This is a genomic window from Nostoc sp. (assembly GCF_036917315.1).
In the GTDB taxonomy this organism is placed as follows: Bacteria; Cyanobacteriota; Cyanobacteriia; order Cyanobacteriales; family Nostocaceae; genus Nostoc.
The window spans coordinates 1-112,217 of record NZ_JBALDR010000052.1; the positions used below are offsets into that span (position 1 = coordinate 1).

The 112,217-nt window shown below is 41.6% G+C and carries 87 protein-coding genes and 1 pseudogene; 47 read left to right on the forward strand and 41 right to left on the reverse strand.

Translation table 11 applies throughout. From position 1 onward, the window contains the following. Window positions 1–177: 177 nt before the first annotated feature. Both V7K84_RS25375 and V7K84_RS25380 read left to right on the forward strand, forming a co-directional pair. Window positions 178–1,437, forward strand: coding sequence for an inorganic phosphate transporter (locus tag V7K84_RS25375; protein ID WP_334842142.1), 1,260 nt, complete (start codon window positions 178–180; stop codon window positions 1,435–1,437). 770 nt (window positions 1,438–2,207) lie between these two features. After that, window positions 2,208–4,541, forward strand: a complete 2,334-nt coding sequence (locus tag V7K84_RS25380) for an EamA family transporter (protein WP_334842143.1) — start codon at window positions 2,208–2,210, stop codon at window positions 4,539–4,541. On the opposite strand, the gene V7K84_RS25385 is transcribed toward V7K84_RS25380, so the two are convergent. Beyond that, complete coding sequence (locus V7K84_RS25385; RefSeq protein ID WP_334842145.1) at window positions 4,538–4,660, reverse strand: hypothetical protein; 123 nt, start codon at window positions 4,658–4,660, stop codon at window positions 4,538–4,540. The two genes, V7K84_RS25380 and V7K84_RS25385, sit on opposite strands and share 4 nt — an antisense overlap. Before the next feature lie 1,833 nt (window positions 4,661–6,493). Here V7K84_RS25385 and hetR point away from each other — a divergent pair. After that, complete coding sequence (gene hetR, locus V7K84_RS25390; RefSeq protein ID WP_094349731.1) at window positions 6,494–7,393, forward strand: heterocyst differentiation master regulator HetR; 900 nt, start codon at window positions 6,494–6,496, stop codon at window positions 7,391–7,393. 307 nt (window positions 7,394–7,700) lie between these two features. Further along, window positions 7,701–7,997, forward strand: a complete 297-nt coding sequence (locus tag V7K84_RS25395) for a hypothetical protein (protein ID WP_334842147.1) — start codon at window positions 7,701–7,703, stop codon at window positions 7,995–7,997. Between the two features lie 198 nt (window positions 7,998–8,195). Here V7K84_RS25395 and V7K84_RS25400 read toward each other — a convergent pair whose 3' ends face one another. Further along, on the reverse strand, window positions 8,196–8,891 hold the full coding sequence (locus V7K84_RS25400; protein ID WP_334842149.1) for a hypothetical protein: 696 nt from the start codon (window positions 8,889–8,891) through the stop codon (window positions 8,196–8,198). Between the two features lie 462 nt (window positions 8,892–9,353). On the opposite strand from V7K84_RS25400, the gene rpsD reads away from it, so the two are divergent. Further along, on the forward strand, window positions 9,354–9,962 hold the full coding sequence (gene rpsD / locus V7K84_RS25405) for a 30S ribosomal protein S4 (protein WP_012408407.1): 609 nt from the start codon (window positions 9,354–9,356) through the stop codon (window positions 9,960–9,962). Between the two features lie 59 nt (window positions 9,963–10,021). Here the strand turns inward: rpsD and moaA are convergent, their stop codons facing one another. After that, window positions 10,022–11,008: a GTP 3',8-cyclase MoaA gene (gene moaA / locus V7K84_RS25410; RefSeq protein ID WP_334842152.1), complete on the reverse strand. Its 987-nt coding sequence runs from the start codon at window positions 11,006–11,008 to the stop codon at window positions 10,022–10,024. 162 nt (window positions 11,009–11,170) lie between these two features. Between moaA and V7K84_RS25415 the strand changes: the two genes are divergently transcribed. Beyond that, window positions 11,171–12,202 (forward strand): hypothetical protein, encoded by a 1,032-nt coding sequence (locus V7K84_RS25415; protein WP_334842154.1) that lies wholly within the window; start codon window positions 11,171–11,173, stop codon window positions 12,200–12,202. 55 nt (window positions 12,203–12,257) lie between these two features. On the opposite strand, the gene V7K84_RS25420 is transcribed toward V7K84_RS25415, so the two are convergent. Together V7K84_RS25420 and V7K84_RS25425 are read right to left on the reverse strand one after the other, a co-directional pair. After that, a complete protein-coding gene (locus tag V7K84_RS25420) occupies window positions 12,258–14,576 on the reverse strand; it encodes a two-partner secretion domain-containing protein (RefSeq protein ID WP_334842156.1) in 2,319 nt (772 codons plus the stop codon). Window positions 14,577–14,928: 352 nt separating this feature from the next. Then, a complete protein-coding gene (locus V7K84_RS25425; protein WP_334842158.1) occupies window positions 14,929–15,252 on the reverse strand; it encodes a hypothetical protein in 324 nt (107 codons plus the stop codon). 377 nt (window positions 15,253–15,629) lie between these two features. Between V7K84_RS25425 and V7K84_RS25430 the strand changes: the two genes are divergently transcribed. After that, window positions 15,630–15,821 (forward strand): hypothetical protein, encoded by a 192-nt coding sequence (locus V7K84_RS25430; protein ID WP_334842159.1) that lies wholly within the window; start codon window positions 15,630–15,632, stop codon window positions 15,819–15,821. 169 nt (window positions 15,822–15,990) lie between these two features. On the opposite strand, the gene V7K84_RS25435 is transcribed toward V7K84_RS25430, so the two are convergent. The 3 genes from V7K84_RS25435 to V7K84_RS25445 form a co-directional block, all read right to left on the reverse strand. Then, window positions 15,991–18,453 (reverse strand): two-partner secretion domain-containing protein, encoded by a 2,463-nt coding sequence (locus V7K84_RS25435; RefSeq protein ID WP_334842161.1) that lies wholly within the window; start codon window positions 18,451–18,453, stop codon window positions 15,991–15,993. Window positions 18,454–18,620: 167 nt separating this feature from the next. After that, on the reverse strand, window positions 18,621–18,947 hold the full coding sequence (locus tag V7K84_RS25440; protein ID WP_334842163.1) for a hypothetical protein: 327 nt from the start codon (window positions 18,945–18,947) through the stop codon (window positions 18,621–18,623). Between the two features lie 452 nt (window positions 18,948–19,399). Continuing rightward, a complete protein-coding gene (locus V7K84_RS25445; protein ID WP_334842165.1) occupies window positions 19,400–20,227 on the reverse strand; it encodes a carbohydrate ABC transporter permease in 828 nt (275 codons plus the stop codon). 180 nt (window positions 20,228–20,407) lie between these two features. On the opposite strand from V7K84_RS25445, the gene V7K84_RS25450 reads away from it, so the two are divergent. The 5 genes from V7K84_RS25450 (at window position 20,408) to folE (ending at window position 25,257) form a co-directional block, all read left to right on the forward strand. Then, window positions 20,408–21,106, forward strand: coding sequence for an aldehyde oxygenase (deformylating) (locus V7K84_RS25450; protein ID WP_334842167.1), 699 nt, complete (start codon window positions 20,408–20,410; stop codon window positions 21,104–21,106). Window positions 21,107–21,247: 141 nt separating this feature from the next. Further along, complete coding sequence (locus V7K84_RS25455; RefSeq protein ID WP_334818000.1) at window positions 21,248–22,267, forward strand: long-chain acyl-[acyl-carrier-protein] reductase; 1,020 nt, start codon at window positions 21,248–21,250, stop codon at window positions 22,265–22,267. A gap of 141 nt (window positions 22,268–22,408) precedes the next feature. After that, on the forward strand, window positions 22,409–23,389 hold the full coding sequence (locus V7K84_RS25460; RefSeq protein ID WP_094349744.1) for an acetyl-CoA carboxylase carboxyltransferase subunit alpha: 981 nt from the start codon (window positions 22,409–22,411) through the stop codon (window positions 23,387–23,389). Window positions 23,390–23,744: 355 nt separating this feature from the next. Continuing rightward, window positions 23,745–24,470 (forward strand): SDR family oxidoreductase, encoded by a 726-nt coding sequence (locus V7K84_RS25465; protein WP_334842290.1) that lies wholly within the window; start codon window positions 23,745–23,747, stop codon window positions 24,468–24,470. A gap of 79 nt (window positions 24,471–24,549) precedes the next feature. Next, window positions 24,550–25,257, forward strand: coding sequence for a GTP cyclohydrolase I FolE (gene folE / locus V7K84_RS25470; protein WP_334842171.1), 708 nt, complete (start codon window positions 24,550–24,552; stop codon window positions 25,255–25,257). A 63-nt stretch (window positions 25,258–25,320) separates the two neighbouring features. Here the strand turns inward: folE and V7K84_RS25475 are convergent, their stop codons facing one another. Continuing rightward, window positions 25,321–26,001 (reverse strand): phosphoribosylanthranilate isomerase, encoded by a 681-nt coding sequence (locus V7K84_RS25475; RefSeq protein ID WP_334842173.1) that lies wholly within the window; start codon window positions 25,999–26,001, stop codon window positions 25,321–25,323. Window positions 26,002–26,122: 121 nt separating this feature from the next. Between V7K84_RS25475 and psaK the strand changes: the two genes are divergently transcribed. The 9 genes from psaK to V7K84_RS25520 all read left to right on the forward strand — a co-directional run bounded on the left by psaK (window position 26,123) and on the right by V7K84_RS25520 (window position 37,201). Then, entirely contained in the window at window positions 26,123–26,377 is a 255-nt protein-coding gene (psaK, locus tag V7K84_RS25480) for a photosystem I reaction center subunit PsaK (protein ID WP_334842175.1), read from the forward strand. Window positions 26,378–26,715: 338 nt separating this feature from the next. Beyond that, window positions 26,716–27,912: a site-2 protease family protein gene (locus tag V7K84_RS25485; RefSeq protein ID WP_334842177.1), complete on the forward strand. Its 1,197-nt coding sequence runs from the start codon at window positions 26,716–26,718 to the stop codon at window positions 27,910–27,912. Window positions 27,913–28,171: 259 nt separating this feature from the next. Beyond that, on the forward strand, window positions 28,172–29,542 hold the full coding sequence (der, locus tag V7K84_RS25490; RefSeq protein WP_334842179.1) for a ribosome biogenesis GTPase Der: 1,371 nt from the start codon (window positions 28,172–28,174) through the stop codon (window positions 29,540–29,542). Window positions 29,543–29,608: 66 nt separating this feature from the next. Next, window positions 29,609–30,526 carry an energy-coupling factor transporter transmembrane component T family protein gene (locus V7K84_RS25495; RefSeq protein WP_334842181.1) on the forward strand — a complete coding sequence of 306 codons (918 nt, stop codon included), beginning with the start codon at window positions 29,609–29,611 and terminating at the stop codon, window positions 30,524–30,526. A gap of 826 nt (window positions 30,527–31,352) precedes the next feature. Beyond that, window positions 31,353–31,631, forward strand: coding sequence for a transcriptional coactivator PipX (gene pipX / locus V7K84_RS25500; RefSeq protein ID WP_069068710.1), 279 nt, complete (start codon window positions 31,353–31,355; stop codon window positions 31,629–31,631). After that, a complete protein-coding gene (locus V7K84_RS25505; RefSeq protein WP_334842182.1) occupies window positions 31,628–32,296 on the forward strand; it encodes a YggS family pyridoxal phosphate-dependent enzyme in 669 nt (222 codons plus the stop codon). Before pipX ends, V7K84_RS25505 begins: the two co-directional genes overlap by 4 nt. A 504-nt stretch (window positions 32,297–32,800) precedes the next feature. After that, on the forward strand, window positions 32,801–33,409 hold the full coding sequence (locus V7K84_RS25510) for a cell division protein SepF (protein ID WP_334842184.1): 609 nt from the start codon (window positions 32,801–32,803) through the stop codon (window positions 33,407–33,409). A gap of 176 nt (window positions 33,410–33,585) precedes the next feature. Continuing rightward, complete coding sequence (gene proC / locus V7K84_RS25515) at window positions 33,586–34,404, forward strand: pyrroline-5-carboxylate reductase (protein WP_334842186.1); 819 nt, start codon at window positions 33,586–33,588, stop codon at window positions 34,402–34,404. Window positions 34,405–34,525: 121 nt separating this feature from the next. Further along, window positions 34,526–37,201 carry a DEAD/DEAH box helicase gene (locus tag V7K84_RS25520; RefSeq protein WP_334842187.1) on the forward strand — a complete coding sequence of 892 codons (2,676 nt, stop codon included), beginning with the start codon at window positions 34,526–34,528 and terminating at the stop codon, window positions 37,199–37,201. Between the two features lie 243 nt (window positions 37,202–37,444). On the opposite strand, the gene V7K84_RS25525 is transcribed toward V7K84_RS25520, so the two are convergent. Continuing rightward, window positions 37,445–37,825 (reverse strand): hypothetical protein, encoded by a 381-nt coding sequence (locus V7K84_RS25525; RefSeq protein WP_334842189.1) that lies wholly within the window; start codon window positions 37,823–37,825, stop codon window positions 37,445–37,447. Between the two features lie 575 nt (window positions 37,826–38,400). Between V7K84_RS25525 and V7K84_RS25530 the strand changes: the two genes are divergently transcribed. From V7K84_RS25530 to V7K84_RS25540, 3 genes are all read left to right on the forward strand, one after another. Next, the gene (locus tag V7K84_RS25530) at window positions 38,401–40,401 is read left to right on the forward strand and encodes a heavy metal translocating P-type ATPase (RefSeq protein WP_334842191.1); all 2,001 of its coding nucleotides are present in this window, start codon (window positions 38,401–38,403) and stop codon (window positions 40,399–40,401) included. A gap of 94 nt (window positions 40,402–40,495) precedes the next feature. Beyond that, window positions 40,496–41,170, forward strand: coding sequence for a hypothetical protein (locus V7K84_RS25535; RefSeq protein ID WP_334842193.1), 675 nt, complete (start codon window positions 40,496–40,498; stop codon window positions 41,168–41,170). Window positions 41,171–41,215: 45 nt separating this feature from the next. Further along, complete coding sequence (locus tag V7K84_RS25540) at window positions 41,216–41,815, forward strand: SMI1/KNR4 family protein (protein ID WP_334842194.1); 600 nt, start codon at window positions 41,216–41,218, stop codon at window positions 41,813–41,815. 113 nt (window positions 41,816–41,928) lie between these two features. Here the strand turns inward: V7K84_RS25540 and V7K84_RS25545 are convergent, their stop codons facing one another. Then, window positions 41,929–43,374: a HEAT repeat domain-containing protein gene (locus tag V7K84_RS25545; RefSeq protein ID WP_334842196.1), complete on the reverse strand. Its 1,446-nt coding sequence runs from the start codon at window positions 43,372–43,374 to the stop codon at window positions 41,929–41,931. Window positions 43,375–43,508: 134 nt separating this feature from the next. Here V7K84_RS25545 and V7K84_RS25550 point away from each other — a divergent pair, with 134 nt between their 5' ends. Next, window positions 43,509–43,643, forward strand: coding sequence for a hypothetical protein (locus V7K84_RS25550; RefSeq protein WP_334842198.1), 135 nt, complete (start codon window positions 43,509–43,511; stop codon window positions 43,641–43,643). 400 nt (window positions 43,644–44,043) lie between these two features. Here V7K84_RS25550 and V7K84_RS25555 read toward each other — a convergent pair whose 3' ends face one another. Beyond that, window positions 44,044–45,132: an aromatic ring-hydroxylating dioxygenase subunit alpha gene (locus V7K84_RS25555; RefSeq protein ID WP_334842200.1), complete on the reverse strand. Its 1,089-nt coding sequence runs from the start codon at window positions 45,130–45,132 to the stop codon at window positions 44,044–44,046. 345 nt (window positions 45,133–45,477) lie between these two features. Here V7K84_RS25555 and V7K84_RS25560 point away from each other — a divergent pair, with 345 nt between their 5' ends. Continuing rightward, window positions 45,478–45,903, forward strand: a complete 426-nt coding sequence (locus tag V7K84_RS25560; protein WP_334842202.1) for a heavy metal-responsive transcriptional regulator — start codon at window positions 45,478–45,480, stop codon at window positions 45,901–45,903. 6 nt (window positions 45,904–45,909) lie between these two features. Here V7K84_RS25560 and V7K84_RS25565 read toward each other — a convergent pair whose 3' ends face one another. From V7K84_RS25565 to V7K84_RS25575, 3 genes are all read right to left on the reverse strand, one after another. Then, on the reverse strand, window positions 45,910–46,137 hold the full coding sequence (locus V7K84_RS25565; protein ID WP_334842204.1) for a hypothetical protein: 228 nt from the start codon (window positions 46,135–46,137) through the stop codon (window positions 45,910–45,912). Window positions 46,138–46,156: 19 nt separating this feature from the next. Beyond that, window positions 46,157–48,544: a heavy metal translocating P-type ATPase gene (locus V7K84_RS25570; protein WP_334842206.1), complete on the reverse strand. Its 2,388-nt coding sequence runs from the start codon at window positions 48,542–48,544 to the stop codon at window positions 46,157–46,159. A 223-nt stretch (window positions 48,545–48,767) separates the two neighbouring features. Beyond that, the gene (locus tag V7K84_RS25575; protein WP_094350009.1) at window positions 48,768–48,962 is read right to left on the reverse strand and encodes a heavy-metal-associated domain-containing protein; all 195 of its coding nucleotides are present in this window, start codon (window positions 48,960–48,962) and stop codon (window positions 48,768–48,770) included. A gap of 419 nt (window positions 48,963–49,381) precedes the next feature. Between V7K84_RS25575 and V7K84_RS25580 the strand changes: the two genes are divergently transcribed. The 3 genes from V7K84_RS25580 (at window position 49,382) to V7K84_RS25590 (ending at window position 53,303) form a co-directional block, all read left to right on the forward strand. Further along, entirely contained in the window at window positions 49,382–50,845 is a 1,464-nt protein-coding gene (locus tag V7K84_RS25580; protein WP_334842208.1) for an RtcB family protein, read from the forward strand. 288 nt (window positions 50,846–51,133) lie between these two features. Next, window positions 51,134–51,358, forward strand: coding sequence for a hypothetical protein (locus V7K84_RS25585; RefSeq protein WP_334842210.1), 225 nt, complete (start codon window positions 51,134–51,136; stop codon window positions 51,356–51,358). A gap of 697 nt (window positions 51,359–52,055) precedes the next feature. Continuing rightward, window positions 52,056–53,303 carry a PDDEXK nuclease domain-containing protein gene (locus tag V7K84_RS25590; protein ID WP_334842212.1) on the forward strand — a complete coding sequence of 416 codons (1,248 nt, stop codon included), beginning with the start codon at window positions 52,056–52,058 and terminating at the stop codon, window positions 53,301–53,303. Window positions 53,304–53,421: 118 nt separating this feature from the next. Here V7K84_RS25590 and V7K84_RS25595 read toward each other — a convergent pair whose 3' ends face one another. Beyond that, window positions 53,422–53,754 carry a hypothetical protein gene (locus V7K84_RS25595; protein ID WP_334842213.1) on the reverse strand — a complete coding sequence of 111 codons (333 nt, stop codon included), beginning with the start codon at window positions 53,752–53,754 and terminating at the stop codon, window positions 53,422–53,424. 326 nt (window positions 53,755–54,080) lie between these two features. Between V7K84_RS25595 and V7K84_RS25600 the strand changes: the two genes are divergently transcribed. The 6 genes from V7K84_RS25600 (at window position 54,081) to V7K84_RS25625 (ending at window position 60,803) form a co-directional block, all read left to right on the forward strand. After that, on the forward strand, window positions 54,081–54,302 hold the full coding sequence (locus V7K84_RS25600) for a twin-arginine translocation signal domain-containing protein (RefSeq protein ID WP_334842215.1): 222 nt from the start codon (window positions 54,081–54,083) through the stop codon (window positions 54,300–54,302). Beyond that, entirely contained in the window at window positions 54,289–54,648 is a 360-nt protein-coding gene (locus V7K84_RS25605; RefSeq protein WP_334842216.1) for a Rieske 2Fe-2S domain-containing protein, read from the forward strand. The genes V7K84_RS25600 and V7K84_RS25605 overlap by 14 nt, the downstream gene beginning before the upstream one ends. Window positions 54,649–54,786: 138 nt before the next feature. Further along, window positions 54,787–55,572: an HAD family hydrolase gene (locus V7K84_RS25610; protein WP_334842217.1), complete on the forward strand. Its 786-nt coding sequence runs from the start codon at window positions 54,787–54,789 to the stop codon at window positions 55,570–55,572. 170 nt (window positions 55,573–55,742) lie between these two features. Next, window positions 55,743–56,921 carry a DNA double-strand break repair nuclease NurA gene (locus tag V7K84_RS25615; RefSeq protein ID WP_334842218.1) on the forward strand — a complete coding sequence of 393 codons (1,179 nt, stop codon included), beginning with the start codon at window positions 55,743–55,745 and terminating at the stop codon, window positions 56,919–56,921. Window positions 56,922–57,338: 417 nt separating this feature from the next. After that, on the forward strand, window positions 57,339–60,032 hold the full coding sequence (locus V7K84_RS25620) for a PAS domain S-box protein (protein WP_334842220.1): 2,694 nt from the start codon (window positions 57,339–57,341) through the stop codon (window positions 60,030–60,032). A gap of 18 nt (window positions 60,033–60,050) precedes the next feature. Then, window positions 60,051–60,803, forward strand: a complete 753-nt coding sequence (locus V7K84_RS25625) for an FHA domain-containing protein (RefSeq protein ID WP_334842223.1) — start codon at window positions 60,051–60,053, stop codon at window positions 60,801–60,803. 162 nt (window positions 60,804–60,965) lie between these two features. On the opposite strand, the gene V7K84_RS25630 is transcribed toward V7K84_RS25625, so the two are convergent. Further along, window positions 60,966–63,140 carry a DEAD/DEAH box helicase gene (locus tag V7K84_RS25630; RefSeq protein WP_334842224.1) on the reverse strand — a complete coding sequence of 725 codons (2,175 nt, stop codon included), beginning with the start codon at window positions 63,138–63,140 and terminating at the stop codon, window positions 60,966–60,968. 189 nt (window positions 63,141–63,329) lie between these two features. Between V7K84_RS25630 and V7K84_RS25635 the strand changes: the two genes are divergently transcribed. Then, complete coding sequence (locus tag V7K84_RS25635; protein WP_334842225.1) at window positions 63,330–63,686, forward strand: Spx/MgsR family RNA polymerase-binding regulatory protein; 357 nt, start codon at window positions 63,330–63,332, stop codon at window positions 63,684–63,686. A 175-nt stretch (window positions 63,687–63,861) separates the two neighbouring features. On the opposite strand, the gene V7K84_RS25640 is transcribed toward V7K84_RS25635, so the two are convergent. After that, a complete protein-coding gene (locus tag V7K84_RS25640; protein ID WP_334842227.1) occupies window positions 63,862–64,692 on the reverse strand; it encodes a lectin OAA family protein in 831 nt (276 codons plus the stop codon). 660 nt (window positions 64,693–65,352) lie between these two features. Between V7K84_RS25640 and V7K84_RS25645 the strand changes: the two genes are divergently transcribed. Then, window positions 65,353–65,784 carry a DoxX family protein gene (locus V7K84_RS25645; protein WP_334842230.1) on the forward strand — a complete coding sequence of 144 codons (432 nt, stop codon included), beginning with the start codon at window positions 65,353–65,355 and terminating at the stop codon, window positions 65,782–65,784. Window positions 65,785–65,812: 28 nt separating this feature from the next. After that, window positions 65,813–66,379 (forward strand): DUF2808 domain-containing protein, encoded by a 567-nt coding sequence (locus V7K84_RS25650; RefSeq protein WP_334842233.1) that lies wholly within the window; start codon window positions 65,813–65,815, stop codon window positions 66,377–66,379. Window positions 66,380–66,551: 172 nt separating this feature from the next. Here V7K84_RS25650 and V7K84_RS25655 read toward each other — a convergent pair whose 3' ends face one another. Then, a complete protein-coding gene (locus tag V7K84_RS25655; protein ID WP_334842236.1) occupies window positions 66,552–67,952 on the reverse strand; it encodes a serine/threonine-protein kinase in 1,401 nt (466 codons plus the stop codon). A gap of 913 nt (window positions 67,953–68,865) precedes the next feature. Then, a complete protein-coding gene (locus V7K84_RS25660; RefSeq protein WP_334842239.1) occupies window positions 68,866–69,912 on the reverse strand; it encodes a serine/threonine protein kinase in 1,047 nt (348 codons plus the stop codon). A 323-nt stretch (window positions 69,913–70,235) separates the two neighbouring features. Between V7K84_RS25660 and V7K84_RS25665 the strand changes: the two genes are divergently transcribed. The 3 genes and pseudogenes from V7K84_RS25665 to V7K84_RS25675 all read left to right on the forward strand — a co-directional run. Next, window positions 70,236–71,555 carry an acetyl ornithine aminotransferase family protein gene (locus tag V7K84_RS25665; RefSeq protein WP_334842241.1) on the forward strand — a complete coding sequence of 440 codons (1,320 nt, stop codon included), beginning with the start codon at window positions 70,236–70,238 and terminating at the stop codon, window positions 71,553–71,555. A 59-nt stretch (window positions 71,556–71,614) separates the two neighbouring features. Further along, window positions 71,615–72,529 carry a DUF1338 domain-containing protein gene (locus V7K84_RS25670; RefSeq protein ID WP_334842242.1) on the forward strand — a complete coding sequence of 305 codons (915 nt, stop codon included), beginning with the start codon at window positions 71,615–71,617 and terminating at the stop codon, window positions 72,527–72,529. A gap of 161 nt (window positions 72,530–72,690) precedes the next feature. After that, window positions 72,691–72,867 (forward strand): annotated as a pseudogene (locus V7K84_RS25675) (IS1 family transposase); the annotation flags it as partial. Window positions 72,868–72,877: 10 nt separating this feature from the next. Here the strand turns inward: V7K84_RS25675 and V7K84_RS25680 are convergent. Continuing rightward, window positions 72,878–73,009: a hypothetical protein gene (locus V7K84_RS25680; RefSeq protein ID WP_334842243.1), complete on the reverse strand. Its 132-nt coding sequence runs from the start codon at window positions 73,007–73,009 to the stop codon at window positions 72,878–72,880. Between the two features lie 378 nt (window positions 73,010–73,387). Here V7K84_RS25680 and V7K84_RS25685 point away from each other — a divergent pair, with 378 nt between their 5' ends. The 3 genes from V7K84_RS25685 (at window position 73,388) to V7K84_RS25695 (ending at window position 76,710) form a co-directional block, all read left to right on the forward strand. Then, window positions 73,388–73,774 carry a VOC family protein gene (locus V7K84_RS25685; RefSeq protein WP_334842244.1) on the forward strand — a complete coding sequence of 129 codons (387 nt, stop codon included), beginning with the start codon at window positions 73,388–73,390 and terminating at the stop codon, window positions 73,772–73,774. A gap of 415 nt (window positions 73,775–74,189) precedes the next feature. Further along, window positions 74,190–76,229, forward strand: a complete 2,040-nt coding sequence (locus V7K84_RS25690) for a GAF domain-containing sensor histidine kinase (protein ID WP_334842246.1) — start codon at window positions 74,190–74,192, stop codon at window positions 76,227–76,229. Between the two features lie 97 nt (window positions 76,230–76,326). Next, complete coding sequence (locus V7K84_RS25695) at window positions 76,327–76,710, forward strand: response regulator (protein ID WP_334842248.1); 384 nt, start codon at window positions 76,327–76,329, stop codon at window positions 76,708–76,710. Between the two features lie 309 nt (window positions 76,711–77,019). Here the strand turns inward: V7K84_RS25695 and cheB are convergent, their stop codons facing one another. The 10 genes from cheB to V7K84_RS25745 all read right to left on the reverse strand — a co-directional run bounded on the left by cheB (window position 77,020) and on the right by V7K84_RS25745 (window position 95,508). Beyond that, complete coding sequence (cheB, locus tag V7K84_RS25700; RefSeq protein WP_334842250.1) at window positions 77,020–78,159, reverse strand: chemotaxis-specific protein-glutamate methyltransferase CheB; 1,140 nt, start codon at window positions 78,157–78,159, stop codon at window positions 77,020–77,022. Between the two features lie 58 nt (window positions 78,160–78,217). Further along, window positions 78,218–80,581, reverse strand: coding sequence for a hybrid sensor histidine kinase/response regulator (locus V7K84_RS25705; protein ID WP_334842251.1), 2,364 nt, complete (start codon window positions 80,579–80,581; stop codon window positions 78,218–78,220). Window positions 80,582–80,828: 247 nt separating this feature from the next. Beyond that, a complete protein-coding gene (locus V7K84_RS25710) occupies window positions 80,829–82,409 on the reverse strand; it encodes a methyl-accepting chemotaxis protein (RefSeq protein ID WP_334842253.1) in 1,581 nt (526 codons plus the stop codon). Window positions 82,410–82,430: 21 nt separating this feature from the next. After that, complete coding sequence (locus tag V7K84_RS25715) at window positions 82,431–83,837, reverse strand: HAMP domain-containing methyl-accepting chemotaxis protein (protein WP_334842256.1); 1,407 nt, start codon at window positions 83,835–83,837, stop codon at window positions 82,431–82,433. A gap of 538 nt (window positions 83,838–84,375) precedes the next feature. Next, complete coding sequence (locus tag V7K84_RS25720) at window positions 84,376–85,833, reverse strand: methyl-accepting chemotaxis protein (RefSeq protein ID WP_334842257.1); 1,458 nt, start codon at window positions 85,831–85,833, stop codon at window positions 84,376–84,378. A gap of 530 nt (window positions 85,834–86,363) precedes the next feature. Next, the gene (locus tag V7K84_RS25725; RefSeq protein WP_334842259.1) at window positions 86,364–87,449 is read right to left on the reverse strand and encodes a chemotaxis protein CheW; all 1,086 of its coding nucleotides are present in this window, start codon (window positions 87,447–87,449) and stop codon (window positions 86,364–86,366) included. Continuing rightward, on the reverse strand, window positions 87,439–88,998 hold the full coding sequence (locus V7K84_RS25730) for a CheR family methyltransferase (protein ID WP_334842261.1): 1,560 nt from the start codon (window positions 88,996–88,998) through the stop codon (window positions 87,439–87,441). Before V7K84_RS25730 ends, V7K84_RS25725 begins: the two co-directional genes overlap by 11 nt. Window positions 88,999–89,346: 348 nt before the next feature. Beyond that, a complete protein-coding gene (gene nifJ / locus V7K84_RS25735) occupies window positions 89,347–92,934 on the reverse strand; it encodes a pyruvate:ferredoxin (flavodoxin) oxidoreductase (protein WP_334842263.1) in 3,588 nt (1,195 codons plus the stop codon). Between the two features lie 319 nt (window positions 92,935–93,253). Beyond that, entirely contained in the window at window positions 93,254–94,111 is an 858-nt protein-coding gene (locus V7K84_RS25740; RefSeq protein WP_334842264.1) for a nucleotidyltransferase domain-containing protein, read from the reverse strand. A gap of 8 nt (window positions 94,112–94,119) precedes the next feature. Next, on the reverse strand, window positions 94,120–95,508 hold the full coding sequence (locus V7K84_RS25745) for an aromatic ring-hydroxylating dioxygenase subunit alpha (RefSeq protein ID WP_334842267.1): 1,389 nt from the start codon (window positions 95,506–95,508) through the stop codon (window positions 94,120–94,122). A 405-nt stretch (window positions 95,509–95,913) separates the two neighbouring features. On the opposite strand from V7K84_RS25745, the gene V7K84_RS25750 reads away from it, so the two are divergent. Continuing rightward, window positions 95,914–97,071, forward strand: a complete 1,158-nt coding sequence (locus V7K84_RS25750; protein ID WP_334842270.1) for an endo-1,4-beta-xylanase — start codon at window positions 95,914–95,916, stop codon at window positions 97,069–97,071. A 287-nt stretch (window positions 97,072–97,358) separates the two neighbouring features. Here V7K84_RS25750 and V7K84_RS25755 read toward each other — a convergent pair whose 3' ends face one another. The 10 genes from V7K84_RS25755 to V7K84_RS25800 all read right to left on the reverse strand — a co-directional run bounded on the left by V7K84_RS25755 (window position 97,359) and on the right by V7K84_RS25800 (window position 109,769). Beyond that, entirely contained in the window at window positions 97,359–98,183 is an 825-nt protein-coding gene (locus V7K84_RS25755) for a WecB/TagA/CpsF family glycosyltransferase (protein ID WP_334842272.1), read from the reverse strand. Between the two features lie 143 nt (window positions 98,184–98,326). After that, window positions 98,327–99,478 (reverse strand): glycosyltransferase family 4 protein, encoded by a 1,152-nt coding sequence (locus tag V7K84_RS25760; RefSeq protein ID WP_334842293.1) that lies wholly within the window; start codon window positions 99,476–99,478, stop codon window positions 98,327–98,329. A 107-nt stretch (window positions 99,479–99,585) separates the two neighbouring features. Beyond that, window positions 99,586–100,479, reverse strand: coding sequence for a glycosyltransferase family 2 protein (locus V7K84_RS25765; protein ID WP_334842275.1), 894 nt, complete (start codon window positions 100,477–100,479; stop codon window positions 99,586–99,588). A gap of 57 nt (window positions 100,480–100,536) precedes the next feature. Next, on the reverse strand, window positions 100,537–101,553 hold the full coding sequence (locus V7K84_RS25770; protein ID WP_334842276.1) for a hypothetical protein: 1,017 nt from the start codon (window positions 101,551–101,553) through the stop codon (window positions 100,537–100,539). 24 nt (window positions 101,554–101,577) lie between these two features. Next, entirely contained in the window at window positions 101,578–102,849 is a 1,272-nt protein-coding gene (locus V7K84_RS25775; RefSeq protein ID WP_334842278.1) for a glycosyltransferase family 4 protein, read from the reverse strand. A 48-nt stretch (window positions 102,850–102,897) separates the two neighbouring features. After that, on the reverse strand, window positions 102,898–104,127 hold the full coding sequence (locus V7K84_RS25780; protein ID WP_334842280.1) for an O-antigen ligase family protein: 1,230 nt from the start codon (window positions 104,125–104,127) through the stop codon (window positions 102,898–102,900). 21 nt (window positions 104,128–104,148) lie between these two features. Next, window positions 104,149–105,072 carry a glycosyltransferase family 2 protein gene (locus V7K84_RS25785; RefSeq protein WP_334842283.1) on the reverse strand — a complete coding sequence of 308 codons (924 nt, stop codon included), beginning with the start codon at window positions 105,070–105,072 and terminating at the stop codon, window positions 104,149–104,151. 25 nt (window positions 105,073–105,097) lie between these two features. Continuing rightward, window positions 105,098–106,420, reverse strand: a complete 1,323-nt coding sequence (locus V7K84_RS25790) for a flippase (protein ID WP_334842285.1) — start codon at window positions 106,418–106,420, stop codon at window positions 105,098–105,100. 120 nt (window positions 106,421–106,540) lie between these two features. Continuing rightward, window positions 106,541–107,494, reverse strand: coding sequence for a glycosyltransferase family 2 protein (locus tag V7K84_RS25795; RefSeq protein WP_334842286.1), 954 nt, complete (start codon window positions 107,492–107,494; stop codon window positions 106,541–106,543). A 70-nt stretch (window positions 107,495–107,564) separates the two neighbouring features. Continuing rightward, complete coding sequence (locus tag V7K84_RS25800; RefSeq protein ID WP_442940994.1) at window positions 107,565–109,769, reverse strand: GumC family protein; 2,205 nt, start codon at window positions 109,767–109,769, stop codon at window positions 107,565–107,567. A gap of 1,309 nt (window positions 109,770–111,078) precedes the next feature. Between V7K84_RS25800 and V7K84_RS25805 the strand changes: the two genes are divergently transcribed. Beyond that, window positions 111,079–111,462: a hypothetical protein gene (locus V7K84_RS25805; protein WP_334842288.1), complete on the forward strand. Its 384-nt coding sequence runs from the start codon at window positions 111,079–111,081 to the stop codon at window positions 111,460–111,462. 72 nt (window positions 111,463–111,534) lie between these two features. Continuing rightward, window positions 111,535–111,906 (forward strand): deaminase, encoded by a 372-nt coding sequence (locus V7K84_RS25810; protein ID WP_334842289.1) that lies wholly within the window; start codon window positions 111,535–111,537, stop codon window positions 111,904–111,906. The last annotated feature ends 311 nt before the right edge of the window (window positions 111,907–112,217 follow it).

Below are 112,217 nucleotides of genomic sequence, written 5' to 3' on the forward strand. Positions count from 1 at the left end.
AGGTTCGACGACGAAGCTAAAAGGTTCAACGATGAAGCTCAAAGGTTCAACGATGAAGCTCAAAGGTTCAACGATGGAGCTAAAAGGTTCGACGATGAAGTTCAAAGGTTCAAAGTTCAACCTTAAAAACTCAAGTTTCATCCTCATCTCTCTCACTTTCCCCTTGTCCCCAACAAAATGCTTATTACCCTATTTTTCGTAGCTCTACTAGCTTTCTACGTCGCCTGGAATCTCGGAGCAAACGATGTCGCTAACGCGATGGGAACCTCCGTAGGTTCCAAAGCTGTCACCCTCAAACAAGCACTGATAATTGCTGGGGTATTAGAGTTTACGGGTGCTGTGTTGTTTGGACATGAGGTAACGGAAACTCTAGCAACGAAAATTGCTAATCCCGCCTTATTCGCAGCTACACCTCAAATATTTGTTGTTGGAATGGTAACGGTACTAATATCCTGTGGTGTGTGGTTGCAAATTGCCACATCACGCGGTTTACCTGTATCCTCTTCTCATGCGGTTGTTGGTGCGATCGCAGGATTTAGTTGGGTAGCTTTAGGAGTAGGTGCAATTGATTGGTCATCAATTGGCTTCATTACCATTGGCTGGGTTTTAACGCCGTTAATTAGTGGTGCGATCGCTGCTTTATTTTACAGTCAAATCAAGCACTGGATTTTAGATCAACCCAATCAAGTAGTGCAGTTACAAGAATGGATTCCCTGGTTGAGTACTGCGCTGCTAGGTGTATTCGGCGTAATTGTATTACCATCGCTAACTGAACCGCTAACCAATTTTGTAATTGAGCAAGTTGGTTTTACGATCCCCTCTCATGACATCCCCCTATTAATCGGTGCAATCGCAGCAGTTGGACTCACAATCATGAGTTGGCGACAATTGGGAGATAAGAGAGACAAGGGAGAAATACTCCCTAATCCTGTAGAAAGATTATTCGGTCGATTTCAACTACTAAGTGCTTGCTTTGTCGCCTTTGCTCACGGTTCTAATGATGTGGGAAATGCGATCGCTCCTTTAGCTGCGATCGTTTACATCAATCGCACTGGTAGCGTACCTACTGATGGTATAACTATCCCGCTTTGGATTTTAATTCTTGGTGGTGCTGGTATTGTTGGTGGTTTAGCTGTCTGGGGAAAAAAAGTCATCGCCACTATTGGCGAAAACATTATTGCCTTGCAACCTAGTAGTGGATTTTGTGCCGAACTTGCTACTGCTACCACCATCCTCATCGCTTCTCGGCTAGGTTTACCAGTCTCCACTTCCCACGCTCTTGTCGGTGGTGTAGTTGGTATCGGACTAGTGCAAAATATTAAGTCGATTAAGTTCCAAACACTAAAAGGTATTGCTGCTGCATGGCTAATTACAATCCCCGTGAGTGCTGCCCTTAGCGCTGCCATTTTCAGGATCGCCCAGATTTTATTCTTCTAAGAATTATTAATATTTTCTAAACTTTTCCTCTATTGGAATTTACTCAAAGCAAAACCCAGACTGCAACAACGCCAAAAAAAAGCGTGCTTTTGCAGAATTGCTGCTCATTCATTAGAATGTTGTGCAGGGGATAACGTAACTTAGAATTTCCACAGAAGGATACTTTAATCCCCATTTAGAGATATAAACTGTCACACCAGTTACATTCCACACAAATTACAGTTAGTTTCGCAAGTCAGACAATTTGGTGGGGATATCTAGCAACAACTCGCCTACGCACAAGCATCTGTGAATCTTTGACAATTATTATTGGCAGCAGAACAATAAATATTATTTGGAGTGAGATTTCTTTCAAAGAAAAAATTTCATTGGCAAATAATTTATGAAAATTAAACTGACCAAAAATAAAAAAGTCTCTATTTAAGGGGCTTCCAGGCGTGGCGATCGATCCCAAATCCCTTCGGGTTGGGCAATCCCCCAGACGCTCTACCGTCGCTAACTATAGGAATCGCCAAGATGGGTGCTACCTCACCAAAATTCCAAATCTAATGCTTAAATACTTATCAATGCTGAAGAGAACACGGTGTAGTAAGCTGTGGGCAAACTTAGATGCTTTGCTAACTTGTGTCTAGTATGACAGAATTACGTTGAAATGCGGAAGTGCTGTTAAAATTTTTAATTTATCTGACAAAATACAGGAAATTAGGATGACCGCCAATAAAGTGTACGGGAAGCAGCTTTATCGTCAAAGTGTTAGAGGTTAGAAGCTAATGGGGCGATTCGAGAAGCAACCAGAAAACCCAAGAGTCAGAGGGGAGCTATCTAGAGCAGCAGAAAATGCTCTTTGGGCTGTAGTTGAAGACTTAGAAAATCTTCAGCAGAATGTCCTCAGAGGCTTGCAAGAAGACGTAAAGCGGCTTCAGTCAGAAAAAAATCGGTTATCTGATGAGATTCAAAGCTTGGTAGAGGAAAAAGAGCATTTACAACAAGTGCGCCAAATCACCGAGCAGCAAGTGTTAATTCGGCAACTGGCAGAAGTTCTGGCGAAGCATATATCTTCACAACTGCAATCCTCTCTGGCAACTTTAGCTAATCAAAACATAGAGGGCAAATCTTACGAACAAGCGGCGTTGAAGTCTGCTGAAGTGAGCAGCAATGTAGTAGGTGAAATTAATGAAAAAGTCGAACACATGTTTGACAGTCTGGATGACACCGTTACTGTTACCTTTAATTCCTTACAACAGGAGCTGAAAAACTATCAAAGTAATCTTTCCCAACAGCTGTCACGGATGTATAGCCAGCAGCAGCAAGGGGAAACGATTTTGACGGAGTTTGTTAACCGCCTGCATGGAGAACTAGATAAAACTATAGAAGAAACTTCACGCAAATCAGCAACAGCAGGTATACCTACTGTTTTGCAGTTTACGGAGCCACAAAAAAACAGTTCTGTTGAAACATCCCTGCCAGAGTTTGAGGAAATAGTAAGAAATTCCCTTGAGCCAATTTCCCCGATCTCCAATCAATTTTCACCAAGAGAAACGACATCAGAGCCGCCGATTGTTAAAGAAAACACCGCAAATCCAATTTCTTCTCCCAGCAAGGATTTGTCGGTAAGGGAAACGATATCAGAGCCGCCGATTGTTAAAGAAAACACCGCAAATCCAATTTCTTCTCCCAGCAAGGATTTGTCGGCAAGGGAAACGACATCAGAGCCGCCGATTGTTAAAGAAAACACCGCCAATCCAATTTCTTCTCCCAGCAAGGATTTGTCGTCAAGGGAAACACCATCAGAACCTACTGCGGCTGTAGTTCCCCCACCAAAAGACAATGCCACCGAACCAATTTCTGTCCTCAATCAAGAATCGCCAGAAAACGAAACGAAATCAGAGCCTGCGATCCCATCTGTACTACAGCCGAGAACAATCCGACCTTCTCTAAAGATTCCTACTGAACCACTTTCTGTCCGCCGTAAGAACGTATCGCAAACCAAAGCTGAATCTTCATCGACCACTGCGCCAGAACCGCAAACGGAAGCAAAACCCCTACAATCGCGATCGCCTAATTCTTCTGGCTTATCGACACTCCAAATCGGTTTATTCTTGATTGTCTTATCGGCAGTGGTATCGTCGCTTTACAACGTAGCCATCAAGGTGATTTTCCATGAAGGTTCCCAAATTTTTGGAGTATTAGAGGTAGAGCAATTGCTACCGCCGACTTTGGGCAATACTCTGTTAATTTTGACGCTACGGTTTATGGTAGTCGTACCGCTAATGGTACTTTTGTCTCCGATATTGCATCCAAGACTGTGGCAAGACTTGGAAACCTTGTCTGCTTCAGTCCGAGGAAATTCCACGCCTGCTAATGCAGCTACCAAGCAGATTTTGGTGTTGTCAATTGTGAGTGGATGCTTTTTGTTTTTATCTCAGGTACTAATTTACATTGCGATCGCTCAAGTCCCAACTGGGATGGCGATCGCACTGTTCTTTATCTATCCAATGGTTAGCGGTCTATTTTCGTGGTTTCTGTTTCGCGATCGCCCCACTCTATTCCGCATTGCGGCGATCGCCGCGATTTGCTGCGGTGAATTGTTGGTTTTAGGGGGTTCTCCCAGCATCGGTATCGGTAATACTTCAATGGGAAGCAGCACCGCCATTCTTTCGGGTGTGGCTTTTGCTGCCTATATAATTCTGACGCGAGTCTGTGCTAGCAAACTGCATCCTGTGACTTTTACTTTGATTAACTTCACTACCATGCTGTTGTTGAGCTTTATCTGTTTGATGCTACCTTTGCCAAGCAGCTGGAACTTGGTAGTAATTGACCCCTCTAAAATGCTGGAATTGGTTTTAAGCGCATTTATTTTGGGTGTGCTGACCCTTGCAGGTTATTTGCTCAATAATGTTGGTATTAGTAAACTAGGTGCCTCGCGATCGGCGCTCATCGGTGGTAGCATCCCAGTTCTAACCGTGATTTTCGCTGGGTTAATCATTCAAGAAAATTTGGATATTGTGCAAATTCTGGGAGTGTTATTTGTAACCTTTGGCGCGGCTGCTTTCAGCTTTGAAACAATGCGAAATCAGGTTAAACCCTCTAGTTCCACGAATTAAATGGCGAGTTCAATCAGCTTAAGGGTGATGGGAGCTACTTTACTCCCCATCACTCTCTGCATCAATCCTGACGCTAATGCACCCACTTGTAACTTCTCTAAATCATCTCTGACAAACAAGATCCCCGACTTCTTTGAGAAGTCGGGGATTTAAGTTTTTACGAATGATTTCAAAATACTGTATGGGTGCAGATAACACTTTATAGATCGGCAAGCAGTATTCAGAATAAATCGACTTGTAATATATTTTTAGGGATTTAGCCTGATACAGGCAGGGAAAACACGTATATGTAAGCAATATGAGTAGTACTGACTCCAGCAATTGAGCACGAGTACTTGCTCACAGAGAAGATTCGCAAGGAGTTAAGACCATTGCAGCACATTTTGGAACTAAGAGATGGAGAAGTCGCAGAAATGCTTAGAGTACCCTGTTTTTTCAAGCCAGACGCACTTTGTTGATATTAGGCGGTCGGCCTACCTGTTTTTTCGTAGGGAGGCAAGTAAGTGGGCAAGAATAAACAAACTTATGTTAAGCAATGTGAATTACATGAAATGCCTTGTAGTGAGGGCTAAAGTTCTTATCTTTATCCTAACGGAGAGGCTGCGCGAACGGTTTTATTTGTCGCTAATGGGGAAGTCTTTCAGACCGCACTAAGTCACTACAAATGTTTAATTATTCACACCCACTTACTAATTGGGTTTCGTAAGATGGTATCTTTATTTCTGCCGTTTTATACTAGTCAACTTAATCTGCGATCGCCAAGACACCCATAAAAAGAAGCTTTTATCGTAGCCTACTACGGATTGTACTGCTTTAATAGCAACAAACTATCTACGTAATTTAAGTCTCTCAAATATATAAAATAGCGAGGTAAAAACATACTTGAAAGTAGCCAATAAATTAGTTAAATCATGAAAATTTAAATTTTTTTCATGAAAGAAATATAAATTTATGCCAAAAAAAACTCTAAATAATTATCAGATTTAAGCCAAGATGTTTTATTATATATATGGCTATTAACTAGTCTTTCGGTTATTAGCACGAGCGACAAAGCCTTATAGATACGCGATTTAGTCGGAAGTAATCGCGGCTTTTAGTGTCTAATAGTCAATATAAAATAATAAATAAAACTTGGATTTAAAAGTAGATATAAAAATATCATCAAACCTTGATTTAAGCAAAATATAAAATATTTAAATAGCCATCATTTATAAACTTTAAAATGCATAATTTTATTTCAAAACCAAAAAATAGTGATATGATAAGGAACAATATTTGAAAAACAACAGGTATTTTGAAATTGGAATTATTTGCTCTACTTGATGTCTATTATTTTCCCTCAAACCGACGGCTGATAATGCCGAGACATCACTGGAGGTTGTGAACGGGATGATAGTTCACAAAGAGCTGTATAGCTCAACCTCTAAATGTGGCTACACCTGGTAAGCGATTTGTTTTGAGACTATTCCCAATTATTTCTAGTCACTTATGTACTACAAATAATTTGCCAAAGCTGAAAAAAAGCATCTTTTTCTAGTAACAAATATCCCAGATTAACCGCGCAAACTAGTTTTTACTCTGAGTCGGCATAGTGCCATAATTAGGTATAAGCAGCTTGACGTTGTTGCTCTTGAAAGATAAAAAAACCAGAAACCTGAAAGGCTTTGGAGATTAATTGCAGCATATTTGACTGTTGGGAGATAAACCGCCGTTAAACTTGATTTGGTGGCGTCTCTAATTTTCCGGTTAGATGCAAAGACAGTTATAGTCACAACTAGCGACTCTGCTTTTCTACCAGGAAATATGCGAAAATGGTAGTTTGCGCTACCACCAATTTCATCGTTATCGCATACTAATATAGTTTGAAGTAAAGACAGCCTTCAGCCAGGTGTATACTACCTATTTTCATTCGATTAAAAATTGTGTAAACGTGCTATTCAATTGTCTGTAATATGAGTAACGACATAGATCTGATCAAACGTCTTGACCCCAGTGCGATGGATCAGATCATGCTTTATCTGGCTTTTAGTGCCATGCGGACGAGTGGGCACAGGCATGGGGCATTTTTAGACGCAGCCGCAACAGCAGCAAAGTGTGCAATTTACATGACCTATCTAGAGCAGGGACAAAACCTGCGAATGACAGGGCATTTGCATCACTTAGAGCCGAAACGAGTAAAAATTATTGTAGAAGAAGTCAGACAGGCACTAACAGAAGGCAAACTGTTAAAAATGCTGGGTTCTCAGGAACCTCGCTATTTAATTCAATTGCCTTATGTCTGGCTAGAAAAATATCCTTGGCAACCGGGGCGATCGCGCGTTCCTGGTACTAATTTGACAAGTGAAGAAAAAAGACAAATTGAGCAGAAACTGCCTAGTAATTTACCTGATGCTCAGTTAGTTAGCTCCTTTGAATTTCTGGATTTGATCGAGTTTTTACACAAGCGATCGCAAGAAGACTTGCCACCCGAACACCAAATGCCTTTGAGTGAAGCTTTAGGCGAGCATATCAAGCGCCGTCTGCTTTACTCAGGAACGGTAACACGGATTGATTCTCCTTGGGGAATGCCCTTCTACGCGCTTACCCGTCTTTCTTATACCCCAACAGACGATGAAGAACGTACACACATCACCGTGGAAGATACTGCTCGGTATTTCCGCATGATGAAAAATTGGGCAGAACGGCGACGAAATGCCATGCGCTTGCTGGAAGAACTTGATATACTGCCAGAAAAAATGGATCAGGCTATGGAAGAATTAGATGAAGTTATCCGTGCCTGGGCAGATAAATATCACCAAGACGGTGGTATTGCAGTGGTTTTACAGACGGCTTTTGGTGAAAGAGAAGACTAGTACAACTAACTATGCAAACTGTGCAAAATTCTAAATTACCAAAGCTGAAAAACTGACGTGAGTTCAACTAACCTCTCTCCAACTCCTCTTTGCGTTGGAGAGGAGAATTATAATGTTTTTCATTTATTTGAATGCTTACCTAGTCAGTGAACACTTTGGGAACAGTGCTAGGTATCGTATGCCCACAAGTGGCAGAAGTGGTACTGAAGTTTGTCTGAGCTAATAGAACGTTTGACGGAAGTTACATTAGTGTACAATCCGCCTGAAGGTTCGTGTGATATCTTTGTAGTCTGGATAAGATCGGGTGTTGACATCATCGAGAAGGGCAAAAAGACGCCTCTTGTGGGCCGAGTTGCTGAAACTTCTTCAACCTTTCGATAATGATATAGATACCAAAGTAAGAAATATAGTAACTATTATTGCTTCAATTCCAGCTTGTTCCGACTTGGGACTAGTGCGACAAAGCGATCGCTTTCTCTACGATCAAATTACGGTTAATCTTTTCTTTGACACAGATGGGATTGGTAAAGCTGCACAAGTTCAAATCGCCCAGTTATCGAATCAGGACATGCTGACTAATGTAAATATTACTGTCATTGCCTAACGAAAGCTATTATAGTCAGCAAAGGTAAATTACCCAGTCAGGTTGAAGCATTGTAATATATAAGGTCGGGTTTCGCTGTTGCTCAACCCAACCGACTAATTAAAATCGAATGATTTATTTTTTGGTAGTCCCTGAATCAGGTTGGCAAATAGCCACTCTATATTCAACCTATATATCAATTACACAAAGCACTGTAATCTAATTAGTGCCCGGTTGGGTTGGAATAACTGGTTGAGTTGGAATAACTGGTTGAGTTGGAATAACTGGTTGAGTTGGAACAACCGGTTGGTTTGGAAATGGGGTAGTTTCTAAACTTGGACTTGAACCCGCAGGAATTATCGTTGGCGGTGTAGACGAAGATGAAGCACCGATAACACTATCATCAGCACTAATACAAGTATCTAGCGCTTGAGTAGCGGGAAAGTCGATTTGACTACGCAAGCCAACCACACACTGGCCAAAGCGCACGGGTAACAAACTGCGTCCACAATAATCTAAAACTGTCGGATTAGCTTCTTCCTTAGTACTTAAGCTGACACCAACTACACAGGTTGCTAACTCTTCAGGACGCCGGGCCTTCCCACAAGAAGAAAGCGCATCTGTCGCAGCAATTTGGGTTTCCTTATCAATTTTTACCACGCAAGCAGCCAAATCTTTTGGACGCAGTGCAGCAGCACAACCTTCTGATGCCGCTTCTGCGTTTACACCCACACTCAAAAGGCGACCCGCACAGACACTATAATCATTCCTGTAGGAGGCAGCAACAGCCACATTAGGCAAGATTGTTAAACATCCAGCTATAGCCAAAACTGGTAATGTTAAAATCCTGGAGGTGGAACTGCCTTGTTTGTTCTTAACTCTGCTAACCACTTTTTTGCTCATTGACATTGACATTGCCATTCTCCAAACACCCAAAGTTATGCTAACTCAAATATCTTAAAAATCCTCTGTAATCTAAGAATTTCAGAGGTAGTAAAGTATAGACATAATTAATTATGTCGAAAATTATGTTAATATAGCTGTTTGAAAGATAAGTAGGCAACGTAAAAAGTATTTCAGAGTAAGAATACTGCGTAAACCAATCTGATGATTGAGTAGCCTACGAAACTAAATAAACACAAAAAACTTATTGGCAGTAGTACGGCGGGGCACGTCGGAATTCAGGCTTGGAAGCTAGTGTGTCGGCTCAACCGACTTAAAGCAACTGGCGTAAAGGAGATGCCTCTACATTGGTAGGATACGTCATACCAAAGCAAGCACCTTCAAAAAACCAAGAATCCGCTGATTTATTATTCAGTGGAATGTCAAAATGGAATGTTTGGGTAAAGTTTAAACAGGATTAGATTAAGGAAACTCATGTCCCGATATAGAGGGCCCCGCCTCAGAATTGTCCGCCGCTTGGGCGACTTACCAGGATTAACTCGTAAAAGTGCCAGACGCGCTTACCCACCTGGGCAGCATGGCCAGAATCGCAAGAAGCGCTCTGAATATGCTATCCGTCTAGAGGAAAAGCAAAAGCTCCGCTTCAACTACGGTTTGACTGAAAAGCAATTGCTGCGTTATGTGCGGAAAGCCAGACGTGTTACTGGTTCTACCGGACAAGTGCTGCTGCAATTGCTAGAGATGCGCTTGGATAATACCGTTTTCCGCTTGGGTATAGCTCCGACTATCCCAGCCGCTCGTCAATTGGTAAATCACGGTCACGTAACTGTTAACGGTCGTGTAGTGAATATTGCCAGCTACCAATGCCGTCCTGGCGAAGTAATTGCCGTCAGGGATCGGGCACAATCCCGAAAGTTGGTGGAAGCTAACTTGCAATATCCCGGTTTGGCCAACCTGCCCAGTCATTTGGAATTTGACAAAAATAAGTTGGTTGGTAAAGTCAACAGCGTTATTGAGCGCGAATGGGTGGCACTACAAGTTAATGAACTACTTGTGGTGGAATACTACTCACGACAAGCTTAATAGTCATTTGTCCTTAGTCATTTGTCCTTAGTTATTTGCAAGGGACAAATGACCAATGACTAACCACCAATTTGCGACATGGTGCGGGTATATGCACCTAAAATGCCAGAATCGCGACCTTTAAAGTTAATTTCTGGTTTATTTGCGAGTAAACGTCTTACCTGTTCTTGTAATTGAGCGGTACTGACACCAGAACGCAGAGCCGTTTTTAAATCTATTTGACCAGTTTCATTTAATAAACAGGGACGCAGCCAGCCATCGGCACTTAGGCGCATCCGGTTACAACGATCGCAAAAACATTCCGACATTTGACTAATAAATCCTAGTGTCCCCTTCGCATTGGGAATTTGAAAGACATCAGCAGGTCCAGCACCACGAACTTGTGATTCTGTCAAGCCCCAACGAGTGCGAATACGTTCTCGTAAATCGGCTGAAGATACCCAACCGCGATCGCCAAACAAATGCACATTACCAATGGGCATAAATTCAATAAATCGAACGTGCCACTGTTTTTCAATTGTCAGGGCGGCTAAATCGAGAACTTCGTGGTCATTAACCCCAGGAATCACCACCACATTCAGCTTCAAAGGGTCGAATCCAACTTGATGGGCTGCTTGAATCCCCTGCCAAACTTGTTGCCAACGAGAACGCCCCTGATTACCGATAATTTGGTCAAAAATATCGGGATCGAGAGAGTCAAGACTAATATTAATTCGTCGCAGACCAGCATTGTAAAGGTTTTGCGCCATCGGAGCCAGCAAAAAACCGTTAGTGGTCATTGAGAGGTCTTGAGTTTGGGGTAAAGTTGCGATCGCACCGACTAAATCCACCACACGCGGACGCAATAAAGGTTCTCCCCCAGTCAAACGAAATCGGGTAAAGCCTACTGGAATAAATACTTCTTGAATTAAGGTGAGTAATTCCTCATTACTCAATAACTGTTGCTTGAGAATATAATCCAGTTCTACTCCCTCTGGCATACAGTACTGACAACGAAAATTGCAGCGATCGATTAAGCTAATGCGGAGGTAGTCTACCTGGTTCATCGTTTTATTTTTATTGTCTCTGATTAATTAAAGACTTTACAAAAGTGGTTTACCCCTTCCTACTATATTTGTTGTAACTCAAAATACCTTACTCCCCCTTAAGTATGAGTCCACAGATTGTGGCATAATAAGCCGATCGCATCCACTAGTTAGTCATCAATCGTGCAAGATACCGACTCCATCAACGACCTTGCTGCTGCTTTACTACAGCCAGCCGATATCAGCTTTGAACTGCCCGATCCAGAAGATGAACAGATTCTAGAGTCAGATTTTCAACAGCAGCTAGAAATAGCTTGGCAGGTATGCGATCGCTTTGATTTGCAAACTGAAATCTGGCGGGGACGAATTTTACGGGCGATCCGCGACAGAGAAAAAGTGGGTGGTGACGGCCGCGGTACTGGCTTTCTCCGATGGCTAAAAGAGCGGGAAATCAGCAAAAGTCAAGCATACTCTTGGATTCAACTGGCGAATAGTGCCGATACTCTGATTGAAGATGGTAAACTTGACCCCGGTTCGGTGAACAACTTCAGTAAACGGGCATTTGTCGAAACCTCCAAAGCAGTCCCAGAAGTGCAACAGATGGTGAGTGAAGCTGCCCAAAAAGGCGATCGCATCACTAGGCGAGAAGTGCGTCAACTCAGCGATGAATGGACAGCCATGTCCTCAGATTTATTACCCGAATCAGTCAAAGAAAAAGCCGCAGATAACACCCTTCCCCCCCGCTACATCGCCCCTCTGGTGAAGGAAATGGAAAAACTGCCAGAATCGCATCAAAAGTTTATCCAAAAGGAAATAGCTGCCAATCCTGATGTGGATACTCTGAAACAGGTAACTACTGAAGCGCGTAACTTGGCGAAATATCTCAAAGGGGCAGCTCAAGTTCAGGCGCTGACACAGGAAAATGTTGACATTGAAACAGCTTTAGAAGAAGCGCAAAGAGTTGGTTGTTTGAGCATTGCTGCTGATTTGGTAAATCAAGCATCGCAAATTGAACAAACGATCGCTAAATTGTACATGACTTGGAAACGGATCGGTAATTTAGCAGATCGATTATATGTAGATACTGGCGCAAGTACACCCAACTTGCGATCGCTCCTTACTTGTTTGGAACCTCTGGGTGGTGAAATCATGGAATTGCAACTTACTGGTGCGACTGAACACACTGTTCGTTTGCAAATTCAGGAGACGAGTTAGGAAGTAGGCATTGCGCTTGACTGCAAAGTTACGAAATACCGCCATATCTCAAATTTTAATGAGCAGCGCAAGATGTAGCGGTGAGCGAGGAGTTATGGGGCGTCGCTGTGGGTACTTGAGCAACTAGAACTATATTCCCATTGGCATCCACTACCCAGCCTTGGGCTTCTATAATTTGAGTAGGTTCATTGACAGAATTTACTTTCTGTGATTTGTGTTCTGTATGTCGCTGTGCCTGAACAACAGCTCTTTTCTGAATACCGCCGACACGATTCTGACTCTCTGGAGGAAGCGCAATCCAATCTGCCAACACCGCATCATCAGCTATCAATGGCTGTGTGGGATCGGCTACCAGTCCTCCACGTCCAGTGGTAATAAATGAACTTCTTGCTATTTTTCCACCAGTACTACAACTAGCAACAATTTGCCGCGAAGCATCAATCAAATTTACGGGTAGTTCTACTAATCCTTTACTGGGGTCAGCATCTGGTGAGTTGATTTGGACAGTGCCATCTAATGTAGGGTTTTGCTGAGAAAATGCTGTGATGTCACTTGTTAGCAGGTTATTCGGGTCGATTTCCTTTGGATCGAGTCTCTGTACGTCTGCACGGGTGGGGGGCACAAAACCAAAGATGTTCTTAGTGGTGATTGTGATTTTCCCACCAGAGCCAGAGACGGCGTTGGCGGTGATATCGTTGTTTCCGAAGGGAGTGGCGACGATAAAGCCATTAGGTGCATTAATGGTGATATTACCGCCATCTCCATCACTCTTTGCATTAGTGGTTATTTGACTGTTACCGCGCATCAGTAATAAGTCCCGTACCTGTAGTGAAATATTACTGCCGCGCCCTGATTTAGTGTTAGATATAATTTGTCCTTTCTTATCCAGCAAGATGGAGTGAGCAGTTACATTGATTTCGCCTGATGTTTTTCCTTGGTTGCGTCCATCCCCTAAAACGCTTACGTTTATTTCAGCTCCATCCCGGACAATCAATTTCTCTGTAGTAATTGTCGCGTTCCCAGACTCGCCAAGTCCGAAAGTTTTAGCAGACAAGCTGCTAGGATCATCTTCTGCTGTGGTTCCAATTAGCTCTACGGACTCCAACGCATTAACAGTTACGTTCCCTCCTGCTCCTTCAGATAGTGTAGCTTGTGAGTCCTCTATCAATGCACTAGAATCTGCTATAACTCTTGCTCCATCTTTAATACGCAATCTCCTAGTGTTGATTGTAATGTCACCAGCCTTTCCTTTACCAGCGGTTATACCAATTAATTCAGTAATAGCATTTGGCAAAGTGCTACCAATTAGCTCCACTGACTCGGAAGCATTCACGGTCAAATTCCCTGCTGCACCACTGCTTATAGTAGAAGTAGCTACTTTTGCACCGTCTTGAACAATTAATTTCTTAGCAGTAATTGTTAAGTCGTTGCCATTTCTGTCACCTTTAGTCTGACTTACCAAGCGCACACGCTGACCAGTTAGTTCAATAAAGTTGCCCTGCACCTGGATATTACCGCCACCTTCACCACTAGCATCTACCTGAGATGGAAACTCTTTACCGTCTGCAATTCGCTGGATTATTTGAATATTCTGGAAATTTTGGACACCTTCATATCCCAAACTCCAACCTTGGTCTATTGGTTTCAGAGTAACTAAACTATTATTAGCAACACTTCCTAGCTCAATTTGTCCGGATGCTGCTGTTAAATTTCCGCCCTCTAGAGTTATGTCACCACCTACAAGTGCCAAAGTTTTGCCTTGATTTAATTTTAGACCAACAGGTTGTTGGAAGATATTAGTTGTGATCCCATCTTGACTATTATCTGCTTGGGATTGATTGCGGATGGGAGCCGCAGTTGCTCCGAATTGTAAACCAATGGGAACACTTACTGTCAGCAGGGGTGTAGTTAGGGGTTCTGTGGCACTAAATTTTGTCCCATCGGCAAAGTTAAGACTACTCGCTGTAGTTGCAATAAATGAACCACCGATGTTTAAAGAAGCATGAGTACCAAAAATAATCCCGTTAGGATTAATTAAAAACAGGTTAGCTGTACCGTTAGCTTTAAGAATGCCATCAATATTAGAAATGGACTTACCCGTTACCCGACTAATAATGTTCTGAACACCCTCAGTATTTTTAAACTCAGCCGTAGTCCCATTAAGTACAGAAAACTCCTTAAAACTATGGAATAAGTTGCCTGCTAATCGGGTTCCACCTTCAATACTTGTGATATTCCCCTGTGTTGTAACTTGAGAATTATTAGGTAAAGTACCGTCCTGGGTGATTTGGGCAATAGCAGAAGTTCCAGAAAAAGCTACTGCTCCAGCTATTACAATTCCTAAACCTTTAAATCTGCCAAAAAAAATACTCATACTCAATAATAAACTCTTATAAAAAAGTAACATTTACTAAATGTATCGTTACGCTATACCTCTACTCTAGAAACTAACTATATCTATCTCAATCAACTACAATATTAAACTCGTTAATATGCGTTTTGGTATTTATTAAATACGATTATATTTATTGTTTAAAAAGATAAGAATGTAGAGGTATAAAAATATTTTACCTCTACAAAAATTTTATTTTACCTGTTTAAAAAGAATATTTTTCTCTTTAACTACTTATTAGATTGCTTGTCATTAGTACTATTGTCAACTTTATTACTGAAAGATTACTGGTTGTTTTAGATATGCTTACCTTAGTATTAAGTTAATAAAACTGTTAAGGAGGGCACGGACAGTTAACAAAGTCGTGTACATCATTTGACCAACAAGTGCAACCCGATAGCCTAATATGCTTACCTGGAATTACTAGTGAAAATTGCGCAACTTGTTTGTCTTCACCAGCATCACCAGATTGGAGTTTAGTTAGATCGAGTGTGTACTGAAATTGAAGAACTTCTTGTCTTGAAATACCGTACTTTTTGAGTATCTTACCGAAGTTAGTATTCTTCAGAATCTCATACATTTCCTGTTGAATTTCGTCTTGTAACTTCTGTAATTTTTGAGAATCGATGGCTGCTTGCTGTGAAGTTTGAGATTCCATAAATTTTGCTCTCCTTGCAGACTGGTAAATGTGTAAATTTATTTTGTAATGTACTAAATTAACGCGAGTTTGATTAGTACAGTTTGGCAACGAAGGAATCAATAATACAAAGTCTAGAGTGGTACAAAAGCATTAAGTTTCTAACGCTCTTGTGAACTCCGATAATTATGACTTCAGCTTGACTAGTTATAATTACGCATGGTGTTACAAAACTTCATATATTTCTGCCGGATTTGCTTTAAGCATTCATAAATCTGGCTACTGACCGTTGACCGCTCAAGAGAATTGAGTAATTGATATCTTCTCAAGTCTCACACTCTCTGACGGTTTGGATAAACTTAGAAGCTTTATTAAGGCGATCGCTCATATAAAGTTCATTGCAAAGCAGCGATATCTACGAAGGTCTACGCCAACGCACTGATTTAATGGAAAGGGCGATCGTATCAAGCTCATTGCAAACAAGCGATCGCACCACATCTGAGTTTAGTAGAAGAGGCGATCGCTTGTTTGAAGTGTCATTGCGAATCACTGATGTCTACGACGAGCTACGCCAACGCACCCACAGATGAGTTGATTACAAGGAGCGATCGCTTATATAAAGTCCATAGCGAATCAGCGATCGCACTCACACCTATTTGAGTAAAAAAAGCGATCGCTCATATAAAGTTCATTGCAAATCAGCGGTGTCTACGACGGTCTACGCCTACGCACCAACAAAAATTATGAGAATCTCAATTTTTAATTAGCAGTGCAAGATGTCGCGACAAGTGAGGAGTTATGGGGTGATGCAGTGGGTACTTGAGCAACCAGAACCACGTTCCCATTGGCATCGATTACCCATCCTTGGGCTTCTACAATTTGAGTAGGTTCATTAACAGAATTAACCTTCTGTGATTTTTCTTCTGTGTTTCCCTGCACCTGAACAACCGCTCTTTCCTGAATACCGCCAGCACGATTCTGACTCTCTGGAGGGAGCGCGATCCAATCTGCTAGCACGGCATCATCAGCTATCAATGGCTCCGTGGGATCGGCTTGTATTCCTCCACGCCCAGTAGTAACAAATGAACTTCTTCCTATTTTTCCACCAGAACTACAACCAGCAACAATTTGCTGCGAAGCATCAACCAGATTTACAGGTAGTTCCACTAATCCTTTACTGGGGTCAGCATCCGGTGAGTTGATTTGTACAGTGCCACTTAATGAAGGGTTTTGCTGAGAAAATGCAGTGATGTCACTTGTTGGGATGTTATTCGGGTTTATATATTTCGGATCGAGCTTCTCCACCTCTGCACGGGTGCGTGACACAAACCCAAAGGTATTCTTAGCAGCGATCGCGATTTTACCACCAGAACCAAAGTTGGCGTTAGCGGTAATATCGCTATTTCCGAAGGGAGTGGCGACGAGGAAGCCATTAGGTACATTGATAGTGATATTACCGCCAGTTTTGTCACCTCCAGCATTAGTAGAGATTTGACTGTTGCGACGCATCAGTAATAAGTCCCGCACCTGTACCGCAATGTCACCGCCTTTACCTGACTCACTATTAGATGTGAGTTTTCCTTTATCCAGCAGGATGGAACGAGCGCTTATATTGAGTTCGCCTGCTAGACCTAAATTGGGTACACCCCCTTGATAGTTAACATTTTTTCGAGCTTCACTGCTCACAGTTATTGCTGCCCCATCTTTGATAATCAATTGCCCTGTAGTTAGGGTCAAGTTGCCGCCATTTCCAGTCCCTTGAGTGCCAGCAAACAAGCTACTGAGCCTAGAACCGTTTGCTGAGGTTCCCATTAATTCTACGGACTCAGAGGCGTTCACTATCAAATCTCCTCCATTTCCTGTAGCTGGTATAAATTGGTTAGAAAAACGTCTAAGTATACCTTCAGAACTTGTTGAGATTGCTGCCCCTCCCTCGATACGTAACTTTCCAGTATTAATTGTTATGCTGCCAGCATTGGGAGTGCCATAAGTTGCACTAAATAATCCACTGGATGTTAAATCACTACCATCTGGCAAAGGAGAAATGGGGATGCCTGCAATTAGTTCTACGGAATCTGAGGCGTTGATAGTCAATTGCCCCGCCAATCCCGAACCAAGATTGAACATTAAGACTTGCGCTCCATCTTTGGCAATCAACTTTCTGGTAGTGATATTTATATCTCCAGAATTTCCAGTGCCGAGAGTTCCAGTAGACAAGAACGCATTTAGTCCAAGTTCTACAGACTCGGAAGCGTTCACTGTTAAATTTCCTCCTGGTTGCGCTCCCAGAGTAAGAGCCAAAATTTGTGAACTGTCAGTTACCAGTACTCGTTGTCCTTGCAAATGGATATTACCGCCACCTTTGCCACTGGTATCTACAGTAGATGGAATCTCACTTTGCTGGGTGAGTTCGATGTTCTGAAAATTTTGAACACCTTCATATCCTAATACCCAACCTTGATTCGTTGAACTCAGACCAACCAAACTATTGCCAGCAACGCTTCCTAACTCAATTCTTCCCCCACTTGCCGTTAAATTTCCGCCCTCTAGCGTTATATCACCGCCTATAAGTGCTAGGGTTTTGCCTTGCTGCACTTGTAGACCAACACCTTGTCCGAAGGTATTAATTGCATTATTGGGACTTGCTTGGGATTGATTGCGGATAGGTCGAGCAGTTGTTCCGAATTGTAAACCTATAGGAACACTTTCTGTGAGTAGAGGTGCAGTTTGAGGTGATGTAGCACTAAAGTTTGTACCATCAGCAAAGTTCAAACTACTCGCCGTACTAGCCACAAACGAACCGCCAATATTTAAAGAAGCCTTGGGCCCAAAAACAATGCCGTTAGGATTAATCAAAAATACGTTGGCTGTGCCGTTAGCTTTGAGAATGCCATCTATATTAGAAACAGAATTGCCTGTCACCCGACTGATGATGTTCTGAATACTGATTGCATTGTTAAAATGGGCTGTCGTTCCCGCAGAGATAGAAAATTTTTCAAAGCTGTGGAGCAAGTTTGTACCACGAACTGCTCCACCATCAATTTGGTCTATAGGCTGACCATTGATGAGCTTTGGTGTAATGATTGAACTTTCTGATCCAAGTGTGGCATCTTTTTGAATTTGAGCTAAGGCAAAACTCTCAGCAAAAGTGAGCACTCTAGCAATTACTAAAGTACTCACTATTCCTAACTTCCAGTGGCAACTGCTTCGATTTTGAGACATGAAAACTGGCGCTCAAAACATCAGAGTTTATTAAAATACTGCTTTTTGCTAAGTAGCGATCTTAATACGTTGATGTTATCTCTGTAACCTAAATACTACATAAAAGCAAAGTTTAGTATTTTTACATTCACTAGAATAAACTCTTTGCAGTCCGAAGATTAAATTATTTAGCAGTAACAGCCTAAAGGACTGCCAGTTGATGGGCAAGGTATACACAATGCTTTTTTGACTAACACAATTTCTGGTATTGAAGGTCTTGCAGTTTCCGCCAATAATGCATTGGGTTGCTGTTCGTCAACTGCATCATCAGATTTGAGTTGATTGGGATCGAGATTACACTGCCAATGAATTCTCAAGACTCTATATTCTAATAAGCCGTACTTTTCAAGCACTGAGTGTAAGTCAGCGTTTTCTAAGCTTTGATCCATTTTCTGCTGAATCTCTTCTTGTAACTGCTGTAATATTTGAGGATCTATGACTTGTTGAGAACTCATGAGTGTTTTCGTTCCTGACGGGATGTGTATAATTATTGCTTCAGTTTAGTTAGCAATGATTACGCTCAGTGTCATAAAAGTTCATAATTTTCCTGCGGGATTTTCTTTACAGCTATTTTTTAAGTAATACCAAGGGACTTCCAAATAAAAAAATATCCCAAAACTGACGCCAAAATCCTCTCTATTTCTCTTCTCTCTGTGTTCTCTGCGCGGCAGTCGCTCATGGGGGAAACCCCCATCGCCCTTGGCGTCTCCCCTTGGGAGAAGACCGCGCTGCCTTGTCTCTGTGGTAGCCTGCGGCAAGCCGCAACTCTTAGAGACGCTCCGCGAATGCGTCTACGTTTATTTGGATAATTTATTTATTGGAAGTCCCCAATTCAAATTATTTATTGTTGAGTGGGCGTCTCGTCTAGTAACTAAAATCGGGCTTCCACTTACCGCCTGTTTCCCTGCTAATTCTTAATCCCTGTGGCAGCAATGCCCTGAAGAAATTGACGCTGACCGATGAGGAATAATACCATCACTGGAACTGTGGCTATTGTCACTGCCGCCATCATCAAGGGCCAATTATTCGTAAATTGCTCCTGAAACTCAGCCAACGCTAGTTGCACCGTCCTTAATTCTGGTCTTGTCGTAAATACCAGAGGCTTAAACAAATCATTCCACTCACCGATAAAGGTGAACAAAAACAGCGTCACCAATGCTGGACGGGCTAAAGGTAACATCACCCGCCACAAAATTTGCAGTCGGTTCGCCCCATCTATAGCTGCGGCTTCCTCTAATTCCACGGGAATTGTCTGGAAATACTGACGTAATAAGAAAATCCCAAATCCGCTAACCGCAGTGGGTAAAATCAGTGCCCAGTATGTATTTATCAGGTGTCCCCACTTCAATACCAAAAAGATGGGAATCACCAATAACTGAAAGGGAATCACTAAAGTTGCTAAAACGACTAATAGCAGTGCTTGGCGTCCCCGAAACTTCAATCGTGCTAGGGCGTAACCAGCTAAAGCAGAAGTGACAATCTGAAACGCCGTCACAGCGATCGCTACCAAGGTAGAATTAGCAAACGCCAGCAAAAATTTTCCTTGTTGCCACGCAACGCGGTAATTTGCTAAAGACCAGTTATTTTTGAACAAATTTTCTGGGCTGGCGGATGTCGGTGCAAAGGAGGTGAGAAAGACCACAAACAGCGGTAGTAGAACGATAAATGCCCCTAGCAGTAAGATTACTAGGCTCAAAAAATCACCGGATTTCACATTCGGGTTTGGTTTAGACATAACTTGAGCCGCAAAGCATTTATTTCGCTAGTACTAGAGCATTGCCCCCAGCAACTATTAATCTATAAACATAGTCTACTTGTTAAGTTAAATTAAACCACAGACATTGTTACCCTCAGTTCATAGGGTAAATTGAATCCTGGTTTCAAATAATTCAAGTTTACAGGAGTAAACATAACCATGCAGCAGCTTGCAGACCAATTTAAAGAATTAGATTTCAAGAGCGAAACATACAAAGATGCTTATAGCCGGATTAATGCGATCGTGATTGAAGGGGAACAAGAAGCCCATGAAAATTACATCACATTAGCCGAACTTCTGCCAGAATCTCATGATGAATTGATTCGCCTCTCCAAGATGGAAAGCCGACACAAGAAAGGATTTGAAGCTTGTGGACGCAATTTGGATGTTACCCCAGATTTGCAATTTGCTAAGGAATTTTTCTCTGGATTACACCAGAATTTCCAAACAGCAGCAGCAGAAGGCAAGGTCGTCACTTGTCTGTTAATTCAGTCTTTGATTATCGAATGTTTTGCGATCGCAGCATATAACATTTACATCCCCGTTGCCGACGCTTTTGCCCGCAAAATCACGGAAGGAGTAGTAAAAGAAGAATATAGCCATCTCAACTTTGGAGAAGTATGGTTGAAAGAGCATTTCACAGAATCCAAAGCTGAACTTGAACTTGCAAATCGCCAGAACTTACCCATCGTCTGGAAAATGCTTAACCAAGTAGAGGGTGATGCCCACACAATGGCAATGGAAAAAGATGCTTTGGTAGAAGACTTTATGATTCAATACGGTGAAGCATTAAGTAACATAGGCTTCACGACTCGCGATATCATGCGCTTGTCAGCCTACGGACTAATAGCCGCTTAAATACAGTGCTGAGTAACGAGTGCTGAGTGCTGAATAGTTCAAATTTATCAGAACTTCAGAACTCAGGACTTAGGACTCAGGACTGCTGAACCACTTAACATATTCCACGCCTCAAGACAGCACAAGCCTAATAATCACTACATGTTTGGTCTAATTGGACATCTGACTAGTTTAGAACACGCTCAATCGGTAGCTAAAGAATTGGGATACCCAGAATATGCCGATCAAGGGCTAGACTTTTGGTGCAGCGCCCCACCGCAAATTGTCGATACCATTATTGTCACCAGTGTAACTGGGCAAAAAATTGAAGGGCGGTATGTAGAATCTTGCTTTTTGCCAGAGATGCTGGCCAGTAGGCGCATCAAAGCCGCGACGCGCAAAATCCTCAACGCGATGGCTCACGCACAAAAGCATGGCATTAACATTACAGCTTTAGGCGGATTTTCGTCGATTATTTTTGAAAACTTTAAGTTAGACCAGTTTAGCCAAGTCCGCAACATTAAACTAGAGTTTGAACGCTTCACCACAGGAAACACACATACTGCCTACATTATTTGTAAGCAGGTGGAAGAAGCCTCAAAACAATTGGGAATCGATCTGTCAAAAGCCACTGTTGCTATATGTGGGGCAACTGGGGATATTGGTAGTGCAGTTACCCGTTGGCTAGATGCGAAAACAGATGTCAAAGAACTTTTGTTGATCGCCCGCGACCAAGAACGCCTCAAAGAACTGCAAGGCGAACTGGGGCGAGGAAAAATCATGGGTTTGACAGAAGCACTGCCTGAAGCTGACGTTGTAGTTTGGGTTGCTAGTATGCCCAGAGGCGTAGAAATTGACCCGACCACTTTGAAACAACCCTGTTTATTGATTGATGGTGGCTATCCTAAAAACTTAGCAACAAAAGTTCAGCATCCTGGTGTATATGTGTTAAATGGTGGGATTGTCGAGCATTCCCTGGATATTGACTGGAAAATTATGAAAATCGTCAATATGGACGTGCCAGCCCGCCAGCTGTTTGCTTGTTTTGCCGAATCAATGCTGTTGGAATTTGAGAAGTTATACACGAACTTTTCGTGGGGACGGAATCAGATTACCGTAGACAAAATGGAGCAGATTGGTAAGGTATCAGTGAAACATGGATTTAGACCGCTGCTGGTTTAGTCATTGGTCATTGGTTATTAGTCATTAGTCATTGGTCATTAGTCATTTGTTATTTGCAAAGGACAAAGGACAACTGACAAAGGACAACTGACAAAGGACAAAAGGATAGATAACTTATAACTCGTACTTATAACCCCTACGATGGCAACTACCGAGCGTAAACCGCTACTGTTAGATTTTGAAAAGCCCCTAGCAGAACTCGCAACCCGAATCGATCAAATTCGGCAACTTGCAGAAGAAAATGGCGTCGATGTTTCTGGTCAAATTCGTCAACTAGAAGCACGCGCCATGCAACTACGTGAGGAAATTTTCACTAGTCTATCCCCGTCCCAGCGATTACAAGTCGCTCGTCATCCGCGTCGCCCCAGTACTCTCGATTACATTCAGGCAATTAGTGATGAATGGATGGAATTGCATGGCGATCGCTGTGGTGGTGACGATCCGGCTTTAGTTGGTGGTGTTGGTCGTCTGAGTGGGCAACCTGTGGTGATGTTGGGTCATCAAAAAGGACGCGATACTAAAGACAATATTGCCCGCAACTTTGGAATGCCTTACCCTGGGGGCTATCGCAAAGCTATGCGGTTGATGGAACACGCCAACAAGTTTAGTATGCCGATACTAACCTTTATCGACACGCCGGGAGCTTGGTCTGGGGTAGAAGCAGAACATCAAGGTCAAGGAGAAGCGATCGCTTACAACTTACGGGAAATGTTTTGCTTGGATGTGCCAATTATCTGCACAGTTATCGGTGAAGGTGGTTCTGGTGGCGCCCTTGGTATTGGTGTAGGCGATCGCCTACTCATGTTTGAACACTCCGTTTATACCGTCGCCACTCCCGAAGCCTGCGCCGCCATTTTGTGGAAAGATGCTGGTAAAGCTCCTCAAGCCGCTGTGGCGCTAAAAATTATTTCCCATGACCTGAAAAAGTTGGGAATTATCGACCAAATACTGCCTGAACCCACTGGTGGCGCTCATTCCGACCCCTTAAAAGCCGCTACTACTCTCAAGCAAGTGCTGATGGAAAATTTAGACGAACTCAATCGTTTAACCGCTCCAGAACGCCGTCAACTGCGCTATGAAAAATTCCGCAAAATTGGTGTTTTTACAGAAGTTGCCCACTAACGGCACTGCATAATCATTTATTAGTAAAGCAGCAATGCTATAATTGCCTATGTGCTTAAAGATTTTTAACAATCTAGCCATAGGCATTTGCATATTTGGCAAATCTACTCAATTTGATTGAGTGGGTTTTGTCTTATGTAAATAATCTAATTTGAATGTACGGCGTGGTTTTCCAGGCAACAATTTGTTGTCTTCACTGCTAAAACCCACAAAATAGGGAATGTTGTGCTGCGTCATAGCATTTGCCTAATGGAAATCATCATATTTTTAGATTCCTTTAATCTATCCAAACCGAGAAGTGTGAATAATTGGATGGTAATAGGTTTTGGGAACTGCCAAAAAATTGGGAGACACCATGAGTGTTGAGCAAAAACGACGCGCCCTAATTACTGGGGCAAGTAGTGGAATTGGGAAAGCAACGGCTTTAGCCTTTGCGAAAGCGGGAATAGATGTCGCCTTAGTCAGCCGTTCTTTGGATAAATTGGAGGCGGTAAGAGAAGCCGTAGAGCATACTGGGGTGGAAGCGAAAGCTTACGCTGTAGATTTAGCGCGGATCTCCGAAGTCAAAGACAAGATCCAAGCGATCGCCCTTGACTTTGGTGATATAAACATTCTGGTAAACAATGCTGGCATTGCCTATACAGGCGCTTTGAGCGAAATCCCCCTAGAGGGCTGGCAGCAGGTAATTGATTTGAATCTCACCAGTGTGTTTCAGTGCATTGTGGGGATTTTACCTTCAATGCGCGATCGGGGCATAGGCACAATTATCAACATCGCCTCAATTTCGGCCAAGCAGCCCTTTCCTGGTTGGGGAGCATACAGCGTCAGCAAAGCTGGTTTGATAGCCCTCTCTCAAACCCTGGCACAAGAAGAACGCATTCATGGCATTCGTGTCACAGCTATTTGTCCCGGCGCAGTCAATACCGAACTTTGGGATACAGAAACAGTCCATGTCAACTTAGACCGTTCTAAAATGTTAACCCCGGAAATTGTGGCTCAATCAATTCTCTACACAGTTCTGTTACCACAACAGGCAGTTATTGATGAATTGACCGTGATGCCCAGTGCTGGCGCACTCTAATTGCGAAGTTAGAAGTTAGAAGTTAGGAGTTAGAATTTTTAACTCATAACTAAATTAAAACCATAACCAAGACTGAATCATGACTATTGCTAGTTCCAACGGTTCCAATTGCTCTCAATCGCCTCTGATTCCCGACTTGGCAGAAGCCATAACTCCTAGACCGGATCGCAATACTCATAACGGGCGACAAGCGGATGTGTTCCCGCCAAAAGAGGAACAGATGGAGGAAATGAAGGATGCCGTGCGGACACTAATATTGGGAGTTGGTGAAGATCCCGAACGCGAAGGACTCCTGAAAACACCCAAACGAGTAGCCGAAGCAATGCGGTTTCTTACCAGTGGCTACAACCAATCTCTTGAAGAACTCGTTAACGATGCCATCTTTGATGAAGGGCATAGCGAGATGGTACTTGTTAGAGATATTAACTTCTTTAGTCTGTGCGAACACCACATGCTGCCATTTATGGGTAGAGCGCACGTTGCTTATATTCCCAACCAAAAAGTTGTCGGACTGAGTAAGCTGGCCCGGATTGTTGAGATGTATTCCCGGCGCTTACAAGTACAAGAGAGACTAACTCGCCAAATTGCCGAAGCAATCCAGACTATTCTGGAACCTCAAGGCGTTGCTGTAGTGATGGAAGCTAGCCACATGTGCATGGTAATGCGTGGCGTTCAGAAACCAGGTTCTTGGACTGTCACTAGCGCAATGGTTGGTGCGTTCCAAGAGGAACACAAAACCCGCGAAGAATTTTTTAACTTGATTCGCCACCAACCAGCATTCTTTTAAGGTGTGGAGTATGGGGCATAAGAGGCAGGGAAGCGGAAGGGCAGAGGGGCACAAGAGAAAGACTTACTGCAACTTCTCCTCTGCTCCTCTGCTCCCCTGCTCCTCTGCTCCCCACTCCCTACTCCCCAATTTCTCAAACAACTTGGCTACTTTATCTAAATCCTTATCTCCTGGTGTCCGTTCCACACCACTAGATAAATCAACGCCGCTAGGATTAACCTGATTTAGGGCTTGCACAATATTATCCACTGTTAATCCTCCTGCTAAAAGCCAAGGACAACTAGGGCTAAATTGCTCTAGCATTGTCCAATCTAAAGTTTTGCCTGTACCACCCAGGTGTTGCGGATGGTAGGCGTCAAGTAGCAAAGTATCTACAAATTTGGTGTAATCAGCCGTTGTGTCAAGATGCTCAAGACTACGAATTCTCAGTGCTTTAATAATTTCAATATTAGGTAAAACTTGACGCAATTGGTAGCAAAAATCTGGTGATTCATCTCCGTGTAACTGCACACCAGTCAATCCAGAATCAGCAACTATCTGGCTGATTTCAGGGATACTAGCGTTGGCAAAAACCCCAATTGTGTCAATATTTGCCGGGAGTTCTGCCACTGCTGCCCGAATTTGGGATGTAGTTACGTAACGAGGTGAGTTTGGCACACAAATAAATCCTAGTGCCGTTGCGCCTAGAGAGGCGATCGCTATAGACTGCTGTGGTTGAGTGATACCGCAAATCTTAACGCGCATGAATATTTAACAAATTAAAACTAATTATCAGAAAAGTCTAAACTATCTAAAAAATTTTTGGGCCTTGTAATTTTATAATCTTGTAGGTCTACATTAACTTTTCCATTTAGGAGACAAAAGCTTGATTTCCTCTATTTTATTAGCAGCAGCTGAAACTGTTCCCGCAACACCTGCGTGGAATCCTACAGTAGGAATTATCATCAGCATCAGTAGCTTAGTAGTTGTTTTGCTAAGTACTAAGATTGAAAAACCCCTAGTTGGCCCCAAGTTCCCTATCCTGCCAATTAGTATTCCCACATTCGTTGCTGCTATGGCTTTTGGCCATATTATTGGCGTTGGCATCGTTTTAGGATTGACTAACATCGGTCGTCTATAGTTTTGTGATGACAGAGGTGTTACTTGTAACCCCGCTATCAATGCAAAACTCCCAAAAATGATTTTGGGCAGGGGGAGTAGGAGTGAAGAAGGGAATAGGTTACAGGGTAAAGGGTATAGATTATTCCCTGTCACCTGTTACCTCTTACCTTTACCCTAACCTCATGCCCAATTCCCAATTCCAGAGTTTTGCTCACAGGCATTAATTGTCTATTCTAGAAATAAGGGCATTTCGTCACTCGTTACTACCGAATTGATGCTCAATATAAATGTGTATACGAATATGCATAGGATCTCAGTATAAAAAGTACTGATTATATCTAGTTTTAGGGCAGTGTAATGCAAACAAATTGGAGAATTGGGTCATTATTTGGAATTCCCTTGTTTTTAGACCCGTTATGGTTTGTGATTTTAGGGTTGGCAACCCTGAATTTTGGGGTAGCTTATCAGGAATGGGGGTCTGTTATAGCTTGGAGTGCTGGAATAGTTATGGCACTGCTGCTATTTGGTTCGGTGTTGTTACATGAGTTGGGTCATAGCTTGGTAGCCCGATCGCAAGGCATTAGAGTTAATTCAATTACCCTATTTATGTTTGGCGGGATTGCTGCCATTGAAGAAGAATCTAAAACTCCTTTCAAAGCCTTTCAAGTTGCGATCGCTGGCCCTTTGGTGAGTATCATCCTATTTGTCCTACTTCGTCTGGCAGCTTTTGTAATACCTGATACTAATCCCCTCAGTGTCATGGTTGGAGATTTGGCAAGAATTAACTTGGTGGTGGCTCTATTTAACCTGATTCCCGGCTTACCTCTAGATGGGGGACAAGTGTTAAAAGCAGCACTATGGCAAATCACAGGTAATCGTTTTCAAGCCGTACACTGGGCTGCAAGGGCTGGGCAAATATTGGGTTATAGTGCGATCGCTTTAGGATTTGTTGTAGATTTCGTCACCAGAGAGTTAGTAGTTGGTTTGTGGATTGCGCTGTTGGGTTGGTTTGCTGTCCGCAACGCTAACACCTATGACAACATGACTACATTGCAAGAAAGTCTACTCAAGGTGGTGGCGGCTGATGCGATGACTCGTGACTTTCGCGTAATTGATGCTGACCAGACATTGCGTTCCTTTGCTGATTTATACCTGTTAGAAACTAATCCCTCACAGGTTTATTTTGCTGCTTCTGATGGACGTTACCGGGGTCTAGTTTCCATTGACGATTTCCGTTTAACCCAAAGGAGTCAATGGGAAACCGAAACTTTACACAGCATAGTGCATCCGCTGACAGAAATACCTACCGTTGCAGAGTCAACAGCGATCGCTGAGGTCATTAACAAGCTAGAAAATGAGCAGTTACCTCGAATTACCGTCCTTTCTCCGGCTGGTGCTGTAGCTGGTGTAATTGACCGGGGAGATATTGTGCGATCGCTGGTACAAAAGTTAAATTTGCAAATAACCGATGCTGAAATTAAGCGCATCAAGGAAGAAGGTAGCTATCCGCCTGGGTTGCAACTGGGAGTAATCGCGAAATCAGCTACAAATTAAACGTCACACCCTCGTCATAGGTTTGCAATAGATACGTCAAAAGCGTGTGTGATATTTAATTTGGTATTTGGTTACAAAATGCTTTTTTTGGGTAAAAGGTAGGAGGATTTCCTACCTTTTTTATTTTTCAAAGTATGGCGTTACCAAACAGCCCATCGTAGACATCGCCTCAAATGATGGGAAATTATTAAATCTTCAAGTTTAAAGCGAGTAAAATGGAGGAACGTGATATACTACACCTCTCACTTACCCTGGTTTTATGGCACTGCCAATTGTTGCAATTATCGGACGCCCAAATGTGGGCAAATCCACCCTGGTTAATCGACTCGCCGGGGAACAAACGGCGATTGTCCATGATGAACCGGGAGTGACACGCGATCGCACTTATCTTCCAGCTTTCTGGAATGATCGTGAATTTTTAGTGGTAGACACTGGTGGTTTAGTTTTTAATGATGATACCGAATTTTTACCACTGATTCGCCAACAGGCAATGACAGCCCTTGCAGAAGCTTGTGGCGCTATTTTTGTCGTCGATGGTCAAACAGGCCCCACCTCGGCAGATTTAGAAATCGCCGAATGGATGCGCCAACAACCCTTACCTGTCCTACTAGCTGTAAATAAATGTGAATCGCCAGAACAAGGCTTAATGCAAGCTGCCGAATTTTGGGAATTGGGATTGGGCGAACCTTACCCCATCTCCGCGATTCATGGCAGTGGCACAGGAGAGTTACTCGACGAGTTAGTTAATCACATCCCTGCTATTGAAGACATCCCAGAAACGAATGAAATCAAAGTAGCAATTGTGGGACGTCCGAATGTTGGCAAATCGAGCTTACTCAATTCTTTTGTCGGGGAAGAAAGGGCAATTGTCAGCCCCATTTCTGGCACTACCCGCGATGCTATTGATACTGTCATTGAACGGGAAGGACAAACCTACCGTTTGATTGACACCGCCGGCATTCGCAAAAAGAAACACATCGAATACGGCACAGAATTCTTTAGTATTAACCGGGCTTTCAAAGCGATTCGCCGTGCTGACGTGGTTTTATTAGTAATAGATGCCGTAGATGGAGTCACCGAGCAAGACCAAAAATTAGCTGGGCGGATTATCGAAGAAGGTCGAGCTTGCATCATCGTCGTTAATAAGTGGGATGCTGTCGAAAAAGACTCTTACACAATTTACGACTACGAAAAAACTCTGCAATCACGGTTACATTTTACCGAATGGGCAGAAACAATCTTTGTGAGTGCCTTGTCAGGACAACGGGTAGAAAAGATTTTAGAATTGGTGAAAACGGCGGCTGAGTCACACAAACGCCGTGTCAGCACATCAGTAATTAACGAAGTCTTAACAGATGCCGTCAGTTGGCATTCACCGCCGGCATCCCGTGGTGGGCGTCAAGGGAAGATTTATTATGGTACACAAGTCAGCAGCCAACCACCAACGATCGCACTATTTGTCAACGACTCGAAACGCTTCAACGACAACTACCGCCGCTACATTGAACGCCAATTCCGGCAACAGCTAGGATTTAAAGGCACGCCAATTATTTTACTGTGGCGGAGCAAGAAAGTCCGTGATGCCGAAAGTGGTAATGTTAATAGAGCAACTCGCGTCAAAATAAGTTAGGAATAGAGACGCGATGAATCGCGTCTGTACAAGAGAGACTTCTCATTCCTCATTCCTAACTCTAAAATGGATTTATTGCGATCGCTGCCACTTGGACTTTATTTAGAACAACCCCAAACTTGGCTGCATAAAATCGATCCGCGAGTCAAGTTCGCGTGGTTGATGAGCTTTTTAACAAGCTATGTTTTGGCCAACAACTTTTGGCGGGTGCTGCTGGTGGTAATTTTGATTATTGCCACCTTGATTGCGAGAATTCCTCGACGCGTATGGCAGCAGCAAATGGGTTGGCTATTAATGCTATCGTTTTTTGTGCTAGCGATCGCAGCCATCAGTCCTGATGGACTGGGTGTAGATTATCAGTCACGTCTGCCAGCTAATGAACAAATCTTAACTCAGCCAGCATTCTCTAATAATATTCAAGAGCCACCAGCCGAGAAAAAAGCATACAGCTACGTGCTATTTCACAAAGGCCCGGTTAAAGTGACTCGCTACTCATTGAGTTTGGCAGTACGCCTGAGTACACTTATATTCACCGTTATTTACAGCACCAACTTGTATCTGCTGACAACCGCACCAGAAGAAATCACATCTGGCATAGAAAGCCTAATGCAACCCTTGCGACGCTTCAAGTTGCCTGTCACAGAAATTGCTTTAACTTTAACCTTGTCCTTGCGCTTTATTCCCTTGGTTTTAGAAGAAGTGCAAAACTTATTTCGCTCCGTAATGACAAGGGCAATTAATTGGAAAAAGCTGGGATTAAAAGGAGCATTCAAGGTTTGGATGACAGTCGCAGAGAGACTATTAGAAAATCTGCTCTTACGAGCCGATCAAATGGCGAATGCAATGATGGTACGGGGTTTTACCAGTCCCAACGAGCATCGAGTGCAGTGGCACGACTTACGATTAAAAGGGCGTGACTGGCTGGCGATCGCAACTTTAATCTTATTCTGGGGAATACGACTAGCTATAGGAACTCAGGCGTAATTTTGCACTGAGAAAATGGTAAGAGGTAATACAGCATAATTCAGAAGTCAGAATTCAGGAGTCAGAAGTAAAAAATTAAATCGCCGTCTCTACCAAAGACTGATTATTGTAGAGACGGCGATTCATCGTGTCTCTTGCCTTAACGTTAACCGAACAGTATTGAGCTATAGGTAACAATATGGTAGGGTAATTTGAGTAGCTACCCAGCCATAAAATTGATCCCCTACCATTTCCTGTAGATTTTAGATATTAACCAGCCTTACGCTAACCCTACAAATTAATCTCAAGATTTTTGACCGAGTACCCTGATGAATCTCTGCACAACGCTCAGGCACAAATTCCACCACTGAAAATACTGGATAATCAATAGACCTTTTGGCATAAATGATAGTTTTCTTTCCAGTCCCAAATTTTGTGCCATTCAGCGACAGTTGTGGCAGTATGGAAAGAAGTTGAAAAATTCGCCGTTGCCGTTGGGAACTTCAAAGGGTGTTTTTCCTTCCCACGTCGAACTTTCAACCAGAGGAGCGGCAATATTTTGTGCCTTGTCCCTACAGATTGCTAAATTGAAGTCACCAAAGCAGATGGTGATATTTGTCGAACAGCCTCTACTCTTTGAATCTACGCTTCGCGGCTTTTGTTGTACCATCACGCTTCACTACCACTAGCTTCATCTGCCCATTAGGAACTAGATCGAGGTCTTCGTAACCGCAGCTTCGCATTTTAACCAAATATTCTGGCGAATGTTGGTATTATCGTCTGAATGTTTGGAATTCACTGCGAAAAGATATATATACTTCCACCTTGACTACACCTTGACTCTTAAATGAATCCAGAAAACGCAGAAACTTACATAAACCATCCAACTTGGGGTTTACTCTACAAAATCTGTATGGTTGATGAGAACCAGGATTTGTTCACCACACTTTATGCCCAGCGCTTATTTTTTTTGGTGGCAAATGACGTTAAAGGTGTTAAATTCCAGTCTCTAGGACGTACTGAGGCGAGAATGATGTTGGAAAATCGCTTACGTACTCTGCGGCGCAGTGGGCATTCTCAGGAGTACGATCAGCTTCAGAGTGTTTTCCAGCGCACCTTCCAATGAACAGTTCGATTTCCGAACGTATTCTTTCCATTCGCTCCTCACTGCCAACTTCAGTCATATTGATTGCTGTTAGCAAGCAAGTTTCTGCCCAGGCCATTCGGTCTGCATACAACGCAGGAATTCGTGATTTCGGGGAAAGTCGTATCCAAGAAGCTGCCAGTAAACAAGCCGAGTTGCAAGACTTACCGGATATTACCTGGCACTTTATTGGACATTTGCAAAGCAATAAAGCCAAAAAAGCCATTGAGCATTTCCCTTGGATTCACTCCGTCGATAATTTGAAGCTGGCACAGCGCTTAGACCAATTGGCGCAACAGCTAGGAGTGAGTCCCCAGGTTTGCCTGCAAGTGAAAATTCTCCCCGATGCCAACAAGTCTGGTTGGAGTGTGCCAGAACTTTTGGCCGATTTACCTACACTCAATCAATACAAAAGTTTACAAATTCAAGGTTTGATGACAATTCCACCTTCAGGATTAAATGATTCTGAAATTCTCAGTGTGTTTAATCGCAATCGCGAGCTAGCCAAAGAAATCCAGGAGCAAAACTGGTCGCATATTAAAATGCAGCACCTATCTATGGGTATGTCAGGCGACTACGAACTGGCAGTGCAAGCAGGCGCAACGATGGTACGATTAGGAACAATCTTGTTTGGCGATCGCTCTTAGCCGATTAACGCTCTTTTATTACTCTCGTCAGATTAAATTTGAAACCCTATTTTGGCGTTAGTCCGCGCAGGCGGACTTTGTTTGTGTAGCCGCGATTTCTAATCGCTTGGATTATTCTCTCTCCATAGTCATAGAAGAGCGTTAATCATCAGCCTTACTCTTCAGTATTAATAGAAGCTAAGGATTTGATGACAAGAATTTTGTAACAGACTGGTGCAATCGGAAACAAAGGATATAGTATTGACAAGAGCAATCGCCAAGAGAAAATGGGGTATAAAGAAGTTTCCTTCGGATAAACCTTAGGATATAATCTTGACTCGTTATTATGTTTAGGCGATGCACAGACCTTTCCAATAAGTGTCAGTTCATCGCCAAAACCCGTAGTATGGGCTACAACTAGCAATACAGTTGCTGAAGTATCCACCGATGTAGCGAACGCTCCTATCTCAACTAATCCTCAGCCAAGTCATTACAGGCTATTCGCACCAGGAGAGTACACACACAATGAACAACATTTTTTCCAAACTCAGAGACTTTGTGGGTCTAAATGAGCAAGTAGAATACGAGTATTACGAAGAAGAACCAGAAACAGATAATAATAATAATTACCAAAATCTGTATCAGCAAGAAAATCCCCAGCCAGCACCACAAGAGAGTCCAGCCGCTCAAAATCGACGCTGGCGGGAACCAGTGCCTACAATGGGAGATGATATGACAGCAGGTTCAAAGCCAATGGGGAATGTGATTGGTATGCCAGGAGCAATTAACGGAATTTCGGAAGTTTTAGTACTCGAACCACGCACCTTTGAAGAAATGCCCCAGGCAATTCAAGCGTTGCGCGAACGCAAGTCAGTGGTATTAAATCTGACAATCATGGACCCAGATCAAGCTCAACGAGCAGTAGATTTTGTAGCAGGTGGTACTTACGCACTAGATGGACATCAAGAGCGCATCGGTGAAAGCATCTTTTTGTTTACACCAAGTTGTGTCCAAGTTAGTACCCAAGGTGGCGTTCTTCATGAAGTACCACAACCACCAGTACGTCCCTCTCGTCCGACAACAGGTACTCCAAATCAAACCTGGGGCAACGAAACTAACCGGATGGCACAATAAAGTTAAATTAGTATTTAGTCGTTTGTCCTTTGTCCTTTGTCATTTGTCCTGGGTTTTGCTCATGGTGACAAATGACAAACGACTAATGACTAATGACCAATGACCCTTACGGGTTCGCCAGTCACTCATGGGGGAAACCCCCAAGACCGCGCTGGCTCACTTATGACTAATGAGTAATGACTATAAAATTTGGACTAATTGGTGGTGGGGTAATGGGAGAAGCGCTCTTATCCCGCCTTATCGCGCGTGGAATTTATCAATCATCAGAAGTCATAGTTAGCGAACCCCTATCTTCACGCTTAGATTTTTTAAAGCAACAATACGGTGTTGCTGTGACGACAGATAATAGTCAGGTTTTCACGGAAGCAAAAGAAGTTCTCTTTTTGGCAGTGAAGCCCCAGGTATTTAGCGCGATCGCTCAAGAATTAGCACATATTGATATTCTTAATAGAGAACATACACCTCTGATCATTTCTATTTTGGCGGGTGTGCCCTTAAGTCAGCTAGAAGCAGCATTTGTGCAATTACCAGTGATTAGAGCAATGCCCAACACCCCGGCAACAGTGGGAGCAGGAGTTACCGCGATTTGTTTAGGTGCATATACCAATGCCAAGCATCACCAAATAGCACAGCAAGTTTTTTCTGCTGTGGGTGAAGTCGTGGAAGTTTCAGAAGCGCTGATGGATGCAGTTACAGGGTTATCTGGTAGCGGCCCCGCTTACGTGGCGCTCATGGTAGAAGCACTTGCAGATGGCGGAGTCGCCGCTGGTTTACCTAGAGCAATTGCCAATCAACTAGCCTTGCAAACCGTACTGGGAACAGCGAAACTGTTACATGAAACCAAAATGCACCCAGCAGAACTCAAAGATCGCGTTACCAGTCCTGGAGGTACAACCATTGCCGGGATTGCCAAGCTAGAACAGGCAGGATTTCGTTCCGCTTTAATTGAAGCAGTCAAAGCTGCCACAGAGCGATCGCAAGAGCTGGGAAAATAATTTAAGAGTCCTTTGTCATTTATCCTTTATCCTTTGTGAAAAACTAATGACTAATGACTAATAACGAAGTTGACAAAAGACTCGTTAGTATAGTAAACAATCTGGTTGCAAATGTGATTGAGTGAATTATCCTGCACCGTCTCCAGAACTTGACTTAGGGTCTATATTTCCCTTTGATCTGGATCAGTTTCAAAAAGAAGCGATCGCGTCCCTGAACGCTGGACGCTCAGTTGTTGTATGCGCCCCCACAGGTTCGGGCAAAACATTAGTAGGAGAATACGCCATTTATCGCGCCCTAGCGCGAGGAAAACGCGTGTTTTATACTACTCCCCTGAAAGCGCTGTCGAATCAAAAATTACGTGACTTTCGAGAAAAGTTCGGGTTCGATCGAGTCGGACTGTTAACTGGAGATGCTTCCATTCACAGGGATGCGCCGATTTTGGTGATGACCACAGAAATTTTCCGAAATATGCTCTATGGCACACCCATTGGGCAAATCGGCATCTCATTAGTAGACGTGGAAGCGGTGATACTTGATGAATGCCACTACATGAACGATCGCCAGCGCGGTACTGTTTGGGAAGAATCAATCATCTATTGTCCCCGTGAAGTGCAACTGGCAGCCCTCTCAGCAACGGTTGCCAATAGCGATCAACTCACCGATTGGCTAAATCGCGTTCACGGGCCAACAGACCTGATTTACTCCGATTTTCGCCCAGTCCCCTTAGAATTTCACTTTTGCAATCCTAAAGGGTTATTCCCCCTGCTAAATGATAGCAAAACCAAAATTAACCCCCGACTTCAGAAGAAAAAGGGGAAAGGGGGAGAAAGGGATAGGGGAAGAAATGGTAGACCGGAAGCTCCGGGTATAATTTATACCTTGAGCCAGTTAGAACAACGGGATATGCTACCAGCAATTTACTTTATCTTCAGCCGCCGGGGATGTGATAAAGCAGTGGCGGAAGTGGGAGATTTATGGCTGGTAAATAGTGAAGAGTCGCAAATTTTACGCGAACAGATTGATGACTTTTTAGCCCGTAATCCCGAAGCAGGGCGTTCTGGACAAATTGCACCCTTGTATCGAGGAATTGCTGCCCACCACGCGGGGATTTTACCTGCTTGGAAAGCACTGGTAGAAGAACTATTTCAGCAAGGGCTGATTAAAGTAGTATTCGCCACTGAGACACTAGCAGCGGGAATTAATATGCCCGCCCGAACAACGGTAATTTCTACCCTTTCCAAGCGGACTGATACCGGACACCGCCTGTTGAACGCTTCTGAATTCTTGCAAATGGCGGGACGAGCAGGCCGCCGGGGGATGGATAAACAAGGTCATGTGGTGACAGTCCAAACTCCCTTTGAAGGAGCTAAAGAAGCGGCGTATTTGGGAACATCCAAGCCAGACCCCCTAGTAAGCCAGTTTACGCCCAGTTATGGCATGGTACTCAACTTGCTGCAAACCCATACCCTAGAGCAAACCAGGGAACTGATAGAGCGCAGTTTTGGGCAGTACATGGCAACCTTGCATTTACGGCCAGAATACGATGAGATTGCCGAATTGCAAACCCAATTAGCTCAACTTCATGAGCAAATCGCCGCGGTTAATGAAAATGAACTGGCTGTTTATGAAAAATTGCGGCAACGCCTGAAGGTGGAACGCCAGATATTGAAAACCTTGCAAGAACAAGCACAGGAAAACCGCCAAGAGGAATTGGTGATGATGTTGGGCTTTGCAGTGTCAGGAACTCTGTTGAGTCTCAAGGGCAAAAATATCATGGTGTCTTCCCCGGTAACGGCAGTTTTAGTGGGAAAATCGCCTGGTTCTGGTCAAGCTCCCTACTTGGTATGCTTGGGGCACGATAACCGCTGGTATGTTGCAACCACAGGGGATGTAGTCGATTTGTATGCCGAACTGCCGCGAATAGAGGTGCCGCCTGATGTACTACCACCGCCAGAGATGCCCTTGAAGCCAGGACAGTCGCGCCGTGGTAACGAAGAAAGCTTTGCGATCGCTGTACGTATTCCCAATCCGATAGAATCTTTGCATCTAGCACCAGAAGTAGCAGAACAACTCAGTCACGTTACCGCTATTCAAGAGCAATTAGAAGCTCATCCCCTACATCAATCAGGCAATGCTGCAACCCTTTTCAAACGCCGGGCCCGCTATGTCGAACTAGAAGCCGAACTCGAACAGTTGCAAGGGCAAGTAGAGCAACAGTCACAACGTCATTGGGAAGAATTTCTCAATTTAATCGCCATTCTGCAACATTTTGACGCTTTGGATAACTTAGTCCCCACAAAATTAGGGCGAATCGCTGCCGCCATCCGAGGGGAAAATGAATTGTGGCTGGGTTTAGTATTCGCTAGTGGTGAATTAGACAACTTAGATCCGCATCATTTAGCAGCAGCAGCAGCGGCTTTAGTGATGGAAACGCCCCGCCCAGATAGCAAAGTTAATTTTGACCTTAGTAATGAAGTGGCAGAAGCCTTGAAAAAATTGCGGGGAATTCGCCACCAAATGTTCCAACGACAACGGCGGTATAACGTAGCGCTGCCGATATGGTTGGAATTTGAGTTGATTGCCATAGTAGAACAATGGGCGCTGGGAATGGAGTGGACTGAACTCTGCGAGAATACTACCTTGGATGAAGGCGATGTCGTGAGAATTTTACGCCGAACTTTGGATTTATTGTCGCAGATACCCCACATTCCCCATTTGCCAGACTCTTTCTTGCGTAATGCCTATCGGGCGATGCAGTTGATTGATAGATTCCCTGTGAATGAGGTGGTTGAATAAATAGGACGCTCTGATGCACACAGAGTATTTAATAATTTCTGTGCGTCTTTTTCTCTCAGTACTTATGCAAAAATAGCTGCTGTTGGGGCAATTCATGAATTGCCCCAACAATGAACTTAAATGTTACCAAATAATAGTAGTGGTACTTAGTTAAAAATGCTTTTTTGGTTTCGTATATTTTTTATGCGTGATCGATCGCGTGTATCTAACAAAAGTTATAGTCGCTATCAGCGCTATTCAATCTTAGTACACCAAGTTTCCAGTACCCTGCAACTGACGCAAAGAATTTATACATAATGGACAGTCGCAGCCAAATACCCTAATTGCAGCATCGCTTTCCTCTTCAGTAAAGTTCAACATGGCAATATTTCGATCTGATACTGATGTGACAATAGTTGAGGAACTTGTAGAGGTATAGGGACGTTTTCTCTCTGAATCTCGAATGCACACAAAATCTTTTCCACCATGTGGGTTAGTGATACAGGTACGACCGTCTTGTGTGTGCAGTAATCGCTGTGTAATGCTACCACTAGCATGGGCAGGATGAAATGCCACCAGCGTAGACATCATCGACACAAAAATTGAGGAACTGGAAAGCAAATTTAGAAGAATTCTTTTGTTCATAGATTTCCTTGAGAAAATTGTCTACTAGATTAGGGTATTCGATTAACTTTCAAACTTCAAGTGAATTTTCCCTGAGAATAGCTAGATAGACACTTGTTATCCAAAAAAGTTCCATCTCTTCACCAGTTTGGTCGTAAATTATTTACTACATCATAATTCAGCAATCAAACAGGCTTGATGTCTAGCTTTTAGACGCCACGTTATGTAATTCAGCAAATTTCAATCCGCTGTAGATTGCCAAGACGGTTATTATTTGCTTGATGTAAGTATAAGAGCTTAATTAAATTAGAGCTAGTAATTAGCGGCTCTAGCCGTTTAAATTCTTATACAGAGCAATAAATCGCTCACTACGAACAAAAGTTATATCTTACATAATTCTATACAATTGAAAGCCGCTATAGCTATCTTTACAAGATTATAAATCTTAATTTTAATCAAAAGATGGTGTATATATTTAGCAATAAATTTGAGATAGATTCTCGTTCTTAAAATATCAACTTGTAAAAACTTCTTTTTTTTATTACATTTAAAAAAAGCTCATATCTCAACTAATTTACTAGCCTACATAGAAAAAAATGAAGCAGAAAGTACATTCGGAATCTTCAGATTGTTGCAGCGGTGAACATGACCATCACGAGAATCATAACCATGTTCATAATCACGATCGCGATGAGAATCATAACCATGACCATGACCATAATCACGACCACGGTGGAGAATTTAATCTGAAAAATGAACTATTGCCTTTGGTTGCGATCTTAAGTTTATATGCGCCTGGTGTAATTTTTGAAAATCAATTACACAATACGTTTTATTCAATAGGTGAATATCTGCTTTTTATCCCTGCCTATTTATTAAGTGGATGGAGTGTTTTAAAAACTGCTGGGCGTAATATACTCAGAGGTAGAATATTTGATGAAACATTTTTGATGACAGTAGCGACACTAGGGGCGATCGCAATTCATAAATTACCCGAAGCTGTCGGAGTCATGTTATTTTATAAAATTGGAGAATTGTTCCAAGATATTGCCGTCAGTCGTTCTCGTAATTCCATCAAAGCATTATTGGAAGTCCGTCCAGATTATGCCAACATCCAAATAGAAGGAGAACTCAAAAAAGTATCACCAGAAACAGTGAATGTTGGGGATATTATCATTGTTAAACCCGGAGAAAAAATTCCTTTAGATGGCGAAATTATAGATGGTAGCTCGCAAGTTGATACATCTGCATTAACTGGAGAATCTGTACCGCGAACAGTGAGGACGGGAGAAACAGTTCTGGCTGGAACGATTAATAAAATAGGTGTTCTCAGCATTAGAGTAACAAAACTTTTTGATGAGTCTTCCATTGCCAAGATTTTAGACTTAGTGCAAAATGCTAAAAGTAAAAAAGCAGAAACAGAAAAATTTATTACTAAATTTGCCAGATATTATACGCCAATCGTAGTTTTCACATCTCTAGCAGTTGCAATACTACCTCCTTTATTCATTTCAGGTGCAACATCTTCCGAATGGATTTATCGTGCCCTAATTTTACTCGTTATCTCCTGCCCGTGTGGACTCGTTATCAGTATCCCCTTAGGTTACTTTGGAGGTGTGGGAGGTGCAGCTAAACGTGGGATTTTGGTTAAAGGCTCTACTTTTTTAGATACTTTAAATGCAGTCAATACAGTTGTTTTTGATAAAACTGGGACATTAACTAAAGGGGTATTCAAAGTAGCAAAAATAGTACCTGAAAATGGTTTTAACGAACAAGAATTATTGCAATTAGCTGCCAAAGTAGAATCGCACTCAAATCATCCCATCGCTCAATCCATCCGTAAGGCTTATGGTGGAAAAATAGATGAATTTGAGGTGAGAGATTATGAAGAGATCGCAGGTTATGGAATTAGAGCCAAGGTTGAAAATAAGCTAGTCATAGCAGGAAGCGATCGCCTACTCCACAGAGAGCAGATTGCTCATAATAATTGCCAGTTAGAGGGAACAGTTATTCATCTAGCAGTAGATAATATTTACGCTGGATATATTGTCATTGCTGATGAATTGAAAGAAGATGCAAGACAGGCTATTCAAGCACTCAAGCGAATGGGTGTAGAGAGAACAGTAATGTTGACAGGAGATAATCAAGCGATCGCTTCCCGGATTGCTCAACAGCTTGGCATAGATACCTATGAAGCAGAGTTATTACCTGAAGAAAAAGTTAATGCCATTGAGAAGTTACTCAGCACCGCAGGCAAGCATGGTAAAGTTGCCTTTGTTGGGGATGGCATTAATGATGCACCAGTGATTGCTAGAGCAGATGTTGGCATGGCAATGGGTGGATTAGGCTCAGATGCCGCGATCGAAACTGCCGATATTGTCATCATGACAGATGCACCATCAAAAGTGGCAGAAGCAATCCAAATCGCCAGAAAAACTCGTAAAATTGTTTGGCAAAATATTGGGTTTGCTTTAGCAATTAAAGGTTTATTTATTGGATTGGGTATTTTTGGTATAGCGACAATGTGGGAAGCTGTATTTGCTGATGTCGGAGTAGCAATGCTGGCAATTTTAAACGCAACTAGAGCGATGAAATAAAGTTATTGGCAAATCGGGAATCTTTAATTGGTAATTTGTAGTAGTTAAATTATGAGTACTTCTCACTCATATTCTACTAACCAAAATAGAACCCATGAATTCATCAATTAAAGGTATTGCTACAGCTTCTTTAGCTTTATTGCTAAACTATTCAGCAAACCCAGCCTTTGCACTACCCCAGAAAATCAATCATCCAGTTACTGTTGCTACGCAAGCGTCAAAAGATATCTTGATTGTTCCTGGGGAAAGAGTGGGGCCGATAACACGCAAAACCACCAAGCGAGATTTAGTCAAGCTGTTTGGTGCATCCCACCTCGTTGACAAAACTATCTCTGGTGCTGAAGGAATAGGTAGTTTTGCAGCTACTCAGGTAAATCTAAATCAGGGGCGATCGCTCTTGGTAGTTTGGAGCGATAATACTCGTACCAAACCTTTAGATGTGCGTAACTTGGGTTCAGCTTGGAAAACGCGCGAAGGTATTGGGGTGGGAACCCCATTGAGTGAGTTACGCAAGAAATTAGGTGATTTTAAACTTTATGGATTGGCGTGGGATTACGGCGGTACTATTTTGTTGGATAGTAGTAAATTATCCCGTTATCAAGGCAAACTTATTCTACGAGTAGATACTGCTTCTAATGCTGCTGAAAAGTTCCCCAATGACTATCAAGCAGTGTCTGGGGATAGTACTTTTTCTTCCACCAATCCTCACTGGAAACCTTTGGGAATTAGGCTAGCAGAAATTATCGTTGTATTGAATTCAAGTGAGTAGTGGTATGTTAAACATCAGTTTAGCTTTCTGAAAGTATTACAAATAATGAAAAAAAGTCACTGGGAAAACCGTATTAGAGAATGGAGCCAAAAGCGAATAGAAATATTTCTTGAAGATTATGATGAAGAACGTTTATCCCCAGAAGTTCGCAAATCTGGCTACTTAGGTTATCCTGGTGCAACTGAAGAGGAAATAGTTGCTACCGAAGCTCGTTTAAATGTAACTTTTCCACCTTCTTACCGGGAGTTTCTGAAAGCTTCTAATGGGTTGCGTCCTATATCAGAATATGGTCTAGAATTTTGTGGAACTGAAGATATTGTATGGTATGCTCTTGATCGTCAAGATTGGATAGATAAATTAATCGAAACTTGGACTGAATCACCATTAACAGACGAAGAGTATTTTGTTTATGGCGATGAGCAATATGATGACATATCCCGACCAGAGTATCTACAAACAGCATTGGAAATAAGCAGTGAAGATATGGGTGTGATATATTTACTAAATCCTCAGATCGTTGCAATAGATGGTGAATGGGAAGCTTGGTTTTGTAGCTTTTCAACTGCTTCATTTGGCGCACAGCGTTATCGTTCATTTGGTGAAATGATGGAGGAAATATTAAGGAAACCAGAACTTTTTATTTGATAAATTGGGATATTCAAGAAACTGAAATATCTGAATAGTAGTCAAATGGGAAATAATTAAAATTACAGAGATATAATATTCAAAACTTAAAACATTCTGGGATCGATTAGTTATTAGGATTGATTTTCTCTCATTTTTTCCAATAAACCAGTCAAAAAGCGCCGATTATTATCATCTTGACAGGTAGAAAGGATTTCTGTAAGAGCAACAATTGCAGCCGAATTACCCACTCCAATTTCTGCTAACGTCTTAACGGCATTCCAATCAACACTTTTAAGCGTTGGCAGTAGTTCAATCAATGTGGCAATAGCATTATTATTACCAATACCTATTTTTTGGAGAGTTTCGGTTGCAATGTACCAAAAATTATGGTCATCACAAATACGCATTAAAGAAGTTAAAGCATCAACAGCCTCTGAACTAGTAACTGTCATTTTTCCGAAGGCTTTAGCTATAGCGCGGCGTTCTTCTAAATCCTGAACATTATAAGCTAAATCAATTAAAGTACGCAGAACAATCTGGTTATTGGCACCAATCGTACTTAAACCTTTAATAACCGCAGGACGTATTAAAGTATGTGTTCTTGGAAGTACTTCGATTAAAACTGTAATTACATCTGGATTCCCAATAGCAATCTTTTCTAAGCTGTAAACAGTTGCTGATATAGCTATTTCATACTGAGGCAGATGTAATAGTTTAATTAATGCATTAATTGCGTCTAATTTTCCAAAATTAACATAACCTAAACTCTTCGCTAATATTAAAACAAATTCTTGGCTACGGTTGTTTTCTGCCAATTTAATTATAATTTTATAATCAATTTTTGCGATAGTACGAGCAATTAATCCTTGACTATGATGTTTTTGATAGCCTATAGTAGGCTCATAATTACCAGATAAGAACATTTCTGTTAATTTATTGATTGCATCAGTATTCCCCACTGCAATTTGTTCTAAAATTGATAATGCTGTACAGCGAGTCTGATATTCTTGTGCAGTCCTCGCAGTTTCAACTATGGCATTGATAGTATCTTGACTAGTATCCTCAATGCGTCTTAAACTCTTAGCAGAAGTTTGGCGAGCATAATCATAAGAACTATTGTGTATTAAATAAATCAAAGTTTGAATTGCATCCTGGCTACCTTTACCGATGTACCCCAAGGTATAAGCAATGGCTTCGCGAGTTACTTCATCAAAGGTACTACGTGCTAGGTTAGCCAGAGTCGTAATTGCCTGTTCGTTACAAACAGCAATTTTCGCTAGGTTCTGTGCTATTACCCTACGGGTAGGTGGCTGAACAGTACTGAGTTGCTTAATTAGTGTTTGAATAACATCATTGTTATCAGTACCAATTTTGCCTAAGCTTTGAATTCCTACCCAGCGCGTAGGTTCATCTTGCGTGGTGCATACTAGGTCAATTAAGGCATTAATTACATCTGCATTAGCAGCACCTAAAAACCCCAAACGTTCAGCAACCTGTTTGAGAACTGAGTTATCCTGACTTGTATGTAGTTGTTTAATTAAAAAATTAATATTGTCTTGCTCTTGCTGGTTGCTCATTGGTTTTCATAAAAATTACCTTGTAACCAATATCCTAAATCTGTGTAAATAATGGCATTTTTACAGTGCGATCGCAATAAAAGCTAGACGCACTTCAGGCAGAATTTGACATCTGTAGCGAGAAGTTAAAGCAGATGAAAAAAGCTGTAGCTATTAAGGCTGCTACGGCAGTAAAGTTTCAATTAGAACAGCAGTTTCTTGATGAACAGACAAAACTGGCACATCTTAACAATGAACTGGATAAAATTGAGTCTGCATTGCAATTATGAGACTATGTAAATATACAGTTATTTAGCTGATGAAAATCAGTATTTCCTAACACAGAAAACAAGGAAAACACAGATATTAAGTTAATTGGTGTTCTTTTATACTATTTCAAATTTTTGTAGTGGTTATACTCATGACTTAGGTTCTACCTGGGAATTAGGAAGTGGCTTTGCCACTTCTTTTTATTTATCTGGCAGCCCAGTAAAAAATAAATTAAAAGTTAAAAGTAATTTCGTTCAACTTTTAACCTTTATTAATTGTTATACCTACATTTTTAGGGGCGCACAGCTGTACGCCCCTACAGCCGATTCATTTTTTGCAAACATTGTTGACAATGGTATAATATCTATCCGTTTAAATGGCCAAGCAGTCTGACGGAATTCTGGTCATCTAGACATGATATTAATCATTACTCATTGTATCTTGCCATCTCTCACGCCTGGGCTTGCTCTCCACATCGCGCGATCGCATTTCTTGCCAAGTCCCCCACATTAAGGATTGCTGTTTTTCAACATGGTTAATAAACTGCATGATTGAGTGATCTGCTTTGATGGGAGTTTTTAAATCAAACTGAATTGTTTGAAGAATCTTGATATCACCCATGAGAAAGTACTTTGCCGCAATTTTAGTCAGCCATAGCACAACTCGATTGCATAACCAACCAAAAATTCCTTTACGTTTTTTAGCCATCAACAGAACTTGACCTTCAGTTTTTCCCCCTTCGTAGAGGCGAACTGCAACCATCATGTGGACATGGAAGAAATCAGGGCCAAGTGTCACAATGCCAATGCTACCGTACCAATAGCAAATACTGTAAGTTATGACATTTTTGTAGAAAAGACGGATGAGCTTAATCAAAAAGAAATTGTCTTTGATGGGTGTAGTATTACTGAAGATAATCGCATTCTCGTTTAGTTCGTGTCTTTCAAAAATAATTTCTAGTGGTAATTGGTGAACTGTATTGAGGTGTTGAGCATCAATCGCATTAATCATCACCACATTGGGGTGACAGTTCATCAAGAAGTGGGAATGGATGGCGACATCACACTCTTTTTGTTCTAACTCTGGAACAAAAGGTAGAGGTTGCTGTGGTATTTCTCCAGTCCAAACCCAAATCATCCCATATTTTTCAGCAGTGGGCCAAGTTTGTAACTTTAGGGAAGGCGGTGTATCTAAACATGGGATATCAATACACATCCCTTCAGCATCAAACTTCCAGTGATGGAAAAAACAACGTAGTGCATTACCCTCAACTTTGCCTTCAGCAAGGTGAGCGCCCATGTGTGGACAGTAAGCATCAAAGGTAACTACTCTTTTGTCTTTACCCCGGTAAATCACTAGTTCTCTGCCCAAAATCGTGACAGGTTTTACTTCACCCACCCGCAGATTTTGAGAAGGTATTACCCAATACCATCCCTCAATAAAACGCTCTGGATTATTGAAAATTTTAGGTTTACGGATTGAGCTAAAAGTCTGCGAGTTGAGATTCATTTTTATGGTTTCACTTGAAGTGAAGCAGTTGATCTAGAAGTAACATGGGAACTTCTAAAAAACAGTTACTTTCAGTACCATGAGAAACAGCTACCCAATAAATAGATAAAAATCATCAGGTAAAATCTTTAAAAAATATTATAAAAAATGTTAAATTATGCCAATTTAAGATCGGTTAAATCCCAAATATCCATTTAAAATAGATATTTGAAAATTTACAACTTAGTAAAATCTCTAATTAGATAAAAAGTTTAAACACTAATGCTAATATTTCGCTTAACTCTCAAACCACTTTATGTTTAGCAAAATATGTAATAATAAGTACAAAACTTGGGAAAATCTACCATGTTAACTCAAGATAAAAAACTGCTTTTGATTGGTCAGGTAACAGATTTAACTGGAATACCCATCAGGACAATTCGTTATTACGAGAGTTTAGGTTTAATCAATTCATTAAGACGGACAGAGGGAGGCTTTCGCCAGTTTTCATTGGATGTATTAACTCGTCTAGCATTCATTAAAAGGGCGCAAAATCTTGGTCTTAGCCTAGAAGAGATTGGAAATATTCTTCAAGTTTATGACCAAGGGCAAACTCCCTGTGGTGAAATCAAAGAAAAGCTTGAAGATAAAGTCTTGCAGATCGATCGCCAAATCGATCAGCTGTTAACTTTGCGCTCTGAAATCAAGGGATTACTTTCAGGCTGGAAGAATATCAGCGACCATCATGAGAAGACAATTTGTCCGATTATTCAAAACACCTCTCAGGGCTGACACTAATCAGGAATCAGGACTTTTATAGAGAAGAAACCACCACAACTCTAGTCCAATCAAGGCGAAACCTGCGATCGCAACACCAACTTTCAAGCCCAAAGGTTGCTCGATACTGTGAAATTGGCTGTTTTGCTCTGACGAGTGGGCTGGCATTTCTGCTAATGTTACGCCTGATGTTCCAGCGAGCAGCACTAAAGCTGTAAGGCTTCCCCAAAGCGTTTTTTGAGTGAACATTTCCTAAATTACCCTGCAATTATGAGCTAATTTTTGGTTGAAAGTTACGCAATCTGAGGGCATTGCTAACAACAGAAAGCGAAGAAAGAGCCATCGCCGCGCCAGCGATAATTGGATTGAGTAACCAACCAAAGATGGGAAACAAAATTCCTGCCGCAATGGGAATACCAATAACGTTGTAAATAAAGGCAAAGAAGAGATTTTGCTTGATATTGTTGATGGTGGCGCGGCTGAGTTGAATTGCTGTGACAATTCCTTGCAAATCGCCAGAAATTAGGGTGATATCGCTAGCTGCGATCGCTACATCTGTTCCCGTACCAATAGCAATTCCCACATCAGCCTGTGCTAAGGCTGGCGCATCATTTATGCCATCACCTACCATTGCGACAATTGAGTGCTGAGTTTTGAGTGAGAATTTATCAGAATTCTTTCCCCTTACTCCTCTGCTCCTCTGCTCCCCTGCTCCTCTGCCCCTCTGCTCCCCTGCCCCTCTGCCCCTCTGCCCCTCTGCCCCCCTGCCCCTCTGCTCCCCTTGCAATGATTGGATAATCGCCGCCTTTTGATCTGGACGCACTTCGGCAAAGATTCGCTGGATGCCAACTTGTCTTGCGATCGCATCAGCAGTTTTACGATTATCCCCGGTGAGCATTACTACTTCTAAACCTAACTTCTGTAAAGCTTTCACCACTGCTGCTGACGAAGGTTTTAGGGCATCGGCAATACCCATTATTCCTTGTAGTTCGCCATCTACAGCAATCAAAATAACTGTTTTACCAGCCGCTTCCCAGGCATCTTTATATTGCTGGAGACTCATGGTGTTAATTCCAAGTTCTGTTAACCAGCGTTGTGTACCAATTTGCACAAGCTGATTTGCAACAACTGCTTGGACACCACTACCTGCATTAGCTGTGAAGTTATTTGCATCTATTAAAGTCACTTCTTGAGACTGGGCATATTTTACAACCGCCTCAGCTAAAGGATGCTCAGAATTGCGTTCTACCGTTGCTGCTAACTGTAAAAGCTTGATTTCATTACCATTAGCTGTGCCGTTGACAGTTACAAAGTCTGTAACTGTCGGTTTCCCCTGAGTCAAGGTGCCGGTTTTATCTAGAACGATGGTTTGAATTTTGTGTGCTAGTTCTAAACTGTCAGCACCCTTAATCAAAATGCCATTTTCCGCACCTTTGCCCGTCCCCACCATTACAGAAGTGGGAGTAGCTAAACCCAAAGCACAAGGACAAGCGATAATCAATACACCCACCGTTGTCATTGTTGCGAGGGTGAGGTTGCCAGTGAAATTAAACCAAATGATGAAAGTGGCGATCGCAACGGCAATCACAGCTGGTACAAACCATCCTGTAACTCGATCTGCCAAGCGCTGAATTGGTGCTTTAGAACCTTGGGCTTGTTGCACTAGTTTGACAATTTGAGCCAAAAATGTATCATTTCCGATTCGTGTCACCCGAAACTGAAATGCACCCGCACCGTTAATCGTTGCCCCAATCACCTCATCACCTGGTTGCTTTTTGACTGGCAAACTTTCACCCGTCACCATCGCTTCATCTACCGTCGAAGCGCCTGTAATCACTTCGCCATCTACCGGAATCTTTTCACCGGGACGCACCAAAATTACATCGTTGATTCTGACTTCGGCGATCGGAACATCAATTTCTCTACCATCGCGAATGACTCTGGCATCTCTAGCTTGCAATCCGATGAGTTTGCGAATGGCTTCAGAAGTTTGTCCCCTGGCACGATTTTCCAGCAACCGCCCCAACAAAATTAAGGTAATGACAATGGCGGCAACTTCATAATAAATATGAGGTATCAAGCCCTGAGCAATAAAAAATTTCGGGAAAACAGTGACAAACAAAGAATATAGATATGCTGCACTTGTACCCAAAGCAATCAGCGTGTCCATCGTCGCTGTATGGCGCTTGAGGGATTTCCAGCCATTGCGGTAAAAAGATCCACCACACCAGAACACGACGGGTGTTGTCAGCAGTAATTGTATCCAAGGATTTTGCAGGAAACTTGGAATCAAGGGTAAATTTAGCCCAGTCATCATGGGCAACGACCCCAAAAATAGGAAAATGCTGATTACACCTCCCACCGTTACCTTGAGGGAGAGTTGGCGTTGTAATGCTTGCCTACTCGCAATCTCTGCATCATCTTCTTCGGAGAGCAATTCTTCCTGGAGTGAGTAGGAAGAGTATCCCGCAGCAGCGATCGCACCTTGGATTTTCTCTAAATTGGCTAGAGAGCGATCGTATTCGATGGCGGCTTGTTCTGCTCCAAAGTTAACGTTGCAGTCAATTACCCCAGAAACAGAGCGAATTGCCTTTTCGATGTTGCTGGCGCAAGCGGCGCAACTCATACCTCGAAGTTTGAGCGTGAGAGTATCCATAACTAGATGAACCCCTGTAATTGGTGTGAGAGGAGCGTGAAGAAGGCAGGAGACAGGAATATTATCTGTTGCTCTCAACTCCATCTAATTGCAAGCCACCAAATCATAAATTTTGATTAGGGACTTAACGCGGCAGGGGGCTCCAGAGAATTATTCCCCTTCTGCCTCCTGCCTAGTTGTTGAGCGTAGTCGAAACACTGCCTCCTGCCTTTCTTGCTAAAAATTAAGCAACTGGATAACCCGCAGCAGCCAACGCTTCCTTAATTGCTGTTTCTGATGCTTGAGTTTCAACACTGACAAGCTTGGTTGTTGGATCGGCCTGAACGCTAGCATTGGCATCGACTGCCTGAAGTGTTTTGGTGATGGTGCTTGCACAAGCAGAACAAGCCATGTTGGGAACTGTGAGTTGGAGAGTCATAGATTTACGGGATAATAATGAACAACCTAACCAGATCGATCTGGATGACTGAGACGTATCCCTCACACGTCAGAAATTTCTGGTTGAGAGTCGCCTTAAATTCATCCTAGACTCTCTAGTCGGCTGGAGAGTCTAGAGATTTTTAAAAGTTTTTCGCTAAACTTCAAATTTCTTTACAACTTTGGTTTTGCTGAGTAACTGTAGCCTACCGAAAATACAACGTACTACAAAACCCTTGTCATTCGATGAAAGCGTGTGTTATTAAGGCTATATAACTACATTAGTCAGAATTAACCTGTTGTTTTCCCCACAGTTCTGGGAAAACGACCTTCTGCACTAATTGAGACGCGGCTGCTGAACCAAGTCTCCTCCTCTCTTCACAACAAAGGGTCTTCTTTAAGGCTCTATTTGGAGTTTTCATGCAGCCAAAAAATCTGAAACGTCTCTTGCGTGCTTTAGAGCGGCAGGGTTTAGATGTAACTTATAACAATCGCACTTATTCAGTTCGTTTAGTTAATTCTCCTGATGCTCCTGTAGCAGAAGTGTTACTGCCAGAAGGCTTCCCCGTTGAAGCTAAGGCACTGAGGCAGTTAGCGAATTTGGCAAGCGTCCGCCACCCATCAGGTGGATGCGTTTGTCGTGCCTGTGCTACGCCTGACTTTCACCCAGGTGATGCGGGTGTTGCCATTGGTTCAGTCGTAGAAACTGTGGGTCAAGTCATTCCTGGTGCTGTCGGTTCTGACATCAATTGTGGGATGCGCCTGCATGTTGTTGATTTGACAATTGAGGAATTCCTGGCAAAGCGCGACCAATTCGTAGAACGGATGAAGGGGGATTACTTCTTCGGTACGCGTGATGTGACGATGACTGCTCAGGCAATGCAAGCTCTATTTCAATACGGTGTTCCCGGTTGGCTGGATGCCATGCTAGATAAGCCTACGGGGAGCGTAATCAAATCTGATTTACAACAACTTGCCCAAGAGAGCGATGGCTCCGCCAACGCCAGGGGCGAACGCATTTTCTTAGGTGGTTCAATGGATGGTGACTGGAAACTTGCGCCTGAAGAATTAGTTCCCGATGCTGGACTGGTACGCGATGGCGGACTGGCAACCATTGGCGGCGGTAATCATTTTGTCGAAGTGCAACGGGTTGATAAAGTCGAAAATCGCCCACTTGCCCACGCTTGGGGAGTGCGCGAGGGGCAGCTAGCTTTTATGATTCACTCTGGTTCCCGAAACGTGGGTAAGTATATTGGGGGAATGTGGCGAGATAAAGCTAAGGCGACTTGGCAAAAAGGTCTGAAGTACCCTGATTCTCAAATTTTTCCTCTCTCTACTTATTCTCACCCCGAACTAGTTGCCAGTTACCTGCAAGCTGAGGCCACTGCTGCTAACTATGCCTTTGTCAATCGCCTGCTGTTAGCGGAACTGCTACGTCTGCGTTTGCGGGAAGTATACAAAGATGTCGAAGCACCTTTAGTTTATGACTTGCCCCATAACATCACCTTACCAGAAGGTCAGGGATGGGTAACACGCAAGGGCGCTTGTCCTGCCCATACAGGACAACCAGTGATTATCCCAGGTTCAATGGGTGCTTATTCTTATCTGATGGTGGGTAAAGGGAATCCAGCATTTTCTAACTCGGCGTCACATGGGGCGGGAAGAATTCGTTCTCGGTTCGACCTCAGTCGCAGAGGTGCATCTCAAAGTGAGACAGAACTGGGATTAACTGGAGTAGACTGCATTACCCTGCGTGAAGAACGCCGAATTGAGGAAGCACCTGCTGCCTACAAACCGATTCAGTCTGTGATTGATGTGCAGGTTGAGGCAGAAATGGTAGACGTTGTAGCGCGATTGAGTCCGGTGTTGACGTTCAAGGCGTAGCTGCCAAATAAAAAGCCCCTGGTCAACGCCAGGGGTATCCATCTTTATTCCCTCATTTAGAATGGCATCTGTGAAGCTATAGTAAATCCGTATTAATGCGATAAACGCATATTAATGATGATTATTTTGCAATCAGCTAGATAGGAAGTTACTCAGTGGCATGGATGAGAGCGATGTCTACGATGGTCACTGAGCTTGCCGTACCCCTCCGGGGAAGCAAGCTACGCGCTGCGTCTCCAAGAGTTGTGCGGGCTGCGCCTACGCTTTTTTGCAATCTCCATTCAAAACATGGGATTGTGTTCATTATCCCAACACTTGCGATCGCTCCAATTTCTGCCAGTATGTTCGCATTCAGATGCATTATCTATCCAAGGAATCGATGTAGAGTGGTACGAGTTTCCAATGGAAGCAAATAAGCTAGCACTGAATAAGGGTAATAATAAGGATAAAATTATTAATGTACAAATCGGTAGAGTGATTAAATATCCAGTAAGCAGTACAATGTTGCTATGAGTCAAAATAAGTGTACCTATTTTCTTGTTTTTTTGACGAGTTTTTAAGCTGGTTCTTGAATTCGAGAAATGCATAATGCAACCCTACTAATACCAGTTTATATAACAATCAAATTTGATTTTTAAAAGCCAAGCTAACTAAGAGCAAGCCCGATCGGGTTTTGCCCTCAGTCTATTTAGCAAAAATCAAATATGAGTCTTATATAAGTATGGATTTTTACGTAAGAACATTATTCCGGCTATACACTCTGATGTCAAAGGTACAAGTAACGACTTCTTATAAATTTTAATTTTTGAGCGCGAAAAAATATTTTACATGAAAATATCTTGAAGTTTTGGCACTCGCTTTTGTGTAAATACTGACAAATTTCACTCACAGCCTTCTTTCGCAGATACAGCAAAAATACTGATATATTGCTGGATATTTATATATAGCAGTTTTCAAGTTGGTGAGGTACATAAGCTAAGTCTATGACCCAGACAGAAAGAGTGTTTTACTTATGAATTCTGCTGTATCTGTATCTGATATCATGTCCGCTTGGTTACTTATTAAACCTCAATAACCCCACCCCGCCTGCGGGGTGGGGCTGGGGGTGGGGTGCAATGATTGTGGAAATCATAACTAATTACCCGGACATGATATGATACCAAAATTTGGTGTAATCCTGGCAGAATAGAAGTAGCACTAATTCTTTTTTATGCCTAGAGACGATAAATCTGAAACTTCACAAAAGGGTACATCTGCGATCGTTGGTTATGAAGATTTTTTAACTGAACTAAAAACACGAATTTCTAGCGCTCAGTTACGGGCCGCAGTTGCAGTCAATAAAGAATTACTATTACTCTACTGGCAAATTGGGCGAGATATTCTCAATCGCCAACAGCAGCAGGGTTGGGGCGCAAAAGTTATCAATCGTCTGGCGGCTGACTTGCAGAAAGCTTTTCCAGAAATGAAAGGCTTTTCGCTTCGCAACCTCAAGTATATGCGGGCATTTGCCGAAGCTTATCCAGATGAGCAATTAGTGCAGCAAGCTGCTGCACTAATTCCTTGGTTTCATAACTGCGTCCTTTTGGATAAAGTCAAGGATAGTAGTGAACGAGAATGGTACATACAGCAAACTATTCAGCATGGATGGAGTCGGAATATTTTAGTTCACCAGATAGAAAGCAAATTGTATCACCGTCAGGGTAAAGCAACCACCAACTTTAAGCACACTTTACCTCAAGCACAATCAGAATTAGCACAGCAATTGTTAAAAGACCCCTACACTTTTGATTTTCTCAATTTAGGGGAAGATTTTCTGGAACGTGATTTGGAACGTGCTTTAATCAATCACATCCGCGATTTTTTACTAGAGTTAGGGGTTGGTTTTGGTTATTTAGGTAGTCAATACCATCTTGAAGTTGGTGGTGAAGACTTTTATATTGATTTGTTGTTTTACCACGCACGTTTACACTGCTATATAGTGATTGACCTAAAAATTGAAGAGTTCAAACCAGAGTATTCCGGTAAGATGAATTTCTATGTTAGTGCGGTGGATGATTTATTGAGGCAACCAGACGATCAGCCTACAATTGGAATGATTTTGTGCAAAAGCAAAAATAAGGTAATTGCTGAATATTCTCTCCGCGATATGCATAAGCCGATTGGTGTTTCCGTGTATCAGCTAAAAAATACTTTACCGGAAGCGTTGCAAGGAAATTTGCCAACGATTGAGCAGTTAGAAGCTGAGTTGGAAACAGTGTCAATTATTGAGAAAATTAATGGATTCAGTGGTTCAGAAGGAAAAATGGAAGTAACCCATTATCCATTAGATGAAGCATATAAAAGGCTTAGACTACAGACAAAAAGAATTGAGTTCACACCAGAAGAAATAGGAAACGAAGTTGCAAAGATTCGGAGCGAAATAAATGCTAATACAACTAAAGATTCTGATTTAATTTAGAGTGTATTCCAATGCAGAGGAAAATATCTTCAATCTGCTGTCAGTGCGAGACCTAAAGAAGCAGAGAGAGAGTCATTTGATAACTTCTCTGTATCCCTGCGTCTTCCATAAACAACTACTACCAAATTCGATTTCCATTTTCATCAAGTCGTGCCTGCCGAATTACGTCAGAGATTTCTTCAGCATCTTTAACGTGATGGAGTGCCTTCTTTTCGCCGTTGGGTTCATCCACAACGAAGTAAGTCGGGACTGTGATTGTGTCGCCTGTAATATCTGGTACACCATCGACAGCTGCCTGTTTAGCCTTCTCTTCAACTGATTGAGGCTTATCAGAAATTCTATCTCCTGGATTCGCGGTTAAGTTTCTTTCGTTCACATCTGGCTTTTCACGAGAATCCCGATCTTCGCTTACTGGTTGATTAATTTGATTTTCTTGATTTTTATCACTCATGGCGCTTTCAGTTATTAAAATATGGAACTCGACTAACAACAGCTTAAAAAATTAAAGGCATAAAGAGTTCTTTCTCTGGAGAGAGTTTGAGAAAATCTTTTGAAGATATTTTCTAAGGAACATATCTGAGGTTATAGTCTAGCTCTGAGGTTTATAAATAACTTCCTACTCCAGAAATAAATAATAATTAAAAATTCCAGTTTAGGGGCAACTCTTAAAAAACTAATTTTATGAAAATCAACCCACAGTAAACACAAATGTACATTAATCCTAATGCGATCGCACCGTAGTATATTAGTAGACCTTTGTGGGTAAATCCAATCATCATGGAAGATTCTTCTAGTAACGGCAAAATTTCAGCGAGGATAAAAACGCGCCGGGATTTTTTAACCTATATGCTAGGTACTACAGTTGCATCAGTAGCTATTGGATATCTATTTCCCAAAGTCAGCCAAAGTCGTGAGATAGACCTAGAAACCCAATGCTTCACTTTATCCCAAGAATTCACGCTGTCAAAATTATCTTCCAGGATCGGTGGCACTGGCTGAAGACGGCAAGCAAATTGAAGCTAATGCACTATTAGCAACCACAAAACCAGGAATTCCGATTCTCGTAAAAGGCTTGCCAGATCGTAGCGTTGATTATCTGATTATTCAAGACGGACCACAGATTGCTGAGTACGCTATCAGTCCAATCTGCACCCATTTAGGATGTACAGTCGAGTGGGATCTTGAGAAAAATCACTTTATTTGTCCTTGTCATGGATCTCAATATGATTCGCAGGGTCGAGTTGTTCGCGGCCCTGCTAAACGTTCCTTACCACTAATCACCGTAGTAGTCAAGCAAAACCAAATTCGTTTGGTCGATCGCAAACCTGCTGTAGATCCTCGTTAACCTACCATTAACAAATCAAATTTAACAATGCCACCATACTTTTTCAGCAAATTTATGAATTATAAAAGACTAACAAAAATTACTGCAAGATTTAAATTTGTCAGGTAAGCTGACAACAGCAGTTTCATTCTCAAACCAATGACCGCAAGTAGTCCCAAAATTTTAGCTCTGGACTTTGATGGAGTGATTTGCGACGGATTAATTGAATATTTTGAGGTAGCATGGCGTACCTACTGTGAAATTTGGTCTTCTGCTAACGATACACCGCCAGATGATTTAGCTTTGAGATTCTATCGCCTGAGACCTGTGATTGAAACAGGTTGGGAAATGCCCATTTTAATTAAAGCCTTGATAGATGGAATTTCTGACGAAAAGATTCTTCATGAATGGGTGAGCATTGCCCCACAAATTTTGTTAAATGATAAGCTACAAGCAAGAGAAATTGGTGCAAAACTAGATAACCAGCGAGATGAATGGATTACCACTGATTTAAGTGGTTGGCTGAGTCTGCATAAATTTTATCCAGCTGTAGTAGAAAAAATAAAATTAACTATTGACAGTGGAGTTAAACTATACATTGTGACAACTAAAGAAGGGCGTTTTGTACAAGAGTTGTTGCAACAGGAAGGAGTAAATTTACCACCAGAAGCAATCTTTGGGAAAGAAGTTAAGCGCCCCAAATATGAAATTTTGCGAGAATTAATTCAGTCATCAGAAGACAAATCTGTTAGTCTCTGGTTTGTAGAAGACAGACTCAAGACATTACAGTTAGTCCAACAGCAAGCAGACCTTGAGGATGTAAAACTTTTCCTTGCAGACTGGGGCTATAATACCCAAGCAGAAAGGGAATCTGCTCAAAACGATCCGCGAATTCAGTTGTTATCACTTTCTCAGTTTGCCAAAGATTTCTCAGCTTGGCTTTAATATATTAAATATTGAGTGAAAAAGAGACGTAGCAGTGCTACGTCTCTACAATGATTCTGAAGAATGCATATTTAACTTCTGACGTATTTATATAAATCAAAGATGTATTTTGTCAATTTAGGTGAAATAATAACTCACAAGTATTCACTCCTCACTTCGCACTTACTTTTATGCTTGACCTAACAAAACTGGCGCGGCAAATGCAGGGTTTAAGTCAGCATCTTACCTTAGAAGCTGCTGCCAGTCGTCAGCGTTTAGAACTGGCACAACAACATTTAAAAAATGCTTACGAGTCTCAACAAGATTTAATCGATCGCCAGGAAAAATGGCGCGATCGCATTCTCTTTGCTAATGCTACCCCAATCGAGCCACTAGAAACTTGCATTGATATCCCAGTTCCGCCAAAAATTCATACTGTCATCGCTACCGATGGTTCGCAAATTGCCCCCAACCATCATGAAATTGCTTACTGTTATCTGCTAAATATTGGTAGAGTCGTCTTACACTACGGACAAAATCGCCATCCGCTACTCGATAGTTTGCCAGAAGTATTTTATCGCCCAGAAGATTTATATATGTCTCGGCAATGGGGAATTAGAACCGAGGAATGGATGAGTTTTCGCCGCACTGCTTCAGAAACAACGGTGTTAGCAGAACTTGCGTGTAGTGCAGCACAAGCGGAAACGCCAGCGCTAGCGATGGTAGATGGTTCGCTAATTTACTGGTTTTTAGAACAATTGCCGATGGATGCACGCGATCGCATTTTACCCCCCATCCTAGAAGCTTGGCAGCAGATGCGTGATGCTAAAATTCCTTTAATGGGCTATCTTAGCGCCTCTCGCAGCATCGAAACAATGAACTTTTTACGGTTGTTGGCTTGTCCCCATCCAGCGCCAGACTGTAAAAGTCATTGCCCAAATCAGCTAGAAAAAGTACCTTGTAAAATTTTTGAACAGTTGCGAGATACTTCTGTTTGGGCAACCAGACTCAAACCAGGACAACGCAGTACCTTATGGCGCAGCAATTCCCCCATTCTCGAACTCTACGGCGATCAAACCATTTACTTTTGCTACGTCCACGTTGGTACCGAAATCGCCCGAATCGAAGTTCCGGCATGGGTAGCGGAGAATGCAACCATGTTAGACCAAGCATTGGGACTGATGTTAGCACAAGTGCAAAAAGGATATGGCTATCCTGTAGCGATCGCCGAAGCGCATAATCAAGCAGTAGTAAAAGGTGGCGATCGGGCGCGTTTCTTTGCCCTTCTCGAACAACAAATGATTAAAGCTGGCCTGAAAAATGTGGGAACTTCCTACAAAGAAGCCAGAAAGCGCGGGAGTATTGCTTAAAATAATTCGTAATTCGTAATTCATAATTCATAATTCATAATTTAATTCTTAACTACGAATTACGCCTTACCCTCCTAATACCTTAGCTACATCAGGACAACGACAGATAAAAATTTACGTAACACTTCTTATCTTAAATTTAAAATCTAAATGTTTGCTTTACAGCTTTTTAGGGAAACCTTTATTTAGTAGAGAAGTAAGTCAATAGCTAGCTTACTCAGTAAAAACTATTAGATACTTATTGGCTCTACATCAAGTTAACTACGTTTTAATTCGTAAGGAAACAGTCTTCACCAGAACTGACATTAGGTGAGTCTCTAGGTTGATATATCCTATCAAAATGGTTGTCCAACTTCACTAAAAAAACGTACTAACTTATTTAAGCTTTCTCCAAAAAGATTCATACCTAAAAAGCTGATGAAACTAGTGAAATCTGAGTACAAAAAACATGAAGAAAAATACTCTCGATTTTTTTCACTTTCTATAGATTTATTGTGTATTGCTAATTTTGATGGTTATTTTAAGTATTTAAATCCAGTATGGACAAAAACGCTAGGTTGGTCAATTGAGGAACTCGTTGCTAAACCATTTATCGAATTTATTCACCCTGAAGACCGTGAATTAACTATTGCAGCAGCCCAAAAAATTACACAATCTGTAGATGCAGTCAGCTTTGAAAACCGCTATCTTTGTCGGGATGGTTCTTATAAATGGCTGTCATGGAATGCGACTAGTTTCAGTGAAGAAAAATTAATTTATGCAGTAGCTCGTGACATCACTGCTAATAAACAGAATGAGATAGCACTAAAAAATTCTATCCAAGAATTAGAAGCTTTTAGATTTGCTTTAAATGCCCATTCACTGGTAGCTATTACTGACATAACTGGAAAAATAACCTATGTCAACGACCTATTTTGTGAAGTTTCTAAATATTCTCCAGAAGAACTTCTAGGACAAGATCATCGGATTATCAATTCTGGACACCACACAAAAGAATTTTTTACAAACTTATGGAAAACTATTGCCCAAGGAAAAATCTGGAAGGGAGAAATTCAAAATAAAGCTAAGGATGGAACTTTTTATTGGGTGGATACTCTAATCGCCCCAATGTTGAACCAAGATGAAAAGCCCTACCAGTATGTATCAATTCGTACAGATATTACACAGCGTAAGCTTTCAGAGTTAGCTTTGTTGGAGCGATCGCGCTTGTCAGTTTTGAGTGCAGAAGTCAGTTTAGCATTATCTCAAAGTGGCACACTTCCAGAAATTCTGCAAAATTGTACAAATACTATTTCCCAATACCTTGATATCGGCTTTGTTTGTATCTGGACATTTGAACGACAGACAAACCAGCTACAATTGCAAGCTGGCGTTCATTGCACAGATATTACTTGTAGTACTTTGAGCGATACTCAAGATTTCCCAGAACATATCGCTTTAGTCAATAATATTATTGGCTTAATGATTCAAAACCATCAAGCTATTTTTAATCAAGAACTATCTATTAATCATTCAGAAAAACTTGTAAATTCTACATTTTCAATTTCTAGATTTTCTGCTTATCCCCTAATAGTAGAGCAGCAAATAATCGGTATAATGGCTTTATTTAGCAAGCAATTATTTACCGAACCAACTCATAACCTATTAAATTGGATTGCTAATAATATTGCTGTAGCTATTGACCGAATCTGGGCGCGAGAAGAACTCCTCAGTCGTCGGGAAGCCTTGTTACTGCGTCTAGCTAGTCAAATCCGCAGTTCTCTTGACCTAGATATGATCCTAGAAACTGCTGTCAACGAAATTCGCAGCTTATTACAAATTGATCGTTGCTACTTTCTTTCTTATTTACCGCACCCATCCCAACCAAGCCTAACTATTACCTATGAAGCACGAAACCCTAACTTGGCAAGTATGTTAGGCAGTATTCCACTGCAAAAAAGCACTTTTTTGACTAAAAATCTTCTCTCTCAAGAGCTAATTTGCATCGAAAATATTAATAGTAAATCACAACTTGATTATGATATGGAAGAACTTTTAACTGAGTTTGGCATCACATCTCAACTAATGCTACCAGTTAAAAGTAATTCTGGGGAAATTGGGGCAATTGTGTGCAGTCATTGTAGTGGCGATCGCATTTGGAATAACAGTGAAATTAGCCTGTTAAAAGCTGTTTGCGATCAAATAGCGATCGCCATCGATCATGCACAACTTTATACCCAAAGTCGCACTGCTACTTTAGAAGCTCAAACTCAAGCTGAAAAACTCACCGAAACCTTGCATAAATTGCAACAAACTCAATCTCAACTGATCCAAAATGAAAAAATGTCTAGCTTAGGACAATTAGTCGCTGGAGTTGCTCATGAAATCAACAATCCAGTTAATTTTATTCATGGTAACTTAACCTATGCTAACGAATACTTTCAAGAGATGTTAACTCTCCTGCACCTTTATCAGCATCACTATCCTCAACCGGAAGTAGAAATTGAGGATTTCGCTAAAAAAATTGATTTAGAATTCCTTACTAGTGACCTTTCTCAACTCCTAGCCTCGATGAATATGGGTACTAATCGTATCTGTGAAATTGTTTTGGGATTGCGAAATTTTTCTCGTCATGATGAAGCGGATAAAAAATTAGTTGATATTCATGAAGGAATTGAAAATACGTTATTAATTTTGCATCATCGCTGGAAAAATAATGGAATTGGCTTAGATATATCTATAATTAAAGAATATGGTGATTTGCCTCTAGTTGATTGTTATGCTGGGCAGTTGAATCAAGTATTTATGAATATTTTAACTAATGCAATCGATGCCTTAGAAGAGTCAATGGTCAAGATAAAAACAAATCATAAACCGCAAATTGTAATTCGGACTGAAATTTTAGAGAGTAAATTTGTTGTTATCCGAATTGCTGACAACGGATTAGGAATGGTAGAAGATATTAAAAAGCGGTTATTCGATCCATTTTTCACCACAAAACAGGTAGGTAAGGGAACAGGTCTAGGACTGTCAATTAGCTACCAAATTATAGTAGAAAAACATGGTGGAATTTTGAATTGTCTATCAGAACCAGGAAAAGGCACAGAATTCTGGATTCAAATTCCAATTTAAAAATACTCTACGTTTAAAATGAGTTTAGAACTTTTTCATGTCCAAACCAACACTGCTTTTGAGTTACTACCAAATACTGCGGTGTTTCATATCGGTAAACCCAATGACCAAATTCCGCCGGATATTAATGTTTCCAACTTGCCAGATGCAGATGTAGTGTCTCGCATCCATGCACAGATTAAAATCTACAAAAATAATTACTTTATTGAAGATTTAGGAAGTTCTAATGGGATATTTGTCAACAACATTAAATTAGAACCTAGAACACCCTGCCAAATTAATTTAGGAGATAAAATAGACCTTGGTCAAGGAGAAAAAGTCACGTTTATATTTCAAGATCGGATACAACATCAACAAAATCTTCTTCCTCTTGCAAGTTCCACAAAAATGCAGGCTCAAATTGCTGTTAACAATAGACAACCTCCAGTCAAGAAGACAAGCAAGTATATAGGCTTGGCTTTGATGATTGCAGGGATCATCATTTTAACTGCAAATATTCGTGTTGGTATATTTTTTGGTATTCCTGGTTTATTACTATGTATTTCCGGTATTTTTATCCTTTTTCAGCAGCGAATAAACCCTAACTTAGGATGGATTTTGATAGCGCTAGGAATTGTAGTCATAGCTTTTACTGGTAATGTATTTGCGTCAGTTAATCTTTTAGTTGTTGTGGCATCATCTGTGTTATTTTTCGCAGGATATCAACTTTTGAATACTGGAAAAATCTTAAATTATGATTTGCGAGCGCTCCAGGAATTAATTAAAAAATAACTATCCCACTTCTCTGCGAATGGCATGATTCATTGAGTTTATTTGCGATGCATGAAACGATGGAGGCATTGAGCTATGAATTATATGTACATCCCTGACAACGGAGTTTAGGGGGTCTAGTCCGTAGGCAAGGGGTACTGAGGATGCAAAGACACGGAGAACTTATCCTCTCCACAATGCCACTTGCTGTTTAACTTCCCTCATATCCAAATAATCGTTAGCAAAAGCTTTCCATAAAAGTGGATGAGGAATAAAACCATCATATTTTTGAAGTTCTGGTGCTTCTGAAGTACTGACTAAATCTTCTGAAGTAATTCTTTGTTCACATAATGAAGTAATTTCACGATAAAGATATTTAAATTTATCCTTGCCTAATTTAATTGTCAAATAATAGGGATTTACTCCACCAATACTTGTAATTTCCAACGATTCCCGACAGTATGAGTTTAGTAATCTTTCTAAGGTGCGATAAGCAACCGTACCCATCCAAGGAAAAATACAGCATTTACCTTTTTCTAATTGTAAAATATTCTGCTTATCTAATCCAACTTGCTGCGCCATTTGGCGAACTTGACTTAAACGTTGCAAAGCATTTTTTTGCAAGTAACTATACTCAGCATTCTCAAATAAAACTTGCTGCATTCGTTGCAAAACTTTGCTATGTATAGTCCCACCACCACCACGCCAATAAATACTAGATTTACCCTCAGCTTGTTTAACAAAAATAGCCTTCTTTTTAAAGTCAACTTCTACTACTTCCCAAGTTCTCCCAGCTAAAGCAAATTGATTGCCAACAGGAAGTGGCGTGACGATACTGCCAATTTCTGTTGAACCTTGCTTAACAATATATTCTTGCTGTTCAGCGAATACAGCATAAAACTGAAATTTTCTCACCACCTTTTCTCCTACCAAACCCAGGATTAATTTACCTTGTTCAGTCTGCTGAATATGACCAATATCAATTAAATAGCGTAGTAATAGTTGTAAATCCTCTTTAGAAATGGCAGCAAAAGGTGGCAGACTAAAAATTTGTTTAGCTAGAGCATTAATTGAAATTTCCCCTGCTGCTGTTAAAATACTCATTGTTTGGTGATAAAGCAAACTCAAAGGATATTTAATTGGTCTAATTGGTTCAATCCATTGTTCCTCTAAATAAAGTTGAATTATCGCAATACACTGTAAAAGTTGCCAGGGGATTTGTTCTGGCAGAGAAGCTTCTGATAATGGCTTATCTTCAGCGCAGACAAAACGCATATCAGCAGCTTCACCTCTTCTACCACTGCGTCCCAAGCGCTGTAAAAAGCTAGCTACAGACAAGGGTGATTCTAATTGAATCACTCGCTCTAAATGACCGATATCTATGCCTAATTCTAGAGTCAGAGTAGCGGCGGTAACAGCTGGGCTGTTGGGTTCACGCATCGCATTTTCAGCAGCTTGTCGTAAACTAGCAGATATACTCCCATGATGTACATGATATATATCTGGTAGTCCTTGTGCTGCGGCAATTTTTCGCAAAGATGCAATTACAGATTCGGTTCGTGTGCGATTATTAGCAAATATCAGGCATTTGCGAGACTTGCTGAGGTTAAAAATATATTGTTCATCGTCTGTCGTCTCTGATTCATCTACTTCATCAGTAATATAAAAATGTTCTACAGCTAGTTTTATCTGGCGTTTTATACCATCAATTTTTGGTGTAATAACTGGCTTATCTGTTCCTGAACTCAACCAATCTTCAGCTATTGAGTAATCACCAAGAGTTGCCGACAAACCAATACGACGCGGTTGTTTTTGCGTCAACTTTGCTAAACGTTGCAATTGGCAAATAATTTGGCAACCGCGTTCTGAACCCATAAAGGCGTGAATTTCATCAATTATTACAAACCTTAAATCACCAAATAAGCGGAGTAAATCGTTATTTTTGTTAATTAGCAAACTTTCTAGAGATTCTGGGGTAATTTGGAGAATACCTTGCGGATTCTTTAAAAGCTTATTTTTTCTAGTTTGCGAAACATCGCCGTGCCAGTGCCAAACTGGAATATCTGCTTCTTTGAGTAAGTCGTTGAGACGCTCAAATTGATCGTTAATTAAAGCTTTGATTGGACTAATGTATAATGCGCCAATTGTGGCAGCAGGGTTTTCATGTAATAAAGTCAAAACTGGTAAAAAAGCTGCTTCTGTTTTACCAGCAGCAGTTGCAGCAGTAACTAGCAAGTGAGCATCAGTGTCAAATATAACTTGACAAGCGGCAATTTGAACTGGTCGTAATTCAGTCCACTGGTGATGATAAATATATTCTTGGATGAAGGGTGCAAGTCGGTTAAACGCATCGCTCATATTTTTTATGGATAAAAGTGTTAGTAAAACTACTCCTTGGTATTTCAGAGAGTTCCATGCTTGGAATTACCGATTTCTAAAAGCGATCGCTACCCTTAAATTTCTGCCGTAGAGATTCCACAACAAGAGCATTGGTAGCAGAAGTTCCACCTACTATGTCATATATGGAGATTGTTGCTTAATTATCTTATGTCTATTCAAATCTACGGAATTCCCAATTGCAGCACTTGCAAAAAAGCTTTGACATGGCTCCAACACAACAATATTGACCATGAGTTTATCAACACCAAAGATACTCCGCCGACTCGTGAGATGATTCAAAACTGGGTAAAGTCTTTGGGTTTTGCTCCCATGCGAAACACCTCCGGTCAATCCTACCGCGCTTTAGGAGATGAAAAGAAGACTTGGGCTGATGAACAGTGGGTTGATGCATTCACTCACGATGCAATGCTGCTCAAACGTCCACTTTTCGTCAAGGATGGAACAGCTGTGTTGGTAGGTTTTAGAGATGAGGGAATAGTTCGAGAAAAATTAGATTTAGCTTAAAGAGTTCTAAGCGTTGAGTTTCCCGATAGTTAAAACTAGGGAAACTATATTATTATTGGCGATTATTATAGCGTTTCCTAATAAAACAAATAGCCCCCTGCCACGAGACAGCGGGGAGGGGGTTGGGAGTTGGGTTCAGTACCTACTTAACCGAGAATCGGTCGCGATCGCCTTTTTAGATTTGGTGCGATCGGAAGCCGATAGGCCCTTCACCAGAATATGTTGTGGTTCCAGTTAAGGTCTTCCCACCATCATTAGATGTAACGTTGAGCGCTACTACATTCTGTCCCACACGACTGCCGATTAGCCAAGTTCCACCAGGATTCCACGGCGCTGTATTACCACCCCACTGGTTTTCTACTGTGTAGTTGTTGCTGCCGACAATGTTACCTTTAAAGCCGATAGGGCCTTCACCAGAATATGTGATAGTTCCACTCAGGGTTTTACCATCGTCGTTCGATGTAATATCGATCGCAACAACATTTTGATTCGATCGAGAGCCAAGTACCCAAGTTCCACCAGGATTCCACGAAGCAGATGAGCCTCCCCATTGGTTTTCCACATTATAGACACGGCCATCAACAGCAGCACTCTTAAAACCAATGGGGCCTTCACCAGAATAAGTGATAGTTCCAGTCAGGGTTTTACCGCCGTCGCTGGATGTAATATCGATCGCAACAACATTTTGATTTCCGCGAGAGCCGAGTACCCAAGTCCCGCCGGGATTCCAGGGAGCAGATGAGCCTCCCCACTGGTTTTCTACGTTGTAGTTGTCGCTCCCAGTTAAGGTAGCCTTAAAACCGATGGGGCCTTCACCAGAATATGTCGTGGTTCCAGTAAGTGTCTTGCCGTTGTCATTGGATGAAACTTTGAGTTCGACAATGCGCTGATCTCCTCTAGCTCCAATTATCCATACTCCACCAGGATTCCACGGAGCAGAGGCACCACCCCACTGATTTTGTACATTGTATAGATTATTAGCATTAGTTGTTGTTGTAGTTGTCATTTTTTTTCTCCAAATTTTGATCGTTGAGTCAAAATGAATCTGTAGAAATCCGATGCGATCGCGGAAAAAACTACGCACAATTAACACTACCTTTGCCAATTTGCAAGGCTTGACGTAGAACAAGCCTAGACACCAAACGCTTGGCAAAAGTATTGTTAAGCAGCAAGTATTAGTCTTTTATCCTGCCGTCGTTATACTAATACGAACGTAGTTAAAATTACAAGCAGATTTAATAAATTTTTAATAGAAATGTATTTTGCTTTACCAAGCGAGCCATGACAGAGTTAAGGGATTTCCAAGAAATAAATTATCCAAATAAACGTAGGCGCATTCGCAAAGCGTCTGTCTGCGACACGCTGCGTTCTCGTAGAGTAGCCGCTTCTCTACGAGAACGCCAAAGGCGAAGCCGCAGGCTACCACAGAGGCGCAGAGAACACAGAGAGAATTTTTGCGTCAGTTTTGGGATATTTTTTATTTGGAAGTCTTTTAGTAAATCAATCTTTGAGTACAGTCCGGTGTATCAGTTATATTTATACTTGCGATCGCTTTTGTAAGTACTTTGGAAAATTTTGTCGATTTTTACTCCTATTGACTCAATGCAGATTAACATCCGTCAGTCAAACTGAAGTAATAGGGCAAGTATATAAAGAGGCAAAAACCATGAATAAGCATAAGGAAACATTACGTGTCATCCTTGCTATATGCATCATTGTCGTTGGAGTAACACACTTTGTTGTTCCACAAGAATATGTCAAAATTGTGCCGCCGCCACTACCTTACCCTTTAGGATTAGTTTATCTCAGTGGCTTTTATGAAATTTTGGGTGGTATCGGGTTATTAGTTCCGCCTGTAAGTCAAGCTGCTGCTTGGGGACTTATTGCGCTTTTTATTGCTGTTTACCCAGCGAATATTTACATGGCGGCTAATCTGATTAAGATTGAACATATACCAAACTCACCTTGGGTACACGTAGTTAGACTTCCTCTTCAAGCTGTTTTAATTGCTTGGGCTTGGTGGTATACAAAATCTTCGTTTGGGGAAAAACAAGCTTCGATCGTTCCTAAGTCATTGATTCCCAAGGAACTAGAATGAGAATAAGTGCGTTTTTTATATCTGAATCATGCGCCTTACAACTTTATTTGGAATAACACTCTCGTTAGCAATAGGCATTGGAGAAGTTACGCTTCCGGTGGCTCAAGCCGTGCAGCTTAGAGATGGCCTAGTCTATTTTGTTCAACCGCCAACACTTGTTAACGCGACAACTACTTACAAAGAGGTGAATGTCTGGGGCGCAACTTACTACTTCACTATCAATGTGCCGGAAAATGCTGGAGAATCCCTCCAGAAGGTAACGATCGCACAAAAAGAGGGGTCAGAAAACATCCGCTACAATCTTGATGATACCCGTGCATTTGTCGGAAAACGCGATCGCAAAGAAACGCAACTGAAACTAGGCCCAGTCACAAACGACCGCAAGACACGCACGGTTTCTGTAAACTTTGACCCACCTGTAACTCCAGGACAGACAATTACCATCGCCCTCCGCCCTGTAAGTAATCCCAGCTTTTCTGGTGTTTACTTATTGGGTGTTACTGCATTCCCTGTGGGTGAAAAATCTCACGGTCAATTTCTTGGCTTTGGACGGTTTCAGTTTTATAGCAATAGAGGAAGTTGGTGGTTCCGATAGAGGGAATAGGAATGGGGAATATTTTCTATAAGTACGGCGTTGGGAATGGGTGTGGAAATATTTGTGAGATGTGTGGAGAAATTGAGTAGGTGTAAATTAGCTGTTTTTTTTACCCTGTTTAATTTACACCCAACTTTCCCAAGAATTTAAAAATCTCTGAAACTTTTATAGATTACAGTTTACAAGTCTGGAGGTGGTAAAAGAAAAGACATAACATAATAAAACGTAACCCAGTACTATAAATTCTAATATCAAAAATTGATGGGAGATGCCCTCGTGGGGCAGCTAGGGAAAAGTTGTATTTATCTAAGGGCAGCCAGCCATCTTCCTTGCACCAGCCCACGCGATCGCCCAAAAGACGTTCTGTTTCATAATCTACTTTGCCACCGCATTCTAGCCAAATGCGTTTTTGTACGCTAAAGCCAAAATGACCATTGCTGTATTTTACCCACAATTGGTCAATTGTGCGTAAGTCTGTGCAGGGAAATTTTTCTATGGATTTTTCGTCAAGCCAGCCTTGCTGCTCTCTTTTGGCTGCTTTAAGCATGACTCTGGTGGTTTCTTCGTCTGCTGCTTTCCATTGACCCGCTTTGAGTAAATTCTCTAGGTTTTGGTAATTAACCCCTACATCTGAAGCTAATATCAATACTTCTATACTCACTTCTATACTTTTAATTTCTACAAAATACCTCCCCTGTTGCGAGAAGGAAAGTAAATTCAACCACTCTTCCATTGTCTGGGGTCGATCTTTTGCCTCTAATGCCATGCCTTGCAGAATCGCTTCATTTACAGCATCACTAAGACTAGGGACAAGTTGCTTTGGTGGTACTAATTCCTCTTGATCGTACTTGCGATCAAAGGAATTGGTGGGGCATTGTCCAGTGATGGCATAGTACAAAGATCCAGCTAAACAGTAGACATCAACTGTTGAGTGACGAATCCCTTTGCGTGTTAACTCATAGGGCGCAAATACCCTGTTACCAAAAGACCTAGATAGGGTACTCGGTGGGGACATATCGCTGGCAATACCAAAATCTATCAACACCGCTTTGCCTGAGTTAGGAATCCCTGAATTAAAGTTGAGCATAATATTAGAAGGAGTGACATCAAGATGTAAAACTCCTTTTTTATGTACATCTACCAAGGCTAAACCCATTTGGCGGATGTATTTTATAGCTTCAGTTTCAGGTAATTTCCCTTGGCGTTGCACGTATTCCCATAAACTCTCGCCTGTTATATATTGCATTTCTAAGCAGTAGCGACCATCTTTTTCAAAAAAGTCGAATACTTGCACAATATGAGGATGTGAGTCTGTACAACACATTGCTAGCATCTGTGCTTCTTTTTTGAAGCGTTCAACATACTTGGGATAATCTGGATCTCGTTGGACGCTAATGTTAGGGGTTTTGATGACAACTCGGCGGTTTAGCTTGGTATGCATTGCTTGGTAGGTAAGTGCAAAACCACCACCACCCAAGTATTTTTCTATTTTGTATTTGCCGTTGTATATTAGCTGTCCGTCTTGCCAGAACATACGCCCAGATTTATTAATGGCTAATGTTGATTGTGACACGCTTTTTCTGAGTTCTCGTGGTTGGCGTTGCTGAATAAGCTCACGCAGAGGCGCAGCACTTCGACTACGCTCAGTGACCGGCGCAGAGAGGAAGGTTGAAGTCTTCTGGCTACTGCTGAACCAACTATTGGAGTCGCAAAAGCAACTAATGTGACTTGAAAACTAACTATTGGAGTCGCAAAAGCTACTAATGCGACTCTAAAACTAACTATTGGAGTCGCAAAAGCAACTAATGTGACTTGAAAACCAACTTTTGGAGTCGCAAAAGCAACTAATGCGACTTGAAAACTAACTACTGGAGTCGCAAAAGCAACTAATGCGACTTGAAAACCAACTTTTGCGTAAGTCTAGCCTAAACCTCGTTTATCTTGAGAACCGTAGTTTTGTAGTTTTGTAGGTTGGGTGCAGCGATCGCCATTGGTGTTAACTTAAGTTCAAACGCTTATCCCACAGGCGTTTTACCCCCCTTAATCCCCCCCGATATATTGGAAAAAAGGAATCTGGTTCCCTCCCCTTTACAAGCTACGGTGTATACACAAGTCTTCTAGAGTTGCGCCACAGGCTTTTGATCCCCCCAACCCCCCTTAAAAAGGGGGGGCAAAAAGCTCTCAAAGTCCCCCTTTTTAAGGGGGATTTAGGGGGATCTAGGACGATTTTGGTTTTCTAGAAAGATGTGTGTACACCGTAGCCCCTTTATAAGGGGAGGGTTAGGGTGGGGTGAGGCAGATCGTGATGGAAAGCCAGAGAACTCAATATCACGTCTTGACAAGGGTTTCAACGTTAAGTTGACACCAATGAGCGATCGCGTAACCCAACACAAATAAGGTGGTAATGTTGGGTTGCGTTCCACTCCACCCAACCTACATAAATATATCTTTTAAAAAACTCTAGATTTCAACATAGATGAAGTTTATTACCTATTTTGTGGTTTAGCGGAAGATGATGGCGTTTGTTGTGTTGGGGGATTGATAGGTGCTGATTTGTCTGGGAACCAATCTTTGAATAAATCTGTGCCGTCTTTGACTCCTGATATCAAGGCTGCGAATAATGCTAATACACCCATAATCTCTAATATCCACGCCCACAAGGGTTGTGTCCAAGGAACTTTGGGAAGAGAAAAACCTGCTGTGTTTAAACCCAATTCTTTTAACCAGTCTTCCACTGTTTTGGGACGGTTATCTGGTTGTAGTTCCATTGCGTGGAGAATGGCTTGATTGACGCGATCGCTAATCTGATCGTTCAATTCGTTAGGTGGAATTAAACGCTTATTGTTATCTTGGCGCTCAATAGCACTTTCTGGCAGTTTTCCTGTTAATAAAAAATATAAAGTTGCCGCAAGAGAATAAATATCAGTCCAAGGTTTACGTCGCGCCTGTTGTCTAGGAGAGTTGGAATACAGTTCAATTGGTGTAAATTTGTCAACTAAGTTACCGCGACTTGACACTGGGTTATCAACAAATCTTCGTGCTAAATCGAAGTTTATCAAAACAACCTGATGCGTACCCGCCCGCAAAATGATATTTTCTGGTTTCACATTTCGATGCAAAAATCCTTGTTCATGCACTACGATGAGTGCTTTTCCAATTTGTTGGATGTAATCTAAAGCCTCTTTTTCAGGGAGAAATACTCGCGGTTGGACAATCTTGGCTAAATTATCTCCTTGAATATACTCCATGACCATGCATTTTAAATCACCTTCCTCGAAGGTATCAATGACTTGGACAATATTCGGATGTTTGCATATTGCTAGTTTACGGGATTCATCTGCAAAACCTGATTTTAAGCGATCGCGGTCTTCGTTACTTAATTGATTCAGCAAATTGGAATCCAATGTTTTAATTACAACATTCTTGCCATCCCGATCCTCAGCAAGATAAGTAATAGCGAAGTTCCCTTGTCCTAACTGTTGTTTAATTTCATACCGATCGCGGTGTAACTTTTGTCCAGATGCCCAAGTCATTAGTTGATTATCTCAGAGACTTGTATTAATTTTTGCATATAGCCATTCTCCTGTGGATGTAATACAGCTTCTCTCAACAAACGTTCTGTAGCTTGCACCCTGACATCTAAATAGTGAAGCTGTTATGCTTCAAAAAATGTAATATGACGCGATCGCAAAAGTTGTGTTATAAAAACGGGCAAAGTCTTACAAAATACGAAAATCTTTACTGTGAAGCTTTTTCGGTAAATGCGTAATTTCTACATCAATGGCATCAAATGCTACTGTAACTAATCGAGCTTTAGCGTTTAATCATCAGTAATCTTTAAAAAATTGAAAAAATAATGTTAAGTATACCTATTAACTTAAATTTACCTCGTATACCCCATTTAATAACTTCCTTACCTGGGCCTCGCGCTCAAGCAATTGTACAACGCGATCGCGCCGTAACTTCTCCTTCTTATACCCGCGATTACCCGTTAGTTGTATCTCGCGGTCAGGGCTGTATGGTGGAAGATGTGGATGGCAATGTATTTCTGGATATGACCGCAGGTATTGCCGTTACCGCCACCGGACACGCTCACCCGGAAGTTGTCAAAGCAATTCAAGAACAGTCGGAACGTCTGCTGCACATGTCAGGGACAGATTTTTATTATGAGCCGATGGTGGAACTAGCGGAACAATTAGCAATTCGCGCTCCCTTTCCCCACCCACAAGGTAATGCAGCATTTCCCGCAAAAGTATTTTTCACAAATTCCGGGGCAGAATCGAACGAAGGAGCAATCAAACTAGCTCGATATTACACCAAGCGATCGCTAATCGTAGCATTCTTAGGTGCATTTCACGGACGCACTTATGGGGCAATGTCTCTCACTGGTTCCAAAGCAGTGCAGCGAGCTAATTTTGGGCCTTTAGTTCCTGGGGTAACTCATATCCCTTATGGCACTCACGCAAGTTTAGATTACTTGGAAAAACAGCTATTTGCGACAATTTTACCACCGCAAGAAGTAGCAGCGATCGTCGTCGAAGCAATTCAAGGAGAGGGTGGGTATATCGTACCTGAAGATGGTTTCTTGCAGCGAATTCGGGAGATATGCGATCGCCACGGTATTCTGATGGTAGTGGATGAAGTGCAAGCGGGGATGGGGCGGACTGGTCGCTTATTTGCGATCGAGCATTGGGGTGTGATGCCTGATATCATTACTACTGCTAAAGGTATCGCCAGTGGTTTGCCATTAGGAGCGATACTTGCCAGACCAGAGTTAATGACTTGGCCTCCCGGTTCTCACGCTACTACATTTGGCGGTAATCCCGTAGCTTGTGCTGCTGGTATTGCCACATTGCGACTGCTAGAAAGTGGTTTGATGAGCAACGCTACCCAAATGGGAGAATTATTACAAGCTAGTCTTACCGAGTTGCATCAAAGATTTCCGAGAGTATCGCCGCCACGAGGTAAGGGTTTGATGGTAGCGGTAGATTTATTGGATGAACAGGGTAATCTCGATCATAAATTACGCGATCGCATTATTCAAGAAGCTTTTTTACGCGGTTTATTATTGCTAGGTTGCGGTAAAGCAGCAATTCGTTTCTGTCCACCTTTAGTTATTGACAGCGACCAAATTCAAATCGCCCTTCAGATTATCAGCGATATTTTAAGTTCTTAAAATATTAGGGGGAATAAGGGAGAAATAACCAGTGCTTAATGTCCAATGACAAATAACAAATGACAAATAAAATAGCCCTTGATTTATGGAAATTACTTTGGCAAGAATACAGCGCCAGGGTAAATCATGCTCGTACCTACCAGCAAATGATTACTGCTGCGGGTGGAACGGTCGCCAACGACCACATCGCCTTTCGGTCTTTGCGTTTATTAGTAGATACTCCACAAGGTAAACTTAACTTAGGAATTGACTACCTTGGACAACTTGCAGAAGCTTTGGGTTATGTGGCGGCTGGAGAGTATACTTTTGCTCAAACCCATTTGTACGCCCGTCATTATCGTCATTCACAGCAAGAGGAATTTAACTTACCCAAGCTGTTTATCAGCGAGTTGATTGTCGATGAATTGCCTGATAATATTGCCCAACTCATCTCTAAAACAGTATCTTCAATCCCAGACAAACTGACCTCAACCCTTACTCTTCTACAAAAAGACGCAGACTTGGAAACCATCGCCAAACAACTCCAGCAAGTCTTCACCCGCCCCTGGCAACCTCCGCATCGTTTGATTGTCGAAGAGGTGAATCAGGTTACTCAGTATGGGGCTTGGGTGTTGCTGCACGGATATGCTGTCAACCACTTTACAGGCTACGTCAACGGACAGAATACTCCAGAATATCCAGACATTGATACTACCGCCAATGCTTTGGCTAAACTGGGTGTACCAATGAAGGCAGAGATAGAGGGAAATGTTGCTTGTGGTTTGCGGCAAACTGCAACTCAAGCAGTAACAGAAATGGTGACGGTGTTAGATGATAACAGTGGTGTAGAAATTCAGATTCCTTGGACTTACGCCTATTATGAAATTGCCCAGCGCTATCTAATAGATGTGGAACCTGGAAAGCAGATACTTTTCGATGCTTTTTTAGGAAGTAATGCCCAGCAATTGTTTGAAATGACTCGTCTATCTAAATAGCCCAGAGTTGTTAGTAAAGGATTCAATTTCAAAGTTACTAGCTAGTAGTTTCGTGTATTGAACAAACTATGCTTGCAAGACAAAATCTGATGCCGTGAGAGTTGGCGCACCAGTTATCGTTGCAAATAGACCACCACTGCCAAAACCAGAGGCGCTGCCATATTGTTAGTAAAACCTATATGAAATGAGTTGAAGGAGAAAACAGTCGTTTTAGACATTACTTAGCTCGGCTACATCGTAAAACTTTTTGTTATTCTAAGTCAGAAGAAATGCTGAGACACTCTATTCGACTGGTCATACATTATCTCAAGTATGGTTCAGTGCCACTCACGATGTGAGGTACAAGTCTTATTTCCGCGATCGCCTGATATCATGTCCACTTGATTGCTTATTAAACCCAAAGAACCCCACCCCGCCAAAGCTACGCTTTGTCTCCCCTCCCCGCAAGCGGCTATCCATTACCCGGATCTTTCTCAACATTTACGAGAGTATTCACTCACGCTTTTTCTAACCCTGATTCGTTCGTCGTCAATTCTCAATAAAAACCTAATTTTAGCGAGAAGACTAAGAGCCAATCTGTCAAGTATGTTTGACACCTCAGTGTTCAAGATGCCTACAAAACAAGCGTTTCAAGATTGTAAAGAAAGATGTGACTAATGGATAGCCGCAAGCGGGGAGGGGTTGGGGGTGGGGTGTAATGACTGTGGTTAGCATAACTAATTATGCGGACATGATATGATTCATATTTTGATTCAGCAACGCCGTTTTTTCTATTCTCCATGACCTCAATTAAGGCTTGAATGATTAGGTCAACTGTACTAATCTAGTTTCAATTCAACTAAAAAGCGGAGATAAATTATGATCGATCATACTGGTATCGTTGTCAGTGATTTTGAGCAAAGCAAGTCCTTTTATGCTGCGGCATTAAAACCAATTGGACTGTTACTCATTGCAGAGAATTCAGCCTCTACCACTGGAAGTACCGATATTGCTGGTTTCGGTCAGCCGCCAGAAGCTGAATTCTGGCTTACTCACGGTAATCCTGGTTCTGTAAGAGTTCATGTAGCGTTCAGAGTTCACAACCATGCTGCTGTTGAGGCATTTTACAACGCAGCTTTAGCTGCTGGTGGACAAGACAATGGTGCGCCTGGTTTTCGGACTCAGTATCATCCTAACTACTATGCTGCTTTCGTTCTCGATCCAGACGGATATAATATTGAAGCAGTCTGTCATGAGCCTAAATAAGCAGCATTTTCCCTTTGGAGATAAGGGACAGGGGGTTAAAAACATGAGTCCCTTTTACCAATTGCCAAATACTTTAAGAAGCTGTAAAAGGCATTGAGACAGGATATTTGTAGAAACCTGCATTTCGGGTCTCACTAATACTTTATTTCTCGTTACCGAACAAGGCTTAATATCTCTAAGGCACAATTGAAGTCACAAGCAGTCAGGGCTGGATAAGTTTTACAATCCGCCTGCCATTAACAGTATCGAAGTGAACGGCGTTATACTTAAGCTCGCATTCATAATTTTATTTAAAATATTGCTACAAAATAAGCACTTATGAAATCTAAAGCTTCAGAAAAACTTAGAGTAGCGATCGCAAATGCACCTGTTTCGCTGTCAAATTAGCGATCGCACCCAAATATAAAAAAAAACTATGAAAATTCCTGATTTATTACTTGATTCCATGCTCTCCTGCACAACGATGGCCTGCACCAACGAACTGACACGCCTCAAAGCAGTGTATCAGTTTCAGGGTTTGGATGCTTTACCCAATCGGGCATTAGATGACTTAACAGCACTGGCAGCCGATCTGTGCCAAACTCCAATGGCACTGGTGAGTTTTATCGGAGCCGATCGCCAGTTGGTTAAGTCTAAGGTGGGAATCACATTAACAGAAATTCGCCGAGACTTCGCATTTTGTAACTACACCATTCGCCAGTCAGATGTCTTTGTGATTCCAGATACCTTGGCCGATCCCCGCTTTGCCACCAATCCCTTCGTTATAAATGCTCCCAATATCCGGTTTTATGCCGGAGTCTCCTTAGTAATAACTGGCGGTTGTGCCTTGGGTACACTCTGCGTCGTGGACATTGAACCGCGCGATCTGAGCCAGAAACAACGGAAAGGATTGCAGACACTCAGCCACCAAGTGGTAGCGCAATTGGAGCTAAAGCGCAACACCACAAAGCTGCGGCAAACGATCCCGGAAATCAAACAACTAAAACAGCAATTGATTACTCAGGAATTGGTTGGTCAACAAGATTCAATTCTGTTTAATCTGGCAAATCAAATTCGTAATTCTCTGGATCTGGACACGATTTTACAAACGGCAGTGAATGAGATTCATACTCTGTTGCAAGTCGATCGCTGTGACTTTGTGTGGTGTCTGCCCAACAAAGATCGGTTCAAGTTTATGGTGACTCACGAAGCGACTAACCCAGAGATTCAGATGGCGTTGGGGGAACTTTCCCTTGGGCCAGGCTCCGTTCTGGCAGAAACTATCTTAAATCTAGATATGCTACGGATTGAGGATGTTTCTACTACCTCAGAGGCACTCACCCCGGAGGATAGCGTCCTGCTGCATGAACTGGCAGTAACCTCGATGCTGTTGCTGCCACTGAGAACCCATTCTGGTCAATTGGGTGCAATTATTTGCCATCACTGTCGCGGTTCGCGCCAATGGGCTGATAGCGAAGTCCGGTTACTCAAAGCTGTCACCGATCAAGTAGCGATCGCTCTCGATCAGGCAGAACTGCTTGCCCAAACACGAGCAACCGCCTTTGCCGCTCAAACTCAAGCCACCTATTTAGGGAACGCCCTGAGCCAGTTGCAGCAAACCCAAATGCAACTGATACAGCAAGAGAAGATGTCGAGCCTCGGACAATTGGTAGCCGGAGTTGCCCACGAAATCAACAACCCGGTCAACTTTATTAACGGTAATATTGCTTATGCAACCAACTATGTTCGGGATTTGCTAGAACTATTGGATCTTTATCAGGCAACCTATCCCAATGGAACTGATGCTATTCAGGAAAAGATAGAGTGCATCGATCTTGATTTCTTGATGCAAGATTTGCCTAATCTATTGTCATCGATGCAAATGGGTGGAGAACGAATTCGGCAAATTGTCCTATCTCTGCGGAACTTCTCGCGCCTGGATGAAGCCGAGATGAAACCTGTGGATATCCATGAAGGGATTGAAAACACGTTGTTAATTTTGAAGAGTCGCTTGAAATTAACTAGTGCCAAGTTTGAGATTCAGGTGATTAAAGCATACGAAAATTTACCGCCTGTTGATTGTTATGCGGGGCAATTGAATCAAGTATTTATGAATCTTTTGGGTAACGCGATCGATGCCTTAGATGAAACGCCTAATCCGATCATTACCATTCAAACAGAACTTATTAGTAGAGAATCGGGTAGTTCCGATCTATCCCAACTCTCCCACGCAGATAATGTAGTGATTCGGATTCGAGATAACGGTTCTGGGATGACAGAAACAACCCAGCAAAAACTGTTCAATCCATTCTTCACCACCAAACCGATCGGCAAGGGAACCGGGCTGGGACTGTCCATCAGCTATCAAATTGTGGTTGAAAAACATCGCGGCATTTTAAAATGCTCCTCAGAACTTGGGAAAGGCAGCGAGTTCTTGATTCAAATTCCGGTTGAGCCACTGGTTAAAAATACTTAAAGTGTGTATAAAATTATCAAAATATCAATTATTCAAGTCTTACTTTGGGAATGCTAGAGTAAACGCCAACGATGATTGACTCATCGACTTGTAAAGTATGTCAAATGGTACGACAAGCTCACCGATTGTTCTTGCGCTTGATGACAGCCCTGTGATTCATCAAATGATTAAACGAGCGTTAGAACCGGGCTATCAAGTAATAACAGCTGCTAACGCGGTTGATGCCCTGTCGATCATTTATCATCAACGAATTTCAGTCTTGCTATTAGATGTGCAAATGCCGGATGTAAACGGGTTGGAGTTTTGCCGCACGGTGCGGAGCCTGCCCCAGTTTCAGCATTTGCCCGTGATTATGGTGACTTCTCAAGATTCCCCCTTCGACCGGGTGAAGGGTCATCTGGCGGGTGCGACAGAATATCTGATCAAACCTTTTGATGCTGAACAATTGCGAGAAACTGTACGAAAATTTATTTACACCTGACCTGCTTTTATTAAAACCCAAATGGAAAATTATTTAGAAACTTTAGTTGTGGGATACAGAGCTTATACCATTTCTTTGTGAGGCTCTACCAAACCCTTTTAACTTCTTTCTTTGCGTCCTTTGCGTCCTTTGCGGTTCGTTTTTCTTTCTTCTTTCTTGTATTTATACCAATTCAATTAATGATCGCAACACATCCTTGGGTAAAGACGCGATGAATCGCGTCTCTACAAATGGTCTATTTGTCGCATTCTTTTTTCAAATTAGTATTAAATATGGTTTAGCGCATCTTTATACAGAATTGGTATTACTTTAAAAAAGATGTTTAGAGTTCATGTAGCAGATTCGATTCAATAGCATGGGGGCAATTTCGCCGATCGCCAAAATATGTTGGGCGGCTCCCAGAGCGATCGCTTCTTTGGGCATCCCAAAGACAACGCAGGTTTGTTCATCTTGGGCAATGGTAGTGCCTCCGGCTTGGGCGATCGCTTGTAATCCATCTGCACCATCCCGCCCCATGCCAGTCAGCAAAATACCAACCGCCGATCGCGGATAGCAGGTGGCAACGGCTTGAAACAAAGCTGTGACGGAGGGACGATGCCCGGAAACAGCAGGGGTGCTAACAGTGGTTAATCGCCCTTGAGTGTTGAGTTGCAGGTGTTGTCGTTCGGGAGCGAAGTAGACAGTACCCGGTTTGGGAAATTCTCCCGGTTGGGCGATCGTCACGCGCAGGAAACATTCTGCTGCCAGCCAATCTACCAGTCCTTGCAGAAATCCTTCGCTGATATGTTGGACGCACAGAATGGGTACGGGAAAGTTGGCAGGCAGTTGTTTTAGGATCGTGTAGAATGCCTGGGGGCCGCCTGTGGAGGCTCCGATCGCCACGATTTTGGGCAGGGAAAAAGGGGAATTACGAATGGGGAATTGCGAGTTACTGATCGGTTTTGGGTTGAATGGTTCTGCCTTACTTTTGGGGCTAACAGGATGCGTTCTCGGTTCTACCGTCGCAGTTCGGGAAGTGTGGCGAGTAAAGACTGTAACCCCTGCCAGAACTTTGATCCGGTTGATTAATTCGTGCTTAACGTGTTCGTAGTCTGAAAGTGAGTCAATGCTGGGTTTGGGAAAAACATCCAAAGCACCCGCTTGCAGCAGTTTAAAAACATTGCGGGAATCTTCTTGAGTGTTGACGGAGGTGCTGATTACTAGAATCGGACGGGGATAGTCTGCCATAATCCGGCGGGTGAGTTCCAGTCCATCCATTTTGGGCATGTGTAAATCGGTGCAGATTACCTGGGGCTGTGCGGCTGGAATTCGCTCCAATGCTTCCACACCATTGGGAGCAGTTCCCACCACATCCACTTCCAGGGAACTCGCCAGAATCCGCTTGAGGATGGTTAAGGCGACGAGCGAATCCTCCACCAGAAAGACGCGAATTGGGGCAGAGTTTTTCATTAATTGATAGTAAGTTGAGATTTTACGAGAAAATTATTGTTTATTCATCCGAAAACCTCTACACTAACCGTTTGAGGGTTGACAGCAAGGCTTCTTGATTAAAGCTGCCTTTGATAATGTAGGCATTGGCTCCGGCTTCCGCACCCCGACGTTTATCTTCATCGCTGGCAAGGGAAGTAACCAGGATAATTGGAAGTTCGCTATATTCTTGATATTGGCGGATTTTGGCAGTTAACCCGAAGCCATCGAGATTTGGCATTTGCACATCGCTGACAACAGCATCAACGGCGTGCGATCGCAGCTTGTTAAATCCATCCAAACCATCCACAGCAGTAATCACTTGATAGCCTGCGGTTTCTAAAATCCGCTTTTCTTGCGTGCGTGTGGCAATAGAATCTTCCACTAATAAGACGGTTGGTTTTGTGGGTGCAAGTTGACGAGTTTGGGTAGAAGAAATAGACTGCGATCGCGATCGGGCTGACTTCACCAAATCCTGGGGATTCAGCACCATACACACATCTCCAGTGCCTAAAATTGTTGCTCCAGAAACATTGCGGACTCGTTTAAGTAACTGACTTTGGGGTTTAATCAGTATATCTTGCTCATCCACTAAGGCATCCACCACTACACCCAGTTGTGCTTGCCCAACCTGAAGAATAATACAAGAAAGTGCCGTTTCTTGAGTTAATCCAGATGGCATCGGGGGCAGTTCTAATAGATCGGCCAACTGCACAATCGAAATGGGTTGGCTATCCCGAATTATTGTGTCACGTCCCTCCAAGGGAAAAATCTCTTCTGACTTGATCAAGCAAGCGGTTTGCACAAACTCTACTGGGATGGCGTAAGGCATTTCGTTCACTTGCACAATCAAGACATGGGCGGTTGCCAAGGTGATACTGAGATTGACGCGCAGCGTACATCCCTGTCCGGGAAACGATTCTACCTGAATCGTACCTTTCAATTTCTCGACATTGGTTTGCACCACATCCAGCCCCACACCCCGCCCTGATACTTCTGTAACCAGGGGGGCTGTTGAAAACCCTGGTGCGAAGATCAACGCTTGGATTTGGCTGGGAGTCATTGCTGCTAATTCTTCTTCCCCGCAAATGCCCCGTTTCACTGCTATTTGTTTGATTCTATCCAGGTCAAGCCCCCGGCCATCATCACTGATTTCCAGCACAATGTTAGTGGGAGTCTGGTAAGCTTTGAGCCGAATCGTTGCCGTTGTTGGTTTACCTAGCCGTTCCCGTTCTTGTGGTGGCTCAATCCCGTGATCGATCGCATTCCGCAGGATGTGCATTAACGGATCTTTCATTTCTTCCAACAGGCGTTTGTCGGCAAGCGTGTCTTTGCCTTCTAGGATCAACTCCACCAATTTTCCCTGCTGCTGCGCCAAATCGCGCACCATCCGCGGGAAGAGGTTGAAAATCGTTGCAAAGGGCAGCAATCGCAGAGTACGAATGCCCTCTTCTAGATCGCTACTTAGTTGTTCCAGTCGGGTTGTGTCTTCCGAAAGGGAACTCTGCAAGGTTTTCACCAAATGGCCCAATTGCTCTAATCGTTTTTCAGAGTGATGATGAAAAGTTTCTAGACGTTGGTGGGCGACATCACCTTGTTGCTCTCGGCTGAACGCAAACCGATTAGTGAATAAATCTCGATTCCATTCTTCCCACAAATTGGCGATCGCTTCAATTTCTCCCAGCCGATGAGCAATCCGAATTTTGGTTACAGTTAACTCCCCTGCTTGCGTCATCAACGTATCCAGGTGGCGAGTACCAACGCGGATGGTTTCGATGCGGTAGCTAGAAGAGTGCTGAGTGCTGAGTGCTGAGTGCTGAGTGTGGAGTGTGGAGTGTGGAGTGTGGAGTGCTGAGTGCTGAGTGTGGAGTGTGGAGTGTGGAGTGTGGAGTGTGGAGAATGCAGAGAGGATCTTTTCATTCTCCGTATCCTCTTGTCCCCTTGTCCCCTTGTCCCCCTCATCCCCTTCATCCCCCTCATCTACCCCTGCTCCCCTTGCTCCCACACTTGCTCCCATCAATTCAGCCAGAACAGAAAAGGTATCAACCCTGGCAGGTTCTCCGGTGACAGCTTCATGAACGAGTTTGCGGATAGCGGCGATCGCATGAGCGAGGCGTTCGTAGGGTGAGTCTGTTGTATCATTGCCCAACGAGGATGCTGGGTTTTCTTGTTGCTTGAGTTGAGTCAAAATATGCTCAATTTGATGTGCCAGAGTGCCTACATCTTTGACTCCCAGCATATTGGCATCGCCTTTGAGAGAATGCGCCTCTCGCATCAAGGCTTCTAGGACAGCCAGATCGTCGGGATGGTTTTCCAAATGCAGCAATCCATCATCCAGGTTTTGCAGATGTTCTTCGCTGGCTACTTTGAAAACGTCTCTCAGTTCTTCATCATCGATCATCATAGTTTTAAGTAGTTAGGGGTTGAGCCAATACGGTTCGGATAAGTAGGGGGAGGCAGAGGGAGCAGGGGGAGAAGAGAAGCAGGGGGAGCAGGGGGAGAAGAGAAGCAGGGGGAGCAGGGGGAGAAGAGAAGCAGGGGGAGCAGGGGGAGAAGAGAAGCAGGGGAAGAGAAATTGCTTAATAATAACTCTCTTTCCTCCCCTGCCTCCCCTGCCTCCCCTGCCTCCCCTGCTTATCCAAACTGAGCGACTAAATAGTTGCCTTAAGTGCTTGCGCTGACTCGTTTAGTTGTTGAGTACCAGAGCGGATCTGGCTAATGCCACTGGCAGTTTCACGCGCAGCAATATTCAGGTCATTCATGGCAGAGACAATTTGCTGAATAGCGATCGCTTGCTGGTTGATATTGAGTGAAATCTGTTGACTGTTGATGACAATGTTATTCACTGCAACTTCTACACCTGCAAAGGATTCTGACGTTTCTTGGGCAATTCGCGTCCCTTCTTCCACAGTTTTAGTTCCTTCATGGGTGACAACGACAGTGATGCTGATGGCAGATTGAATGTCGCCTACCAAGGTACCGATCTTTTCGGTTGATTTTTTGCTCTGGTCTGCTAATTTGCGAATTTCAGCAGCGACAACGGCAAAACCTTTACCATGCTCCCCTGCTCGAACTGCTTCTACAGCCGCATTTAACGCCAGCATATTAGTCTGACTTGCCAACTCGCCCACCAAACCAGAGATACTGTCAATCTGCTTGGTTTGTTCATTTAAGCGTGTGATATGCTCCGCAATGGTTGCGACTTTCTGCTGTAGGGTTTCCATGCCCTTGAGGGTGCGTTTTACAGCTTCAGCACCGTTACCGGCAAGAGCCAACGCCTGCCGTGCGCCTGCTACCGCCGATTCTGCTTGTCCGGCTGACTGCTGCGATGAGGCTCCCAATTCATCGATGGTGATAGTGGTTTGATTGACAGAACTTGCTTGCCGAGTCGCAGTCCGTTCTTGCTGCTCAACCGCAGCGGCGATTTGATTGGTAGAGGCAGCCATTGTTTGAACAATTTGAGCAATTTTACCTGTCAACGGTTTAGCAATTTTGTTGCTCAGAAAAAATCCTAGTAAGATTGCCCCCAGAGGCCCAGCAATAATACCAGTAAGCACCCAACCTGTGGTCAAGCGGGTATCGTCACTGGCGGCTTTATTTGCATCTTCAGCAGTATCCTGATTAATTTTGATCAGTTGCAACAATGAGTTAGTTGCCGCCGCAAAGGAAACATCATTTTTGACAACAGCGTTTTGTCTGAGTTTTGTCAGTCGATCGGCAGCAGCGATCGCCACCTTCATTTCTGGAGAATTTTCTCGCTTCTGGCTGGTCAATTCCAGCTGTCTGGCAGTGGGGTTTACAACACCTAACCGGGCAAAATCCTGGTAAGCCTGAAGATAGGCGGCATGATCCTGCTTCCATGCCTGCCACTGTTGCTTAAACGTCTGATAGAGTTTGTCCTCGTCGGGGCCGCGGGACGTGGCTTCATATTCCTCAAGTCCTGCGTCAATCTGCTTCCAGGCTGCCTGGATTCGATTTAACTCAGACTGTTTGGCTGCGGAGGGTAGTTCGGGGTTGAGAATCGCTCGCTCTGCCGACTGGATCTGGGTCTGCCCTTCATTAACTCTCCACAATCCGTCAATGCTGGGGAGGCTGTTATTACTGAGGGTGTCGATATGGTTGCTTAATTGATGAGCGCCCCGCCAGCCGAAAAACCCTACAACCAAAACGACACCGCCCATCAGTAAAAACGATCCCATCAATCGTCCATGCAGAGACATATTTTTTAACATAGCTCTAACTCCAATACATTTTTAGACAACGGCTTTGAGTTCTTGGGCGGCATCATTTAGTCGTTGGGTGCCGGCTTTAATTTGACTAATGCCAGAGGCAGTTTCCTTAGCAGCAATATTAAGCGAGTTCATGGTTTCTACCACCTGTTGCACTGCGATCGCTTGTTGATTGGAAGTAAGGGAAATTTGTTGACCATTTATGGCGATCGTTCTGATGGCATCCACAATCTTTTCTACGGTTTTCGTGCCTTCATCTGTGACAATAACGGTGGAATTGGTCGATTTTTGAATGTCTAAAACCAGTACATTAATTTTTTCAGCCGATCGCTTACTCTGGTCTGCCAGTTTGCGAATTTCGGCAGCAACAACCGCAAAGCCTTTGCCATGTTCCCCGGCTCGCACGGCTTCTACTGCCGCGTTCAGCGCTAGCATATTAGTTTGACTTGCTAAGTCACTAACCAGGGTGGAGATCGTGCCGATTTGATTGGTTTGTTCGCTGAGATGGAGAATTTGGGCGGCAATATCGCCTACCTTCTCGCGTAGACTCGATTGGCTGAACTGACCCTCTTGAGTGCGACCATCTACCAGCAACAACACCTGCCGCGCCCCTGCGGCTGAGGCTTCTGCTTGTTCGGCAGACTGGCGCGAGGAAGCCGCCAATTCATCCATTGTCGTGGTGGTTTGGGTGACAGAAGTGGCTTGTTGGATGGTGGCGCGTTCTTGCTGCTCAATCGTCGTAGCAATTTCAGTTGTAGAAGTGGCGATCGCGCTGGCAGAGGCGTTCATTTTGCGGGAAGTGCGGCTAATGACCCAGATGCCAATTAAAATAGATAGCACCAGGGAGAGTCCACTTGCTAACATCACCGTGAACTTAAGGGCATTGAGCGCCTCTTGTAGCTCTTTCGCGGCGGTTGCAAAAGTCTGATCTTCTCGCTGCTGCATTTCTCCAATCATGTCTACGACATCCTGCCCTTGATTGCGGGAATTTCCCTTACTCCAGCTTTCAACAGCTTCTTTGACTTTGCCGCGATCCACATTTGCCATCACGTTATCGTCAAAAGCAATCTGTTTATTGAGCAGTTCCTCCAGTTTGGTTAAAGACTGTCGTTCCTGTTGCGATCGGGCAAGTGTCATCAGTTTTGCTAAAAATTCCTTGGAATCCTTTTGAGTCTTTCGGTAGCTCTCAAGCGATTGCTGATTTTGTTCTAACAAATAGCCTCGATTTGCCTTGGAATTACTTTGCACGCTAACAGAAAGATCGTCAAGTATTGAGTTAATGTCATAAGAAGTCAATAAATTTTCTGACCGTTGGTTCACCGTGTTGATATTGACGATCGTCGCTCCGGCAGAAATTAACAATGCCAGCACGGGAACTGCATACCCGCCAATAATCCAGTATCTTAGTCTCCAGTTTCGTTTGCTTTCCATCTTGCGATCTCCTGTAAGTGGATAAGTTCGAGAATTTCCAGATATTGCTATTACACAATTTTGGATTTTAGATTTTAGATTTTAGATTGACCCCATCAAGCTACGGTATACACACAAATCTCTTAATCTGCACCTTTGTTGCATCGACTTGTACCTTTGTTGCATCGACTTGCACCTTTGTTGCATTGACCCGCACTTTTGTTGCATCGACCTGCACCTTTGTTGCATGGACTTGCATCTTTGTTGCATAGACTTGCACCTTTGTTGCATCGGCTTGCACCTTTGTTGCATGGTTATGCAGTAACTTGAAAAAACTAGTGGTCTATCGCATTAATTTTGAGGGATAAAAAAACGAACCGCGAAGACGCGAAGTACGCGAAGGAAGAAGGAAAGAAGAGAAATTGAAGAATTTATCTACTTCTCAGAATTAATGGGACAGACTACTAGTAGGCTTCACAGCAGGAGGAAAGGGCCATTTCCCCCTGCTCCCTGCCCCTCTGCCCCTCTGCCCCTCTGCCCCCCTGCCCCCTGCCTCTGATTACACAACACTCTGTAGCTTATAAGCTGCATCATTGAGTTGGTGAGTGCTAATACGAGTCTGACTGATGCCGGTGGCTGTTTCTCTAGCAGAGCTATTAAGTGCATTCATTGCTTGTAAAATTTGCTGAACCGCAATCGATTGCTGGCTAGCGTTTAGCGAGATTTGCTGAATATTCAACACCATCCGGTTGACGGACTCGGTGACACTGGTAAAGACCTCCACCGTCTGCTTAGTTATTGCCGCCCCCTGTTGAGCAGTTTTTGTACTTTCATCTGTCATCACAACGGTTGAGTTGATGGCGGATTGAATGTCATTGACCAGCACATTAATTTTTTCAGCCGATCGCTTGCTCTGGTCTGCCAGTTTGCGAATTTCGGCGGCGACGACTGCAAAGCCCTTGCCCTGTTCCCCGGCGCGGACTGCCTCTACTGCTGCATTTAGCGCTAGCATATTGGTTTGATTTGCTAGGTCACTCACCAACCCGGAAATACTGCCAATTTGCTTAGTTTGTTCGTTCAGGCGTAGCATCTGGTCTGCTACCGCAGTGACTCTATGGCTCAAGGCTGCCATTCCTTCCAGGGTGCGGTTCAGTGATTGATTGCCTTGATCTGCCAAATTTAAGACCTGTTGAGCGCTGGTTGAGGCAGTGGATGCTTGCTGGGCAGACTGTTGAGCAGAAGCGCTGAGTTCGTCCATTGTAGTGGTGGTTTCGCTGACCGAGGCTGCCTGTTGGTTGGCAGTGCGCTCTTGTTGCTCAATTGTGGCGGCAATTTCAGCCGTCGAGGTGGCGATCGCACTGGCTGATTCATTTATCTGTCGAGCAGTGCGGCTAATTATCCAGATGCCAGTCCAAACCGACAACAGCAAGGAAAGTCCAGTCGCAGACAGGATGGTTAGTTTGAGCGTATCGAGCGCTGCTTGTTGTTGCTTGGCAGCCAAAATTACATTCTGGTCTTCTCGGCGCTGAACTTCATCGATCGCACTTGTCAGATCATCAACCAGACTGCGGGCATTTTCGTTACTCCAGGTTTCAACAGCTTCCTGAACCTTGCTTTGATTCACTTTGCCAATCAAATCATCCTCGACAACCATTAAATTATTTAGCAGCCCCTCTAGCCTGTTTAAAGACTGTCGCTCTTGCTCTGTTCTGGCAAGCGACATTAGCTTTGATAAAAGCTGATTGAAGCTTCTTTGAGATTTTTGGTATTCGTCAAAAGATGTCTGATTTTTTTCTAACAAATAGCCCCGAACTGACTTAGAACCTCTTTGAACATTCGTGGCAAGGGCATTAATCGCTGAATTAACGTTATAAGAAGAAACTAAATCCTGCGCTCGCTGACTCACCAGATTGATATTAATAAATATCAGCCCCGCAGAAATTATCAATGCCAGAATGGGAACCCCATAGCTGCCCATAATCCAGTATCTCAGTTTCCAATTTCGCTTACTTTGCATCTTGTTATCTCTTGTGAGTGAATGAGTTCAAGGATTTCCCAATATTTCTATCATTTGTAATCTTTGCGATCGCACTTTTGAATCAACGGAAGATTGCACAAGTTCGTAGTAAGGACTTTAGTCCTTGATTTGAGCGATAAATCGCTCACTACAAACCTGGGCATTACTAATGGGACAGACCACTAGTGGTCTATCGCATTAATTCTGACAAGTAGATAAATTCTTCAATTTCTCTTCTTTCCTTCTTCCTTCGCGTACTTCGCGTCTTCGCGGTTCGTTCTCTTATCCCTCAAATTTAATGCGATAGACCACTAGTGCTTCTGTCAACCTAACAATATGCTTGTGAGGGCTGGGTAAAGGGTAAGGGATTTAAAACCTTTCCGGAGGTCGGCAGAGGAGCAAGGGAGCAGGGGAGCAGAGGAGCAGAGGAGAGATTTGTACAAGTTCTTTCCCCCTTGCCCCTCCGCACCTCTGCCCCTCTGCTTGCCACCACGCAAAGTTACCTTGGCAGACCACTAGATTTATGGGCGTTAGACTTCTTCATTGACAACCAACACCTCTGAAGTGAGCAATTTAGACAAATTGATGATGCTCATCATCCGATCGCGATAAGGTGCGACACCTTGGAGATAGTCATCTTTGGCAGAATTCAAGGCAATTGGAGGCGTGGTCATTTGGGAGGGATGAATATACGTCACATCAAAAATGTCATCCACGGCAATGCCCGCCACTCGTCGATCCAGACGCACGACAACAGCTTGCTGATGCGATGGGCTACGCCCCGCCGTAGGCGATCGCACCCCATTCATGGGCAGATCGACCACATTATTAATGTTAATTAAGGTAACAATTTCCCCCCGCAAGTTGATGTTGCCAACAATGTGCGGCGGACAGCAGGGAATTGGGGTAATCTTGTGAATCTCGGTAAACTCATGCACCGTTTCCAAGCCAAACCCAAAGTACTCACCCCCCAGCCCCACAACCGCTAGAGGCAAAAGCGTTGTCGAATCCTCCTCATTAATCGAACATCGCAGAGCTTCAGTTCGCTCTTGCAAAATCTGTCGCTCCTGCGAATCGAAATGGTCGTATAAACCCTGATTTAGCGCTGAATCAGAGGAATGTTTTAGTGCGTCATTGACTGAGCCGTTGTTAAAATCAGAATTTAGATTGAAAACAGTCTCTATAAAGGCGTGTTGCACCAACAGTTCGGGATTGAGCAATGTAACGATACCCTCTTCAACGTTGGCAATGCCAGTCACCAATCTATCCTGCAAACTCTCTTTCGATCGATCGCAAACATTGGCAGCGATCCGATCGGGTGCGATCGCTTGTACACTATCCACTTGATTGACGATGATTCCGATTCGTTGAGTTTCCCACTCCAGGACAATCATGCTGTCAGTCAATTGAAAAGGGGGACGCGCTTGTTCTAAACGGTGATATAAATCCATCACGGGGAGAAACTTTCCTCGCAGGTTAATCACGCCTAAAATTGTGCTGGGAGTTTCTGCGATCGCAGTCACTTCTGGCAGAAAGAAGAGTTCTTGCACGGCTGTAGCCGGAATGCCATAGCGTGAATGATTGAGTTTAAACATTAAATAAGATTCATGGCTCATAACTAGTTGAATTTAAGTGCTTAAGAACGTGTGCTTTTACTTCAGCAGTGGTTTGCTGGTTATGGGAATCGATCGCTTGTTGGGGTAGATTTTCCAAAATCTCTAGAAGCGATCGCCAGGTTTTTTGAGCCTGTTTTTCATTTCCCTCTCGTTCGTATATAGAACCCAATTCCAGGTGAGCAGTAACAGAATTAGGAGCGAGATAAATAATCCGTTTTAAGAATAATTTGGCGCTGTCGCGCTCTCCTTGCTCTTCGGCAATTTGAGCCAACAAATGATAGGGTTCGATCGCCAATGGATCGATCTGGAGTGCCTGCTGACACGCCTGATTTGCCTGGGAGTAATCGCCAAAATTCGCGTAAGCTTCTGCCATCAAACAATATGCCTGAAAGTCTTGGGGGACAAGAGCAATCAGTTGTTCCGCTATTTGAATGACATCGGCATAAGCTTCTTGAATTAGCGATTCCTTGGCTGTATCTAAAAGAGTTTGAGTGTTTGCGCTCGCGTCGAAGCCCGTTTCCAAGCTTGGGAGAGAGGGGGAAGAAATTTCGGTTTCCCTGCTCTCAATGGCAGCAGGTGTTACAGTATTCGAGACTTTGCTCTGCTCGTTGAGTGAAGTATGTCTTTGATAAACCGCAGATTGCGGAAAATTTTTGACTTGAAACGGTTCAATTGTTTGTCCGTGTAATTCCGTGTGGCCTGTGAGCAGAAAACCTCCTGGTGTCAGAGAGGAGTAAAACTTGTCTATAACTTGTGCGATCGCGCTGAAGTCAAAATAAATAAACACATTGCGGCAAATAATCAAATCGAAATCGTGAATGCTAGACGCGTAAGCGGGATAGTTATCCTGCATCAGGTTTCCAGGTTGAAACGTCACCATTGCTTGAATAGCAGGATCGATTTTCCAACCTTGTTTGTGGGAGCGAAAGTAGCGATTTTTGATTTCTGGAGTGGTTGTCCGAAAAGACCAATCGCTGTAAATTCCTTGTTGAGCCAGTGCGATCGCGGGTTGATTAATATCTGTGCCTAAAATCAGAATGTCCCATGTCTGATTGTCAGGGATCAGTTCCTTCACCAGAATGGCAAGTGAGTAAGCTTCTTCACCAGTCGAACACCCAGCACTCCAAAGCCGTAATGTCGGCCGATAAAATTCTCCATTAGCAGCGTTGTACTGAGTTAAAGCAAGCTCCCGTTTGCGCTCGATTAACTCTGGGAGCAGCTGATTTTTGAGCAGCGACATCTGCCCCTCATCCCGAAAAAAATAAGTTTCAATGACAGTGAGTAAAGAGATTAGTTCTTGCCACTCTTTCGCAACAGTAACTAATTGATTTCTTGCCACCAAGAACTGATAGTAATCATTGAGCGAGCATAATCCCAGCGCCCGGATGCGAGTGAAAAGATTTTTCTTGAATGTATCTTGATAGTGTGGCTTGATGTGAATGCCGAATGTATCAGCAATCAGAGCAACCATCTGTGACAAACTAAAGTCATCACTGTGTTGAGAATTGGGTTCAAATAAAATGGGGCGATCGCCGATCGTTTGATTCATCACTACATGATTTTCGAGCCGATACGCTTAGGTTTCCCATTTCAATCTCTTTATTCAGATTTGTATGACAATACTTCTGCCAATTTACGAGAGTTCAACGCCACCAGAAACGGGATGAATACGTCCTAAGGGACTTTCATAAAATAAACTATTCCACTGGCAATAATAATAATCATTGTTAAGGGGGTGAAGGGGCTGCCGACGGCAGCCCCTTCACCCCCTTTTTCTCCCTCTTGAAATGATTATCATTATTGAAAGAATCTTGCCTCTTGTTTTTCTTGGAATGATTTATTCTTTGGAAGTCCCTACTCAAGTCGTTATTTTTATAACTAAAACTAGGGCTGATGTTCAGAAAGTATCGCGTTTTGCCAAATATTGGTACATCTGCCAACGTGCATCTACTTCAGCTTGCGCTTGTTCTAACAAGTGCTTGGCTACGTCGGGTTTGCTCTTGGTGAGCATTTTAAAGCGATTTTCTTGATACATCGAATGTTCTACAGGTTGTGTAGGCGATCGCATATCTAATTGCAATGGATTTTTACCCTGGTTAAGCAACTCTGGATTATGCCGATACAGCAACCAACGACCTGATTCTACCAAAGTTTTCTGATGATTCATCCCTGTGGTCATGTTGATGCCGTGGGCAATGCAATGGCTGTAAGCAATAATTATTGATGGGCCATCATAAGCTTCTGCTTCCAAAAATGCTTTCAGGGTATGTTCATCTCTAGCTCCAAGGGCTACACTCGCTACGTAGACATTTCCGTAGGTCATGGCAATCATCCCTAAGTCTTTCTTTGGTGCGGGCTTACCACTGGCGGCATATTTTGCAACTGCGGCTCTTGGCGTAGCTTTGGAAGATTGACCGCCTGTATTAGAATACACTTCTGTATCCATCACCAAGATGTTGACATTCCGACCACTAGCAATTACATGATCGATACCGCCAAAATCGATATCATAAGCCCAACCATCACCACCAACAATCCAGACACTTTTTCTCACCAAGTAATCTGCAAGGGATTTGAGATTTTGGATTTTAGATTTTAACTTGGGGTCGAAAGTTACAATTTCATCTAACTTCTGCTGCAACAGTTCTATCCTTTCGCGCTGTTCCCAAATGTCAGCCTCAGATTTTTGTTCAGCTTTCAGGATTGAATAAACAAGGTTTTCATCGATTTCACTTCCCAACTGTTGCAATAATTCCGCCGCAAACTCAGCTTGTTTGTCAAGGGAGAGGCGGAAGCCAAAACCAAATTCGGCGTTATCTTCAAATAGATTATTAGACCACGCGGGGCCGCGTCCTTCGGCGTTGGTTGTCCAAGGTGTTGTGGGGAGATTTCCACCATAGATTGAGGAGCAACCTGTTGCATTGGCAATGACGGCGCGATCGCCAAACAATTGTGTTAATAATTTTAGATAAGGTGTTTCACCACAACCTGCACAAGCACCAGAGAATTCAAATAATGGTTCTTGCAGTTGTTGTTGGCGAATCTGGTTTAATTTTAGCGATCGCCTGTCAGGATTAGGTAAACTCAAAAAGAAATCCCAGTTCTTCCGCTCTTGCTCTTGTAAAGGCAACTGCTGTGCCATGTTAATCGCTTTCAGCGATGGCTCAGATTTATTTTTAGCAGGGCAAATATTTACACAAATAGTGCATCCCGTGCAATCTTCTGGGGCAACTTGAATGGTAAATTTTTGATTGGCAAAGTCTTTATCTTTTGCACCAGTTGACTTAAAGGTTGCTGGTGCATTAACTAACTCATCGGACTGATAAGCTTTAGCACGGATGGCACTGTGAGGACAAACCATAACGCACTTACCGCATTGAACGCAGATATCTGGTTCCCACACAGGTATCTCTTCGGCAACGTTACGCTTTTCCCACTTGGCAGTACCTACGGGAAAGGTGCCATCAACAGGTAGTCTGCTAACAGGTAAATCATCACCTTCCCACACCATGATTTTACCCAAAACTTCTCGCACAAATTCGGGAGCGGAGTTAAGAGGAGAGTGGGGAGTTAGGAGTGAAGAGTTAGGAATGAGGATTGTTTGGAGGACATCTACTTTATGCAAGTTGTCTAAGGTGTTGTCTACAGCTTGCAAGTTCATGCGGACAACTTCTGCACCTTTTTTACCGTAAGTTTTGTCAATCGCTTGTTTGATTTTAGCGATCGCTTCTTCTTGCGGCAAGACACCCGCTAAGGCAAAGAAGCATACTTGCATAATGGTGTTAATTCTGCCACCCATGCCACTTTCACGGGCAACTTGGCTAGCATTGATTACGTATAACTTCAAATGCTTGTGAATAATTTGCTGCTGCACCTTCAAAGGCAAATATTCCCAAACGGTATCTGCATCATAAGGACTGTTAAGCAGCAAAGTCGCCCCAGGAATAGCAGACTTCAAAATATCTATGCGTTCCAGAAATCCCCAGTGATGACATCCAATAAAGTTAGCTTGGTCAATTAGATAGGTAGAGCGAATTGGCTTTTTACCGAAGCGGAGGTGAGAGACGGTCATTGAGCCAGATTTTTTGGAGTCAAAGACAAAGTAGCCTTGAGCGTAATTGTCAGTTTCTTCACCAATAATCTTGATGGAGTTTTTGTTAGCGCCAACAGTACCATCAGCACCTAACCCATAGAACATTGCCCTGACAACACTATCCGATTCTGTAGAGAAATTAGGGTCAAAGCTCAAGGAAGTATGACTAACGTCGTCATTAATCCCGATAGTGAAATGATTTTTTGGTTTAGCTTGGGCAAGATTGTCAAAGATGCCCTTCACCATTGCTGGAGTAAATTCTTTGGACGAAAGACCGTAACGACCACCAACAACTTTAGGCAGAGGGGAATCTAATCCTAACTTCTCCCCTGCTCCCCATACTTCATACAAAGCCGTAACTACATCAAGGTAGAGGGGTTCCCCAATGCTACCTGCTTCTTTGGTGCGATCGAGAACTGCGATCGCTTTTACACTAGTTGGTAATGCTGCAACAAACCTTTGGACATCAAAGGGGCGGTAAAGTCGCACTTTCACTACACCAAGTTTTTCACCACGGCAGTTCAGGTAATCTACTGTTTCATGGACGGTTTCACAGCCTGAACCCATAAGAACAATAACGCGATCGGCATCGTTAGCGCCGTAATATTCATAGATTTTATAATGCCTTCCCGTGCGTTCTCCAAATTCATCCATGATCCGCTGGACAATTGCTGGACAAGCGTTGTAATAAGGATTAGCACCTTCACGTCCTTGGAAGTAGACATCGGGGTTTTGGGCAGTCCCGCGCAATACGGGACGATCTGGGGTGAGGGCGCGGCTGCGGTGGGCGAGTATGAGATGATCGTGAATGAGCGATCGCAAATCATCATCTGAAAGCAGTTTAACTTTTTGCACTTCATGAGAAGTGCGGAAGCCATCAAAGAAATGCATAAAAGAGACTCGCGTCTCTAGGGTAGCAGCATGAGCAATGAGAGCAAAATCTTGACTTTCCTGCACCGAAGCGGAACACAGCAGGGCAAAGCCAGTAGCACGAGCTGCCATTACGTCGCTATGATCGCCAAAAATTGATAAAGCATGAGTAGCCAAGGAACGGGCGGCAACGTGAACCACGGCGCTAGTCAACTCACCAGCAATTTTGTAGAAGTTGGGTATCATTAACAATAATCCCTGAGATGCCGTGAAGGTGGTACTCAGAGAACCTGTTTGCAAAGCCCCATGCACAGCACCAGCCGCTCCTCCTTCGCTCTGCATCTGCACGACACTGGGAATAGTACCCCAGAGGTTGGGACGACCTTCTGCTGACCAAGCATCTGCCCATTCACCCATTGCTGAAGAGGGGGTGATGGGATAAATGGCAATTACTTCATTTAATTTGTAAGCAACACGGGCAACAGCCTCATTCCCGTCGATAGTTGCAAAGGTTTTGTTCATAATATGATTTTTGTCCCCGCCTCTAAGCTGCATTATCAGAACACGTGAATATAAGAATCAGAAATAGCCAGTACTAGAAAGTAAGTGTATTATCTGCATTAAAAATTTGACGGTAGGATTTACTCCGTGTTTAAAGGATAGTTTGTTGATACCTTTAGGCTCTTAAATTAACTTTCAATCAATACTGCATCTATTAATATCTCATCCGCAATACTGCATCTATTAATATGTATTAATAATGTACTCAATGACCAAAGTCTTTGTTTTAAAAGACTTTTAGAGAATTTATTCTTTTTTGTGGGGTACAGGGACGGGGATATTACATTGCTAATCGCCGATTTCCATACCATTGACTCAAATCATCCTCAATCGCTTCAATAATCGCGATTACTTCAGTTATTGATTTTGCATCGGCAGCTAAAAGTGCAAACGCCCGCTCAACCCGCTGTTGATAGTCCTGCGGGCAAATAGCGAACTTATTAGCAACTGCGATTGCCCCCTTTTCATTCAACAGGTAATCTTCATTGAGCGCGAATAAAACTTGATTCATACACGCCACACTGCGGAAACAACAACCTGCTGCGTAAACAACATCATTGCGTGCAATCGCCTTTTTAGCAACCAACAGCGAGAAACTTATTTCCCAGGCGAAAGTATCAATAGTTGCCTGTTTCAGCCCAACTGGATACGGTTTTGTTTTTACCTTCAAAGCTTCTAAAACCCCATCGGGGTCGTAAAGTGGCTGGCAAAGAGCAATTTCCCCCATATAAATAGAGGACACAAACCCATGAGGGTGTCCTGGTTGATAATCAATGGTAATGCGTCCGTTATGGCAATCATCAATCACACGATTTACCTTCACCAAATCGCGATAGAGAAAATCTACACCTACACCTTGAACCTGTAGCCAACCACCACCGTTAATCCACTTTCCCCATTCGCCGATCGCAGTAATCAAATTTACGCGATGGTTATCATCAAGCTCACAGGCGAGGCGATTTAGAGCAATTAGATCGGGCGGTTTTTCCTTCTTGTAATAAATCCCCAAATCCACATCTGACTTTAGGGTATGGTTGCCCCGTGCCCGTGAACCACCCAGTGCAATTGCTGTAATTCCCTCAATTGACCGCAAACTTGAAACAATATGGTTAATGAATTGAGGCGATTCTTTATTCATAAATTTTCTTAGTTGCTGCCATAAAGTTTAACCAAAGGTAAACCTCTCTGGGGAATACTACTAAAAAAAAGTTGTTTTATATTGTTAGATTTATCTGATAAAAAATAACTCAAAAATGCAATTATTGTTGATATAACCACTAGAGTTACGTTCGCACCTATCGAGATAAAAGCTAGTGTTAATAGTGCAAATATAAGAAGGCAAATATTACTAAAGCTTTGTACCTTTTCTAGAAATACCACAGAATTACGACAACTTGGACAATGCTTTGTATGTCTATGCCATCGGTCATATAGTTGTTCATCATTCAATTGTTTAATACTGCCTTCTACACATCCTTGCCATGAAGGACTACCTCCAGCAAATTCGTCTAGCCATTTTCTGAAAGTTATAATACCTACATCAGAAGGAGAAGGCATAAAGTATGACTTTTGCCATTTTTTATCTAATGATGACTGATTCACTTCCTGCGAATGCATAGCTGATAAATCTTGGTCACTTAGCTTGTATGTGGATAAGTGCTGTAACCCAGTTTGTAAATCCTTTGGGAGAATCTCATACCAAAAATTTCTTTTAACTGAACTTCCATCAGAAATAAACTTACCAATATACCTACAGTAGCCTGGTTGTGTAGGAACAAAATACAACTGAAAAATATTAGTTTTGCCGTTAGGATAACTATATATCGTAGTATTAGAAGAGGGTGGAGTAAACTTCCGCATCGCCTCCATATCTTTGTTGAAGAGATTGTAGCCTTGATGTTTGAGAGTAAAACCTTCTTGAGCAGATATTTCTCCAACAGATTCAAAATATTCCATAGGCACAGCTGTTTTAGGTGAAAAAATACCTATTCCTTCATGAAGAAATTCTGCATGAGAAGGATCAAAAGTGCTTTCAACAGACACAGTGTAACCAACTGGAACTTCTGTCATCTGCCAGGAGATAGAAGATATATCTAGTTCTAACTCAGGGATGGTAGCTGGCTGCTTTGAGTTACAATCCTCAAAAGCTGTTGAACTATCATCTGGCCATACCCAAAGCAATTCTTGGTTAACTTGTGTAGGATATGTTGTAACTCTTGACCTGAAACTATCACAAGCAGTTACTTCTGCTTGGCTACCAGCCAACATGGGAATTTTAATGCATTTACCTTCACCATCAAAACACCAACCGTGATGTCTACACATTAAGTTTCCATCTTCAGTGATGCTTCCCATAGATAGTCGCGCCAACTTATGAGGACAAACATCATCCATTACGATCCACTTTTGATTTTGGTCTCTCCAAATCACTAGTTTTTTCCCCAAAAGAGTGACTGGGCTGGGATTAAAAACATCTAAGTAGCTTAAAGGAATAATAGGATACCACTGTTTAGTCCAGGAAAACTGAGTTGTCATAATAAGAGTTAGAAACCTAATTTATAAAACTATAACAGTAAGTTAATTTGGCAATATAACGACTCAAAAATTGGTACTGAATAGCTGGAAAAAAGTAAATTCACCGGCGATCGCATTACCATTGACAGCAAATAAAGCACAATCTGTAAACATCAGAATTTCGCAACTTTCCAGTGCTGATGTCGCCAGAATTAACTATTTATTATCGAATGAATCGTTATATATTAGGGTAGTATGTTTCCCGCTAGTATGTAAAAGCACGGTTAATTGATGTAAATCGAACCTGCGTTATCGTTTAACATTTTTATATTGTGTAATGACTGTGTGAATTATCACTAAACCTCAAAAAGTATCAAAATTTATTTTGTAATATAATCTTATGTGTTTTTATATTAAATACAATTTATGCCTTATCGGAGAAATTTTTTAAGAAGAGCAGGATATACAACCCTTTCTGCCTTATTAACTATGGGGTTTTTACAAAAGGATAACCAAAAAGAAAATCAAGGCACGAATGCTATTGCAGGAAATTATACAAATAAAAATTTAAATTCTCCTCTTCGGCAATTAGCTGCCGCCAAAGGAAAGCGCTATGGCGCAGCAATTTCTAATGAATTTTTGCAAACAGAGAAAGATTACGCTAACCTGATGGCTCGTGAATGTTCCATTGTGACACCGAATGGTGAATTAAAATGGAACGCTACTGAACCACAGCCAGGACAATTTACCTTTGAATCAGCAGATGCGATCGCTGATTTCTGCCAAAAACATAAGATAGAATTGCACGGGCATACCCTTTTCTGGCATATGGGAAACCCAGACTGGGTTCCTTACCCACCTACACCTACGATGATCGAACGCCATGTTAAAGGAGTCATGGGACATTATCGCAATAGTCCCGTTTTAAAGTCTTGGGATATTGCCAATGAAATCATCGCTGATAGTGAAAATGAAACTGATAACGCAACAACCGGTTTGCGTAAAGGGGTAAAACCAGAATTGATTCGAGATTTGTTTTTAATTGCCGCTTCAGTTGATAGCAGCAAGAAATTTTACCTAAACGATTTTGGCATTGAAGGCACCACATGGAAATCAGAACGTTTCTTAAGAATGGTCGAATATCTCAAGAATAGTGGTGTGAAAATTGACGGGGCAGGTATCCAGTCGCATCTATGGTTTTCTACTGCCTATGGTTTTGACGAGAAAGGATTTAATTCCGTCTTAAAACGGCTTAACGACCTTGAAGTTAAACCAATAATCACAGAATTAGATATTATTATTGATATGCCATTGCCCGATAGTATTAAAAAGCTAGACCAGATGGTAGCCGATAGTTACAAGCGATATCTTGATCTGTGCTTTGCAGCTAAAGTTGATACTGTCATTACATGGGGACTTAGCGATCGTCATACTTGGATACGTCATCCCAAGTGGATGCCAAGAAAAACCTTTAGAAACAATCCAAGTCTCTGGAAATTTCTGCGTCCGCTTCCCTTCGATGATAATCTGCAATCTAAACCAGCCCGCAATGCTATAGCCCAGGCTTTTCAGGAATCAACTTAATAACTCCACTCAGACATAATAAATATAGCATTTCCTCAGCAACTGAGGTACACCCAAATCTTGTTTACCAAGCTTAGTAGCTTTGAAAATGTACCTCACTATGCCGGGAATTGCTATAGGATTTTTAAGTATTATTCTAAGCAAAATAGATGCAAATATTTTTAGTTATTCACGATTATGAAAGTTGAATAAGACTTACTGACTAATTAATCATTAAATCTTAGTACAACATTTCATAAATTCGTGACGAATTGAGCGACCTATTGGTAAGAGTCTGAGAGACTCGATCAGGCTACGAACTTTTGAAATTTCGTACTTAGAAATACCAGCAGGTTATTTTTTTTTCGTTTACTTGAGATACTCCAAATTTCTCGCAAAAATAATGTCCCAACAAACCAAGGCTCAACTAAGTAACGTCTCCAAAGTCTTTTTGGTTCAGAGAACAAGCGATACAACCATTCCAACCCCACCTTTCCCATCCAGCGAGGAGGAGTAGGTATTGCTCCTGCTATATAGTCCATACAGGCTCCACTAGTCAAAATAGTGTTGGCATGAATATGTTCAAGATTTTCGTAAATCCAATACTCTTGGCGTGGCATACCCATCCCTACCATTAATATATGGGGTTTGTAAGCATTAATTGCAGCCACAGTGTCAAGATTTTCTTGACTATCTTTATCTATATCAATATAGCCATGAGCGCAAGCAATCTGTAAACCAGGAAATTTCTGGCATAAAATATTTGCAGCATTTTCAGCAACTCCTGGCTTTGAACCTAAATAGAATACACGCCAGCCTTTACTAGCAGCTTCTGCCATCAGAGGCCATACCCAATCAGCATAGGTTACTCTTTGTTCCCGTTTAATTGGCAAACCCAACAGCTTTCCAAGAAACACTAGAGGCATACTATCAATATGGGTATATTCTGCCTTCGCATAAAAAGCTTGCATTTTTGGATCGTTATGGAAGAGATAAAGACTATGTAAGTTGTGATTAGCAATAATCCATTTTTCATCTCGATCAATAGATTCTTCAATCAATAAATTTAAGTCAAAGATAGAGAGTGCATCCATTTGAGCACCAGTAATTTTATAAGAAAATCGCTTTTTCATATCTTATTTTTGTTTTGATAAATATGAGATTTTATCTCAAGTAAAGGTGAAGATTCTAAAATTAATTAGTAATATTTAAATACTGAAGTACTTAAATAGTTAGATAATAATTTATTGGTTAATAATTATTATCTAACTTATAACTAAAAAGCACTTGTTTTTATGAGGATATCTGCGATATTTTGTGCTCTTGCATTCCAGGAATACTTTTCTGTAATTAAAGTATATGCTGTATCTACAATTGACTGATATTTATCAATATTTGAAGCAGCATCCAGTATTGTCTTAGCGATTTCTTCGCTAGAGTATCCTGTTACTAACAGATGTTCTAAATTGCGAAATTCTTCTAAACCTCGCAAGCCTTCTGGTGTTGATACAACTAATTTTCTACTAGCAAAATAATCTAATGCTTTATTGCGAGCACCACCTGCTACTGCTTGTTTGGAAAATGGCAACAAAGCAATATCTGCATATTTCAGATGGGCTACAAAATCTTCTCTTTTAGGTAAAAAGCCTAAAAAAGAAATATTAGAGGGTATTGGTTCTGAAATATCACTACTATCCCTACCAATAACAACAAAATGCACTTTTTCTTGATGACTTTCAAGGGATTTGGCGACCTCGATAGCCATTGATACAGACATATCATTAGTTGGAAATTGAAATGTTTTGGGAGCAATAATAACCACTATTTTAGCTGGTCTAAATGCTTGATAGGGATCTCGATCTGGAAAAACTTCAGTATTGAGTAAGTCTTGAGTCACTCCATTCCCGATAGAATAAATTTGCTGTGGAGTTTTTCCATACCATTGGGAAATTAGTTTAGGAATTGATTCACCTGCTGCAATAATTGGACTACCAGAGAATATTAAAATTCCCTGAGCAATATATGTCTTAATACATTGTGCAAACTCTTTGAAAGGATTGGCAACTGAAAACAAGCGCATCCAGTATTCATAAGGCGAAAATGTATGAAAATCTAAGACAAGAGAAGAACTACTGTGTTTTCTAAGCTTTAGTGAAACTAAAGCAGCCAATCCAGGTAGCGTTTCTTGAGCATACACAATGTCTGGACAAAACTCGTCGATGCACTTTTCTATGGATTGAATATATGACCTCAAGCTTCTCGATCCAATAGAAAAAGAAGGTGCATAATTAACAGATGAACAATCTAAACCTAGCTGAAAAACATCAAAATGTTTAGTAAGATATTGTCCTAGGTAAAAAGGTCTAGTAAATGCACCAAATGGCTGACTAGAATCGAGAGTTGAGACAATCAGTAAGCGTTTACCCATAAAATGATTGCTGATTATTATTTTATAATTTGAAACTACATTTGTCAAATTCTTAAGATATTTATGACTTATCCAAATATCATCCAATAATGACTATCATGCAAGTATTAAGCTCCTGAGCTAGTTTGATTAATATCCTCAGAAAATGTGGGAGAGGTTGCCAAATTTTTGTAGCCAATAATTGCTCTAATATAGGGTAAAAACCAGTATAATATCCAGAATGGCCCAGAGTGTCTGCTACAAAATATAGTCCATGATTTCAATGGAAATCCTTTAATTTGTAATACTTTTTTGAAGCGTTCTAATAGATTTAAATTGGTATCTGCCCAACTATTGTGGATAGAGTTTTTAGTACAAGTCCCAATATACCCAGGAGCTACCCATATTTTACAACCCAATTTACGCGCTCTCAGGGCATAATCTAAATCTCCTAAACTATGAACAAAAGCTATATCAATATTGCCAACTTTGGCGGCAACACTTTTAGGAATTAGCACGCAGTTACCATACATAGCATCGCATTTTTGGATAACGGAACTTGGTTCTAAAAATTCAAATTTATTAGAATACCACTTTTTAGATTTTACCGCTCCTCCATAGGTTGATTTTCCTGTAATTAAGTCTTTAGTTGAACCAACTACAATTGAGTCTGGATAACCAAGTTCCGTCAAATTTTGATGAACCTGCAATAGTTTACTTACAGCATTGGCTTCCAGAAATGTGTCATCATTCAACCACAGATAATAATCATATTGATATTTTATTGCCTCACCAAAAGCGAGATGCATTCCTCCCACCCAAAATAAATTGCCATTACCCTGAAGTATTTGTACTTCTGGATATTCTGCTTTAACAGCCTCTGTAGTCCCATCAGAACTCCCATCATCAGTTAAATAAACATCACAATGATTTTTTTGCTGATATAAAGCATTTAGACAGGCAAGAGTTGTATTCCGCCTGTTATGGCAGGTCATAATTACGGCTAGATTTGCTTGCTTCATATTATTATCCTCATATAACATCTACAAAAAAATTAATCCAGATCATAAACTTACAGGTTAAAACTTAACCATTTTTTCTATCCAGCCACTTAAATTAATATCTAAATGGAAGTTTTTTAGTTTTTGTTCCATTTTTCTGGCTACCAAAATATATCGATGCCAAACTGATACACGAGGCATATTAAGTCTGATAACCTCTTGACATAACCATAGATATTTTTCTGAATTGATATTGAATCTTTTCAATCTTTTTATTTGTGCATTCCAATCGTTATAAAAAAATAAGTTGAAATAATGAATGGATATAATGTCATCCCAATGTTTAATTTGTAGTTCTTTTGATAAACGATTATGTAAAGGTAATGGATAACTATAATTAGGAGGAAGATGTTCAACCTTTTCTTCCAAGGCACATAAAGTTACAGACAAAACAGACTGCTCAACAAAATAAATACCCTGGGGAGGAGTAATATCCAAGCGCATTACTTTTTCAAAGTTCTCTTTCCAAGTTGTAAATATACCTGCACTCCTTCTTACAGCAATCAAACCAGAATTCCAGTAAGCTCTGATTCTCTTATTCCCAATTGGTGTATCAACAAATATCTCACGCTTTACTCCCAGTACTTCATATAGTTTTTGCCAATACCATTCTTGAGGGTCTTGCAGACCTGTAGAACCAATTCCTTGACCATACTCAGGACGCATCCGTACATTACAATCTACTGGCAATAAAAATTCTTTCGGTTCAGAAAAAAAGCATTTGTCACTGTCTAAAAAAACCAATACTTCTGCATCGATATTTTGTTCTGCATAGGCACAAACTAAAGGTTTATTGGCTAAATAATATTCATGAAATTCTCGATTTATTGGAATTTGTTGATGAATCACCTGCAATGCTTCAAACGCTTGTTGGGTTTGCTTTAATATCGGTTCACCTACTCTAGGATGAAAACTATATATAGGTGTATCTTTCAATTTGCCGCAGAACTTACGAATACTTTCTGCAAGCATCAAAGATTGACCTTCTAAACGGCCAGGCTCTGTACAAATTATAAAAGCTATAGGTATTGACATATTATGAAGTATTGATTTACTAAGTTAATTACTCAATGAAGATTTCTTGGCTATCATCAATATTTCCTCAAACAAGGCTGAATAACGACGTGCTTGAAGTTCCAGGGTAAATTCTTGCTCGGCTTTCTCACGAGCATAAAATGACAGTTTTTGCAACCTCTGTTCATTTTCAATTACCCAGGTGATTCCTTTGGCAAAATCCTCAACTTCATAAGGTTTAGCCAAATAGCCATTCTGTTGATGATCGACAATATCTTTTAAGCCAGTAGCATTAAACGCCACAACTGGAGTACCACAAGCGAATGATTCTGAAGCTGTCTGTCCAAAGGATTCTTGAAGAGATGGTACAAGCATTACATCAGCAGCTGAGTAAACAGTTGCTAAAGATATAGCATCGTGTAAGTGTCCCAAATAGTGGGTTTTGAAGCCTAAATCAGGTGGGTTTTCGGGTTGAGATGCTCCAAAAATCACAACTTCCAAGTCATCCTTCCAGCCAGATTTACTCAATTCTTGTAAAGCTGGTTGCAATAAATGAAATCCTTTATTTCTATCGCTTGTTGCTTCTATCGCTCCAAAAAGTATCAGCTTCTTATCTTGGGGTAGATTGAGTGCTTCTCGCGCAAAATGTTGATTAATCGGTCGATATTTTTGAGTATCCAGTCCGTGGGGAATTACCTCGATTCGCAAATTCTGGAACAAAGAACTGGAACGAGCGCACTGCGCTAACCAAGAACTTGGTGAAACCAGAGTTAAATTTAAATTTTTCCAGGCTTTTACTTTGCGCTGCCATACCCAACGAGATAGATCCCACTCATTACCACTGCTGAGTTGAGGACAAGCCCCGCAGGATACTTTGTAGCGATCGCATTCTCCAGTTACGTGACATCCTCCAGTAAACCCCCACATATCATGGAGAGTCCAAACTAGAGGGCGCTTCAGTTTAGCAAAGGTTTCTATTTGCATAAAACCTCCGCTAATCCAATGCAGATTGATTATATCTGGATTAATCTGAGCAACTTTCGGAATAACTCTATCTGGCAACCATTGAGTAAAAAATGGAGTATTTTTCTTTTGGCGATAAAGCTTTAATGGTAAACTTTCAACTGTCAACTTTGCCTTAGCGATGCCTTGAAATAGTCTAATTTTAGGTGCAATTACTGTTTTATCATTGCTATATTTTTCCTGAACTAACATTTGTGACTGTAGTCCTATATCCTGTAAACCTGTGTGTAAACGATATGCAGCCCTCGCCGCACCGCCATTAATATCATGGGTACTAATATGTAAAATTTTCATTTTTATTAACTTAATAATCACTAAAATTATTTCTGACTGCCACAAAAACTAATTGACTAAAATATTTTTACTATTTCTTTGATATTCAACAGTTAAAGATAATGAAGTGGTGACATACATTAACCAATTCCAGCTAGGAGTTAATAATCTTGCTTCTGAAAAATTAACTATGACTATGATAATTAGCATCTGCATTGGCCAATAATCTTCCGGTTTTTTAGCGACAGAAATAATTCGAGTCAATGCCATTGCAAAAAAGCGGACAAACCCTGCTGCAAAAGTCAAAAAACCTAAAAATCCCAACTCTAACAATAATTCTAAAAAACCATTATGGGCATTACTTGCCCAATCATAAGTAGCTCTTAATTTAGATGCAGCATTACTAGTCCAAAATCCCGAAAATCCATAACCTAACCAAGGTCTTTCCAAAATCTTGGAAATTACTAGATCCCAGAGGTCAGAGCGTCCATTGAAAGTAAGGTCTTTACCAGAAGTACCAACTACAGTTTCGGCATTATTGAGAAGTAATATTGAAGAAATCATCAGGAACATCAAAGTTGAAGTAATCATAATAACTTGTAATTTATAATTAGTTTTCTTCAAGGATCTGTAGAAAGGTAAAAGTAATACCATTGTCAATAAGATCGTTAAAGATGTTGTTGAACGTGAGAGAATAATTAGACATATAGAGATCCCACATAATCCCCACATCAACCAGCGATATCGATGACCACTAAGAGCTAGGTGCAAGAAAACTCCTGCACTCCAAGCCATCATGTAACCTAATTCATTTTTATGACCATAAATTCCACTCCACATACCTAGTAATTCAGGCGATTCGTGAATATAACCTGGTACGAATGCAGAAAATATTATAGATAATGATGCAGCTACACCAAGTGCCCAAGCTATCAGTCTCATTTGTTCCCTAAGGGAATAACGCATTGCTAAATAGATTGCAAGAAAATATATGCGGATTAGACCTCTTAGATAAGTAAGACTAGAACTTAGGTCTTCTGACCATAAAAGAGAAAATATAACTATTGCTAGTAGAAAAAACTGTAATGGACTTCTAGTAATTACATAAAGAAAACCTTTCCAGTATAAAATTAGGAAATAAAATAGAATTAAATATGAAACTATATTGAACAAAGTATCTAGCTTATCACCTCCAAGGGTAGACATGGAAACTTCTTGTGCAGGGTGTATTGTTAATGCCCCTACAGCAATGAGTAATAGCAAGATAGTTAATATTTTTTCTGTTAATTTTACTTTCATTTGGGATATTTAATTAATTTATTATTTTATCGCTGAGTAATTCAATCTTTTCTTCACTTCCTCTTTAAAAATGTCCAATGCAGTTGCTTTATAGACTGTTTTCTGTGTAAAATTATCTGCTTCTACATTCCTGACAATAAATGGTGGATGTTGTAAGGGAAATTCCATTGCTTGCATCGGCATATTGATGAACGAAAATTCTTGATTGGAAGTGAAGTGAGTTGCGTCTGCACCAACACCAACATTAGAGATTAAATTGACATTGGGAATAATACTTAAGCTTCCCTGCATCCAACAAGCAAATGTCCATTGGTAATCCCAGGTTATACCCGTAGGATTGTCATAAACAGATTGAAATATTCGTTGCCAAGAATTTACCGCTTTTTGGTCTAGAAGAATGTCATATAAAAGGTTTTCTGCTTGCACCTCTTTCCAGAGTTTGATGGTCAAATCATAATGTTGCCAAGCACGTCTCCAACTTGCCCAACCCCAACAGTGGTTGTAACGAGAAAAATAGTAACTATAATTTGTACGTTTTCGTCCAAGTTGAAGATTTTGAGCAGAAATTGTGGCGATTCTGGTATCATTTCTATATTTTTCCAGCAGTTCTTCGCTAAATCTGAAAAAAGTTGGATGAGGGATACAATCATCTTCTAAAATAATTGTCTCTTCAACATTATTAAATACCCAATCTAAACCACTTGATACCCGTTTTGCACAACCTAAGTTGATATCAGAATAATTCTTGATTACTTCACAATCCCAATCAACTCTCTCAATAATTGCCCTAGTAGCTTCGCATTTTTCTACCTCACCTTCGCGGTCAGTGCGGGGGCCGTCTGCAATTACAAAAAGTTTTGTTGGCTTTGCTTGGCGAATAGCTTCAAAAGCTTTCTCTGTTGTTTGTGGACGTTTAAAAATAATCAAAGTTATGGGTGTTTGCATAATAATAAAATTTAAGTAGCAACAATTAGTATTTGTAAAAATGAATAAGCGATCGCACCTGAATTCTAAATAGTTTTTGTGTTCTTGAATCAAATCCATTACATATAAAAGCAGCAGCAGCTTGAGATATTATTGTTGCGATCGCAGCCCCAAGTCCTGCATATTTAGGAATAAGTAATAAATTGAGAATAATGTTTAGTATCGCTCCAAATAAAGTCTTACCTAAAGAAACGTGGTTCAAACCTTCAGCAATAAACCAAGGTGATGTTGCAAGACCCATAAATACAAACAAAGAAGTCCAAATATGAACTGCTAATATTGGTCCTGCTTCTGCATATCCACTTCCAAACATCACCATAATTATCTTGTCAGATAAAAATGACATAGGAAGAGCAATTACTAAAGATATACATGTCATAAGACTGAGTAATTGTCCTATTCGCTGATAGTAAAGACTTTCTGATTTTTCCTTGGCGGCATAAATTGCTGGAGCAACAGAAGAAACAATAGCCCCCGGAATAAAATACCAAATTTCAGAAACACGTACAGCCGCAGAATAAATACCAACCTCACTATCTCCGATCATTTGACCTAACATCACCTGATCTATTCTCATAAAAATCATGATGGCGAACCCCGAAAAAATTAGAGGTAAGCTCTCTTTCAAAAGAGTTTTAGCAGTTGCAACACTCCAACGCCATAACCATAATGAAGACCCTTTGACTTGGTAAACAATCAGTAAGCCAATTGCACTCATTGCAAATTCTGCTAATGTCACCAAAGCAAAAGCTAGCAACGGTGCTTTTGTTAAAATCAGTGCGATTTTGATGAGAGTATTTAGCAGAAATGCCGTGTTTTTAGCGATTACAGTATATTTTGACTGCACCTGTGATTGAAACCACAGTTCAATAGTATCAGATGCCCTAAAAACTCCTGCTATTCCTAAAATTGCAACTAGCCATATCTTTAGTGTTTCATCCTCACCTAAGAAAAACATCGTGCTAACTGCCAATAAAACAGAAGCAATTCCACCCAAAAATTTTAGCCAAAAAGTAGTTCCTAAAATTTCCTCTTTGTTTGATGATTGACGCACAAGATGGCGAACTACTACGTCGTCTAGTCCAAGAGTAAAAATTGGGCTAAATAAGGCAACAAAAGCTAAAGTATAGTTAAATAGACCATACTGTTTTACTCCTAAATAACGTGCTACCCATACTCCTACAACCAAGCTTGCACCCATACGTAGAATGCGATCGGCAAATAACCAACCTGTATTAGCAATAATTGCACGCAGCCCAGAACGAGATTGAAATTTCGATAAGTTTTTAATTTTTAATTTGCTTAACATTATTTTTATGAATTAATCACAAGTAATTATTTATATTTATCAATCTCGCTCATGCAACTTTTTCATTTTTTCAAATACAAAATAAAGTGTATTTATTCAGTAACTCACATTATTGTTCGTTTACAAGATTTTTAATTTACCACTAATCAAAATTTTCAAAAAATAGTTAAATAAGTAAAGAATGCCCTTGATTTTCCAATACAAACTATGCTCAAATAAAAATATTATTTTCAAATAAGTAACAAAATCCTGATGTTTTGGGCATGGTATTGTTTGTAACTCCCTGATAGATGTAAAAGCTAAGAATAATGGGGAGCTAAAATTGTTTTTTTGCAGAATGTAATTAAACAGGGAATTGCGTTTCCAGAATCTTTTGTATTCATAGTTTTTGTCTACATCTAAAAAATTCTTATTATGATACTGATTATTTTCATGTATTCTATACATCACTAAAGGTTTAGACATATAAAACTTTTTAGCCCCCACCAAAGAAGCTCCCCATACTAAACAGTCATCAGCCCTTACACGCCAATCTTCTAAATTTGGAATAGGTAAAAATTTTCTGACTATTTCTCTACGTATTGATAATGTTGAAGTTATGGAACCAATCCATTCACCATTATATAAAGTTCTAATTACTGAATAACCCAAATCTAAATCAACTGCATCGTCTTGAAATGTCCCTTCTACTGCTCCAAATTTTTTATACGCACAAAATACAAAATCACATTCACTGCGTCTATTGTAAAAATTTAGGGCGTTTTCTAAATACTGAGGTTCATAAATATCATCGGCATCTAAAAAAAATATAATGTCACCAGTAGCAGCTAAAAAACCTTCATTAAAAGATGATAATTGTCCTTGATTTTGTTCTTTCAAGATAGATTTAACATTAGCTACTTGAGTAAAAATCTTGATAATTTCCGTGGAATTATCTGTGGATGCGTCATCAACAATGATAATTTCATCAAATTTCACTGTCTGATTTAAAGCGCTATCAATTGCTTCCGAGAGAAATTCAGCATAATTGTAATTATTAATTAAACAAGAAGTTTTAATTTTAGTTTTATCCATTTTTCCTACATTCAAAAAATTGGGTTTAGATGGTTTTAGTGATGGGAACTTTCACAATTTATAAAAGACCTTAACGCTCTTTGTGAAATTTAGTTAAGCTGCTAGATACCAAATCTTGTTCTATTTGTCGTTTTTTAGTGTCATAAAAATAATTATTAGGTTCATTTTTAGTATTCACGCCATTGATGACTATCCCTAATACCTTCTGACCTGATTGAGTTAAAAACTCTTTAGCTGCATTTGCACTGTTCAAGTCAACCACTCCAGGACGAACGACTAATAAGATACCGTCAGTCAAGGTGCTTAAAACAGCAGCATCTGCTATTCCTGACAGTGGCGGAGTATCGAAGATTACAAGATCGTATTCTCTCCCAAAGTTACTAATTAATGCCGCCATGCGTTGAGAATCTAGCATTGCCACTGGATTTGGAGGCAAAACTCCAGAAGTAAGAACTTCCAAATTAGGCATTACTTCCTGAACAGCTGTATCTAAAGAAGCTTGATTGATTATGATGTTACTTAGTCCCATTGTATTTGTTAGCCCCCAGATATGATGCTGTATGGGATGACGCATATCTGCATCCACCAACAACACCCTACGCCCCGCCTGAGCCATAGTCACAGCTAAATTTGCAGATACGTCAGACTTTCCTTCTTTGGCAACGGAACTTGTAATTACAATGCTTTTGAGTGGTTTATCAGAACAGAGGAACTTCAAGTTCACTTGTAGTATTTGATATGCGTTACCAACAGGGAAGTAAGGAATATCTCTACCAATAATTTTGGGAATAGCTCTATCAAGTCCTGGTATAGAAGAATGATCTTTACCATTTCTACCTTGTGTAGGAATCACTCCCAAAACACTGTATCTCAAGACTTCTTTGGCTTCTTTGACGGTCTTCACCGAGCGGTCTATCAAGTCTAAAGTAAAGGCGACAATGATACCTAAGAAAAAACCAACTCCTGCTCCACCAATAATAAACAGCATTTTCCGAGGCCCTTCTGCTTTATCAGGGGTTAAAGCATAAGAAATGACACGAGCATTAGGAATCTTTTGGTTCTGTGCAATATCAATCTCTTGGCGTTTCTTTAAGAGTGTTTCGTAAGTCGTTTGAGCTGCTTGCAGTTTCCGTTCTAGCTCTCGTTGACTCTGTTCTAATCTGGGCAAATTATTTGCTCGTTTTATATAGGCATTTTGCTGTTGTTTGAGTGTGGCAATTTGTCTCTCTAGACCAACGCGTTCTGCCTGGGCACGAGTAATATCTGCAATTAGGCTTTGCCGCAGTTGTCCAACCTGTAAACTTCCCTGTGTTATCTGCGCTCCACCAGCTACTTGTCCTGTCCGCTCTTTTAGCAAGTTCTTAAGAGCTACGACTTTTTCTTCTAAGTTAGTAATTGTAGGGTGTTCAGGTGAAAAACGGGTACGCTCTATTGCTAGTTTGCTTTCTGTTTCTTGGAGTTCAGCAAGCACTTTCTGAACTCCAGGTGCTTGACTCAATTCAGATTCGATTACACCTTGCCGTGAATCTACCTGAGCTTCACTGCTTAACTGTTCTAAACGACCCTTCACATCATCTAGTTGAGCTAAAGCTTGAGAAATTTGATTTCCTAACTTAGAAATTGTATCGACTGCTGCGGCTGCTTCTTGTTCCAGGACAACAACTTTATTTGTTTCTTTAAATAGCCGCAGTTTTGATTCGGCTCTTCTGACAACTTCCTCAGCTTTAGGTACTTCCGTTACAAGAACCTGTTTGGCTGTCCGCGCTTCATTTTGATTAGCCTTGATATTTAGATCGATATAACTGTCAATAACTTCATTAACGATTTTGGCAGCTAGCTTCGGATCGCCGCCTTTATAAGAAAGTTGTACAACATCAGTGCCTTTAATTCCTTCTATTTTTAGTTGTTTTGCCAAGTCGGGAATCGAAAGCAGTTTGCCTTGACTATCTTTAAGGTTGAGGGAATTAATCGTTTTCTCAATTACTGGATTTGATCCAATAACTCTCACCTGAGTTTCCAGGGGATTGTCGTTCACATTCAAAGCTTCTAGGCGTCCTATGTCATCCGGTAAGCCCGTGAGTGAGGAAGAGCGATTTGTTTTAATCATCAAACTTCCTTCGGCCTTGTATGAAGGTTTTAGTGAAAATGCATACAAGCATCCAAGGCTAACAGATATGGCGAAAATTCCAACTAGAGGTAGCCAACGCCGTTGAAAAACTTCTAAGTATTTCTGAATATTTACTTCTTCAAAATTTGGTAAAGATTCCATCGTCATAATATATGTAAACTTTTATAAAAAAAGACTATTTACTTACAGTAGATTGTTCTCACAATTTTGAAGACAGTAACACTGTAGTCTACCTTGTGATATTAATCTTTGGGTTGATTGTTAGCTAATACCTTATTGCTGAGGTTCTTCAATATCTGAAGTTAACTAATAGTTTGGCAAGTCACAATTTTAACTGAGATTGATATTCTACTGACAGCAAAGCCAGGATAACTCACAATTTTATCCCTAATTTAGTTGCTTTCCATTTTTGGGGCTGAATTTTTGTTAATTTAGTTTTGTGTTACTACTAACGCAAGTATTAATTAGTAACCTAACAATCACTATCATATTATGTAAGAACACTGAATTTAATAACTTTACAAAAAATTCATATAAAATACTACTATATTCACTCTCGATTTGCTGATTTTGAAAAAGCAAGAGGGGTTAATTACTTCAGGTAAGGAATAGTTCGATTGTGCCAGTCTGTAAGCAATGTAAGCACTTCAAAGATAGGCTGTAGACAGGGAAAACAGATATCTATAAAGACTGGATAAATCTTTACGTAAGCTACTTCAAAACTTTAAGTAACAATTAATTATTGCTCTGAATAATAGTCAATTTTGGGAATAATACGGGACTGACAATCATAAAATTGCATGATTTGAGTATTGAACCTATAAGCACTCGCAGTCAGTTTAATTCCCCTTTATGCAGAAGTATCCTACAGTGTGTAGCATAAATGTATCTAAATTTTTACACGCATGAAATATAAACGGCTAGTAAGTAAATTGGCACCAGCTTAAATTTAACGTAGCCCAGCAAAAGAGTATCAAATAACAGCATGGCTAGAGCAATAAATTAGTCTACATCAGACTAGTACTGCAAGGCGGAATTAAAAATTAATACAGTATAAGGGTTTCGTTGATTTGGAATGGTGAGGCAGTCCGGTCTTCTCTCAAGGGGAGACGCCAAGGGCGATGGGGGAAACCCCCATGAGAAACTGCTGTTAGCGCAGCGTTAGCGAGTCATCGAGCGTCAGGGGTGGTTTATTTCCGCCGTGTTGTACTAGTACAAAACAGCGAAAATCCAGCTACTATCTCAATTAACCAGACAAATAGCTTAAGCAACTTGTTCAAAGTAGGCAAAATTCCGTCATACTTTACTATATTTCACTATATTTTTAATAAAGTTTAGCTATATTTATTATTACCTGTGTTAATCTGAAGTACTTAAGCTAGTCTGCTATTTCTTGGTTTTTGTATCTAGGTAATTGTAATTATTAAACTGATATTAAATGTTGAGAGATTGAATTATGAAATCCTCTTCTATTATTTTAGCCGTTGTGATTAGCGCACTCACCCTCAGTCAGAGAGCCTATGCTAACCAAGAGAATGTTCCTATAACAATAGGCGATCGCGATCGGGTTGGAGTTTTATTGACAGAACCAGCTACGATTAACGCTACATGGAGCAATTTTATCGGACAGACTAATAATCCAAAACAAGCTGCTGAATCAATTTCGCTGATGCAGGAGCGAGGATGCCAAAAAATTAACCCGCTTGAGTTCATCAATAACCCAAGTGCTTTTTTTAAGCAATGTCAGGAGCCAACCAAGACTCAAAGTACTGAACCAATTGAGTATCTCAAGGTTCCTAAACTGGATTCTGGTATTCGTGTGACAGTTACTAAATTTTGATATAGGAACTTTTTTAACAATAGATAGCTAATTCTTGGTAGTGTGATTTATCTAGATAATTTACGCTCGAATATGAATGAAATATTTATGCTGGCTGCTTTAACTCAAAGCAGAAAAGCTTTGCCGGAATGTTTGCCGAACCCACCAGTAGGCTGTGCGATCGTAGATGGCCAGCAGATAGTAGCTCAAGGATACACGCGGGCGCCAGGAAAACACCATGCTGAAGCTGACGCACTTAAACAGATTCAAGGCAAAGCTTTCAACAAGTTGAAAATGTATGTAACTCTTGAACCTTGTTCTTTTGATGGACGCACACCTGCATGTGCTTTAGCGATCGCTGAAGATTGTCGGATACATGAAATATATGTATCTATACTTGATCCCGACCTCCGCAATAATGGTCAAGGATTAGACATTCTCAAGAATTGCAGGAAAAATAGTTAATGTCGGTTTATGCGCCAATGAGGTAAATGCTTTTCTTAACCAATATCTACTAAAGTGATGGTTGAAGAGTTAGATTAAAATTTCAATATAGTATCATTTTCCCAAAGATATTTGCAATAAGCCAACCATCTATGTAAATACATAACTGTGCTTTTGTGCAACTAGAAGTTGAAACTAGTAAGCGAGAAAGCTGTGAGATGTTCCTTGATTAGGAGTTTTAAGCTGTTGCGCCTACAATTTGCATATAATAAAGATGAATATAACTTCGGGTACAGGTTGTTATGCCGGCTATTGGCTTTCTAAGTTTAGAA

Bases quoted from the DNA above. Each gene is read 5' to 3' on its own strand.
- V7K84_RS25445 (WP_334842165.1), bottom strand. From the start codon at position 20,227: ATGTCTAAACCAAACCCGAATGTGAAATCCGGTGATTTTTTGAGCCTA.
- V7K84_RS25710 (WP_334842253.1), bottom strand. From the start codon at position 82,409: ATGTTAAAAAATATGTCTCTGCATGGACGATTGATGGGATCGTTTTTA.
- proC (WP_334842186.1), top strand. From the start codon at position 33,586: ATGACTATAAAATTTGGACTAATTGGTGGTGGGGTAATGGGAGAAGCG.
- V7K84_RS25755 (WP_334842272.1), bottom strand. From the start codon at position 98,183: ATGAAAAAGCGATTTTCTTATAAAATTACTGGTGCTCAAATGGATGCA.
- V7K84_RS25760 (WP_334842293.1), bottom strand. From the start codon at position 99,478: ATGGGTAAACGCTTACTGATTGTCTCAACTCTCGATTCTAGTCAGCCA.
- V7K84_RS25595 (WP_334842213.1), bottom strand. From the start codon at position 53,754: ATGAGTGATAAAAATCAAGAAAATCAAATTAATCAACCAGTAAGCGAA.
- V7K84_RS25665 (WP_334842241.1), top strand. From the start codon at position 70,236: ATGTTAAGTATACCTATTAACTTAAATTTACCTCGTATACCCCATTTA.
- V7K84_RS25795 (WP_334842286.1), bottom strand. From the start codon at position 107,494: ATGGATAAAACTAAAATTAAAACTTCTTGTTTAATTAATAATTACAAT.
- V7K84_RS25635 (WP_334842225.1), top strand. From the start codon at position 63,330: ATGTCTATTCAAATCTACGGAATTCCCAATTGCAGCACTTGCAAAAAA.
- V7K84_RS25695 (WP_334842248.1), top strand. From the start codon at position 76,327: ATGTCAAATGGTACGACAAGCTCACCGATTGTTCTTGCGCTTGATGAC.
- cheB (WP_334842250.1), bottom strand. From the start codon at position 78,159: ATGAAAAACTCTGCCCCAATTCGCGTCTTTCTGGTGGAGGATTCGCTC.
- V7K84_RS25810 (WP_334842289.1), top strand. From the start codon at position 111,535: ATGAATGAAATATTTATGCTGGCTGCTTTAACTCAAAGCAGAAAAGCT.
- V7K84_RS25790 (WP_334842285.1), bottom strand. From the start codon at position 106,420: ATGTTAAGCAAATTAAAAATTAAAAACTTATCGAAATTTCAATCTCGT.
- V7K84_RS25765 (WP_334842275.1), bottom strand. From the start codon at position 100,479: ATGAAGCAAGCAAATCTAGCCGTAATTATGACCTGCCATAACAGGCGG.
- V7K84_RS25460 (WP_094349744.1), top strand. From the start codon at position 22,409: ATGGCAACTACCGAGCGTAAACCGCTACTGTTAGATTTTGAAAAGCCC.
- V7K84_RS25610 (WP_334842217.1), top strand. From the start codon at position 54,787: ATGACCGCAAGTAGTCCCAAAATTTTAGCTCTGGACTTTGATGGAGTG.
- V7K84_RS25685 (WP_334842244.1), top strand. From the start codon at position 73,388: ATGATCGATCATACTGGTATCGTTGTCAGTGATTTTGAGCAAAGCAAG.
- V7K84_RS25775 (WP_334842278.1), bottom strand. From the start codon at position 102,849: ATGAAAATTTTACATATTAGTACCCATGATATTAATGGCGGTGCGGCG.
- V7K84_RS25800 (WP_442940994.1), bottom strand. From the start codon at position 109,769: ATGACGATGGAATCTTTACCAAATTTTGAAGAAGTAAATATTCAGAAA.
- hetR (WP_094349731.1), top strand. From the start codon at position 6,494: ATGAGTAACGACATAGATCTGATCAAACGTCTTGACCCCAGTGCGATG.
- V7K84_RS25545 (WP_334842196.1), bottom strand. From the start codon at position 43,374: ATGAGCAACCAGCAAGAGCAAGACAATATTAATTTTTTAATTAAACAA.
- rpsD (WP_012408407.1), top strand. From the start codon at position 9,354: ATGTCCCGATATAGAGGGCCCCGCCTCAGAATTGTCCGCCGCTTGGGC.
- V7K84_RS25670 (WP_334842242.1), top strand. From the start codon at position 71,615: ATGACAAATAAAATAGCCCTTGATTTATGGAAATTACTTTGGCAAGAA.
- V7K84_RS25510 (WP_334842184.1), top strand. From the start codon at position 32,801: ATGAACAACATTTTTTCCAAACTCAGAGACTTTGTGGGTCTAAATGAG.
- V7K84_RS25750 (WP_334842270.1), top strand. From the start codon at position 95,914: ATGCCTTATCGGAGAAATTTTTTAAGAAGAGCAGGATATACAACCCTT.
- V7K84_RS25660 (WP_334842239.1), bottom strand. From the start codon at position 69,912: ATGACTTGGGCATCTGGACAAAAGTTACACCGCGATCGGTATGAAATT.
- der (WP_334842179.1), top strand. From the start codon at position 28,172: ATGGCACTGCCAATTGTTGCAATTATCGGACGCCCAAATGTGGGCAAA.
- V7K84_RS25805 (WP_334842288.1), top strand. From the start codon at position 111,079: ATGAAATCCTCTTCTATTATTTTAGCCGTTGTGATTAGCGCACTCACC.
- V7K84_RS25535 (WP_334842193.1), top strand. From the start codon at position 40,496: ATGAATTCATCAATTAAAGGTATTGCTACAGCTTCTTTAGCTTTATTG.
- V7K84_RS25680 (WP_334842243.1), bottom strand. From the start codon at position 73,009: ATGTTGAGAAAGATCCGGGTAATGGATAGCCGCTTGCGGGGAGGGGAG.
- V7K84_RS25600 (WP_334842215.1), top strand. From the start codon at position 54,081: ATGGAAGATTCTTCTAGTAACGGCAAAATTTCAGCGAGGATAAAAACG.
- V7K84_RS25380 (WP_334842143.1), top strand. From the start codon at position 2,208: ATGGGGCGATTCGAGAAGCAACCAGAAAACCCAAGAGTCAGAGGGGAG.
- V7K84_RS25530 (WP_334842191.1), top strand. From the start codon at position 38,401: ATGAAGCAGAAAGTACATTCGGAATCTTCAGATTGTTGCAGCGGTGAA.
- V7K84_RS25745 (WP_334842267.1), bottom strand. From the start codon at position 95,508: ATGACAACTCAGTTTTCCTGGACTAAACAGTGGTATCCTATTATTCCT.
- V7K84_RS25705 (WP_334842251.1), bottom strand. From the start codon at position 80,581: ATGATGATCGATGATGAAGAACTGAGAGACGTTTTCAAAGTAGCCAGC.
- V7K84_RS25375 (WP_334842142.1), top strand. From the start codon at position 178: ATGCTTATTACCCTATTTTTCGTAGCTCTACTAGCTTTCTACGTCGCC.
- pipX (WP_069068710.1), top strand. From the start codon at position 31,353: ATGAATCCAGAAAACGCAGAAACTTACATAAACCATCCAACTTGGGGT.
- V7K84_RS25440 (WP_334842163.1), bottom strand. From the start codon at position 18,947: ATGAGTTCTCAACAAGTCATAGATCCTCAAATATTACAGCAGTTACAA.
- V7K84_RS25715 (WP_334842256.1), bottom strand. From the start codon at position 83,837: ATGGAAAGCAAACGAAACTGGAGACTAAGATACTGGATTATTGGCGGG.
- V7K84_RS25465 (WP_334842290.1), top strand. From the start codon at position 23,745: ATGAGTGTTGAGCAAAAACGACGCGCCCTAATTACTGGGGCAAGTAGT.
- V7K84_RS25540 (WP_334842194.1), top strand. From the start codon at position 41,216: ATGAAAAAAAGTCACTGGGAAAACCGTATTAGAGAATGGAGCCAAAAG.
- V7K84_RS25740 (WP_334842264.1), bottom strand. From the start codon at position 94,111: ATGAATAAAGAATCGCCTCAATTCATTAACCATATTGTTTCAAGTTTG.
- V7K84_RS25475 (WP_334842173.1), bottom strand. From the start codon at position 26,001: ATGCGCGTTAAGATTTGCGGTATCACTCAACCACAGCAGTCTATAGCG.
- nifJ (WP_334842263.1), bottom strand. From the start codon at position 92,934: ATGAACAAAACCTTTGCAACTATCGACGGGAATGAGGCTGTTGCCCGT.
- V7K84_RS25770 (WP_334842276.1), bottom strand. From the start codon at position 101,553: ATGTCAATACCTATAGCTTTTATAATTTGTACAGAGCCTGGCCGTTTA.
- folE (WP_334842171.1), top strand. From the start codon at position 24,550: ATGACTATTGCTAGTTCCAACGGTTCCAATTGCTCTCAATCGCCTCTG.
- V7K84_RS25630 (WP_334842224.1), bottom strand. From the start codon at position 63,140: ATGAGCGATGCGTTTAACCGACTTGCACCCTTCATCCAAGAATATATT.
- V7K84_RS25425 (WP_334842158.1), bottom strand. From the start codon at position 15,252: ATGGAATCTCAAACTTCACAGCAAGCAGCCATCGATTCTCAAAAATTA.
- V7K84_RS25580 (WP_334842208.1), top strand. From the start codon at position 49,382: ATGCAGCCAAAAAATCTGAAACGTCTCTTGCGTGCTTTAGAGCGGCAG.
- V7K84_RS25550 (WP_334842198.1), top strand. From the start codon at position 43,509: ATGAAAAAAGCTGTAGCTATTAAGGCTGCTACGGCAGTAAAGTTTCAA.
- V7K84_RS25560 (WP_334842202.1), top strand. From the start codon at position 45,478: ATGTTAACTCAAGATAAAAAACTGCTTTTGATTGGTCAGGTAACAGAT.
- V7K84_RS25400 (WP_334842149.1), bottom strand. From the start codon at position 8,891: ATGTCAATGTCAATGAGCAAAAAAGTGGTTAGCAGAGTTAAGAACAAA.
- V7K84_RS25590 (WP_334842212.1), top strand. From the start codon at position 52,056: ATGCCTAGAGACGATAAATCTGAAACTTCACAAAAGGGTACATCTGCG.
- V7K84_RS25485 (WP_334842177.1), top strand. From the start codon at position 26,716: ATGCAAACAAATTGGAGAATTGGGTCATTATTTGGAATTCCCTTGTTT.
- V7K84_RS25690 (WP_334842246.1), top strand. From the start codon at position 74,190: ATGAAAATTCCTGATTTATTACTTGATTCCATGCTCTCCTGCACAACG.
- V7K84_RS25725 (WP_334842259.1), bottom strand. From the start codon at position 87,449: ATGAGCCATGAATCTTATTTAATGTTTAAACTCAATCATTCACGCTAT.
- V7K84_RS25620 (WP_334842220.1), top strand. From the start codon at position 57,339: ATGAAACTAGTGAAATCTGAGTACAAAAAACATGAAGAAAAATACTCT.
- V7K84_RS25650 (WP_334842233.1), top strand. From the start codon at position 65,813: ATGCGCCTTACAACTTTATTTGGAATAACACTCTCGTTAGCAATAGGC.
- V7K84_RS25575 (WP_094350009.1), bottom strand. From the start codon at position 48,962: ATGACTCTCCAACTCACAGTTCCCAACATGGCTTGTTCTGCTTGTGCA.
- V7K84_RS25565 (WP_334842204.1), bottom strand. From the start codon at position 46,137: ATGTTCACTCAAAAAACGCTTTGGGGAAGCCTTACAGCTTTAGTGCTG.
- V7K84_RS25570 (WP_334842206.1), bottom strand. From the start codon at position 48,544: ATGGATACTCTCACGCTCAAACTTCGAGGTATGAGTTGCGCCGCTTGC.
- V7K84_RS25640 (WP_334842227.1), bottom strand. From the start codon at position 64,692: ATGACAACTACAACAACAACTAATGCTAATAATCTATACAATGTACAA.
- V7K84_RS25555 (WP_334842200.1), bottom strand. From the start codon at position 45,132: ATGAATCTCAACTCGCAGACTTTTAGCTCAATCCGTAAACCTAAAATT.
- V7K84_RS25435 (WP_334842161.1), bottom strand. From the start codon at position 18,453: ATGTCTCAAAATCGAAGCAGTTGCCACTGGAAGTTAGGAATAGTGAGT.
- V7K84_RS25495 (WP_334842181.1), top strand. From the start codon at position 29,609: ATGGATTTATTGCGATCGCTGCCACTTGGACTTTATTTAGAACAACCC.
- V7K84_RS25645 (WP_334842230.1), top strand. From the start codon at position 65,353: ATGAATAAGCATAAGGAAACATTACGTGTCATCCTTGCTATATGCATC.
- V7K84_RS25730 (WP_334842261.1), bottom strand. From the start codon at position 88,998: ATGAATCAAACGATCGGCGATCGCCCCATTTTATTTGAACCCAATTCT.
- V7K84_RS25780 (WP_334842280.1), bottom strand. From the start codon at position 104,127: ATGAAAGTAAAATTAACAGAAAAAATATTAACTATCTTGCTATTACTC.
- moaA (WP_334842152.1), bottom strand. From the start codon at position 11,008: ATGAACCAGGTAGACTACCTCCGCATTAGCTTAATCGATCGCTGCAAT.
- V7K84_RS25525 (WP_334842189.1), bottom strand. From the start codon at position 37,825: ATGAACAAAAGAATTCTTCTAAATTTGCTTTCCAGTTCCTCAATTTTT.
- V7K84_RS25450 (WP_334842167.1), top strand. From the start codon at position 20,408: ATGCAGCAGCTTGCAGACCAATTTAAAGAATTAGATTTCAAGAGCGAA.
- V7K84_RS25720 (WP_334842257.1), bottom strand. From the start codon at position 85,833: ATGCAAAGTAAGCGAAATTGGAAACTGAGATACTGGATTATGGGCAGC.
- V7K84_RS25455 (WP_334818000.1), top strand. From the start codon at position 21,248: ATGTTTGGTCTAATTGGACATCTGACTAGTTTAGAACACGCTCAATCG.
- V7K84_RS25585 (WP_334842210.1), top strand. From the start codon at position 51,134: ATGGGATTGTGTTCATTATCCCAACACTTGCGATCGCTCCAATTTCTG.
- V7K84_RS25625 (WP_334842223.1), top strand. From the start codon at position 60,051: ATGAGTTTAGAACTTTTTCATGTCCAAACCAACACTGCTTTTGAGTTA.
- V7K84_RS25615 (WP_334842218.1), top strand. From the start codon at position 55,743: ATGCTTGACCTAACAAAACTGGCGCGGCAAATGCAGGGTTTAAGTCAG.
- V7K84_RS25785 (WP_334842283.1), bottom strand. From the start codon at position 105,072: ATGCAAACACCCATAACTTTGATTATTTTTAAACGTCCACAAACAACA.
- V7K84_RS25505 (WP_334842182.1), top strand. From the start codon at position 31,628: ATGAACAGTTCGATTTCCGAACGTATTCTTTCCATTCGCTCCTCACTG.
- V7K84_RS25420 (WP_334842156.1), bottom strand. From the start codon at position 14,576: ATGAGTATTTTTTTTGGCAGATTTAAAGGTTTAGGAATTGTAATAGCT.